Genomic DNA, 114,004 nt, shown 5'->3' with positions numbered 1-114,004 from the left:
GTCGTCCTGCCGTACGGCGGGGCGCTATCTGGTCACGGTGGAGCGTCAGGCCGGGGCCCAGGACTCCGCCCGCTGGCCCCTGGAACTGCGGCTGATGGTGGAGCCCCCGGTGAAGGGCGGGTCCACGGGCGGGACGCCGGAGGGAAGTTGGCGGACGGATCCGCCCCGGCCGCCGAGCGGCACCCCACGGCACCACGAGGGCGGCCGCCGGTTCGGTGACGCGCCGACGGTGTCCACAGGGGTGTGGAGGGATGACTTCCGGCCGGGTGAGACGCACTTCTACCGGGTTCCGGTCGACTGGGGCCAGCAGCTCTCCGCCGTCGCCGAACTGCCCGCGGACAGCGAGGACAAGAGCTCCGGGCTCCTCGACAAGGCCGTGTCCCTGCGGGCGTACACCCCGGCGCTCGGGCTCGCCAAGCGCGGCACCGTCGGTGTGGCGGAGGGGAAGTCTCCGGGAACGGAGGTGAGCACCGCCCCGGTGGCCTACGGAAACCGCTATGGGAAGGCCGACTACTCGGTCCGTGCGATGAGCGTGGCAGGCGGGTACTACCTCGCGGTCACGCTCAGCCCGACCGAGGTGGCCCCGCATGTGAAGGGCACGGTGCCGGTCACCTTGCGGGTGCGGGTCGCGGGAGCGGCGCGCGGTGGGCCGAACTATCAGGGGGACGCGCTGAAGCAGGGCTTCGGCCTCACGGACGCCGACAAGAAGGCGGCGCGGCAGGGGGCGTTGTCCGTGGGGGACGACGCGATGTCCGTCCCGGCGGAGGACGGGACCAAGTCCACGCTCCGGATGGTGGGCTGGACGGGGCTCGGCGCGGGAACGGTCCTGCTGGCCGGGCTCGGCACCTGGACCCTGACCGCCCGGCGGCGTACGGCGGCGGGGGAGGCGGATGAGACCCCGTTCGCTTCGCTGGGTGATGCGGGCGGGACGGCGGCGGGTGCTTCGGGTACGTCGAGTGCTTCCGGTGTTTCGGGTCCTTCGGGGGCCGGGGAGCCGTCGACGGGGCAGCAGCTGGGGTACGGGCCGCCGTCGGGCTGGTAGCGGGGCGGCCGCGGGCGGGGTGCTGATGTGCCGGGCGTGCGGTAGCTGCCGCGAGCGCTCGCGGGCCCGCGAGGGCCTTCGCGGGCCCGGGCCGGGGTTCAGCCCGCGACGATCAGCGCCCACGCCCCGACGGCGAAGCACACGGCCGCGGCGATCAGGATCGAGACCGTCGCCATCCGGGACGGTCCGGGACGCCGTACGGCCCGGTGCGGAACCCGTGGCTGCCGAGCGGTGTATGGACGAGTAGGAGGGTGAGCGAGCGGCGCCGCGGAGGGCGTCGCGGTCGGTACGGGGGTGGGCGTATGGAGATGTGGAGAGCTCTGCGGCTCGGGGTGGTGCGAGCTCTGCGGCTCGGGGTGGCGTGCGGGCGGCGGCGGTTGTACGGGCGGCTGCGGGGCCTGCGGCTGCGGGGCGACGGTCGAGGGCGTCGGCGGGGTGTGCGGATGGGACACCGGCGGCTGGGCCACCGAGGGATGGGGGGTCAGGGGATGCTGTGTCGGCGGGTGCTGGGGCGGCAGCGGGCCCTGGGCGGGAGGGGCCGGTGCCCCGGGCTGCTCCTGCGGCCGCGACGGGGTGTGCGGCTGGAGTCGGGGCTGTGGACGGGGCGGCGGGAGGGTGAAGCTGCCGGTGTCCGACATGGAGGGCTGCGGGGCAGCCGGTTCGAGGGGTTCGGCCGGTTCGACGGAGGGCCGGGAGCCGTGCGCCGCGTCGTCGGTCTGCGGGGTCCGGGACGCCCCCGCGGCCTCGTCGGGGGAGTCCGCCTTGGCGTGGCGGCGCCTCGGACGATTCGGGCCATGGGGCCCGAATCCCGTGGGCAGCGGTCCGAGCTGATCGAAGACCTCGATCGTCTCGTCGTCGAAATCCGCCTCGGGCAGCGAGTCGACGGCGGTCGCGAGTGCCTTGCGCGCCCCGATGGCCGTGCGGAAGCGATTTTCGGGGTCCGGTTGCAGCAGCCCCGCCACCACCTGCCACAGCGGCTCCGGCACCTCCGTGGGCGGGTTCGGCACCCCCTGCTCGCTGAAGCGCTTCACCAGCGCCTCCGCGTCCGGCTTGTGCCCACTGAGCAGATAGAGCGTCACCAGTCCGACGGCGAAGAGGTCCGCCGGGAAGTCGGGGTCCTCGCCCATCATCTGTTCGGGCGCGAAGTAACCGGGCGTACCCATCACATAGTTGGCCTCGGTGAGCCGGGGCTCGCCCTTGGTCAGCGCGATGCCGAAGTCGGAGAGCCGCACATGCGGCCGCCCCGTCCCGGTGGCCTCCAGCAGGATGTTCGCGGGCTTGATGTCCCGGTGCACCACACCCTCGGCATGCACCGCGGCCAGCCCGGAGAGCAACTGGTCCAGCAGGGTGCACACATAGCGCGGTGGCAGCGGGCCGTAGTCGCCGATGAGATGGGCGAACGAGCCGCCGCCCACCAGATCCATGGTGAACAGCACCTTGTCGTCGTCCGCTGCCCAGCTCGCGGGCGCCAGCACATGGGGATGGTCGATCCGCAGCGCCTGTTCCCGGACGAAGCGCAGCAGCGTATGGGCGTCGCGTTGCTGGAGCACCTTCGCCGCCACATACCGCCGGCGGCGGTGGTCCCAGACCCGCCAGACGGCTCCCACACCCCCGCGCCCGATCGGGTCCACCAGCTCGTACCGGCCCGCGAAGATCTCACCCATCGCGCCGTGCCCGCCCCGTCATCGACTCCTCAGCAGCCCATCAGCCCGTCAGCTCTGGTGCGCCTCGTAGTGCGCGACCGCCTCGGCGGTCCGCCCGGCGCCGTACACACGGAGAAACTCTGCCAGCTCGGGATGGGTGGGGGCGAGGGAGTCCGCGGCATCGATGATGTCCCCCGCGGCGGCAACGGACCGCAGCAGCGACTGGATCTCGCGGACCACGCGCCGCACGGTCGGGGCACCCGTGCTGGCCGCGGTCTGGGTGGAGTTGAGGACCGAGCCGCCCGCGCTCTTCTTGATCTCCTCCATGCGCTCGGCGGCCTCCGCGGCGCTGACCCGGCCGTCCGCGGCCTGGCTGGACAGCTCCTGGAGGGCCTGTACGCGCTGGACCACCGCGGGATTGCCGATCTTTGCCCGCTGACCGCTCATGAGCTGCGACAGCATGGGGGCGGAGAGACCGAGCACGGCGGCGAGACGGGCCTGGTTGAGACCGAGATCGTCGATGAGACGGCGAAAGAGCGCCCCCAGCGGCTCCCCGTACCAGCTGCGCTGCAGCTCCCGTGCACGCGCCGTGGCGTCCTGCTGTGTTGCGTCCATCCCGGTCTCCCCTTCGCTTCGCTGCCGCGAATCTTGCGTGGCATCCTACGGAGAGCGGTACGTGCGAGCGATACCCGGTCGGGAAAGGCTGCCGACACCGGGTATCCTGATCGGCGACGGGGCCTTAGCTCAGTTGGTAGAGCGCCGTCTTTGCATGGCGGATGTCAGGAGTTCGACTCTCCTAGGCTCCACCTCTGTCACCAGCCGGGACACCACAGCGGTGTCCCGGCTGGTTCGTTGTGCGGCCGTGGTCCGCGGCTCCGGTGTTGCCACTCCCGGCGTTGTCCCGCGCAACACCCGCGCGATCCTCCAGGCTGTCGCCCACAACTCGGGCAAGCCGCCCGGGAATCGTCTGATCGGCGTGAGTCGCCGTAGAGGGGGACGAGATGGGTGAGCTGCATCCGCTGGGGGACAATCTGCCCGAGGAGTGCCGGGCGTTCGCCGTCGAGCTGAGACGGCTCTTCGCCGGGCTGGGGGTCTCGGTGCGCCGATACGCGGTGAGACGGCACCGGGATCCCAGTACGGTCTCGCGCTTCCTGAGCGGCACGCGCGTCCCGCCGTGGGAGTTCGTCTTCGATCTGTTCACCGATCTCGCGGCCCGGCGGGGCGCCGCTGTCACCCCGGCCGCCATCGAGCTGATGCGGGAGCTGCACCGGGCCGCCGTGCGCACCAGCCGCTCCCCCGCCCACGCCATGGAGATCCTCCAGGTGCAGTTGGCCGACGCGGACCGGGAGGCGCGCTGCTCGCTCGCCCACCAGGACGCGCTGGGCGAGGTGCTGCTCGACCGCAAGCACCGGATCGCCGACCTGGAGGTGCGGCTGAACCAGGCCGAGGCCGCCTGGGCCACGGAGCGTGCCCGCGCGGACGCGCTGGAGCGGGGGTTTCCGGACCGCGAGGAGCTGATCAAGGAGCGGGACAAGCTGGAGCGGGAGGTGCGGCGGCTCAGCGAGGAGCTGGCGGAGGTGCGGCGGCGCGGACGGCTGGCGGAGGACCGCTGTCTGGTGCTGGAGCGCCAGCTCGCCGTGGTGGAGGCCCAGCGCCCCGCCGTGGTCCCGCAGCCGGAAGGGGAGCCGGGCGCCCCGGTGGGGCCCATGGCGCGGCCCTGCGGCGGTCCGCGCCCGAAGATCCTGGTGGTCGACGACCAGCCGAACAATCTGCTGGCCATGGAGGCCGTGCTCGCCACGCTCGACCAGGAGCTGGTGACCGCGGCCTCCGGTCAGGAGGCCCTCAAGGCGCTGCTCGACCATGACGACTTCGCCGTGATCCTGCTCGATGTGCAGATGCCGGAGATGGACGGCTACGAGACGGCCGCCCACATCAAGCGGCGCACCCGGAACCGGGACATCCCGATCATCTTCCTGACCGCGATGGGCGCCGACCCGGAGCACTCCTCGCGCGGCTACGCGGCGGGGGCAGTGGACTACATGGCCAAGCCGTTCGACCCCTGGGCGCTGCGGGCCAAGGTGTCGGTCTTCACCGAGATCTTCCTGGAGCGGCGGCAGCGCCGCTCCAGTGAGCGCGGCCCGGGGAACGGAGGGTGACGCCCCCCGGGGCCCGGATGGCCACGGAACGGCCGAGGTGCGGAAAGCCCCCGGTCCGCCGCCCCTCGGGCGAGCGTTGCGCCGCTCCGCCACCGTTCCGCTCCCACCGGCCGGCGCGCCCCGCCGGCCTCAGCGCCCCTCGGCGCCCACCGGTGCCTCCGGGGCGGCCGTCAGCGCTGGTCGTCGTCCTTGCGTGCCTCGGCTTCCGCCTGTTTGGCCTGCACCTCCGGGTCCAGGGTGCTCTCGTCGCTGCCGTCCACCGTCGACAGCCGCTCGCGGTCGCCCACCTCGGTCGCCGCCGGGGGCTCCACCAGCCAGTCGGGGTTGGCCTGCCGGTCCCACCACTTCCACGCGGCGAAGACCCCCGCGCCGATCAGCCCGATGAAGGTGGCCCGCTTGGCCACCCGTCCGGCCCGGGCCCGGCGGGCCCGCTTCCTGGCCAGTTTCTCGATGTCGGCGGCCGTCACATGGGTGCGCAGCGCGGCGACGGCCGCCGCCGTGCGGATCACCGCCTCCTCGCGGGCGGGTCCGGCGGCCGCGCGTACTCCGGCCACCGCGTTCTCCACCCGGGGTGTGGTGTAATCGGCGGCCTGCCGGGCGGCCTTGCGGGTGCGCTTGGCGGCACGGGTGGCGGCTGCGTCCACCTTGGGCGGCAGGCTCCCCCTGGCCTGGGAGAGCCGTGGTGCGACATGCGCGTGGTACTGCGTACCGGCACTGCACCGGGCCTGGTGTGCGGCGTGCGAGACCTTCGGCGCCAGCCGTACGCGCGCCTCGTGCGCGTAGCGGGTGGCGGTGTCCTTGGCTGTGCCGGCGTAGGGCGCCACCGCCTCCGCGGCGTGCAGGACGCCGCTCTTGGCGGTGCCGGTCGCGGCTCGCACGCTGTCAATGCGGGTCACGGGATCCTCCTCCTCGGTGGCGTTGGTCATTGCTCCGGGGTTCAGAGTTCTGTGCTCGATCTGCGCAGTTTCGTGTTTCCATCCCAAGAAAGATCATGCCTGTTTGTGGAGATCATGCCCGTTCGCAGCACGCGTAGCATGTGAGGCCGGGCATCTGGGTCATAGCGGTGATTCTTCCGTAAATACCGCGGATCGGCGCGCCGTCGGCTGCCTTCACGGATACCCCTCGCCGTCGGGTCCGTGCGAGGATCAGGGGACGGAAGTGAAAACGATGGAAGGTTGATCGTGGCCGAGCAGCTGTACGCCACTCTGAAGACGAACAACGGCGACATCGTGGTCCGGCTGCTGCCGAACCACGCGCCCAAGACGGTCAAGAACTTCGTGGAGCTCGCCGAGGGCAGCCGCGAGTGGACCCACCCGGCCACCGGCAAGAAGGCCAAGGAGAAGCTCTACGACGGCACGGTCTTCCACCGGGTCATCAGCGGCTTCATGATCCAGGGCGGTGACCCGCTCGGTAACGGCACCGGTGGCCCCGGCTACGAGTTCGGTGACGAGTTCCACCCGGACCTGGCCTTCAACAAGCCGTACCTGCTGGCCATGGCCAACGCGGGCCCGGGGACCAACGGCTCGCAGTTCTTCATCACCGTCTCCCCGACCACGTGGCTGACCGGTAAGCACACCATCTTCGGCGAGGTCGCCGACGAGGGCAGCAAGAAGGTCGTCGACACGATCGCGGCCGCCGGGACCAACCCGCGCACCGACCGTCCGCTCCAGGACGTCGTGATCGAGTCCGTCGTCGTGGAGACCCGCGAGGGCTGATCCCGCCGCACGGGAACTCCGCGCCCCGCTTGTCCGTGTGAACAAGCGGGGCGGGGACGTGACCGAGTGTGTGGACAGGGGGCGAGGGGAAACCATGGAGGACCAGGCGGTCTGCTGTTACCGGCATCCGCAGCGGGAGACCGGCATCAGCTGCACCCGCTGTGAGCGCCCGATCTGCCCGGAGTGCATGATCAGCGCCTCCGTCGGATTCCACTGCCCGGAGTGCGTGGGCGGCCGCGCCTCCGCCGGGGCGGGCTCGTCGGCACCGGGCCCCTCGCCGCGCGCGTCCCAGCCACGCACCATAGCGGGCGGCGTGATGACCTCCGACCCGCGGCTGGTCACCAAGATCCTCGTCGCCCTCAACCTCGTCATATGGCTGGTGGCGCTGGGGGCGGGCGACCGGCTGGTGGACGACCTCGATCTGGTCGGCCGGGCCTACGACCCAGGTGTCGGCCATGTCGTCGGGGTCGGCGAGGGCCAGTGGTACCGGCTGGTGACCTCGGTCTTCCTGCACCAGCAGGTGATGCACATCGCCTTCAACATGCTGTCGCTGTGGTGGATCGGCGGTCCGCTGGAGGCCGCGCTCGGCCGCGCCCGCTATCTCAGCCTCTATCTGCTCTCCGGTCTCGGCGGCAGTGCGCTGTCCTATCTGCTCGCCGCGCAGAACCAGCCCTCGCTGGGCGCCTCCGGAGCGATCTTCGGTCTGCTGGGCGCCACCGCCGTGCTGATGCGGCGGCTCCAGTACGACATGCGGCCGGTCATCGCGCTGCTCGCGCTGAACCTGCTCTTCACTTTCACCTGGTCCGGTATCGCCTGGCAGGCCCATGTCGGCGGGCTGATCGTCGGCACCGCGGTGGCGTACGGCATGGTGCACGCCCCGCGTGAGCGCCGGGCGCTGGTGCAGTGGGGGACCTGCGCGGTCGCACTGCTGGCGGTGATCGTGGTGGTGTGGGTCCGTACGCTCGAGCTCACCGGCTGAGCCCCGCGGGGTCGTCGGCTCCGCGCTCACCGAGGGCTTCGAACGGGTCTGGCTCGGTCAGTTGTCCACAGCGGGTGGTGGATCTTACGCAACCTGTGGAGAACATCTGTACGTGCCCCCGCTGACCTGCGTTTTCGCAGAAAAGTGCAGGTGTGAACGATCGAACGGAGATGCCCGACCGGTCACACCGGCGTCAACGCGGCAGAGGTTATCCACAGATCTTCTGAGTTTTCCCCGCCTGTGGATAACCCTGTGGACAGAGATTCGGACGGCGTCGGCGGAGGGCCGCGGAGGGACCTACTTCCACTGGGTGGAGACGACGAACCCCGCGGCGATGAAGCCGAAGCCGACGACGATGTTCCAGTTGCCCAGCGCCTCGATCGGCATGTCCCCCGTGGTCACGTAGAAGACGACGATCCACACCAGGCCGATCAGGAACATCGCCAGCATCAGCGGCGCCACCCAGCGGCGGCCGCTGTTCAGGTTGATGTTGGCGGCCTGCTTCGCCGGAGGCGGGGTGAAATCGTCCTTCTTGCGGATCCGTGACTTCGGCACGAGGAACTCTCCTGTCGATGCGCTGCGTGACCGCGCGGGGTTGTGAACGGACGGCGCCGGGGCGGGACAGCGACGGGGACCACTTCCCTCCCCCACACGTCAGTTAGCGTAGTCCTTCCGCGGCGTCGTAAGGAGTAAGGGTACGTTGAGCAATTCCGCTGACTCTCCCACCCCGGGCTTCCGCCGACCCGCCTTCCGTCCCGTCCGGCTGCTGACCCTCTCGGTCTTCGCGCTGGCCGGGCTCATCTTCTGGACCAGCTTCAACACTGCCCAGGGCACCAACATCCGCAGTGATGAATCGATGCTGCGGCTGTCCGACCTGATCCAGGAGCGCAGCCGCAAGAACCACGCGCTTGACGACAGTGCGGCCCGGACGCGCTCCGAGGTCGACGCCCTCGCCCGCCGTGACGACGGCAGCACCCGCGCCGAGCGCCGGAAGCTGGCGGAGCTGGAGGAGGCCGCGGGCACCAAGAAGCTCACCGGCCCCGGGCTCACCGTCACCCTCACCGACGCCCCGCCCAACGCCACCGCCCAGATCCCCGGCGTTCCCGAGCCCCAGCCCAACGACCTCGTGATCCACCAGCAGGACCTCCAGGCCGTGGTCAACGCGCTGTGGCAGGGCGGAGCCAAAGGGATCATGGTCATGGACCAGCGGCTGATCGCCACCAGCGCGGTGCGCTGCGTCGGCAACACCCTGATCCTCCAGGGCCGCGTCTACTCACCGCCCTACAAGATCACCGCCGTCGGTGACCGGGGCACACTGCGCACCGCGCTCGCCGCGTCCCCCGCCATCCAGAACTACCGCAGCTACGTCGACGCCTACGGCCTCGGCTGGAAAGTCGACCAGCACGGCACGGTGACCCTTCCCGGCTACTCCGGCACAGTGGACCTGCATCAGGCACAGCCCATCGGGTAGCGCTTGGGGGGCCGGTGACCACGCGGGTGATCATCAGAACGCTCAGTGAAGTCTGCGTCACCGTCGGCACCTTGATCATTCTCGTGGTGGTCTACCTCCTCTACTGGACCTCCGTCCGCGCCGACCGCGCCATGGACGACGAGATCGGCCATCTCCAGGACCGGTGGTCCACCGGCTCCGTCACCACCGGGCGCGCCCGCGCCCCGGCCGCACCACCCCGTTACGAGCCGGGCGCCTCCTTCGCGGTCATGTACATCCCGCGCTTCGGCACCGGCTGGGCCAAACCCGTCCTCCAGGGCACCGAAGCCGCCACCCTCAAGAGGGGGGTCGGCCACTACTCCCGCACCGCCCGCCTCGGCGCCACCGGGAACTTCGCCGTCGCCGGGCACCGCCGTACCTACGGCGATCCCTTCAAGGACTTCCCCGCGCTGCGCCCCGGTGACGCGGTGGTGCTGACCGACGGCACCACCTGGTTCACATACCGCATCGACCGGCGCCCCTACCGCACCCGCCCCAGTGACACCGGGGTGATCGACCCGGTGCCGCGGGCGTCCGGATTCCACCGCCCCGGCCGCTATCTGACGCTGACGACCTGCGACCCGGAGTGGGGGCACAGTCACCGGCTGATCGCCTGGGCGCACCTCGACGCGACCCGCCCGGTCACCGAAGGCAAGCCCAGTGCTTTGTCCGGCTGACCCTCCTGGGCCGCCCCCGGCCCTTTACTCTGGTCATGCACTCCGGTGCTGCAATCGACTTCGTCATCGGTGAGTAGGGACGGCATGTACGGCTGGATCTGGCGGCATCTGCCGGGGAACGCATGGGTGCGGGCGGTCATTTCGCTCGTGCTGGTGCTGGCGATCGTCTTCGTGCTCTTCCAGTACGTCTTCCCGTGGGCGGAGCCGCTGCTGCCGTTCAACGACGTGACGGTCGACGAGGGAATGGCGGGTCCGCGATGAGCGCGCGCGTCCTGGTCGTCGACAACTACGACAGCTTCGTCTTCAACCTGGTCCAGTACCTCTACCAGCTCGGCGCCGAGTGCGAGGTGGTGCGCAACGACGAGGTCGCCCTCGCGCACGCCCAGGACGGCTTCGACGGGGTGCTGCTCTCCCCCGGACCCGGCACCCCCGAGGAGGCCGGGGTCTGCGTCGACATGGTGCGGCACTGCGCCGCCACCGGCGTACCGGTGTTCGGCGTCTGCCTGGGGATGCAGTCCATGGCCGTCGCCTACGGCGGAGTCGTCGGCCGCGCCCCGGAGTTGCTGCACGGCAAGACCTCGCTGGTCACCCATGAGGAAGCGGGCGTCTTCCGGGGGCTGCCGTCCCCCTTCACCGCCACCCGCTACCACTCGCTCGCCGTCGAGCGGGGCACCGTCCCGGACGAGTTGGAGATCACGGCCTGGACCGAGACGGGCATCGCCATGGGGCTGCGCCACCGGGAACTGCGCGTCGAGGGCGTGCAGTTCCACCCCGAGTCGGTCCTCACCGAATGGGGTCACCGCATGCTCGCCAACTGGCTGGTGGAGTGCGGCGACAGCGGAGCGGTGGAGCGGTCCGCGGGGCTCGCCCCGGTGGTCGGGGCGGTCGGCGGCAAGGCAGGCGAGTGACCGCACTGCGCCCCGAGCGCGAGGGCGCGGCCTACGGCGCCCGGGAAGCCGCCCCGTACGCGTCGTACGAGCCACAGGGGCCGTACGACGCCCACGGGGGCTCCGACGCGTTCGCGGCCTCGGTGGAGCGGCCGGACGACCCCCTGAACGACCCGCTGCCCGGAGCGGCCCCGGACGGGGCCACCGGCCACACCCTGGGCACGGCCGCGGTCCCCGGGCGGCCCCCGGATCCCGCGCCCCGCAGACGCCACCGTCGCCCGCCCGCCGAGGAGAGCGCCCCGGAAGGCGCCCCCGATCCGACGCGGACGCCGCCGCCGGGCGCCGTACCGCCCCCGACCGGCCGTCGGCGCCGCCGACCGGCCGCCACAGAGCCCGGTGAGGCGGGGGAGACTCCAGGACCACCCACGGGGCGCCGCAGGGCGCGAGCGGCCCCCTCAGAGCCCGGCAGGGCCGACGAGATCGCCGTCCTGCCCCCCGTGACCGCGCCCGCGCCGTCGGTCAAGCCCGCCGCGCCGCCCCGGAGCGACGACGAGACCGTGGCCCTGCGCACCGTGGCGCCCCGGGCCGAGCCCTCCGGCAGTGACCAGACCATGCCGCTCCGGAAGGTCGGGTCCGGCACCACGGCCGCACCCGGCACCCGCGCCGAGCCGACGCCGCCCGGCGGCCGCGCCGCCCGCCGCAGGGCCGCCCAGGAGGCCGCCCGCCGCGGAGGCCGCCGCGGCGGTGCCGGTGGCGGCACGGGCGCCACCGCGCCCTCCGGCGCCGCGCCCCGCACCCGTATGGAGGCCAAGCGTGCCGCGCGGGCCCGCAAGGACAGCCCCGGCGTTGTCATGAGCCGCGTCGTCGGCGAGCTGTTCATCACGCTCGGCGTGGTGATGCTGCTCTTCGTCACCTATCAGCTGTGGTGGACCAACATCCGGGCCCATCAGCAGGCCAACGGCGCCGCCAACAACCTCCGCAAGCAGTGGGACGAGAACGGTGACGGCGACCGCGACCCGGGCGCCTTCTCCCCCGGCCAGGGGTTCGCGATCATCTACATCCCCAAGCTGGACGTGAAGGCTCCGATCGCCGAGGGGATCGACAAGCACACGGTCCTCGACCGCGGCATGGTCGGCCACTACGCCAAGGGCAAGCTGAAGACCGCGATGCCCTGGGACAAGAAGGGGAACTTCGCGCTCGCCGGGCATCGGAACACCCATGGCGAGCCGTTCCGCTACATCAACCACCTCAAGCGCGGCGACGAGATCATCATCGAGACCCAACGCCGTTACTACACCTACGAGATGGACGGCATCCTCCCGCAGACGTCCCCGGGCAACACGGGTGTCATCGGGCCGGTGCCGGCCGGTTCGGGCTTCACCAAACCGGGCCGTTACATCACGCTGACCACCTGCACCCCCGAGTTCACCAGCACCTACCGGATGATCGTGTGGGGCAAGATGGTCGACGAGCGCCCGCGCAGCAGAGGGAAGCCGAACGCGCTGGTGGAATGAGCGCGGGCGGCGAGCGGGGAACAGCCAGAAAAGGGGTACGACGCGGTGGCACGGACCGACCACGACCAGCGGCGGGGCCGGGCCCCCGACCCGCCAGCCCAGCCGGCCCCCCGTCCCCGCCGCGGACGGATAGCGGCGGCCATCGGCGTGCTGGGCGAGCTGCTGATCACCGCGGGTCTGATCCTCGCCCTCTTCGTCGTCTACTCGCTGTGGTGGACCAATGTGCTCGCCGACCGTGAGGCGAAGAAACAGGGCGACCGGGTGCGACGGCACTGGGCACAGCAGGGCCCGGGCGGCCTCGACACCAAGGACGGCATCGGCTTCCTGCACGTACCGTCCATGCACAACGGTGAAGTGCTGGTCAAGAAGGGCACCCGCACCGAGACGCTCAACGACGGTGTCGCGGGCTACTACACGGACCCGGTCAAGTCCGGGATGCCCTGGGACAAGAAGGGCAACTTCACCCTCGCCGCCCACCGGGACGGGCACGGCGCCAAGTTCCACAACATCGACAAGGTCCACGAGGGCGACGCGGTCGTCTTCGAGACCCGTGACCGCTGGTACGTCTACCGGGTCTACGCGACGCTCCCCGAGACCTCGAAGTACAACGTGGACGTACTCGACGCGGTCCCCAAGGAGTCGGGCAGGAAGAAGCCGGGCCGCTACATCACGCTCTCGACCTGTACGCCCGTCTACACCTCGCGCCACCGCTACATCGTGTGGGGCGAACTGGAGCGCACGGAGAAGGTCGACGTCCGCCGCACGCCCCCCAAGGAGCTGCGCTAGCCCGCGGACCGGTGGTGCACCACGGGGAAGCCCCCGGTGCCCTCCGAGAGGGCACCGGGGGCTTCCCCGTGGATCAGGGCGTCGATGAGCCCGCGCGGACTAACCGGTGGTGGCGGCGCCGCTCGGGCCGCCGAAGATCCCGCCGTCGTCACCGCCGCCGCCGTCGCCGCCTCCGATACCGCCGCCGTTGTTGCCCTGGCCGGCGACGGTGAGGAGGTTCACGGACTGGCCCTTGGGCACCTGGGAGCCCGCGCCCGGCTGGCTGGTCACCACGTTCGCCTTGTCGTCCTGCGGGCCGGTGATGTTGCCCACGTTCAGCCCCAGATCCTTCAGGGCCTTCTTGGCGTCCTTGAGGGTCTGACCGGCCAGGTTGGGCACCTGGACGTTCTCCGGCTGCGCGGGAGCCTTGGCCACGGTCAGGGTGACGCTCGAGCCGGGGACGACCTCCTGGCCGCCCTTCGGCGTCTGGTCGGTGACCGTACCCGCCTCGACATCGCCGTTCTCGGCTTCCGTGACGGTGACCTCGAGGCCCTTCTTCTGGAGCGCCGCCTTGGCGTCCTCGAGCTTCTTCGTGGTCACGTCCGGGACGACGATCTTGGACTCGGCCGCGGCCACGGTCAGCGTGACCGTGGTGTTCTTGGCGACCTTCGTACCGCCCGTCGGGTCCTGGCCGAGCACCGTACCGGCGGGCTGGGGGGACTCCTTCGGCACCTGCTTGACGTCGAGGCCCTTGTCGTCCAGCTGCTGCGTCGCGGACGCGATCTGGCTGCCGACAACATCGGGAACCTCGACCTTGGCCGCGGGCTTGGTGCCCTTGGACATGGTCAGCTCAACCGTGCCGAACCGCTTGACCTCGCCGCCGCTGGCCGGGTTCTGCAAACAGACCGTGTTCTTGGGCTGGTCGCAGAATTTCGAGCCGACCTTCTCGACCTTGAAGTCGCCGTTCTTCCCCTGCCTCTCGGCGGCGGCGTAGGTCTTGCCCGTCAAGGGCGGGACCGGGACCATATCGTCGTTCTTGCCGCCGCTGAACAGTGACTTCCCGATGAAGATCGCGCCGACCAGGACCAGTATCCCGGCGAGCACCAGCAGGATCGTCGAGAGATTGCTCTTCTTCTCCGGCGGCCCGCCGCGGCCGCGGCCCTGGTCGGGCCGCTCGTCGTAGCCCATGCCGCCGTCGTCGTCGCGCATCGGGGGCAGCATCGAGGTCTGCGCCCCGGAGTCCTGCGGGCGCAGCATGGTCGTGGGCTGGTCGCCGGCGCCGTAGCCGACCGCGCCGAGTGCCGCGGTGGCGGCGACCGGCTGGCCCTCCAGCGCGGCCTCGATGTCGGCGCGCATCTCGTCGGCCGACTGATAGCGGTAGTCCGGATCCTTGACCAGTGCCCGCAGGACGATGGCGTCCATCTCCGGGGTGATCTCGGAGTCGTACGCGCTCGGCGGCTGCGGCTCTTCCCGTACGTGCTGGTAGGCCACGGCCACCGGGGAGTCGCCGACGAAGGGCGGGCGCACGGTCAGCAGCTCGTAGAGCAGACATCCGGTGGAGTAGAGGTCACTGCGCGCGTCGACGGTCTCGCCCTTGGCCTGCTCGGGGGAGAGGTACTGGGCGGTGCCGATCACGGCGGCCGTCTGCGTCATGGTCATACCGGCGTCGCCCATGGCGCGGGCGATGCCGAAGTCCATGACCTTGACCTGGCCGGTGCGCGTCAGCATGACGTTCGCGGGCTTGATGTCGCGGTGGACGATGTTGTTGCGGTGCGAGTACTCCAGGGCCTGGAGGATGCCGACGGTCATCTCCATGGAGCGCTCGGGGAGCAGCTTTCTGCCCGAGTGCAGCAGCTCACGCAGCGTGGAGCCGTCCACGTACTCCATCACGATGTACGGGATCGAGACACCGTCGACGTAGTCCTCGCCGGTGTCGTAAACCGCGACGATCGCCGGATGGTTGAGCGAGGCGGCCGACTGGGCCTCTCGGCGGAACCGGGCCTGGAAGGACGGGTCGCGGGCGAGGTCCACCCGGAGTGTCTTCACAGCGACAGTGCGGCCGAGGCGGGTGTCATGGGCGAGGTAGACCTCCGCCATGCCACCGCGGCCGAGCACTGAGCCCAGCTCATACCGGCCGCCGAGGCGACGCGGCTCTTCCATAGCTACTCCAGCCCTCTTCCGTCATTCCCGACCGCACCTGTGGGGCCGGTCAAGTGCTGCTCGCGCATACCGTACCCGGCACGTCCGACGCGACCCGGCCACAGCCGCTACTTGATACCGGACCGGTACGGCGACGTGCGGGATTGGTATCAGGGCGTGACCGGCGTCACTTCTCGCTGTCCAGTACCGCCTTCATCACGTCCTTCGCGATCGGTGCGGCCAGCCGCCCGCCCGCGATGTCGTCACGGACGGTGTCGGAACCCTCGATGACGACCGCGACCGCGACCGGGGACCCGTCCTTGCCCTTGGCGTAGGAGATGAACCACGCGTAGGGGTTCTTGCTGTTGGCGACGCCGTGCTGGGCGGTGCCGGTCTTGCCGCCGACCTCGACGCCCGGGATCTGGGCGTTGGTGCCGGTGCCCTCCTTCACTACGGTCTGCATCATGTCCTGGAGCTTGCGGGCGTTCTCCGGGGAGACCGCCCGGCCCATCTTCTCCGGGTCGTTGCGCTCGATGATGCTGAGGTCGGGGGCGCGCAGCGAGTCGACCATGTACGGCTTCATGAGCGTGCCGTCATTGGCGATCGCGGACGCGACCATGGCCATCTGGAGCGGAGTGGCACGGGTGTCGTACTGGCCGATGGCGGACATCGCGTTGGACGGCCGGTCCATGTCCTCGGGGTAGACGCTGGCGTTGGTGCGGACCGGCGTCAGGACCTCCTTGCCGAAGCCGAACTTCTCGGCCTGCTCCAGCATCTTGTCCTTGCCGAGGTCGTCACCCAGCTTGCCGAAGACCGTGTTGCAGGAGTAGCGCAGGGCCTGCCGGAGGGTGGCGTTCTTGCAGGGGATGCTGCCCTCGTTCTCCAGGTTCTTGGAGGAGAGCGGCAGCCGCCAGGGCAGCGGAGACTCGGTCGGCTCGTCGATGTCCGTGTACTTCTCGTTCTCCAGCGCCGCGGCGGCGGTGACGACCTTGAAGGTGGAGCCGGGCGGGTAGGTCTGCCGCAGCGCCCGGTTGAGCATCGGGTCGTCGGTGTTGTTCTTCGGCTGGAGGGCGGTCCAGGCCTTCTCGTCCTTCTTGGAGCCGCCCGCGACCGTCGAGGGGTCGTAGCTCGGGGTGCTGGCCAGGGCGAGGATCTTGCCGGTGCGCGGGTCGAGCGCGGCGACGGCGCCCTTCTTGTTGCCCAGACCGTTGTACGCGGCTTCCTGGGCCTTGCGGTTCAGGGTGGTGATCACGTCGCCGCCCTTCTGCTCCTTGCCGGTGATCATGTCGATCGTCCGGTTGAAGAACAGGCGGTCGTCGTTGCCGGTGAGGATGCCGTCCTCGAGCTTCTCGAGCTGGTTGGCGTCGAAGACCTGGGAGGCGTAGCCGGTGACCGGCGCCCACATCTTGCCGTTCTTGTACGTGCGCTTGTACTTGAAGTCGGTGCCGTTGGTCTCCACCGACCCGGTGATCGGCCGGCCGTCCACGATGATGTTGCCGCGAGGCTGGCCGTAACGGGCGATCAGCACCCGGCGGTTGTGCTTGTTTTCCTTGAGGTCGTCGGCCTGGACGTACTGGATCCAGTTGTCCCGCAGCAGCAGGGCGAAGACCAGCAGTCCACAGAAGATCGCGATACGGCGCAGGGGCTTGTTCACGGGCGGACCACCTGAGTCATCTCGGCGTCTGTCGACGGAGCGGGCGTCGGAGCGGGGCGGCGCGCCGTGTCGCTGATCTTGATGAGGATCGCGACCAGGGCCCAGTTGGCGAGCACCGAGGAACCGCCGTACGCGAGGAACGGCATGGTCATACCGGTCAGCGGGATGAGCCCCATCACACCTCCCGCCACCACGAAGATCTGGATGGCGAAGGCCGCGGACAGGCCGATCGCGAGCAGCTTGCCGAACGGGTCGCGGGCGGCCAGGGCGGTCCGTACGCCCCGCTCCACGATCAGGCCGTACAGCAGCAGGAACGCCATGGTGCCGGCCAGACCCAGCTCCTCGCCGACGGTGGCGAGGATGAAGTCCGAGTTGGCGGCGAAGCCGATCAGGTCCGAGTTGCCCTGGCCCAGACCGGTGCCGAAGACACCGCCGGAGCCGAAGGACATCAGCGCCTGGGCGATCTGGTCACTGGTGCCGTTCTTGAAGGCCGCGAACGGGTCGAGCCAGGCGTCCACACGCTGCTGGACGTGCGGCTCGAAGGTGGCGACACCGACGGCGCCGGCCGCGGACATCAGCAGACCGAAGACGATCCAGCTGGTGCGCTCGGTCGCCACATAGAGCATCACCACGAACATGCCGAAGAACAGCAGCGAGGTACCGAGGTCGGTCTCGAAGACGAGGATGAGGATGCTCATGCCCCAGACGACGAGGATCGGCCCGAGGTCACGGCCGCGCGGCAGGTACAGACCCATGAAGCGGCGGCTGGCGAGTGCCAGCGCGTCCCGTTTCACCATGAGATATCCGGCGAAGAAGACCGCGATGACGATCTTCGCGAACTCGGCCGGCTGGATGGAGAAACTGCCCACGGTGACCCAGATGCGGGCACCGAACTTGGCGGGGAAGAACACCGGCATGACCAGCAGCACCAGCGCCGCGGCCATGGAGATGTAGGTGTAGCGCTGGAGGATCCGGTGGTCCTTGAGCAGGATCAGCACGGCCACGAAGAGGGCGACACCCATCGCCGAGTACATCAGCTGCTTGGGGGCGGCGGCCGCGTAGACCTGGCCGATGCTCTCGGCCCGCGCGGCCAGCCGCTTGGACTGGTCGAGCCGCCAGATGATCACCAGTCCCAGCCCGTTGAGCAGGGTGGCGATCGGCAGCAGCAGGGGGTCGGCGTACGGTGCGAACTTCCGCACCACGAGGTGGCCGACCCCGGCCAGCAGACCGAGCCCGATGCCGTAGCTGAGCATGCCCGAGGGCATCTCGTCGCTGAGCGCCAGGCCCGCGTTGGCGTAGGCGAAGACCGGAATGATCACCGCGAAGACCAGCATGGCGAGCTCGGTGTTGCGCCGGCTGGGCGGCCCCACCGTGCTGATCGTGGTGGTGTTGGAGGTGCTGCTCATACGTGGACGGCCCCTTACGGCTTCACTGCTGAGTGCTGCTGCATTGCGGGACCAACTTCCTCTCCTCCTCCGAAAGGGTGGGGCCGGGCTTCGGAGTGGGAGACTTCGTCGGCGTCGGTGTCGCTGTCGGCTTGGAGGTGGCCTTGGCGGCCCGGGTCTGCACCTCGTTCTCATTGCGGTCGTTCTGCGCCGGCCCGCCGCTCCCGGGGGTTCTGTCGGCACTGGGCTTCGCCTTGTCGTCCCCGGAGCCGCCGCTGTCCCGGCCCTCACCGCCGGTGAGGTCCTTCTGCCGGTCCTCGGCCTTCTTCTGGGCGTCCGCCTTCCGGCAGGCCCCGGCGAGGGTGGCGAGGTCCTTGGTCTTGTTCCGGGCCTGGCCGAGATTGCTGACCGCGATGGTGTCCTCCACCCGGCCGCGCTGGTCGGTCGGGAGGTACTTGAGTTCGATCTCGCGGTGGTCCTCATGGACCTTGTTGAGCTTGATCCAGGCGAGGTCCTGGCTGATGCCCTGGTAGATCGCGACATGGTTGCCATTGGCGCCCACGTAGTACTGGGTCTGGGTCCAGCGGTAGCCGCCGTAGAGCCCGCCGCCGATCACGGCCAGGCCCAGCGCGATGTACAGCGAGCGCTTGGCCCACGTCTTGCGGCCGCTCTTCTTGGTCAGGTCGCCGCTGGCGTGGTCCCCGTAGCTGCCCTCGGGCGCGATGCCGATGTCCGGCCCGCTTCCGGGAGGGCCGAAGCCGCCCTGGGTGTCGCCCTGCTGCGGAACGGACCGGCTGGACCGCCCGAGCTCGGCCGCACGGCCCGCGGGGGTCTGTGCGGCGCCGCCGTCCCCCAGGGGGACCTGGTTCTCGGCGACCGCGCCCACGATCACCGGAGTGTCGTTGAGCTGCCCGGCCAGGGTGTCGCCGCCGTCCACGTCCAGGACGTCGGCGACGATGCACGTGATGTTGTCGGGGCCGCCGCCGCGCAGAGCGAGCTGGATCAGCTCCTGCACGGTCTCGTGGGGGCCCTGGTAGCTGGCGAGGGTGTCCTCGAGCGTCTGGTGGCTGACCACTCCGGACAGACCGTCGGAGCAGAGCAGATAGCGGTCCCCGGCCCGGACCTCACGGATGGACAGATCCGGCTCGACATGGTCGCCGCTGCCCAGGGCGCGCATCAGCAGGGAGCGCTGCGGGTGGGTGCCCGCCTCCTCCTCGGTGATCCGGCCCTCGTCGACCAGGCGCTGCACCCAGGTGTGGTCCTGGGTGATCTGGGTCAGCACACCGTCGCGCAGCAGATAGGCGCGCGAGTCGCCGACGTGCACCAGGCCCAGCCGCTGGCCGGTCCACAGCAGGGCGGTGAGCGTGGTGCCCATGCCCTCCAGCTGCTGGTCCTCCTCGACCATGACGCGCAGCTGGTCGTTGGCCCGCTGTACGGCGCTGCCCAGGGAGGTCAGGATGTCCGAGCCCGGGATGTCGTCGTCGAGCTGGACCAGGGTGGAGATCACCTCGGAGCTGGCGACCTCACCGGCGGCCTGGCCGCCCATGCCGTCGGCGATGGCGAGCAACCGGGGCCCGGCATAACCGGAGTCCTCGTTGCCCTCCCGGATCATGCCCTTGTGCGATCCGGCCGCGAAACGCAGCGACAGACTCATGCGCACCTCGCCCGTCGGCTCCGGGTACAGCCCCTTGCCAACCACGCTGCCCACCCTCCGGTCGTCATGGTCCTACTACTTCCGCAGCTCGATGACGGTCTTGCCGATGCGGATCGGCGCGCCGAGCGGAATCGGTGTCGGTGTGGTGAGTCGGGTCCGGTCGAGATAGGTGCCATTGGTGGACCCGAGGTCCTCGACGATCCACTGACCGTCACGGTCGGGGTAGATCCTGGCATGCCTGCTGGAGGCGTAGTCGTCGTCCAGCACGATTGTTGAATCGTGCGCACGGCCGAGGGTGATGGTCTGCCCCTGGAGGGCGACCGTGGTGCCGGTCAGCGTGCCCTCGGAGACCACCAGCTTGGTGGGGGCGCCGCGGCGGCCGCGGCCCCCCGCCTGCTGGCGCTGCGGCGGCGGTGCGGTCTGCTGCCGCGCTGGCGCTTGCGGCCGGTCGGGGGCGGCGCCGCGCCGCGCCGAACCGCGCTGGGTCACGCGGGTCCCGAACAGGTCGCTACGGATGACCTGTACGGCCACGATGACGAACAGCCACAGTACGGCGAGGAAACCCAACCGCATGACCGTGAGGGTCAGCTCTGACATTGCCCCCGCTTCACCCTTCGGCTTGCCGGTAAACGATGGTGGTGCTGCCCACGACGATCCGCGAGCCGTCGCGGAGCGTAGCGCGCGTGGTGTGCTGTCCGTCCACCACGATCCCGTTCGTCGACCCGAGATCCTGGATGGTCGGCGGGGTACCGACCCGGATCTCGCAGTGTCGGCGGGAGACACCGGGGTCGTCGATCCGCACGTCAGCGTCGGTGCTGCGGCCCAGCACCAGGGTGGGCCGGGAGATCTGGTGGCGGGTGCCGTTGATCTCGATCCAGCGCCGGGTCTGGCCCTGGGGCTGCGGGCCCACGCCCACTCCGGTTCCACCGGTGCGGGGCACCGGACGGGCGCCGGGGGGCGCCGAGGGCATCGGCGGCGCCCCCGCGGGCTGAGCGGGGTAGCCATGACCACCGGGGCGCTGGTGCGGGGCACCGGCTCCGCCGCGCGCCGGGGCCGCTGCCGCCTGCGGGTTCTGGGACTCGCTGGAGGCCAGCGTCCGGCTGCGCACCCGGTACAGGCCGGTGTCGAGGTCCTCGGCCTTCTCCAGATGGACCTTGATCGAGCCCATGAAGGTGTAGCGCTGCTGCTTGGCGTAGTCACGCACCATGCCGGACAGCTCGTCGCCGAGCTGTCCGGAGTACGGGCTGAGGCGGTCGTAGTCGGGCGTGCTCAGCTCGACGATGAAGTCGTTGGGGACGACGGTCCGCTCTCGGTTCCAGATGGTGGCGTTGTTGTCGCATTCGCGCTGGAGCGCGCCCGCGATCTCGACGGGCTGGACCTCGGACTTGAACACCTTGGCGAAGGTGCCGTTCACGAGTCCTTCGAGTCGCTGCTCGAAGCGCTTCATTACTCCCACGGGGCACCTCCTTCCTCAGTCGTGCTCAGTGTCGTCCTGGTACTGCTTACTGATCGTATCCACGCGTCGGGAAATCGGGTGGTTCCCCTTCCTGGCCCTGTGGAGCAGTGTCACCTCTCACAGGATCGTAGAGGTGCCCTCACGACAGTGTCCCGCAACCGTGACGCTCTCAGAGTGGGCGGGTGCGGGGTCATCGGAAACGGGTGTGATTCCACCCTGTGCAGCGTGCTAGTGTTCTGGATGTCGGAAGGCGCGCCGCCCGACCCGGAGGGTCCAAGGATCAACCGGGAAGCGGGGGAACACCCTACGACAGCACCCATGCGCGGGTGGCGGAATAGGCAGACGCGCTGGATTCAGGTTCCAGTGCCCGAAAGGGCGTGGGGGTTCAACTCCCCCCTCGCGCACCAGGAGAAACCGACGAAACGGGTCTCCACCAGTGACGGAAGTCACCGGTGGGGCCCGTTTCTCGTGATCGGAGCGCGTGGTGCTCGTGCACGGTGCGATTTCGGGTGGTTTCTACGTGAATGAGCCCACGCCGTGGCATGCCTCACGGTGCGGGCCCTGATCTTCGGTTGATCTTCCTGGTGTGGCTGGAGCCTGAGCGCTAGCCGGTCGGTGTGAGGAAGCCGGTGGGGGTCCACCTGGCCAGTGGCTTGGTTCTGCGCCGGTGATGGGTGCGCCTCCGTGGGCGCTGCCCGCCCAAGGCCAGGGTTTCCACCCAGTCCTTGATCTTCCGGCGGTTGGCGTGCGCCAGCTGGAAGGCCAGGAGGATCGTCTGGGCGGCGATGCCGCGGATGCGGCGGGAGCCGGCCGCCTCGATGGCCTCACCGAGGGGGTTCTTCGCGTAGCCGTTGAAGCCCTCGACGCTGTTCCGGAGCCGGAAGTAGACCCGCCGCCATTCCTCGTCCCCGTACTCGAGGGCCTGCCAGTGCTTGGCGCCGTCGGTCGGGGCGAGGGTGACGCTGCGCTGGCGGCAGACCTTGAGGGGCCCTGCGGGGCTCGGCTCAGGGTCCACCAGGGGCAGGTGGATACCGCGGCCGAGGCTGCGGGGCTTGATGGGGCACTGAGCCTTCCCGGCCTCTGCCGGGCACATCGTGCGCTGGTAGCCGTCGGTGTCCTCGAGCTCCTTGGGCATGAGGCGGTACGGCTTGCGGGCTTCGATGCGCTGGATCCAGGTTTCCCGGTCGATGCGCTCCTCATACAGGTCTTTGGTGGCGTCGATGAGGGGCTGGGGCATGGAGGGGCAGTACCAGGTGCCCTCCACCATGATTGCGCCGTGTGCTCCCGCCTGTTGGCCGAGCTGGTCGACCCGGTAGTCGTACACCGGTTTGTAGCCGAGGGCGCGGACGGGCCGCTGCCATTCGGTGGGCTCGGAGTTGTTGTAGGCGAGGTCCCCGGCCAGGTAGCCGGGTTTGTAGCCGCGTTCCCGCAGTCTGCTGAGGATCTTGAGCCCGTTGTAGGCGGGGCGCTGGCCGGGCTTGTCCAGGGCTACGCCGAGTACGAGAGCGGGCAGGACGTCGGGGTTGGGGGTGTTGTCCTCGAGGAGAACGCCGTCGTGACGGGCGTCCCTGGTGACGGCGAAGGCCGCGTCGTAGCCGAACAGGTACTTGGCCTTCTTCTTGAAAGAGGGCTTCTTCCGCCGCGCCTGCTGAGGCTTGGGTCCCTTCTGGCTCTTGCGGGTGGGGCGCATGGTCTCGGCGACGGGGACGGTGTCGGGGTCGCGGTGGTCGCCTTCACGGACATACCAGCCGGCGTCGGGGTCGGTCGCAAGCTCGGGGCCGTTGCTCTTGCGACCGCGTGCGAAGGTGCGGATCGGGGTGGCGTCCACAGCCAGTGAGCCGTCGGACAGCTCGTTCATCAGACCCCTCAGTGGGCGCACTGATGCGTCCAGGACGAACTCCGTGAACAGCGCGAGCCTGTGTTCCCGCACGGCCAGGAGTTCTGGGTTCACCTCTGCGGTCAGGCGCTCGGCCTCCTCTCGGGAGAGCCGTTTGTTGGCCGGGAGCGGGGAGGGGTCTATGGCTGCACGCATCGCATGGAAGAGGCGTCGTACGACGGCGTAGGCCGCTTCGAAGCCCTGGTCGTGGTCCGGATAGTCGGGCACGGCCAGGCGCTGGCGCATCCGTGGGCTGAGACGGAAGAACAGGATGTCCGTGACGAGTTCCAGGATGACTTTCCCGCCTGTGGTCTGGGTGCACAGGTGCAGGCCGATCAGCAGCGTGCGCAGCGCGAGCTTCCGGGGCCGTCCTCGGCCGAGGTGGACGAACCCCTGGAGCAGCGCGACGAGGCTGCTGTTGTCCACGTCGTCGATCGCAGGTTCGACCTCCTCGTCGTTGAGCAGTGTGCGCTCGGCGCGCATGGCGAGGAGCCGCTCGTGCCGGTCGTCCTTGGCCGGGCCTGTGTAGGCGTCGGCGCCCATCAGTCGCCTCGCAGGAGTGCAGCGGCCTCGTCGGCCGGGAGGCCGCTGAGGAAGGGAAGGATGCGGGAGAGGCCGTGCAGGGTGTCCACGCCTGCCGCCGCGACGATCACTGTGATTGGGACGCGGGACTCGAAGAGGTCGACCAGCCACGTGGAGCGCAGCCGACCCATGCTCAGCCTTGGACTGCCGGGGTCGGGCTTGGTTCGGGCCAGGAAGTTCGTGACGGTGTTGGTGCCGCGGCTGTGGCAGTTCGGACGGAACAGATAGCTCGCGGCCCCAGGTGTCTCCAGCCGCTCGGCAGCCGAGGCCAGGACAGCTTCCCAGGGGCGGCGGGAAAGGATCTCCCGCTCTCTGGAGCCTCGGGTCTTGACCACGACGGGGCCGCGCATGCGTGCGGAGTGCCGGACGTCGTGGGCGCGCAGGGGGATGACTTCCGGTGAGTCCAGCCCGACACCGGCGCCCAGGGCCAGCAGCGTCTTGCAGCCCCAGCGGAGCTCGTCCGTGGGCTGCCCGCAGGCCCAGCCCCACAGGTCGGCTAGCTCCTTGGGGCGGTAGGGCGGGTTCGCACTGGATGCTGACAGCTCTGCGGGCTTGCCGGTGCGGCACTCGCCGCCGATGACGAGTTCACGTAGGCGTAGGAGCCGGGAACGGTAGTTCCCGCGGGTCGACTCCTTCACCTGGGGGCAGCCGATGTCGATGAACCTCTCGATCACCTCACGTGACAGCCACACGTCAGCAGACGCAGGCAGACCCTGGCCGTCGCAGAAGAGCGCTAACTGAGCCAGAGCCCCCAGGAGCTCCCGTGCCTTCAGGGTCGTGAGGGGCGCAGCATGCAGGACCACACGGCGCACCTCATCGCCGACACGGCCCCACCCCGCGGGGGAGCCGGTCGGGCGATACGAGTGAATGCGCTGACTCATCACATGCCGCCACGAGAGCACCCCCGGAGGCGGTGTGCTATTCGAATAACATGTATCGATGGCAGCGGCTGCGCGCGACCTGGGAGGACCAGATGGGTCAGACTTCGCCTCATGCCCCAAGGAGATGCCCGCCGACTGCCGCCGCGCGCCTACTGCGCCAGCGGTGCGTGGCCTGAGGCTGTCATGACGGAACACCACGGGGCGCGGGTGGCCCAGGCGATGGCTTTCAGGCTCCAAGCCGCCTTGGAGGAGAGGGGCTGGTCCGTGGCCCACCTGTCGCGCGTCAGCGGGGTGGCCCGATTCACGATCGCCAAGGCGCTGGCCGGGGAGGCGTGGCCCGACCTGCTGACCATTGCCAATCTGGAAAAGGCCCTGGGCTGTGACCTGTGGCCGGGCCGCGACGTGTGAGGCAGGGCCTCGTCGCTGCGGAGAGCCGACGAACGAGACGCGTGTACCAAAGAATTGTTCGAAGCTGGACAAAAGGCCGGTCATCCCTTCGGGCGAAGGGCCGGTCCATTTTCGTCATAAGCTACCGGCGGCGCTTGGCCGCTCGTAAAATGCAACATGACGAACTGATCCGGCGCTGTGGAAGGTCTCGGGTGGGGTTCGTCGCCGTTGGCCGTCACCTTGGACCCCAGTCCTTGGTGGCGGCCTTCCTGATTCTCTGAGTCAGGACTGCTGTGAATGTGCAACTTTGTAGAAGGCGTTCGGTAGCTTGGTCAGCGAACCGACTTTCGCCAACTCGTCCATGGCAACCCGTACGCTCTTGATTTTGGGCACCTCGTCGAGCGCGGTCGCTACATCGGACACCTTCCACTGCCGCTGAGGATCCTGGCTGAGGAGTGTCATGATGCGGATCTTGCGCGTGGGCGGCTGAGTTCCGCCGGTGGCTGCGTCCTCAGGGCCTGCAGCCTGGTTCTCGGCCTGGCGCTGCTCGGGGATGCCCGATTCGTGCCAGCTGGCCAGGGTGTCCTTGACCTTCAGTAGCTGACGCACTTGCCTCGCCACCTGCCGCACCTTGTACAGCTCCTGCTGCAATTCGGCCTCCCTCTCCTCCAGGGCTTGTAGGAACTTCTCGGGATCGCCAGACAGTTCTGGCCAGTCAAGAGTGTCGATCATTTCCAGGACGATACCTATGAGAGGACATAAACAGCCCCTCCCGCAAGGGGTACTTCACTCGAAGTAGCGACAAGATCAATTACCCGATACCTGCATGTGCGAAGCGGGTCGAAAATTACCGATTTAGCGAAAGACAGGCCTGTCGTGAGTGGAAAATCGTTTCCCTGTCTCAGGGTTGCCAGGTAGGGATTGCGGAATTCTTCTGGCCTGCGTTGCCAAATCAGGGGAAGCCGGTCTCTGGTCTTGGGGTAACCCTGTGCTGCCTTTCCCTGAGGGGCATGGCATCGGCAGTGCCTTCCAAGCCCTGTGTGTATTCCCCGTATCTGGACAGCCCTGTCCTCGGCGTCGACATCGGAGACAAGCCGTGGTGTACCACGGAACAGGCAGGGCCCAGGGTCTGCTTGGGGAAGGCCTGGCTCTGATGGGATTGCTGCACGCTCGCCCTCTGCAGGTGCCAAACCTTGCTCCGGAAAGGCCGCTCAGGACCTGCACCAGCCGAGATGTGATGGCTTCCGCAGGCAGTTGAGGTCGACAGGTGCTGCCCAGGGGCGGGATTCTCCTTCTCTGCCCTGCAAGGTAGGCATACCCCTGCCTCGTCACTTCCTTGTCACCGCTGCGCTGCTGGTGGTGGAAGTTGTCGAAGGCCGAAGCGACAGGGCTGTGCCTGTCCTCCTGGGTAGGGGTATGCGCCCGCTGGGGGAGTTCGGGCCCGGAGCTGCTGGAGGTAGCGCTGGTACGAAGTCGGGCTGTGCAGGGGCAGGGCGGCAGCGCGTGGGTAGGGGCCCGTGCCACCAGGCACCCCCTAGTAGCTCATCGGTGTGTCTCGCTGAAGACGGCGAGGAGTGCTGCTGCCAGCGAGAGGCAGGCCAGGGTAAGGCCGCGCGTGGAAGCAGGGCCCGGTGCTCGCGGTCGTGTCCGCGCCCCTCACCCAGCGGCCGGTGCGGATCGGGTACGCCCGCACGTCGGCCGGCCGGTGGTGCGGCGCATCGGATCGCCCGGACGAGCGTCCCCGCCCGCTGAGGACGCCGTCGATATCCAGGAGGAGGTAGGGGTGGCCTCTTCAGGAGATCGGTGTGCCGACCGGCTGTGGTGTATCGGGGCCGCGGAACGCGCGGCCGATCAGCAGCGGAAGATCTGCGAGGCGGTGGGAGTGGGAGCCTCTTCCGCGCTCGGGGCCCATCTGTCTCCGGCCGTCAGCGCGTGCACGTGACCTGTGTGAAGCCCTCGATCTCGGCCTGCTGCCGAAGAATGTTGAAGGCGTCCGTTCCAAGCTCAAGAGTCTCGTCGCCCGCGGCATCCTCACCGAGCCCGAACCCGGATTGTCCACCCAGACCCGGCCGCAGGACGTCCGGCACCTCCGCGATCAGCGAGCCTCACCCAACGCAAGTCGTATCGCGACCTTTGAGATGGGATGCGCCGGGGCTTACGGTTCCGATCGCCGCGGGGGGCCGTACTCGCGGAGCTTTTTCGCGTCCATCTCCTGGTCCGAGCGCCGCCGCGTCCCGGCGTAGAACAGCGCCGCGGCGGTGGCGGTGAACAGGCCGCCGGTGGCCGACAGGTCGACGGCGTCGAAACTGCGGTCGTCCGTGGCCTCGGCCCACGGCTCGAGGACGCCGAGTGGATCCTTGTAAAGGATGATGTGCTGCCTCGGCTTGAACTGGCCCTGGCAGTTCTGCTGTTCGGACAGGTCCTGGACCTTGCCCGAGGTGTCCACCACGCGGCAGACGTTGCGCTCGTTGTTCCTCCTGGTCGAGTACTTAGCAGTGTCGGCGACCAAGGCGTCGGACTTCTCGCCGTACTGCTTGACGTAGGTCTCGTACAGGGTGGGCCCCGCGAAGAGACCGAGCGCGAACGTGGTGACAGCCGCGAGAGTCGCGGCCCCCGCGCGGTTCCAAACGCCTCCGGCCACGATGGGCGCGGTGAACCCTGCGATGAGCACGATGGCAATTCCGATCCAGTGCCAGGAAAACTGAGCGAGGACCGCTCCCACCAGGGCTACCATCGGAATCGCCAACGCCCACAGCAGCGAGTTCAGCGCGCGCGATGCGGTGGGGCTCGGGTCCGGGGCACCCTGTGCCGCAGTGGCTTTGCCTGCTGTCCCGGACTTTCCCACGGTGTCCCCCTTGTCCCGTCTGGCGGTCGCTGTGCGAGGCCAGCCTATGAGAGGACAACCCAGCGCTGATCGGCACCACCCGCGACCAGTTCGCTCCCCGCAGAAGCAGCAGCCTCTGCGGGCACGTGACCTGTGCGAAGCCCTCGATCTTGCCCTGCTGCCGATGAGGCGTCCGTTCCAAGCTCAAGCGTCTCGTCGCCCGCGGCATCCTCACCGAGCCCGAACCTGGATTGTTCACCCAGACCCGGCCGTAGGACGTCCGGCACCTCCGCGATCAGCGACAAACGCGAATTGCGAAAGCCACAGATCCCGTACGCCCTCTGAGGCCCGGGGGTCACGTGCCTGTCGCGCGTGTACGTTCAGCCGTATCCACCGATGTATTCGGGTCCTGCCGGAACGCCCAGGGCATCTTCGGCTCCATCGCGAAGCGGAACGCGCGCTGTACCGGCGGCGTGCACAGCAGGGTGATCACAGTCGCGGCGATTGCGGTGACGGTGGCTTCACCCAGGGGATGGTGAACCCAGTCCACTTCGTACCAGTCCCAGAACCGGGACCCCTTGGCGAGAAAGCCGTGCAGCAGATAGCCGTACAGGGTGCCCGAGCCCAGGATCGTGAACCACATGCGGCGCTTTGGGACCCAGGCGAAGAAGCATGCGGTGAGCACTATCGAGCAGCCGAACAGTGCGCCCGTCATTATCACGCCGTCCCACCATGGGGCGCCAAGCTCCTGGGCGCTGTCGCGGCGATAGAACCAGGCGGCGTTCATCCGCGGCGCCGCCCAATAGGCGACAAGCAGGGCGCAGGCGAAGACAGGGACGGCGAGCTTACGGGCCCGGATGCCGCGGACGAGGTCGAAGTGGCGGCGTTTGAGGCACAGGCCGACGACGAAGAAGGGGAGGAACTGCAGGACGCGCTGCATGTCGAGATCATCGCCGATGTCGGGCGAGACAGCGGCCGCCGTGGCCATGAGGAGTGCGACGGGGACCGGCCAGCGGATGATCTTCCACAGCGGTGTGGTCATCCGCCATACGAACAGGGCGATCAGGAACCAGGTCAGGTACCAGGGGTCCAGCAGGCTGAAGTCGAAGGTCGGATCGTCGTCGGCCCGGCGCTTGAAGAAGGTGTAGGCGGTTTCGAAGAGGAGGTACGGCACGACGATGCCGGTGATCAGGCGCTTCAACCGGTCCGGGCGCATGTCGAAGCTGCGGGAGAAGTACCCGGAGATGACGATGAACGCTGGCATGTGAAAGGTGTAGACGGTGATGTAGAGCGCCGCCGCCAGCCTGCTGTCCTCGCGCAGGGGCTCCCAGGCGTGCCCCATGGCGACCAGCACGATCGCCATGTACTTGGCGTTGTCGAAGAACGCATCGCGCTGTTTCGCTGGCTCCGAGCCCGTCGCCGGTCCCTTTCTCTGGCTGCCTCGCGAACGTGACGGCCCACCGCTCCCGCTCTCCTGGACAGGGGGCAGCGGGGCACGCAGAACGCTTCCTTCGCGCGTCATCTCATCCACAGGACCTCCTCGGGCAACCATTCAAGTAAGTCCTGCGTCTTACAGCAAATGAGCGAAACTGGCGAGGCACTGCATCACACAGCACCCTAATCACGCGATGTCGGACGCGTAAATTTCCGTCGCTGTGATCTGCGCCAAGGTCGCATGTGATCTGTGCCAAGAGGGAAGCCCCCGGTGGGGCAGGGGCTTCCGTACGGTGTGGCGGGCTTACGTGGCCTGCGGAGCCATGAGCCGGACGATCAGGTCGTCCAGGCTGACCAGCCCGGTCAGACATCCGTCGGCGTCGTGAACGACCGCCAGGGAGGCGCGGCGCTGCCGCAGCTGCTCCACGGCGTGCGCCACACTGTCACGCGTCCGCAGGACCGGCACCGGACGCGCGAGTTCCCGGGCGGTGACAGTCCGGGATCGCGCGCGGGCGACGATGGCGTCACGGGCGTGGAGGGAGCCGATGACCGCGCTGCCGTCGCGGACCAGGAGGCGAGTGCGGTCGCTGGCTGCCATGGCCACGAGAATGGCTTCCGCGTCAGCGTCGGCGGGTACGTCCGTGATCCTCTCGGCGGGCACTTGAAGGGTGCCCACCGGGGTCTGTGGTTCGGTGAGGGAGCGGGTGATCAGTCCTGAGTCGGTCTCGCTGATGAGGCCGAGGCGTTGTGATTCGGCGACCAGGTGGGTCAGCTGCTCCCGGTTGTGGACCGAGATCAGCTCGTCGCGCGGGGTGACCCGACAGAGCCGGACGAGGGCATTGCTGACCGTGTTGAACAGGGCGATCAGCGGGCGTACGCACCGCACCAGCCCCCGGAAGGCGGGGGCGAGCAGCATCGCGGAGCGCTCCGGGTTGGCGATTGCCCAGGACTTGGGCGCCATCTCGCCGGCCACCATGTGCAGAAAGACCACGACGACCAGCGCGACGGCGAAGCCGATGGCGTAGCTGAGTCCGCTGGGAAGGCCCACTTCGTGCAGTATCGGGTCGATCTGGTGGGAGATGGCCGGTTCGGAGATGCTGCCCAGACCCAGGGTGCAGACGGTGATGCCGAGCTGGGCGCCGGCCAGCATCATCGACAGCTCACGCATTCCGGCGAGCGCAGCGCGGGCGCCGCGCCGGCCTTGCGCTGCGGCCTGGTCGATGCGGTGATGCTTGGCAGCAACGAGTGCGAACTCGGCTGCGACGAAGAATCCACTGCCGATGAGCAGCAGAACGGTGATGAAGAGGGCTACCGGGAGACTCATGCGTGTCCGTCCTCGTGCTCACCCGTCGTGGTGGTCATGGCGGCCGTGCCGTCGCCGGTCAGGCGCTCCATCCGGACCCGTTCGGGCACATGCCGGTCGAGGGACCTGACCTCGATTACCACTGCGTCTCCGTGGGGCAGATCGAGGGTCAAGCGGTCACCGATGGCGGGGAAGCGGCCGAGACGGTCGACGACCAGTCCGGCGACGGTGGCGTAAACCTCGCCCTCAGGGAGCCCAATGCCGGTGGCCTTCTCGACCTCGTCCGTTCGACAACCGGCGTTCACCAGCCAGCCCGCACCGTCGGCGACGGCAATTTCGACGACGCGGTCGGATTCGTCGGCGATATCGCCGATCAGCTCCTCGGCGATGTCCTCGAAGGTGACGATTCCTGCCAGGCCGCCGTACTCGTCCAGGACAAGGGCGAACTCCTCATCTTGCGCGCGCATCTGCTCGACGGCCTGGGGCAGCGCCAGGGTGGCCGGCAGCAGGAGCGGTTGGCGGGCCAGTTCGGCGGTGGTGGCGCATTCGATCCGGGTGGCAGCCAGCCGCATCAATTCCCGTACACCCACGACGCCCACGATGTCGTCCAGGCGCTCCCCGAGGACGGGGTAGTTCGAGTGGCCGTAACGGGCGATCAGTTCGACAGCCTCGGATGCCGCGGATTCGGCCCGTACGAACGTCACGTCCACACGCGGCACCATGACCTCGTCCAGGGTGCGGTCGGAGAACTCCATCGCGTGATCGAGCAGCTCGGCGGTGTCGGATGGCAGGTGACCGCCCTGATGGGAGGCGCTGACGAGGTGGCCGAGCTCCTCCAGCGTCGCGCCGTGGTGAAGCTCCTCCACCGGCTCGATGCCGACGCCACGCAGCATCTTGGCCGCGACACCGTCGAAGACCCGCACCACTGGCCCCACGATCTTCAAGTAGACCAGGGTGGAGGAAGCCAAGGACTTGGCCAGTCTTTCCGGGACAGCGAGCGCCAGGTTCTTCGGCGCCAGCTCGCCCACAACCATCTGGAGCACCATGGCCACAACGAAGCCGAGAGCCACCGAGACAGCATCGACGACGCCCTCGGAAATTCCCATCCCGATCAGCAGCGGTTCGAGCAGTGCGGAGACGGAGGGCTCGGCGAGGAAACCGACGACCAGCCCGGTGACCGTGATGCCGAGCTGGGCCCCGGAGAGCATGAAGGAGAGGCGCTCCAGCACCTGCAGAGCACGCGCGGCTCGTTTGTCACCGGCTTCCGCCTCGCGGGTGAGGGCCAGCCGGTCAGCGGCCACGTAGGCGAACTCCTGGGCCACGAAGTAGCCCGTGCCAGCGGTCAGGACCAGAACGGCCAGCAGACTGAGTGCGGCATTCATCGAACACCACCTCGCCGAGTGCCGCAGTCAACAGCGAGCGGGCGGGATGGTCGGGGACTATGCCCCGGGGAGTCCGTCGTACTGCCGGACAAAGAGCACTCCTCTTCCAAGCCACGTTCTTGAGGGGTGAGCGTAACCCCCCGCCGCGCGTCCGTCCGGCCTAGCCCCCACGGAATCTTGACCACCACCACGCGTAGGATTCTACAAGCCTGTAGATTCGGGAGCTGCGCCCCTCTAACACGCAACACATGCCACGCAACAGCGAGAAGGAGATGGACATGGGACTGTGGGACCGGTTCAAGGACTCGGCCCAGCAGATGCAGGGTCAGCTCATGGCGAAGAAGAACGAACTCAAGAGCGGGGCGTTCCGGGACGCGAGCATGGCGATGTGCGCCCTGGTCGCCGCGGCCGACGGTTCGATCGACCCGTCCGAGCGGCAGCGGGTGGCCCAGCTCATCGCCACCAACGACGTGCTGCAGAACTTTCCCCCGGAGGACCTGCATCGCCGCTTCGAAGAGAACGTCAACAAGCTGACCGCGGACTTCGCCCTCGGCAAGGTCGGCGTCATGCAGGAGATCGGTAAGGCGAAGAAGAAGCCCACCGAGGCATGGGCTGTCGTGCAGATCGGAATCGTCATCGGCGGCGCCGACGGCCACTTCGACGAGAATGAGCGGGCCGTCGTCAAGGAGGCGTGCTTCGCGCTGGACATTCCGCCCGCCCAGTTCGACCTCTGAGCGGCACCCCTGACGGCGGCGGGTCCGGCGACTGACGGCCGGGCCTGCCGCCAGGGCTGCGGAACACTGACCGAAGGCATGGCAGGGGGGATTTCCAAGGTGGAGCAACAGATAGACCCAGGTGCCGACATTCCCGGCCACCACCTTCAGGTCTTCCTGAAAGCGCTGGCCAGCAGTACCAGGCAGCAGCTGCTGCGGCACTTCGCCGAAGGTGCCGAGCTGACGGTCGGCGAGGTCGCCGAGCAGGCAGGGATCGGCCGTTCGACCACCTCTGAGCACCTGGCCGTTCTCCGGCGCGGAGGACTCCTCCAGTCGACCCGTGACGGCAAACTCGTGCGCTACCGCACCGACAAGGAAGGCATCACCCATCTCCTCGGCGAGCTCCAGGCATACCTTTTGAGCTCCCCCGAGCCGCGAGACGCGCCCCCTTCACGCCACTTGCACCCCTGAGACTCACTTCTACACTTGTGTAGATTGCGTTCGGCTCAACGGAGGGCCCAGGAGGAGAAACATGGGAGTTTCCCTGGCCAAGGGCGGCAACGTCTCACTCAGCAAGGAGGCGCCGGGTCTCACTGCCGTCATCGTCGGTCTGGGCTGGGACGTACGGACGACGACGGGCACTGACTACGACTTGGACGCCAGCGCGCTGCTGTGCGGCGGATCCGGCAAGGTTGTGTCCGACAAACACTTCGTCTTCTACAACAACCTCACCAGTCCGGACGGTTCGGTGGAACACACCGGTGACAACCTCACCGGTGAGGGCGAGGGCGACGACGAGGCCATCAAGGTCAACCTGGCCGCCGTTCCAGCGGACATCACCACGATCGCGTTCCCGGTCTCGATCCACGACGCCGAGGCACGCGGGCAGAGCTTCGGTCAAGTCCGCAACGCCTTCATCCGCGTGGTCAACCAGGCTGACGGCACCGAGATCGCCCGCTACGACTTGACCGAGGACGCCTCGACCGAGACCGCCATGGTCTTCGGCGAACTGTACCGGCACGGGGCGGATTGGAAGTTCCGCGCCGTGGGGCAGGGCTACGCCTCGGGTCTGCGCGGCATCGCCCAGGACTTCGGCGTCAGCGTCTGAACTGCCCGACCGCCTGGCCCGGCCGCCCGCAGCGCGGCCGGGCACCTCCGTTTCCGACCGGGGACGCAGGACCCGCTTCTCATCCAAGGAGCATCCGTACGTGACCGTGAACCTGTCCAAAGGACAGCAGATCAGCCTCAGCAAGTCCGACGGAGAAGCCCTCGGCGTGGTCCGGATGGGCCTCGGGTGGCAGGCTGCCCGACGCAAGGGTCTTCTCGGCAGGTTGATCGGCGCACGCGACATAGATCTCGACGCCTCCGCGCTGCTCTTCATCGACCGCAAGATGGCCGATGTCGTCTTCTTCCAGCACCTGCGAAGCGATGACGGATCCGTACGCCACGACGGGGACAACCTGGTCGGCGGGGCGGGCCAGGGAGGTGACGACGAGAGCGTCATCGTAGATCTTCAACGCGTCCCCCCAAAGGTCAACCAGATCGTCTTCACGGTGAACTCCTTCACCGGCCAGAAGTTCCAGGAGGTCCAGAACGCCTTCTGTCGCCTGGTCGACGAGAACACCGACCAGGAGCTGGCCCGCTACACCCTGACCGGTGGCGGTCAGTACACGGCGATGATCATGGCCAAGGTCTTCCGGTCGGACAGCGGCTGGCAGATGGCGGCTATCGGCGCGCCCTCCCACGGCCGGACATTCGAAGACCTCCTCCCCGACATCGTCACCCAGCTGTAGCGGCCCGGCCGAAAAACGCCGGTTCTCGTCTGCTGGGGGAACTTTCTCTACAGTGGTGTAGTTCTTGCGGTCGGCCGCGGGCGCGGCCACCGGCCCGCCATGGCGGGCCGGCCAGTATCCGGAGGACGAAATGGCTTCGATAGACCTCGGCACGATGGTGGACAAGGCGTGGGCGGACAAGGAGCTCCCGGAGATCCTTGCTGCACCCGTCTCGGCCCTCAAGGGCGTGTCGGACCGTCATGGCGAGCTGCTGAATGAGGCATTCGGCATCAAGACGGTCGCTGATCTGGCCAACCTCAAGTACTTCCAGTGGGCGTCCGTACTCGCCTCGCTGGACAACGCCACCAAGTAGTCCGTGCGTGGCCGCGGTGGTGCCCGGCTGGCCCGGACCGCCACCGCGGCCGTCGTACCGGACGACGAACTCACGAAGGAGAGAACGCCACGATGGTGTTCAAACGGCTGCTCGGAGCGATCGGCGTGGGCGCCCCGTCGGTCGACACAGTCCTCGACGAAGGCCCCGCCCTGCCCGGCGGCACCCTTTCCGGTCAGGTCCACATCGAAGGCGGCCGGACGGATGTGGAGATCGAGCACATCACGCTGGAGCTGGTCGCCCGGGTCGAGGCCGAGCACGAGGACGGCGAGAGCGAAGGTGTCGTCATCTTCGACCGCACGACGGTCGGCGGCGGCTTCCGGCTCGCCGAAGGCGAGCGGCGCAGCGTGCCGTTCACGCTGTCCCTTCCCTGGGAGACCCCGGTCACCGAGCTGCACGGACAGCCGCTGGGGGTGGTCCTGGGGGTGCGAACCGAGCTGGAGGTCACCGGGGCGAAGGACAAAGGCGACCTGGACCCGCTGCGGGTGGGTCCCCTGCCCGTACAGGAGGCGGTCCTGGAAGCGCTTGGACAGCTCGGGTTCGGCTTCCGCTCCGTCGACCTGGAGTTCGGCCACATCCATGGCACCGGGCAGACGCTCCCATTCTACCAGGAGATCGAGCTCGCCCCGGCCCCGCAGTACGCCCACGCCGTCAACGAGATCGAGGTGACCTTCCTCGCCACCCCCGCCGGCATGGAGGTCGTCCTGGAGGCGGACAAGCGCGGCGGTCTGTTCTCCGACGGCCACGACGCCCTCACGCACTTCACCGTCACCCACGACAGCGTCGCCCACACCGACTGGAACGCCGAAGTGGACGGCTGGATCCGTCAGTTGGTGGAACGGCACGGCCCCGCGGCGGGTCACGGTACTCCATACGCCCCGGCCTACGGACACGACATGGGCGGCCACGGCCACTCCCACGAGCCGCACCACGACCCCCATCACCGCTCCGGCCCCAGCACCGGCGCCGTCGTGGCGGGTGTGGCTGCGGGTGTCGCGGTGGGTGTCGTCGGCGGCATCGTCGCGGCTGAGGTCGTCGACGAGATCGGGGACGCCTTCGAGGACGAGGAAGAGGAAGAGTAGAACGATCGGGCACCGGTGGGCGGCGAGTCAGTAGCCCCCGGATGCCTCAGAGCGGGGTCGCCGCCGCCAGGACGACGAACAGCGCGACCGCCGCGTTCGCGGACGAGAAGGCGGAGGCCGCCGTACCGGCCGCCGCCGTCCAGGCCGCAAGACCCACCGCCGTGAACACCGGCGGCCACCCGCTGGGCGGCACAGGGCCGAGCAGGGCAGCCACCCGCCGGGGCACCGGCCCCGGCACGGCGAACCCCAGCAGCGTCGCCACCGGCGTGCCGTGCGACACCAGTGCGGCCTTGCCGACGGCACGCGCCACGGCTTTCCGGTCGCCGACCGCCAGCGCCGCCTCCTCGTCCGCCCAGCGCTCAGCGCTGTACGCCACCGCATCCCGCAAGGGGACCAGCAACGGATTGGCCCGCGCCGCCAGCTGCGCCAGCAGCAGATGGCGGTGGTGGCGCGCGAGGAGGTGAGCCCGCTCATGGGCGATCAACGCCGCGCGCTCCCCGGAATCCAGACAGGCCAGCATCGCTTTGGAGACCACGATCCGTCCCGGCACACCCCCGGTATGGGCGCCGCCAGGAAGCGCGTAGGCGTACACCCGGGTATCGGGGAGAACTGCCACGGGCGCGTCCGGCATGCCGGACAGCGCGCGGTGAGCCTCCCGCCGTACCCGAAAATGCCTCCGCAACAACGCTCCGCACGTGGCACCCACGACGGCCAGGGCCCCGATGGCAGACTTCCCCGCGACCTCGTCGTAGGGCACCGCGGCGCGCACCTCCGGGTCCGACCACCCGTCCGGCAGCGGGTTCCCCGGGAGCTGCGCGGTGCCGACGACCACCAGCAGCATCAGGCACAGCGTGCTGCACAGAGCGAGCACGCCGCCGACGGCCGTCAGCAGCCGGGTAGCGCTTCGGGGGTGCAAGTGCAGCTCCGCCAAGCGGGCGATCGGCAGCGCTGTTAAGGGCAGGACGAGCGGCAGAAAGACGAAGATGCCCATCGGTCAGTCCTTCGGATCGGCCTTCGCATCGCCCAGCAGATCACGCACGAGTCGCTCGTCCTCCGGAGTCAGAGTGGTGAAGAAGCTCGCCAGTACGGCTTCCCGATCGTTCTGTCCGTCCAGGACGCGATGCATCCGCGAGGCGGCCATCCCTGCCTCGTCCGACGCGGCTTGCCACAGGAACGAACGGCCGACTCGTTCACGGGTCACGGCCTTCTTGACGTGCAACCGGGAGAGGATGGTCATCACTGTCGTATAAGCGAGATCTCCGCCGAGCCGTTCCTGCACCCACACGGCCGCGACCGGGCCCGGCGCCTCCCACAGCGCCCCCAGCACCTGCGCTTCCAACTCTCCCTGGCCGCGGCGGCGCGGTCGCGGGTCCTGCCGTCCCTGATCTCTCACCCCGTCTCCCTCCGCCCGAACCGTGGAGCCCGGACAGTTAGCCAGCCCATCGTACTGAGTCACCCCCCGAACACCCCGATCACGTTCCATGGGGCGGGAAGGAATCTGAGTCGTGCCCCGTACAGCGAGCACGGTGCTCATCCAGAGGACGCGGCGGCGTTCAGGTTGAGCTCAGGTCCCGGACGTCACATGCCCGACCAGGCGGGAGCGGAGCAGCAGAAGCGCTACGCAGTGTCGCATGGCTGGTCACTGCCGGCCGCCCCGGGGATCGGAGGGCATGAGCGCGAACCGATCCATGCGGTGGGGTCCGCGCTCGACCTCCGCGGTTGTCCAGCCGTCCGCGAGAGCGTTGAGAAGTAGCGCGGAGTAGGCGGCGTTCTAGTGAGTGTCGCCAGTGTGCCGCACGGTTCGCGCCGCAGGTCCCGGGCTGCTCTCTCTTCGGGCCGTTACGTGATGCCCCCCTGCGGCGATCAGGCCTGCTTGTACGACCCGATCGTGATCACTCCCTGGCGCACCAACTCCTCCACGTAGGGATTCGGCCGCAAGGCCGCCCCGTAGGCCCACTCCATGACGTCCAGTCGCCACGGGGCATCGCGGTAGTCCAGAGACCGGAGATCCGCCACATGCCTGGCTACTTCGGCGGCTGAGGGGCGGCTGCTCAGTACCCGTTGTGCCACTGAGGCGGCCGCGGCAACCCTCAGCGGGTCGGCCCACAGTCTTCGTTCCGCCATCCGGCCTACATACCGGCGCGACCGCAGATTGCACAGCAGCGCCGGGTCCTCTCCGCTGCGGCGGAGCATGACGGGCGTCACCAGCATGATCATGACCGCGGTCAGGGAAACGAGCTGTCTGTCGTCGACGGTCGCGCTTCCGTCGAGCCATGTGCTGATTCTCGTCTGCAGCCCGAGCACCGCTTCATCGCTGACAGGCAGTGGACGGTGCATAGTGATCGGATATGCGCAGGGCCCGTCGTGCCCGTACCTGCGCCGTGCGTCTTCCACTCGGGCATCGCAGGAGCGGTCGAGCGAGAGGTGTCGGCCGAAGCGCACCGGGGACAGACAGCGGACGCACTCGGTGGCCATGTAGACGCGATGCCGGAGACAGGCGAAGTTCCAGGGGAGCATCCAGCGCAGCGGCCAGCGCATGTCGTCCTCACGCAGGCACCGTGCACACCAGCGGGCCTCGTGGTCCATAAGCCAGGCGGACGAGCTCCACTGCCGGACGGCCGCACCGTCAACCCAAGGGGAGACCGGCAGGTGCGGCAGGGCATTGCCCGCGTAGCGGGCGAGAGTCATGCCATGGAGGACGGCCTCGCTGATACCCGTTTTTCTGCTCAGGCGACGTACGGACTGCTCGGAGAGCCTGGTCTGAGCCATGGTCAACGCGCCGTCCCGGCTGAGCTGAAACTCTCTTAGGAGTGCCCGGGTTTCCACGCCCGAGTGCCGTGCCATGGCGTTGATCCAGCTGGCCAGGGATTCGTCCGCAAGTGGCTGAAAGGCCGTGTCGGCGGTGCGCTGACCCGGTACCGCGGCCCGTCGGGTTCGTGGGGTGGAAGGTCCCATACGCAGATCCTGGAGCGCCGCGGCAGTGCCGAACCCCCCGTCGACGTGACACCACCGGTGTGAGTGACGGCTCCCCGGAAGCTACTGACTTTTCAATGAGCGCCGTAATCCAGACAGTCGTCACGAGGTGCAATTCGAATAGCACAACCGCATCGTTAGACCATGACTGCCTCACCGCACGCCGAAGCGCGCCGGTTTGTGCTCCCGGTAATGCTCGATCCGTGTACGCGGCGGATCCTGCTCGTGCGGACCTGCGGTGGTTCGAGCGCTTCCTGGACCGTGCCCAGAGTGCGGATGCACGCGGACGTGACCTGCCGCCGAGCAGCGGTGCGCTATCTGCGACGGCGGCTGCAGTTGCCGCCGGTTCGCATCGCTCCCGTCATCGGGCGGCTTTTCGCGATCGATGATGTGGAGAAGCCCGGATACATCGTCCTCGTATTGCCCGCAACTGGTGAGTGGAGCCGCAGGGCAGGCCAGATACTCGGGCCCGCCGCCCGCTGGTGGGCGCCGACTGCCCTCCGTACGGGGGTAGTCCTGGTGAAGCCCATCCAGGTGATCGACCTTGTCGATGGCTACTGGGAGGGGTGGCTGCCCGATGGGGAGCTCTCGCTTGTTTAGAACAGCCGTTCACGTTGCTTCCGCTCTCCACACTGCTTGGCCGCAGCGCCCGGGACACGAGCGTGTCGAAGGTTCAGCTGCTCACCGGGCTGCCGAGACATTCCGTCCCGCGTCAGGGAAGGAGTTGGCGTACCAGCGCGTCTGCGGCCCACTGCTCCCAGCCTGAGGGAGACCAGCCGCGGCGGGTGAGGAGGAGATCGTAGGTTTCCGGGTCGAGAACGGTCAGCGCGATATCGGCTTTCGGGAGCCTGACCGCCAGCGACGTCCATTCCTGGATCCACTACGTCAGCGTCACCGAGCCCGAAGCCCCATCATGACCCCCGGACAGCACGGTGAGAGCCTCGTGCGCGCTGCCGTCCGTACCTCTGGTTCTTCCCGGTGTCTGTGGTGGTGACCAGTCAGCTGTGGCTGTGGGACGTGTATGGCTCCAGAAAGGCGTCAACCGTCGCGGACCGCAGCCGGTTCCGGCCCAGCAAACCTCTTGGTCCCGTGCCAGAATCGGTCCGTGCCTGCTCCCGCGCATAGGCTGACCAGCTCGGCGGGAAACGATCATCATGATCGCGGGAAGCGTTACCTGCTGAGTCGGCGTCGGCCCTGATCAGGGCATTTTCGTCGGTGGCCCACCAGCCAGTCGGAGCGGGCCTCTTCGGAGTGACAAAAGTCGCTCGGGAGGGGTCCGCTTCGCGTTTGACTGCGGATGTGCCGGCAGTGTGCTGACGGAAGGACCGAAGGGCCTCCCCAGGTGGGGAGGCCCTTGTTGGTATGCCCGGCATGGGCGATTGCTTGGGGGTGGAAGTCCCCTGGGGGAAGAGGTGGTGCTACCGGTAGTTCGTTAAATCCGGCGGTGGTGCGGGTTGACGGCAGGCCGGGTTGGTCGTAGGCCGGTGGTAGGAGTCAACTACCTGGCTGGGGGCTGAAGATGACCGCTCGCCGTCCGTGTCCGCCTGCGCCGGGGCCGTTGGAGGACTATGCGGCGCGGTTCGACGACCTCTTCTTCAGTCTGGCTCAGCGGCGGGGGTTTCGCGAGTACCTGACGGGACTGCTGGCACCACGGGAGCGGAACAAGACGATCACATGCCTGGCAGGGGCGGAGCCGGTGGCGGGTGCGGGGACGGCGGGGGTGCAGCGGCTGCAGTTCTTCCTGTCCGAGTCCCCTTGGGAGGCCGAGCAGGTCAACGACCGGCGGCTTGAGCTGCTGCGTGAGCAGTCGGCGACGGCTCCGCACGACGGCGGGGTCATCGTGATCGACGATTCCGGGGACCGTAAGGACGGCACGGCCACCGCGCACGTGGGCCGACAGTGGCTGGGCCGGTACGGCAAGACGGACAACGGCATCGTCACGGTGACCACGGTGTGGACCGACGGCCGTGTGTACTACCCGCTGCACGCGGCTCCCTACACCCCCGCCCACCACTTCACCCGCAGCCGCTCCGACCCGGACTTCCGCACGAAACCACAGCTGGCCGCTGCCCTCGCGGCCCGAGGGAAGGAGGCCGGCTTCGGCTGCCGGGCGGTGGTCGCCGACTGCGCCTACTCGGTCAGCGACGACTGGTACCTCGCACTGCGCGAGGCCGGCCTGGCCTACGTGGTCGCGCTCAAGCCGCACCGCGGCACCTGGGCTCCGGCCGACCAGCCGCACACCCCCATCGAAGCCGCACACTCACTGGCCTGGCGCGATGCCAGGCATCCAGGCGACTGGATGCCCGTGGAACGTCACTTCCGTGACGGGCACACCGAGACCTGGTGGGCGGCTGATGCCCGCCTGGGCGGCTACGGCCCCGACTCTCCCTGCCGGCTGGTCGTGGCCACCACCGATCCGGGCAGCCTGCCGGAGAAGGCCACCTGGTACCTGGCCACCAGCCTGCCCCACCCCGACACACCCCACGCTGCCACCGGCCCGCACCCGCCGGCGGGCCTCGCCGAGATCGTCCACCTCTACGGACTGCGGCCCTGGATCGAGCAGAGCTACAAACAGATCAAGGACGAACTCGGCTGGGCCGACTTCCAAGTCCGCTCCGACCGCGCCATCCGCCGCCACCAGACCCTGGTCAACTGCGCCTTCTCCTTCTGCTGGGACCAGTGGTTCGCCCCACCGGGACCCCTGGATGCCACCGCGCCGGACCCATGCCCCGACGACGGGCCAGAGAGGGGGATCAACCGAACCCCACCAGCCCCAACAGCCCTGCTGGCCCAGGGCCTTACGGGCCATCCGGTCCTGGCTCACCCCCGCCATCACCCTCACCCGGTGGTGGCGAGCCTGGACGGACACAGACCCACCCTCAGAGCTCCAGGCCCTGATCGACGCGGTCACCACCGGACACGGCATTGACCTCTACCGCCGGATTTAACGAACTACCGCTACTGAGGTTGAACTCGTGATGTCGCTGGGGTGCTCAGGCGGGTCGGATGGTCAGGCCGGTCTCGGCGAGGCAGCCGTCTATGAGGTCGCTGCGGTACTGGATGTGCCGTAAGCCGCGTCGGATGCGGTGGACGAGGTGTTCGGGAGTGCTGAAGGCGACGTTGGAAAGCCAACCGCGCCGCAGCAGTGACCAGATCCCTTCGACGGGGTTGAGGTCGGGTGCGTAGGGCGGCAGGTAGTAAATGGTCAGCCAGTCCCGGACTGCCGCCCATTCCCGCAGGTCGGCGGCTTTGTGGACGTTCAGGTTGTCCCAGACGAGAACGATCGGGCCGCCGAGCTGCTGGTGGGCGGCGATCAGCAGGTCCCGGTACTCGCGCCAGGAGAAGCTTTTGCGTCCGTCGCGCGGGCCGTCGTCCCGGCGCGGCCGGTAGATCAGCCGGGACCGGTGGCCGGGTTTGTAGCAGGTCAGCGCAGCGATCGATATCCGTCTGCGCGAACGGCCGCGGACCCGCACCACCGGGGTCCGGCCGCGCTGGGACCAGGTTTTCGCCTGCGGCGGCGTCATGGAGAATCCGGCTTCGTCCTCAAAGACCAGCCAGGCTCCACTCACCGCCGCGAGCCTTCCGCGCAGGGCCACACCTCCTTGACCCACCCGGCCACCGCATCGTCGTCCCGCTCCATCGCCCGTCGGGCCGGGACCTGGCAGGACCATCCGTTACGGACCAGCAGCTTGCGCACGCCCTGGACCGTGTAGGTCAGGTGGAAGCGGCGGCCGATCACCGTCTTCACGCGGCTCAGGGTCCACCGCTGGTCTTCCCAGCCGTGAGCGGCCGCCCCTTTGGCCAGCTCTGCCTCCAACTGGGCGAACTGCTTATCGCTCAGTCGCGGCAGCGACGCCGGCCCCTGCGACCGCAGAGCCCGCGGACCGCCCTCGTCCCACACCTGCCGCCACCGCTGTACCGAGCGGACGCTGACGCGCAAGTCCTTGGCGATCACCGAGCTCGCCTCACCCTGGGCGAACCTCTCAGCCGCCTTCAGCCGTAACTCCTCGCGGAACTGCTGCCGTTCGGCGGTCAGCCCGCCCCCTTGTGGATACCGCATGTCCTGGTGATACCGCACAGACGACGAGCCGTCAGCCCCTACGACACCACGAGTTCAACCTCAGTAACGGTAGTTCGTTAAATCCGGCGGTGGTGCGGGTTGACGGCAGGCCGGGTTGGTCGTAGGCCGGTGGTAGGAGTCAACTACCTGGCTGGGGGCTGAAGATGACCGCTCGCCGTCCGTGTCCGCCTGCGCCGGGGCCGTTGGAGGACTATGCGGCGCGGTTCGACGACCTCTTCTTCAGTCTGGCTCAGCGGCGGGGGTTTCGCGAGTACCTGACGGGACTGCTGGCACCACGGGAGCGGAACAAGACGATCACATGCCTGGCAGGGGCGGAGCCGGTGGCGGGTGCGGGGACGGCGGGGGTGCAGCGGCTGCAGTTCTTCCTGTCCGAGTCCCCTTGGGAGGCCGAGCAGGTCAACGACCGGCGGCTTGAGCTGCTGCGTGAGCAGTCGGCGACGGCTCCGCACGACGGCGGGGTCATCGTGATCGACGATTCCGGGGACCGTAAGGACGGCACGGCCACCGCGCACGTGGGCCGACAGTGGCTGGGCCGGTACGGCAAGACGGACAACGGCATCGTCACGGTGACCACGGTGTGGACCGACGGCCGTGTGTACTACCCGCTGCACGCGGCTCCCTACACCCCCGCCCACCACTTCACCCGCAGCCGCTCCGACCCGGACTTCCGCACGAAACCACAGCTGGCCGCTGCCCTCGCGGCCCGAGGGAAGGAGGCCGGCTTCGGCTGCCGGGCGGTGGTCGCCGACTGCGCCTACTCGGTCAGCGACGACTGGTACCTCGCACTGCGCGAGGCCGGCCTGGCCTACGTGGTCGCGCTCAAGCCGCACCGCGGCACCTGGGCTCCGGCCGACCAGCCGCACACCCCCATCGAAGCCGCACACTCACTGGCCTGGCGCGATGCCAGGCATCCAGGCGACTGGATGCCCGTGGAACGTCACTTCCGTGACGGGCACACCGAGACCTGGTGGGCGGCTGATGCCCGCCTGGGCGGCTACGGCCCCGACTCTCCCTGCCGGCTGGTCGTGGCCACCACCGATCCGGGCAGCCTGCCGGAGAAGGCCACCTGGTACCTGGCCACCAGCCTGCCCCACCCCGACACACCCCACGCTGCCACCGGCCCGCACCCGCCGGCGGGCCTCGCCGAGATCGTCCACCTCTACGGACTGCGGCCCTGGATCGAGCAGAGCTACAAACAGATCAAGGACGAACTCGGCTGGGCCGACTTCCAAGTCCGCTCCGACCGCGCCATCCGCCGCCACCAGACCCTGGTCAACTGCGCCTTCTCCTTCTGCTGGGACCAGTGGTTCGCCCCACCGGGACCCCTGGATGCCACCGCGCCGGACCCATGCCCCGACGACGGGCCAGAGAGGGGGATCAACCGAACCCCACCAGCCCCAACAGCCCTGCTGGCCCAGGGCCTTACGGGCCATCCGGTCCTGGCTCACCCCCGCCATCACCCTCACCCGGTGGTGGCGAGCCTGGACGGACACAGACCCACCCTCAGAGCTCCAGGCCCTGATCGACGCGGTCACCACCGGACACGGCATTGACCTCTACCGCCGGATTTAACGAACTACCGGTAACCCCGAGCCGGAGGCAACGGCGTCATCGTGAGGTGGGGTCGGGAGGAAGCCCGAGGCGAGACCTGGGCACTGAGGAACACGAACCGTGTATGAGGCGTGCTGGTCGGGTGAGCCCGCCGACGAGGGTGAAGCCCGTCACTGCCAAGAAGGCCAGTGCGTAAACGCGGCAGCGGTCCAGGGACAGTGATCGTTCTTATCCGGGGAGGTCTGTCCGGGTGTCGGTTGTGCTGAGGTGCCGCCGCGCCGACGGTCCGCACTGGAAGGTGCGGGCTGACCGGGCAGAAGTCAGCAGAGGTCGTAGTACCAGCCGGGGTGGCCGTGAGTGCGGCGGGCTGGGAAGGGCCGAACATCGAGTGGAACGGGTGATGTGATGTCTGCTCGTGCCGGGCACGATGACCGCAGCAAGTCCGCGTCAGTGGTGCCGTCCGGGGAGGGACCGGTGCATTCCGGCGATGTCCTGGCGGAGCGTAGTGTCCGGTCGGCGCGTCTCACGGAAGACGTTCACCGCGAACAGGAACCCGCCTTGTGGGAGTTGATGCTCTCGAAGGAGAACCTGCTCGCGGCGCTCAACCGCGTCGAAGCGAACCGGGGGGCTCCCGGGGTGGACGGGATGACCACGGCGGAGCTTCGTCCGTGGTTGCTGGTGCACTGGCCCGTTGTCCGGGCTGAGCTCGATGCGGGCACTTACCGGCCGGCGCCGGTCCGTCAGGTGATCATCCCGAAGCCTGGCGGCGGTGAGCGGATGCTGGGGGTGCCGCGGGTGCTGGACCGCTTGATCCAGCAGGCTATCGCGCAAGTGCTCGTGCCCGTTTTCGACCCGCAGTTTTCGGGGTCGTCCTTCGGGTTCCGTCCCGGCCGGTCCGCTCATCAGGCGGTCAGGGTCGCGAGGCGGGCGATCGAGGACGGCCACCGGTGGGTCGTGGACCTTGATCTGGACCGGTTCTTCGACCGGGTTCAGCACGATGTCCTGATGGCGCGGGTCGCGCGGAAAGTCAGTGACCGCAGGGTCTTGAAGTTGATCCGCAGGTACCTGGAAGCCGGGATCATGGTGGACGGCGTGAAGATGCCGAGTGCGGAGGGAACCCCGCAGGGGTCGCCGCTTTCGCCCGTCTTGTCGAACGTCATGCTCGACGACCTGGACCGGGAGCTGTTCAGGCGCGGTCACCGGTTCGTGCGTTACGCCGACGATGTGCGCGTCTTCGTGCGGAGCGAACGGGCCGCCCACAGGGTGCTTGCCTCGGTCACGGCCGTGGTCGAGCAGCGGTTGAAACTGAAGGTCAACCGGGAGAAGTCAAGAGTTGTCCGAGCGTCCGCCGCCATGCTGCTGGGGTTCGGCTTCTACTTCACCCGGAACGGGGTCAGGATCCGGATTGACCCGAAGGCGCTGGCGCGCTGGAAGGCGAAGATCCGGGAGCTGACCTCACGCCGGTGGAGCATCGCGATGGACGAACGGATCGCGAAGATCGACCGGTTCATGACCGGGTGGATGGGCTACTTCCGGATCTCGGATGCCTCCAGGGCGTTCCGGGACCTGGACGAGTGGTTCCGCCGCAGGATGCGGCAGATCCGCTGGAAGGAATGGAAGCGTCCCAGGACGCGCCAGGCCATGCTGCGAAAGCTCGGCATCAGCGAGCGGCTCTCCCGTGAATGGGGAGGCACCAGCAAGGGCTACTGGCGGGTCGCGGGGTCTCCCGTCCTTGCGCGGGCACTGCCCAATGCCTACTGGGACGATCTTGGTCTGCGCACGCTCAAGCCGACCTGGCAACGGTTGAGATCAGCTGGATGAACCGCCGGATGCGTGGCCCGCATGTCCGGTGGTGTGAGAGGAGGGACGGGCGACCCGTCCCTCCTACTCGATTCGTCCCTGCCGCGTTGTTGTGTGGCCGGACCGGCTCAGGCGGTGAAGCGGGAGGCGAGCGCCTTGGCCTTGGTGGCCGCGGCCTCGTGGGCCTGCGCCTTCGAGGCGTCCGCCAGCTCGACCAGGTCGGCCATGGCCGGATTGGTGCGGGCCAACGTGAGCTCCGGCACAACGAACTCGACGTCGAGGCCGAGCGCACCGTTCAGCGCCTTGTCCAGGTAGGTCGTGACGAATTCGAAGCTCTCCCGCGGGGTGCCGGGGCCGTAGCCGCCGCCACGGCTGGCGACGACGACCGTTGGGGTGCCCGAGGTGGTGGTCTGCTCCGCGCCCGAGGTGCGGCCCATGATGATCACGTGGTCCAGCCATGCCTTGAGCGTGGAGGGGATCGTGAAGTTGTACATGGGGGCGCCGATCAGGACCGCGTCGGCCCGCTCCAGCTCACTGGCCAGGGTCTCGCGCAGGGCGAAGGCGCCGTGCTGCTCAGGGGTGCGGTCATCGGCGGGCACGAACGCGGCGTGAGCGGCGGCGCCGTCGAGGTGGGGCAGCGGCTCGGCGGCCAGATCGCGGTAGATCACCGTGCCGTTCGGATGCTGGGCCTCCCATTCCTTGCGGAAGGTGGCGGTGACGGCGCGGGAAGCGGAGGCGTCGCCGGGGAAGACGGACGAGTCGATGTGCAGAAGCGTGGGCATGGGGTGTCTCCGTGTCATGGGGGCGGTGGGATACCGCTCATTTCTACGTAACTACTGATAGCACACTAGCTTACTTTTTCGCAGTCCCCAACGAGAGCGCAGTACGCTGTATTCCATGGCGGACGGCGTGGGGTACGAGCAGCACAGCGAGCAGACGTGCAAGCAGGTCGATTCCTCGATGACCCGGGTCTTCGAGCTGTTCGGCAAGCGATGGACCGGGCTGATCGTCGCGGTGCTGACCGAGCAGGGGGCGTACTTCGCCGAGCTGCGGAGGGCGATCCCCGGGATCAGCGAGCGGATGCTGTCGGACCGGCTCACCGAACTGGCCGCCGCGGGGCTGGTGGTGCGGGAGGTCGACGCGGGACCGCCGCTGCGGGTGGCCTACCGGCTGACGGACGCGGGCCGGGCGCTGGAGCCCGCGCTGAAGGAGCTGTCGCGGTGGGCGGAGGACCATCTGCCCGAGGGCGGTGGCTGTCCCGAGCAGTTCCGGCGCTGAGAGTTCTGGCGTTGTGCCCCGGTTGAGCGTGTGAGCTGGGGGTTCGTCGGCTCCGAGAAGGTTTTCCACAGGCTCTGACGGGCCGGGACGGCAGGCGGTACGGTCTGGGCAGTCGATGTCGTCCGGTCACCGGAGTCGGTCGCCTCGGTCCCTTCGAATGTCGGGGTGGGTCGGACGCCGCCGTTGGGTGGCCGACGACGAGGGGAAGCGGGGGCGCCATGACGGGTGATGAGAGCACCGGGAGCAGCACAGGCACCGGAAGCGGCGGAGGCGGCAGAGGCACGGTCGGTGCGGAGGGCGGCGCCGGGGACGGCGGCGGTGCGCGGGCGGGCGGAGCGGTCCGCCGACTGCCGCCGGTGCCGGGCTTCGCCGCCTGGCGCGGGGACGGGCCGTCGTCCAAGCATGAGGGAAAGGCGCTGCGGAAGCGGGTGCCGCGCTCGGCGCACGCCGAGGCGCCGCCCATCGTCGGCCGGCCGGACGCGGTGACGGCGGTCGAGCGGTCCAGCGCCGGACGGCTGCCGGAGCTGACCCCGATACGGGTGGGGCGGATGGCCGCCACCCCCTTCTCCTTTCTCCGTGGCTCGGCCGGGCTGATGGCGCACGATCTCGCGGCCACACCGGTGACGGGCATAGGCGCCCAGCTGTGCGGGGACGCCCACGCCGCGAACTTCGGGCTCTACGGAGACGCCCGCGGCGGCCTGATCATCGATCTCAACGACTTCGACGAGACCGTGCACGGCCCGTGGGAGTGGGATGTGAAGCGGCTCGCGACCTCACTGGTCCTGGCCGGGCGGGAGGCCGGAGCCGACGAGGACGTCTGCCGGGCCGCGGCGCATGACGCGGTGGGGGCCTATCGCCGCACGGTGCGGCTGCTGGCCAAGCTGCCCGCGGCGGACGCGTGGAACGCGATCGCGGACGAGGAGCTGGTCTCGCACACGGACGCCAAGGATCTGGCGGGGACGCTGGAGCGGGTGGCCGAGAAGGCCCGGCGGAACACCAGCGCGCGCTACGCCGCCCGGGCCACGGAAGCCGTGCCGAGGGAGAAGGGCGCGTCGGGCAGGACCGGGGCCCGCCGCTTCGTGGACGCCCCGCCGGTGCTGCGGCGGGTGCCGGACGACGAGGCAGCGGCGGTGGCGTCGGCGCTCGGCGAGTATCTGGAGACGCTGCCCGAGGACCGGCTGCCGCTGCTCGCCCGGTACGAGGTGCACGACGTGGCGTTCCGCGTCGTCGGGACGGGCAGCGTGGGCACGCGGTCGTATGTGGTGCTGCTGCTCGACCACCGGGGCGAGCCGCTGGTGCTGCAGGTGAAGGAGGCCCGTCCGTCCGTGCTGCTGCCGCATGTGAGGGCGGCCGGGTTCGCGGTACCCGAGGCCGGGCACGAGGGGCGGCGTGTGGTCCTCGGCCAGAAGCGGATGCAGGTGGTGAGCGACATCCTGCTGGGCTGGACCACGGTGCGGGGGCGGCCGTACCAGGTGCGGCAGTTCCGGAACCGCAAGGGGAGTGTGGACCCGGCGGCGCTGGCCGCCGACCAGATGGACGACTACGGGCGGATGACCGGGGCGCTGCTGGCGCGGGCGCACACTCACAGCGCCGACCCGAGGCTGCTGGCCGGTTACTGCGGCAAGGGCGAGGAGCTGGACGAGGCGGTTGCCGCCTTCGCGGTGGCGTACGCGGACCGCACCGAGGCCGACCACGCGGAGCTGGTCGCGGCGGTGCGCTCCGGGCGGGTCGCGGCCGAGCTGGGGGTGTGAGGTTCGGGCGGGGCCGGGTGCCGGACGTAGGCTGAGCGGGTGACGAACCCGGAAGCGCAGCAGCAGGCACAGCAGTCGGTGTCCGAAGCCGAGCCCCAGGCTGAATCGCAGGACCGGTCCGAGGAGGCCCGGTCGGCCGAAGAGGCGCAGGCCACCGAGCGCCTCGAGCGGGCGGTGCGGGCGGCCGAGCAGGCGCTGATCGAGTTCGAGATCGCGGTGGAGACCTTCCGGGTGGAGGTGGAGAACTTCTCCCGGCTGCACCACCAGCGGCTCGGGCCGATGTACTCGCGCCTCGACGAACTGGACGCACTGATCGCGGAGGCGGTCGCGCAGCGCACCGGCGACCCCGAGGATCTGCGCAGGGCGCGGGAGGCGCGGGGGCTGGTGCAGCCGATGCCGGGCGTGGAGGAGCTGTTCCACGGGTGGCTCGACTCCGAGGGCCTCTCGCCGGAGGCGACCGCGATGCTGACCGAGAAGCCGGTGCAGCCGCCGCCGCGGGTGCGGCCGAGCGAGGAGGCCCGCCGGATCTACCGGGAGCTGGCCCGCAAGGCCCATCCGGACCTGGCCGAGGAGGAGGCCGAGCGGGAGCGGCGCGGGGCGTTCATCGTGCGGGTCAACGCCGCCTATGCGGCCGGGGACGTGGAGACCCTGCGGGCGCTGGCCGAGGAGTGGGCGGCCGGACCTCCGCCGCCGGAGCGGCGGGCGAGCCGCAGCGAGGAGCTCTACGCCCGGCTGGAGTGGCTGGCCGAGCGCAAGGAGATGCTGGCCGCCGTCGCCGCCGAGCTGGAGTCCAGCGCGATCGGCGCGATGATCAAGATGGCGCCGGAGGATCCGGACGGGCTGCTGGACGAGATCGCCGAGCAGCTGCTCACCCAGGTCTCCGAGAAGGAGGCTCGGCTGGCGGAGCTGGCGCGGTAGTAGGTTTTCCGTCGGCTGATGATGCCGCGATGTTGTGTGAGAGGTGTGTGTGATGCATTTTGCCCAGCTTCCCCAGGTGGAGGCCGCGGCCGTACCCGCCGACGGCTTTCTGCTGGACGTCCGGGAGGACGACGAATGGGCGGCCGGGCACGTCGAGGGCGCGCTGCACATTCCCATGGGCGGGCTCGTCGCCCGGTTCGGTGAACTGATCGAGGCGGTGGGCGACGGTCGGCGGGTGCATGTGATGTGCCGGGTCGGCGGCCGCTCCGCGCAGGTGACGCAGTATCTGGTGGCGCAGGGCCTGGACGCGGTGAATGTGGACGGCGGCATGCTCGCCTGGCACGCGGCGGGCCGCCCCATGGTCTCCGGCCAGGACAACACCCCCGACGGCGCGTTCGTTCTGTAACCGGCGACAGGACCCCGCTGACCCGGCCCGCGCTCGGCACCCGCCCCGCTGGAGTTCGTTGTGTGGCGCGGCCCGTCTGCCCCGGCGGGCCGCATCACACGTTCGCTCGCGGGCTCCGGCCCGCCGGGGCCCGGCCCCTGGGAGCCGGGCGGGCCTTTTCAGGCGACGGGGTGGGTGGCGAGGAGGGTGCCGAGGGCTTCCTCGTGGGCGGCGGCCGGGCCGAGCGACAGCTCCAGCTGCTTGGCCCAGGCGTGATAGCGGTGCAGCGGATAGTCGGTGACCGCGCCGAAGCCGCCGTGCAGATGCTGCGCGGTCTGCACCACGCGCCGTACCCCCTCGGCGGCCCACATCTTGGCGACGGCCACATCCCCGGCGACCGGAAGGGCACCGACCGCCGTCGGCCGTTCCTCCTCCATGCCGAGCCGCCAGGCGGCCTGCCAGAGCGTGGCCTCCATCGCCCGCAGATCGATATAGCGGTCGGCGGCCTGGACGGCGACCGTTTGGAAGGTGGCGAGCGGATACCCGAACTGTTCGCGCCCGCTGACATAGGAGCTGGTCATCTCCAGCACCGCCGAGCCGAGGCCCAGCGCGAGGGCACAGGTGCCGGTGGTGAGGAGGTGCCGCAGCCACTCCCAGGCGCCGTCCGCGGTCAGTACCTCGGCGGCGGACAGCCGCACACCGCCGAGGCGGATCTCGGCCTGCCGCTCACCGCTGGTGGATACCTGCTCGTCGAGGACAACACCGCTCTGGCGGCGGGGGACCAGTGCGAGGACGGTACGGCCCGCGCCGGTGTGGGCGGGGACCAGCACCCGGTCGGCGCCGTGGGCCCAGGGGACGCCGGTCTGGACGCCGTCCAGCACCCACACGTCGCCGTCCCGGTGGCCCTGGACGGCGAGTTCGGCCGGGTCATGGCCGGTGCGGCCGTTCGGCGCGACGGTGAGTACCAGCTCCCCGCGCACCACCCGGGGCAGCACATCGGCGCACAACTCGGCGCAGCCATACCTCTGCACAGCCAGGGCCGCCGCACCCGACTCCAGCAGCGGCACCCGGGCCAGCACCCGGGCGGACTCCCGCAGCACCAGGCATAGGGCGATGAGGTCCAGCCCCGAACCGCCGTGGCGCGGGTCCAGCGTCAGGCCGAGCAGATCGCCTTCGGCGAGCCGCTGCCACAGCACACGGTCGAAGTCCTCGGCCACGGCCCCGCGGATCAGTGCGGGGCTGGGCACGCTGTCCGGTTCGACGGAGGTGAAGACGGCCTTCGCCGCCTCGACGGCCGCCTGCTGCTCCTCGGTGAAGGTGAAGTCCACTGTTCGTCCTCCCGCGCCGCGGCTCTGTCCGACGGCCGGTCAAGATAGAACAGGTTCTACACGAAGGGAACGGTCACCACCGCGCTTCAGCGGTCGAAGTCCAACTCCACCCGCTCACCGACCGGATGGGACTGACAGGCCAGCACATAGCCCGCCTCCACCTCGTCCGGCTCCAGCGCGAAATTCCGGTCCATCCGCACCTCACCGGAGACCAGGAACGCCCGGCAGGTGCCGCACACCCCGCCCTTGCAGGCATACGGTGCGTCAGCGCGGTTGCGCAGCACGGTTTCCAGCAGCGCTTCCCCGTCCTGCACCGGCCAGGTGCCCGAGCGGCCGTCCAGCGTCGCCGTCACCGAACTGTGCGACGCGGTACCGACCGGACCCGGCACGGCCGAGCCCGTCTCCCCTGCGGTGTCGACATGGAAGATCTCCTGATGGACCCGGCCGCGGGCCACCCCGAGGCCGCGCAGCGCCCGCTCGGCGGCGCTCACCAGCCCGTACGGACCGCACAGGAACCAGCCGTCCACCGACTCCACCGGCAGCAGCGCGGGCAGCAGCCCGGTCAGCCGCTCCTCGTCCAGCCGCCCGGAGACCAGCCCGGTCTGCTGCTCCTCCCGGGAGAGCGCGCAGACCAGCTGGAACCGGTCGGGCCAGCGGTCCTTGAGGTCGGCGACCTCCTCCAGGAACATCGTCGACGCGGCGGTGCGGTCGCTGCGGATCAGACAGAAACGGGCCCCGGGCTGCCGCTCCAGCAGCGTCGCGACGATGGATAGCACCGGGGTGATACCGCTGCCGCCGACGACCGCGGCGAAGTGGCCCGGCCGGGGAGCCAGCACAAACCGGCCCGCGGGCGCCATCACCTCCATGACCTCGCCGACCGCCAGCTCCTTGAGGGCGTAGGTCGAGAACTCGCCGCCCTCGACCAGCCGCACCCCTACCCGCAGCAACTCCGGACCCGCCGCGTCCGGGGCCGGGGTGCAGATCGAGTACGTCCGTCGGATCTCGGCGCCGTTCACGAACCGCCGCACCGCGATGTGCTGTCCGGGGACGAAGCGGAAGGTGTCCCTCAGCGCGGGCGGCACCCGCAGGGTGACGGCCACCGCGTCATCGGTGAGCCGCTCGACCGCCACCACTCGCAGCGGATGGAACGCGCCATGGTGTGTGGTGGCCTCGACCACCGCTTCCGCGGCCATCACAACTCCTTGAAGTGGTCGAACGGTTCACGGCATGTCTCGCAACGGCGCAGCGCCTTGCACGCGGTGGAGGAGAAGCGGCTGAGCAGCTTGGTCTCGGTGGAGCCGCAGTGCGGGCAGCGCACCGCCAGGTCGACGGTGACCGGCCCACCCGCCTCCGCCCGCCGCGGTGAGGGCGGCGCTATCCCGGCCTCGGCCAGTTTGCGGCGGCCCTCGGGGCTGATCGCGTCCGTGGACCAGGGCGGGGAGAGCACCGTACGGACGGCCACCTCGGGGATCCCCCGGTCATGCAGCACCCGCTCGATATCGGCGCTCATCGACTCCAGCGCCGGGCAGCCGGTGTAGGTGGGGGTCAGCTCGACCTCGACCCGGCCCGGCGCCAGTACCCGCAGCCCGCGCACCACACCCAGCTCCGCCAGGGAGACCATCGGCAGCTCGGGATCCGGCACGGATCCCGCCAGCTGCCGCAGCTCCTCCTCGAGCGCGGTGGTGCCGGACGCGTGGGCTGCCGGGGTCACCATGTCGCCCCCGGGTGGCTGCGGTGCAGATGCTGCATCTCCGCGAGCATCCGGCCGAACGATTCGGTGTGGACGCCCTGCCGTCCGGCGCCCGCCGCCCACGCACCCCGCCGCGGCCCCTCGGGCACGGCCAGGGTGGCGCGGTCCAGGACCGAGGTGAGCCGGGTCAGCCAGTCGGTGTGCAGGGTGTCCCACTCCACCTCGCACCCCTCCACCGGCTCGAACAGCTCGCCGGTGAAGCGCCACAGGGCATCCAGCGCCACCCGCATCCGCTCATGGCTTTCGGCGGTGCCGTCGCCGAGCCGCAGCGTCCAGTGCTCGGCATGGTCGCGGTGGTAGGCGACCTCCTTGACCGCCTTGGCGGCGAGCGGGGCGAAGGGGCCGCCGCCCCGCGCCAGCCGCTCGTACAGCAGCTCCTGATAGGTGGAGAAGTAGAGCTGGCGGGCGATGGTGTGGGCGAAATCCCCATTGGGCTGCTCGACGAGCTGCGCATTGCGGAACGCCCGCTCCTCGCGCAGATAGGCGAGCTCGTCCTCGTCCCCGGCCAGGGAGAGCAGGACCCGGGCCTGACCGAGCAGGTCGAGGGCGATATTGGCGAGCGCCACCTCCTCCTCCAGCACGGGGGCGTGGCCCGCCCACTCCCCCAGCCGGTGGGAGAGCACCAGTGCGTCATCGCCCAGGGCGAGGGCCGCGGTCACAGGTGCCGCACCCCTTCCGGGATCTCGTAGAAGGTGGGGTGGCGGTAGGGCTTGTCGGCGGACGGCTCGAAGAACGGGTCCTTCTCGTCCGGCGACGACGCGGTGACCGCGGTGGAGGGCACCACCCAGATCGACACCCCTTCCGAGCGGCGGGTGTACAGATCGCGGGCATTGCGCAGGGCCATCTCGGCGTCCGGCGCGTGCAGACTTCCGGCGTGGGTGTGGGAGAGTCCGCGCCTGCTGCGGACGAACACCTCCCACAGCGGCCACGCACCGCTCTGGCCACCACTCATGCCTGTTCCTCCCCGTGCTTGGCCGCGTACGCGGCGGCTGCCTCGCGCACCCAGGCGCCTTCCTCATGGGCCCGGCGCCGCTGGGAGATCCGCTGGGTGTTGCACGGGCCGTTGCCCCGCAGAACCTCATGGAACTCGGTCCAGTCGATCGCTCCGAAGTCGTGGTGGCCCCGCTCCTCGTTCCACCGGAGATCGGGGTCGGGGAGGGTCAGGCCGAGCGACTCGGCCTGGGGGACGCAGATGTCGACGAAGCGCTGGCGCAGCTCGTCGTTGGAGTGGCGCTTGATCTTCCAGGCCATCGACTGGGCGGAGTGGGCCGAGGCGTCGTCCGGGGGGCCGAACATCATCAGCGACGGCCACCACCAGCGGTCCACCGCGTCCTGCGCCATGGCGTGCTGTGCCTCGGTGCCCTTGCTCAGGGCGAGCAGCAGCTCGTACCCCTGGCGCTGGTGGAAGGACTCCTCCTTGCAGATCCTGACCATGGCCCGGGCATAGGGGCCGTAGGAGCAGCGGCACAGCGGGACCTGGTTGGTGATCGCGGCGCCGTCCACCAGCCAGCCGATGGCGCCGACATCGGCCCAGGTCAGCGTGGGGTAGTTAAAGATCGAGGAGTACTTCTGGCGGCCGGCGTGCAGCTTGTCGAGAAGCTCGTCCCGGCTGGTGCCCAGGGTCTCCGCCGCGCTGTAGAGATACAGGCCGTGGCCCGCCTCGTCCTGGACCTTGGCCATCAGGATCGCCTTGCGCCGCAGCGAGGGGGCGCGGGTGATCCAGTTGGCCTCCGGCTGCATGCCGATGATCTCGGAGTGGGCGTGCTGTGCCATCTGCCGGACCAGCGACGCCCGGTAGTCGTCGGGCATCCAGTCGCGCGGCTCGATGCGCTCGTCAGCGGCCAGAGCGGCGTCGAACACCGCCTCGTACGCCCCGGCGTCCGCCGCCATCGTCGTCATGCGAAGCCCCTTCGCCATCCGTCCCCGCCGACCGGCGAGCCGACCGACCGATCGTTCGGTTCAATGGTGTGCCGCGGGAACGTAGGGTGTCAAGCCTGTGGATAACGCCGAGGGCCCTGTGCCAGGGGTTCCGCATGGGTACCGTTCCGGGGCGTAGGGGCCGCGGAGCGCGCGGCCGGACGGACGGGCGGGCGGGCGGGCGGGAGCACCGGACACCATCGGGAGCGGGGCGGTATGGCGGACTCGGAGACGGACGACGAGACGGCGGGACGGCTCGCCGCGCTCTCCCTCCCCGCTCAGCTGGTCGTCGCGGTGGCCACCGCGGTCGCGGCCGTCGCGGCCGTCATCCACCTTGGGATGGCGTTTCTGAACGTCTCGCCGCCCAATACGCTCAGCAAGCAGCATGGTGCGGCCATCGACGACTACATCTATCCGGAGTTCGAGCGGAACTGGAAGCTGTTCGCCCCCAACCCGCTCCAGCAGAACATCGCCGTTCAGGCCCGCGCCGAAATCCGCACGGCCGACGGTGGCACCGCGACCACCGGGTGGAGAAACCTCTCAGCAGAGGACGGCGCGGCCATCCGCCACAATCCGCTGCCCAGCCACACCCAGCAGAACGAGCTGCGGAGGGCGTGGGAGTTCTATGTCTCCTCACATGACGAGCAGGACCGGTCGATCGGGGCTCGCGGCCCGCTCTTCGAGCAGTACATGCGCCGGATCGTGATGCTCCGCTTCGGCCGGGAGGAGGGCGGCGGCACCGTCGAGCGGGTGCAGGTGCGATCCGCGACCACACCCCTGGCCGCACCGCCGTGGAGCGACGAGAAGATCGACACCAAGGTGTTCTACCGCGTACTGCCGTGGTGGACGGTGACCGGCGACGACCTTCCGGAGGCGAAGAACCGGTGACCGGGCCCGCTGCCCCCTCGCACTCCCCCGAACCCGACCCCGAGCGCGACCCCGCGTCCGGCTCCGGATCCGAGTCCGCCCACGCAACCGAGCCCGCCGACGGAACCGAGTTCGGCCCCGGCGCCGTACCCCCGCCCCCGCCGCCGCGGCAGTCCGCCCGCCCCGGCGCCCGCGCCCCGCTGGCAGCCCGGCTCCATTCCGCCGTGGCCCGCGGTCACGCCCGCGTCAGCGGCTCCGCGCTCGGCCCGTGCCAGACCGCGATCGTCCGGATCGGCTTCTCCTTCACCTGGCTGCTCTTCCTGCTGCGCGAATGGCCCCACCGCCGGGAGCTGTACGGACCCGACGGCCCCATGAACTGGGACATGGCCAACCGGCTGCTGGACACCAACCGTGCCTTCAGCGCGCTGATATGGACCGACAGCACCGTCTGGTTCGAGACCGTCTACACCCTCGGCATCGTCTCGAGCGTGCTGCTGCTGCTCGGCTGGCGCACCCGCACCATGTCCATGCTGTTCATGCTCGGAGTCCTGTCGCTCCAGAACCGCAGCATCTTCATCGGGGACGGCGGCGACAACCTCGTCCATCTGATGGCGACCTATCTGGCACTGACCCGGTGCGGGCAGGTGTGGTCGCTGGACGCCCGCCGGGCGGCGCGGCAGAAGGCTCTCTCCCAGCCCTCTCAAGCCCCCCAGCCCTCTCAGCCCTCCCGCGATACGACGGGCATCGTGCTCTGGGCCGTCCTGGGGCTGGTGCTGCTCTGGGCCCAGCTGTTCACCGACGCCCGGCTCTCCCTGATGGCCGACGGGCCGCTGCCCGGGGTCGGCTGGGCCACGGTTCTGTGGGGGCTGTGGCTCGTCCAGGCCGGCTGGTGGCTGGTGCGGCGCTACGCACCGGGGGAGCCGCGCACCATCATGGATGTGCTCGCCAATCTGGCGCACAACGGCACCCTGTTGGTGATCATGGGCGAGGTGTGTCTGCTCTACGCCTCGGCCGGCTGGTACAAGATCCAGGGCTCGCGCTGGCAGGACGGCACCGCCCTCTACTACCCGCTGCATTTGGACTACTTCTCGCCCTGGCCCGGCCTCGCCGACTTCATGGCGTCCAACGGCACGCTGGTGATGGTGCTGACCTACGGCACGGTCATCGTGCAGGTCGCCTTCCCGTTCACCCTGCTCAACCGGCGGGCCAAGAATGTGATGCTCGTCCTGCTGATGATGGAGCACCTCGGCATAGCGATCATGCTGGGGCTGCCCTTCTTCTCACTCGCCGCGATCGCCGCCGACGCGGTGTTCCTGCCGACGGCCTTTCTGCTCTGGGGCGGCGCGAGGGCGGCCCGGGTCCGGGACCGCGTGGTGACCCGGGTCCGGCGGTTGCGCGGGCCACGGGCTCCGGAGCGCGATGAGGAGCCCCGGGCCCGTACGCTCATCGGGTGAGCAGCGAAATCCACCCCGGCGACATCCGCCCCCAGGAGCCGGTCCAGCCCCAGGAACCGGTCCAGTACGACGAGGGCTTCACCCCCGAGGTCGGCGTCGGCCCGCACCCCCGCCCCTGGCCGGCCGGGGACCGCTACGACCCGGAGCTGCTCGAGCACGGTGACCGCCGCAATGTCGAGGTCACGAGGGTCATACGGCAGTGGCGAGAGGCTATGCCGGATGCGGTGCTGGTGGACGGATTCCATGCGTTGAAGCACGCGCTTCGCTTCGGGGCAGATGTCCGTGTCGCGATCTCCAGTGACAAGGGCTCCGCCTTGGCACTGGCAGATGAACTGGCCGATGACCTTACGGTCCGGATCAGCGATCTCGTGACCGAGGTACCAGCGCAGATCTTCCGAGATCTCGTTCCCAGGGTGCACCCCACGCAGGTCGCTGCCCTGGCTGTCAGGCCCAGGCGCCGCGCGAACCTGGACCACCTGTCGAGGCTTCCGCGGTCGGCGCCGGTCGTCGTCCTGGACAACCCGCGCAACCTGGGGAATGTCGGCGCTGTGGTCCGTCTTGCCGCCGGTTTCGGGGCTACAGGGGTGGTCACTACGGGTGACATGGACCCATGGCACCCCAGCGTGGTCCGGGCGGGTGCGGGTCTTCACTACGCGACCGCAGTGGAACGGCTTCCCCTCGAAGACCTGCCGCCAGGCCCCCTGTATGCGCTTGACCCGGAGGGTGAGGACATCAGGTCCGTAGTGCTCCCGGATGACGCGCTGCTGGCGTTCGGCTCTGAGCGACACGGGATCTCGCCGGAGGTCCGAGAGCGGGCGACCAAGCTGGTGGCACTCCCCATGCGCCCCCAGGTGTCCAGCTACAACCTCGCCACGAGCGTGGCCATGGCTCTTTTCCATTGGGGAGGTCCGCCGCCCCCGGCCCAGAGCGGTCAGGACGACGCCCCATCCTCCAGAACCGTTATGTAGCCGATACTTCAACTTCGGGAGCGTGGTGCGCACGGCCAACGCGTTCCTGGCGAAGGAGATCCATATTGTGGGGCGGCGCCGCTGGAACCGGCGCGGGGCCATGGTCACCGACCGCTATCAGCATGTCCGCCACCACCCGGACACCGCCGGTCTCACCGCCTGGGCGGCCGCCGAGGGGCTGCCGGTGACCGGGATCGACAACCTCCCCGGGGCGGTGCCGCTGGAGACCACCGAACTGCCGCGCCGCTGTGTGCTGCTCTTCGGACAGGAGGGGCCGGGGCTGACGGAGCAGGCCCGCCGTCACGCGGCCATGGTGTGCTCGATCGCGCAGTTCGGCTCCACCCGCTCGATCAACGCGGGTGCGGCGGCGGCCATCGCGATGCACAGCTGGGTGCGGGTCCACGCGGCGGCCGGCTGAGCCGCCGCGCGGACCCGCCCGGCGCTACGCCTGGCGCCGCACCTCGATCATCCGGAAGCGGCTCGCCACAAAGGCGCCGTCGCACAGCGCGGCATTGGCCGACGGATTGCCGCCGGAGCCGTGGAAGTCGGAGAAGGCCGCGGTCTGGTTCACATAGACCCCGCCGGTCAGATTCAGCGACAGCTGGGCGCACTCCTCCAGACACGCCTCCTCGACCAGCCGCTCCACCTCCGGTGAGGTGGTGTACGCGCCGACGGTCATCGCGCCCTTGTCCCGGGTGGTCCGCCGCAGCAGGGCGACCGCGTCCTCCGCGGAGTCGACCGCGACGGCGAAGGACACCGGGCCGAAGCATTCGGCCAGATAGGGCGCGTCCGCGTCCGCCGCCTCCCAGAACTTCCGCGCCCCGTCCGCCTTCACCATCAGCGGCGTACGGACCGTGGCGTCCGGGAACTCGGGGTGGGTCACCGCGCGCGAGGCCAGCGCGACACCGCCGAGACCCGGCGCGGCCTCCAGCCGCTCCTGCACCCGGGGACCCACGATCGCGCCGAGCAGCGCGCTCGCGCGGGCGTCGTCGCCCAGCAGCCCCTCGACCGCCGCCCCGAGGTCGGCCACCACCTCGTCGTACGACTTGGGCCCGGCGTCGGTGGTGATGCCGTCCCGGGGGATGAGCAGATTCTGCGGGGTGGTGCACATCTGGCCGCTGTAGAGGGACAGCGAGAACGCCAGATTGGCCAGCATGCCCTGGTAGTCGTCGGTGGAGTGGAGGACGACCGTGTTGACCCCGGCCTTCTCGGTGAAGACCTGGGCCTGGCGGGCGTGGGTCTCCAGCCAGTCGCCGAAGGCGGTGGAGCCCGTGTAGTCGATCACACGGATCTCGGGCCGCACCGCGAGGACCTTGGCGATGCCCTCGTCCGGCCGCTCCGCGGCCAGCGCCACCAGATTGGGGTCGAAGCCCGCCTCGCGCAGCACCTCACGCGCTGTCCGGACGGTCAGCGCCAGCGGCAGCACGGCCTGCGGATGGGGCTTGACCAGCACCGGATTGCCGGTGGCCAGCGAGGCGAACAGCCCGGGGTAGCCGTTCCAGGTGGGGAAGGTGTTGCAGCCGATCAGCAGCGCGATACCGCGCGGGACGGCGGTGAACGTCTTGTTCAGCCGCAGCGGGTCACGCTTGCCCTGCGGCTTGGACCACTCCACCGCCTCCGGGGTGCGCACCTGCTCGGCGAAGGCATAGGCCACCGCCTCCAGGCCGCGGTCCTGGGCGTGGGGGCCGCCCGCCTGGAACGCCATCATGTACGCCTGGCCACTGGTGTGCATCACGGCCTGGGCGAACTCATGGGAGCGGGCGCTGATCCGGGCCAGGATCTCCAGGCAGACCATGGCGCGCGCCTCCGGACCGGCGTCCCGCCAGGCGGGCATCGCCGCCTTCATCGCCGGGAGGAGCACATCGATATCCGGGTGCGGATACTCCATGCCCATCTCCGCGCCGTAGGGCGAGACCTCGGAGCCCGTCCAGCCGTCGGTGCCCGGCTGGTCCAGGTCGAAGCGGGTGCCGCGCAGCGCTTCGAACGCGGCCAGGCCCTCGGGGATGCCCAGGCTCGGGCGGCCCGTTTTGCCGTCCGGGCCGTAAGCCTTGGGGTGCTCGGGGTGCGGGGACCAGTACGCGCGGGTACGGATCGCCTCCAGTGCCTGGTCGAGGGTGGGGCGGTGCATCTCGGTCAACTGCGCTGTGGTGAGTCCGGTGGTCACGACTGACCAACTCCTCGTCGAGCTGGGATTGAGCTGGGCTGGAATGGTCGACAGAGTTAGATTAACCGAACGATCGGTCGGGACAAGAGGGCCTGGCGAACCTGTGGATAACTTCGTCCGAGAGGATCAGCGGCATGACTGCGATCGACCGGGGACCGGCGTACACCAGCACCGTTGCCGTCATCGGCACCGGCACCATGGGCCAGGGAATCGCCCAGGTGGCGTTGGTGGCCGGACATCCCGTACGGCTCTACGACGCCGCGCCCGGGCGCGCCTGCCAGGCGGTGGAGGCCATCGCCGCCCGGCTCGGGCGGCTGGTCGACAAGGGCCGCCTCCCCGCGGCCGACCGCGACGCGGCCCTCGGCCGCCTCACGCCAGTCGCCGCGATCGAGGACCTGGCCGACGCGGATCTGGCCATCGAGGCGATCCTCGAGGAACTGGGCGCCAAACAGCAGCTGTTCACCGCCCTGGAGTCCGTCGTCTCCGACCGCTGTCTGCTGGCCACCAACACCTCCTCGCTCTCCGTCACGGCCGTCGCGGGCGCCCTGCGTCTGCCCGGCCGCCTCGTCGGCCTGCACTTCTTCAACCCCGCCCCGCTGCTGCCGCTGGTCGAGGTCGTCCGCGGCGCCGCCACGGACGAGGACGCCGCCGACCGCGCGTACGACACCGTCGCCGCCTGGGGGAAGACCCCGGTGCGCTGCTCCGACACCCCGGGCTTCATCGTCAACCGGCTCGCCCGCCCCTTCTACGCCGAGGCCTTCCGGGTCCTTGAGGAGCGCGCCGCCGAACCCGCCACCATCGACGCCGTACTGCGCGAGTCCGGCGGCTTCCGGATGGGTCCCTTCGAGCTGACCGATCTGATCGGCCAGGACGTCAACGAGGCCGTCACCCGCTCGGTCTGGGAAGCCTTCTTCCACGATCCGAAATTCACCCCCTCCCTCGCGCAGCGGCAGCTCGTCGATTCCGGGCGCCACGGGCGCAAGTCCGGCCACGGCTGGTTCGACCACACCGAGGGCGCCCAGCGCCCCGCCCCGCACACCGCCGAACCCTGCGAGGCCCCTGAGAAGGTCGTCCTGCACGGGGATCTGGGGCCCGCCGCCGCGCTCGTCGAGCTCATCGAGGAGGCCGGGATCACCGTTGCCCGCGAGCCCACCGGGGGCCATCTCGCGCTGCCCGACGGCACCCGCCTGTCGCTGACCGACGGCTCACCCGCCACCACCGACCCCTCCGCCGTCACCATCCGCTTCGACCTCGCCCTGGACTACCGCACCGCCGGGCGGATCGCCCTCGCCCCGTCCGAGGCCGCCTCCCCGGAGTCCGTGCGGACCGCGATCGGGCTGTTCCAGGCACTCGGCAAGGAGGTGAGCGTCACCCGGGACGTCCCCGGCATGATCGTGGCCCGCACCGTCGCGATGCTCGTGGACTTCGCCCTGGACGCCGCCGCCCGCGAGGTGGCGAGCCCGGAGGACATCGACACCGCCATGCGGTCCGGCGTCAACTACCCGCGCGGCCCGGTCCAGTGGGGAGATGACCTCGGCGCCCGCTGGGTGCGCGACACCCTGCGCAACCTCCACGACTCCTGCCCCACCGGCCGCTACGCGCCCTCCCAGGCGCTGGTCCGGCGTGCCGCCGTCCAGGAAAAACTGCTCTAATCATGACCATGGCCAAGCGCGACACCTACACGCCCGAATCGCTGCTCGCGGTTGCCGTCGAGGTGTTCAACGAGCGCGGCTACGACGGCACCTCCATGGAGCATCTGTCCCGCGCCGCCGGAATCTCCAAATCGTCGATCTACCACCACGTCAAGGGCAAGGAAGAGCTCCTCCGGCTGGCCATAAGCCGTGCGCTGGACGGCCTGTTCCACATCCTCCAGGAGCCGGGGGCGCGCGAGGGCCGGGCGGTGGAGCGGCTGGAGCACGTGGTCCGGCGCACCACCGAGGTGCTGATGGCGGAGCTGCCCTACGTCACGCTGCTGCTGCGCGTCCGGGGCAACACGGACACCGAGCGCTGGGCCATGGAGCGCCGCCGGGAGTTCGACCACCAGGTCGCCGAGCTGCTCAAGCAGGCCGCGGCCGACGGCGACCTGCGGGCCGACGTGGACGCACGGCTGGCCACCCGGCTGCTCTTCGGCATGATCAACTCGATTGTCGAGTGGTACCGGCCGGGCCGCGGCGGCGCCGCGACCTCCGACGAGGTCGCCGACGCCGTGGTCCGCACCGCATTCGCCGGTCTGCGCACCCAGGGCGAGGGCGCCTAAGGGACGCCTAAGGGCTGTCCCGTCATCCCCAGTGGATCAGCGAGCGGCGCCGATGCGGTCAATCGCAAGGCGGAGGGTCGTCCTCGTACCGGGCGTACTCGGGCGATCCCGACAACGCGGCAGGGGCACCTCCCGGGCGAAGCCTGGGGGCCGCCGTAGCCGGCGTCGGGAGCCCGCTGGGGATGACGGGACAGCCCTTGGCCCCGTGCGGGGCCGGTCACGGCTCCGAATCGAGGTCCGTCTCCTCGAACACCAGCAGTGTCCGGGTGCTCAGCACCTCCGGTATCGCCTGGATCCGGGTGAGGACCAGCTCGCGCAGCGAGCGGTTGTCCGAGGTGTGCACCAGCAGCAGCACATCGAAGTCCCCGCTGACCAGGGCGATATGGGCCGCTCCCGGAAGCTCCCTGAGCTGCTCGCGCACCGTGCGCCAGGAGTTCTGGACGATCTTCAGCGTGATGTACGCGGACGCGCCCTGCCCGGCCCGCTCCTGGTCCACCCGGGCACTGAAGCCGCGGATCACCCCGTCGTCGATCAGACGGTTGATCCGCGCGTAGGCATTCGCCCGTGACACATGCACCTGATCGGCCACGGAGCGTATCGAGGCCCGGCCGTCCGCCCGGAGCAGCCGGAGGATGTCGCGGTCGATGGAGTCCAGTGGCCGTGCGGGCGGTTTGCCGTCCGAATGGGCCATCTGTTCGTCCCGCATGCCGCCCCGCCTCCCCTTCATGGACATCCTGTCTTCATCTCAGGGGGTGCGGAACCGTTTGTCCACAGGCTGGGGTCGCCTGTAGCCAAAATGCGTCAGCGACCGAACAATCGGTAGGGAGGGGTGCCGCTGTGGCCTGCCTCACGTTCCAGCTGTCCGCCCGCCTGTCTTCCACCTACCACCCTCGAGCGAGGTGCTGAGCACCACCTCCCTCAAGTCCCGGAGGTCGCGTCATGACGGTCCTTGAGCAGCCCGGTGCCTACCGGCCCACTCCCCCGCCCGCCTGGCGGCCCCGCGTCGACGCCGCGCCCCTGCTGCCCGACGCCGAGCCGTACCGCCTGCTGGGCACCGCCGCTGCCGCCGACGTCGCCGCCGACCTGCTCACCAGGCTCCACCGCGAGCTGGTGCACGGCCGCCGGTACAACGCGCAGGCCACCGCCCTCACCCGGCAGGGCCGACTGGCCGTCTACCCCTCCTCCACCGGCCAGGAGGCCTGCCAGGTCGCCGCCGGTCTTGTGCTCGAGGAGCCCGACTGGCTCTTCCCCAGCTACCGCGACACCCTCGCCGCCGTCGTCCGTGGCCTCGACCCGGTCCAGGCCCTCACCCTGCTGCGCGGCGACTGGCACTCCGGCTACGACCCCCGCACCCATCGCGTCGCCCCCCTGTGCACCCCGCTCGCCACCCAGCTGCCGCACGCCGTCGGACTGGCCCACGCCGCCCGCCTCAAGGGTGACGACGTGGTCGCGCTCGCCCTCGTCGGCGACGGCGGCACCAGCGAGGGCGACTTCCACGAGGCCCTCAACTTCGCCGCCGTCTGGCAGGCCCCGGTGGTCTTCCTCGTCCAGAACAACGGCTTCGCGATCTCCGTCCCGCTCGCCAAGCAGACCGCCGCGCCCTCCCTCGCCCACAAGGCCGTCGGCTACGGCATGCCCGGCCGCCTCGTCGACGGCAATGACGCGGTCGCCGTCCACCAGGTCCTCGACGAGGCCGTGCGCAGGGCCCGCCGCGGCGGAGGCCCCACCCTCGTCGAGGCCATCACCTACCGCATCGAGGCCCACACCAACGCCGACGACGCCACCCGCTACCGGACCGAAGCCGAGGTCGAGGCATGGCGGGCACATGACCCGATAGCGCTCCTGGAGGACGCCATGCGGGACCGCGATCTGCTCGACGACCAGAGCGTGGAAGCCGTGCGCGAGTCCGCGGAGCGGCTCGCCGCCGATCTGCGCGAGCGGATGAACCAGGACCCGGTCGTCGACCCCATGGAGCTCTTCGAGCACATCTACGCCGACAAGACCAGCCAGCTCCGCGAGCAGGCGGCCCAGCTGCGCGCCGAGCTCGACGCCGAGACCGGGGCCGACGAGTCCGAAAAGGGTGCACGATGACCACCGCCACAGCCACCGGGACCGGCACCGCCCGCAAGCCCGCCACCATGGCCCAGGCCCTCGGCCGCGCCCTGCGTGACGCCATGGCCGCCGACCCCTGCGTCCATGTCCTCGGCGAGGACGTCGGCACCCTCGGTGGCGTCTTCCGCATCACCGACGGGCTCGCCAAGGAGTTCGGCGACGGCCGCTGCACCGATACGCCGCTGGCCGAGGCGGGCATCCTCGGCACCGCCGTCGGCATGGCGATGTACGGGCTGCGGCCCGTCGTCGAGATGCAGTTCGACGCCTTCGCGTACCCGTCCTTCGAGCAGCTCGTCAGCCATGTCTCGCGGATGCGCAACCGCACGCGCGGCACCATGCCGCTGCCGCTCACCGTGCGGGTGCCGTACGGCGGCGGCATCGGCGGGGTCGAGCACCACAGCGACTCCTCCGAGATCTACTACATGGCCACCCCCGGCCTCCATGTCGTCGCCCCCGCGACCATCGCCGACGCCTACGGGCTGCTGCGCGCCGCCATCGCCTCCGACGACCCCGTCGTCTTCCTCGAGCCCAAGCGGCTCTACTGGTCCAAGGGCGACTGGTCGCCCGACCGGCCGGACGAGGTCCCGCCCATCGGGCGGGCCGTGGTCCGGAGGCCGTCCGGTGCGCCGTCCGCCGCGGCGGCTGGTGGTCCGGTGGCCGGTTCCGGAGCCGGCCGGGGCGGCCGGAGTGCCACGCTCATCTCCTACGGGCCGTCCGTCCCCGTCTGCCTCGAGGCCGCCGAGGCGGCCCGCGCGGAGGGCTGGGACCTCGAGGTCGTCGATCTGCGCTCGCTCGTGCCCTTCGACGACGAGACGGTCTGCGCCTCCGTCCGCCGCACCGGCCGCGCCGTGGTGGTCCACGAGGCCACCGGCTTCGGCGGCCCCGGCGGGGAGATCGCCGCCCGGGTCACCGAGCGGTGCTTCCACCACCTCGAGGCGCCGGTGCTCAGGGTCACCGGGTTCGACATTCCCTACCCGCCGCCCATGCTCGAGCGGCACCATCTGCCCGGTGTGGACCGGGTGCTGGACGCCGTCGCCCGCCTCCAGTGGGAATCGGAGTTCACCGAGGGGAGGGCCGTCTGATGGCTGTGGTGCGGGAGTTCACCCTTCCGGATCTGGGGGAGGGGCTCACCGGAGCGGAGATCGTGCGGTGGCTGGTGCAGGTCGGCGATGTTGTCGCCATCGACCAGCCGGTCGTTGAGGTCGAGACCGCCAAGGCCATGGTGGATGTGCCCTGCCCGTACGGCGGGGTGGTCACCGCCCGCTTCGGCGAGGAGGGCACCGAGATGCCGGTGGGGGCGCCGCTGCTCACCGTCGCCGTTCCGGAGGGGGCGGATACGGGTGGTGGTTCCGCGGTTTCCGGTGGTTCTGCGGGCGGTGGTTCTGGCTCCGGTGGGGCCGCCTCTGAGGGTGGGTCGGGCAATGTGCTCGTCGGGTACGGCACGACCGCCCCGGCCGCGCGCCGCCGCCGGGTACGGCCCGGCGCCGTCCCCTCGGCCGCCGTCTCCGCCGGTGCCGGTGCCGATGCCGTTTCCCGGCCGGTCGTCGTGGGGGATGAGCGGCGTCTCCAAGGGCCCATCCCTGTGATCTCGCCGCTGGTGCGGCGGCTCGCCCGGGAACACGGTCTCGATCTGCGCGGGCTCACCGGCTCCGGGCCCGATGGGCTCATCATGCGTGCCGACGTCGAGCGGGCGGTGCGGGGGCCGGCGGCGGACGGCCTTGCGGAGGACGGCCTTGCTGCGGACGGCGCCGCGGTGGGCGGCGTTGTCGCGGACGGTCCGGACGTGACCTCGGGTCCCGCGGTGCGGGAGGAGCGCGTTCCGCTGCGGGGTGTGCGGGGCCTGGCCGCCGACAAGCTGGCGCGGAGCCGTCGGGAGATCCCCGACGCCACCTGCTGGGTGGACGCCGACGCCACGGAACTGCTCGCCGCCCGTGCCGCCATGAACGCCGCCGGTGGCCCCAAGGTCTCCCTGCTCGCCGTCCTGGCCCGTATCTGCACGGCGGCGCTTGCCCGTTACCCCGAGCTCAACGCCACGGTGGACATGGAGAGCCGGGAGATCGTCCGGCTCGCCGATGTGCACCTCGGCTTCGCGGCGCAGACGGATCGGGGGCTGGTCGTACCGGTCGTCCGCACTGCGCATGCCCGCAGCGTCGAAGGGCTCTCCGCGGAGATCGCCCGGCTGACCGAGGCCGCCCGCGCGGGTTCGCTCGCCCCGGCCGAGCTGACGGGGGGCACGTTCACCCTCAACAACTACGGCGTCTTCGGGGTCGACGGATCGACGCCGATCATCAACCACCCGGAGGCGGCGATGCTCGGCGTCGGCCGGATCGTCCCGAAGCCGTGGGTGCACGAGGGGGAGCTCGCGGTGCGGCACGTGGTGCAGCTGTCGTTCACGTTCGACCACCGGGTGTGCGACGGAGGGACGGCCGGGGGGTTCCTGCGGTATGTGGCCGATTGCGTGGAGCGGCCGATGGTGCTGCTGCGGGGGCTGTAGCCGGGGTGCGGGTGGGCGTGGGTGCGCGGTGGGTCCGTGGTTCGGGTGCGGGTCCGGGGCCTCCGCGGCGGGGCCCTGGACCGTTGACAGCGTCCAGGACCCCACCGCCGCGACCCGGTCCCCTCACGGCTCGTCGGCGGTCGCCCCTCCGGGTCGGCTGTCCTGCCCGGTGCGCCTGTGCGCCGGTGGGGGTGGGGGCGGCGAGGGCTGATCGGGCGATACTCGTGGGGTGACTCCAGGTGCGTATGACGCTGTGATCCTGGCCGGGGGCGCCGCGCGGCGGCTCGGTGGGGCGGACAAGCCCGCCTTGCGGGTGGGTGGACGGGCTCTGCTCGACCGGGTGCTGGCCGTCTGCCGGGAGGCGGGGGAGACCGTGGTCGTCGGACCGCGCAGGCCGACCGCCCGCCCCGTCCGCTGGGCGCGGGAGGAGCCGCCGGGCGGCGGACCGGTCGCCGCCCTTGACGCGGGCGTACGGCAGACCACCGCACCCGTTGTCCTCGTCCTCTCCGCCGATCTGCCGTTCCTCACCTCCGAGACCGTAAAAGCCCTGCTCACCGGCGCCGAGGAGGCCGATGGCGCGGTGCTCACCGACTCCGGCGGACGTGAGCAGCCCCTGGTCGCCGCCTACCGCGCCGAGCCGCTGCGGCGCGAGATCGCGCTCCTCGCGGCCGAGCACGGCGGTCTCTCCGGCCTTCCGCTCCGTCTGCTCACCTCCGAGCTGTCGCTCGGCCTCGTCCACCACCCCACCGCTTCCTTCGACTGCGACACCTGGGAAGACATCACAACAGCCCGCGCGCGGATCAGGGAGCATGGAGTCGTGTTGGATGAATGGATCGCCGCGGTCAAGGCCGAACTCGGGGTCGACCTCGATGTCGACACCACCGCCCTGCTCGACCTGGCCCGGGACGCCGCGCACGGAGTGGCCCGGCCCGCCGCCCCCCTGACCACCTTCCTCGTCGGCTATGCCGCGGCCCAGCGGGGCGGCGGATCCGAGGCGCTGGCCGACGCGATGCGCAAGGCGTCGGCGCTGGCCGCTCGTTGGGCCGATGAGGCCGGGACACCGGAGCAGTCGGCGGGATGACGCGGCGCGACCGGGCGGGGGACGACGAGGCGCTCGACCGCGAGGTCGACGAGGCGCTGGCGCTGGCCAACGAGCGTGAGACGACCGCGGCCGCGGCCGAGGACGACCACGCGGAACGCGACTGGGCCAGCCCCGCCCTCGACCTCGCCCAGGGACGTACGCCCCCGGACCGCGAGACCCCATCCGCCCGGCACCGGAAGCCGCCACCGGGGCGCGGCCGCCAGTCGTCGGGAGGGGACGGGGACGCAGGGGCGGGGGTCCTGGACGCTCTCGTACCTGTGTGGCGCCAGTCTCCGGACGACCCCGCGTCCGAGGGCACCGGCGCCAGAGACAGACGGTCCAGGACCCCCGCCGCGGAGGCCCCGGACCCGCGCGCGGAAGACAACCCCGATACCCCCACCACCCCCCGTACCTGGTCCGACGCCCGCGCCACCGCGGGTGCCGCCGCCGCTGCCACCGCGCCCGTCACGGTCGTACGGCCGCTCGGTGAGGCCCTCGGGCATGTCCTCGCCGAGCCCCTCGCCGCCCTCACCGACCTCCCGCCGTTCGACACCTCCGCCATGGACGGCTGGGCCCTCGCCGGTCCCGGGCCCTGGCGGCTTCCCACCCCCGAGTCCGCGCACCCGCGGGAACACGGCGAGCACGGGATACTCGCCGGGCACGCCGAAGCCGCCCCGCTCCCCGACGGGCACGCCGTCCGCATCGCCACCGGCGCCCGGATCCCGCCCGGCACCACCGCCGTCCTGCGCTCCGAGTACGGCACCGACACCGGCGACGGCTGGCTCCACGCAGCCCCCGCCCACCCCGTCGGCCTCGGCCAGGACATCCGGACCCGTGGCCAGGAGTGCCGCAGCGGCGATCATCTGCTGTCCCCGGGCACCCCGATCACCCCCGCCGTGCTGGGGCTCGCGGCCGCCTCCGGCTACGACGAGCTGGCCACCGTCCGCGGCCCGCGCGTCGAGGTGCTGGTTCTCGGCGACGAACTGCTGGCCGAGGGGCGCCCCCGGGACGACAGGATCCGGGACGCGCTGGGCCCCATGGTCGGCCCGTGGCTGCGGGCGCTCGGCGCCGAGGTGTCGGAGACCCGCCGACTGGCCGACGACGCCGACACGGTCCACGCGGCCGTGGCGGAGTCGACCGCCGACGTGATCGTCACGACCGGCGGCACCGCGGCCGGACCGGTGGACCATGTGCACCCCACGCTGCGCCGTCTGGGCGCGAAGCTGCTGGTGGACGGGGTGCGGGTACGCCCCGGTCATCCGATGCTGCTGGCGCGGCTCGCGCCCGGGCGGCATCTGGTCGGTCTGCCGGGCAATCCGCTGGCCGCCGTCTCCGGTCTGCTGACGCTCGCCGAGCCGCTGCTGCGCACGCTCGGGGCGCGCCCGGCGGTCGAGCCGCGCCGGATGCCGCTGGCCGCCGCCGTGCACGGGCATCCGGTGGACACCCGGCTGGTGCCCGTGGCGTTCCGGCGCGGGGCGGCGCTTCCGCTCCGGTTCAACGGTCCGGCGATGCTGCGCGGTATCGCCGCGGCGGACGGTCTCGCGGTGATCCCGCCGGGCGGTGCGGAGCGCGACGACGAGGCGGAGGTGCTGGCGCTGCCCTGGCCGGGAGGGTACGGCGGCACACCCGCCGGGACCCGAGCCAGCGGCGCATCCGATGACGAAGACGGCATACCCACCCCGGAGGCCCCCGCGTGAAGCTGCCCAGCCAGGACGCGGCCGCCCGCACCCCCGAGGACGCCAGTCACCGGGTCCGCCTGCCCCACTTCCCCGCGGGCCCGCTGCGCCAGGTCGTCCGCAGACTGCTGCTCGCGCTGTTCGTGATGGTGCTGACCGTGGTCATCGTGTACACCGACCGCGCCGGGTACCACGACAACTCCGATGAGCACGTCGACTTCCTGGACGCCGTGTACTACTCGACCGTCACGCTGTCCACCACCGGTTACGGCGACATCGTCCCGTACAGCGACAGCGCACGGCTCAGCAACATCCTGCTGGTCACCCCGCTCCGCGTGATCTTCCTGATCATCCTGGTCGGCACCACGCTCGAGGTCCTGGCCGAACGCACCCGCGAGCAGTACCGCTTGAACCGCTGGAGGTCCGCCTTGCGCGATCACACCGTTGTCGTGGGCTTCGGGACGAAGGGGCGGTCCGCCGTGCAGACGCTCTGCGCGACCGGGCTGCGCAAGGACCAGGTGGTGGTGGTCGACCCCAACCACAAGGTGATCGAGGCGGCCAACGCGGACGGATTCGCGGGGGTGGTGGGCGATGCGACGCGCAGCGATGTGCTGTTGCGGGCGGAGGCGCAGCGTGCCCGGCAGTTCGTGATCGCGACGCAGCGGGACGACACCGCGGTGCTGGTCACGCTCACCGCCCGGCAGCTCAACAAGCGTGCCAACATCGTGGCGGCGGTGCGGGAGGAGGAGAACGCTCCGCTGCTGCGCCAGTCGGGCGCCGACGCGGTGATCACGAGCGCGAGCGCGGCGGGCCGGCTGCTGGGGATGAGCGTGCAGAGTCCGACCGCGGGCGCGGTCATCGAGGATCTGATCCAGCAGGGCAGCGGTCTTGACCTGGTGGAGCGGACGGTGGTCAAGGCGGAGGTGGGCCGTTCGGTGCGGGACACGGACGACCTGGTGGTGTCGGTGCGGCGCGGCCATCGGCTGCTGGCGTACGACGACCCGGACGCGAGTCCGCTCCAGGCGGCCGACCGGCTGATCACGATCGTGCGCGCGCCGACGCCGCCGGAGGAGTGAGCGGCGGGAGTAGCCTCGCGGCCATGCATGCGATCACGATTCCTGAACCCGGGGGCCCGGAAGCACTCGTATGGGCGGAGGTGCCCGATCCGGAACCCGGTGAGGGGGAAGTCCTCATCGATGTGGTGGCCAGTGGTGTCAACCGTGCCGATCTGTTGCAACGTCAGGGCGTCTATCCGCCGCCGCCCGGTGCCTCGCTCCACCCCGGTCTCGAGTGCTCGGGCCGGATCGCCGCGGTGGGCCCCGGGGCCACCGGATGGGCGGTGGGGGACGAGGTGTGCGCACTGCTCGCGGGCGGCGGATACGCGGAGCGGGTGGTGGTCCCGTCGGGGCAGGTGCTGCCGGTGCCGGAGGAGGTCGACCTGGTCACCGCGGCGGCGCTGCCCGAAGTGACCGCCACCGTTTGGTCGAACGTCTTCATGATCTCCCATCTGCGGCCCGGCGAGACGCTGTTGGTGCACGGTGGTTCCAGCGGAATCGGCACCATGGCGATCCAGCTCGCCAAGGCGGTCGGGGCGCGGGTCGCCGCGACCGCGGGGAGTGCGGAGAAGCTGGCGGCCTGCGGTGAGCTGGGGGCCGACATCCTCATCAACTACCGCGAGCAGGACTTCGTGGAGGAGGTGCGCCGGGGCACCGACGGCGCGGGGGCGGACGTCATCCTGGACATCGTCGGCGCCAAGTACCTCGCCCGGAACGTGGAGACGCTCGCCGTGAACGGCCGGTTGGCGATCATCGGCTTGCAGGGCGGGGTGAAGGCCGAGCTGAACCTCGCCACCCTGCTGGCCAAGAGCTGTGCGGTGATGGCCACCGGGCTGCGGGGCCGCTCGCTGGCGCAGAAGGCGGCGATCGTCGCGGCGGTGCGGGAGCATGTCTGGCCGCTGATCAGCGGTGGCCGGGTCCGTCCGATCGTGGACCGGACGATCCCGATGCGGGAGGCCGCGGAGGCCCACCGGCTGCTGGACTCCAGTGAGCATGTGGGCAAGGTGCTGCTCACGGTCTGAGGTCAGGGAGGGGACCCGTACAGCGGCGCCTGGAATGCCTGGTTTATGGCTCCATGTGAATCTGAACCCGTTGCACACTGGTTCGGCACGGGAGAGTGACGACCGTGAACCCTGCGTTCCGCACCCTGCCCGCCGCGCTCCTGCTGGCGGGGGCCGTACTGTCGGCGGCCCCCGTGGCGCAGGCCGACGACGGCGGGCTGGCGGGTACCCGCGCCGGGGAGGGCCGTACCCATCCGGGCCGGACCGATCCGCCCGCGTCCTCGCCCCCGGGCGAGGACGTCCCGGGCGGGGTGAGCGAGGAGGGGGAGGGCGCCTCGTCGTGGCAGCTGGTGCCCCGCTGGACGCCGTCCTCCCTGACGGTCCCGGAGACGGGTGAGCCGCCGATGGCCCGGGAACTGGCGCCGTCGGAGCACCGTTACGAGACGCGGCGTACCGCGGCCGAGCCCGGCGACCGGGCGATGCGGGTGCTGCCGCTGGGCACCGGTCTCGCGCTGACCGGGCTCGGGCTGGGACTGGCGTTTCTGGGGTTGCGGCTGCGCCGTCAGTGAGCGCCCGCCCCCGGGATCCGCGGCGGACCGGGCCCCTCTGCCCCCGCCCGGGGTGCCGGTGCGGAACAATGGGGGTATGAACCAGCCGATGAACGAACGCTCGCAGGAGAGCCCGCACGTCCTGGTGGTCGGTCCGGACGGCATGGCGCTCGGCGGTGTCACTCCTGGCGAGGGCAGTGATGACGACGAGTCGCGCGAGGTTCCCGTGACGGACATGGTCGAACAGCCGGCGAAGGTCATGCGGATCGGCAGCATGATCAAGCAGCTTCTGGAGGAAGTCCGGGCGGCACCTCTCGACGAAGCCAGCCGGGTCCGGCTCAAGGAGATCCACTCCAGTTCGGTCAAGGAGCTGGAGGACGGGCTGGCGCCCGAGCTGATCGAGGAGCTGGAGCGGCTGTCGCTGCCGTTCACGGACGAGGTGGTGCCCACCGAGGCGGAACTGCGCATCGCCCAGGCGCAGTTGGTCGGCTGGCTGGAGGGACTGTTCCACGGCATCCAGACGACGCTTTTCGCCCAGCAGATGGCGGCGCGGGCCCAGCTGGAGCAGATGCGCCGGGCGCTGCCCCCGGGTGTCGGCCTGCCCGAGGAGGGCGAGGTCGGGCCGCAGCACGGCGGTGCCCGTTCCGGCCCGTATCTCTAGCGGTTTCAGCGGCTCAGCGCGTGGCGGGCCGTCCCGGGACGAGTGCCCGGGGCGGCCCGCCGCCGTATGTCCGTGCCGCCGCGGCGTGCGCCTGGCGGTCGCTAAGGCCGCCCCGGACGCCGCGGTGCCCAAGCTGACGGCCCGGGCGCGGCCGGGAGCGGTGCGCCGACGGCCGCGAAGCCGGTCCACCTGGGTCGGCGGACCGGCTTCGCGGCGATGTGAGGACTGTCAGGCGGCCGTCGGGCCGGTGAGCGGGATCAGTCGTCCGGCATACCGGTGGAGACGGTCAGCTCGATGGTGTCCGTGTCCGGGTCGTACGGCTCGTAGTTCCGGAAGGTGTAGTTGAGGACGGTGCCCTTGCCCCAGAGGTTCTCGTCCTCGGTGGTGACCCGGTACTTCCAACCCGCCTTCTGGATGCACTTCTTGACGGAGTCGATGTACTTGTTCTGGAAGTCGGGCACCGAGTAGGTGCCCTTCTCCTCGGAGTTCTCGTACGCGTCCGTGCACTTCTCGGGGTCGATGGTCATGTTCTTGTTGCCCATCCGGAAGCCCGAGGGGGTCGCGGTGGGCTTCTTGCTGGGCTTCTTGCTCTCGTCGTCCTCCGAGCCCCCGCCACCGCCGCTGAGGGCGATCACCAGGACCAGGGCGAGCACCGCGATCGCCGCGACGACCGCGGAGCCTATGATCACGCGCTTGTTGCTGCCGCCGCCCCCGCCCGAAGGCGTCGGGGGCGGGGTGGACCCGAGGTTGTACGGCGGCGGGGTGGAGGCACCGCCGGTGTAGGCGGGTGCCGGAGCCTGGAAGCCCTGCTGGCTCACCTGGGTGGGCGGCGGGGTGGACGGGCCGAAGGCGCCGAACTGGCCGGTGGGCTGTGCCTGCGGCGGCTGGTAGGGCGTCTGGACGCCGCCCAGGCCCGCGGTGGCCTGCTGCTGGTCGACCGGCGGGAAGACCGCCGAGCCGACGCCGGAGCCGCTGCGGGCCGGCGGGCCGCCGCTGATGATGATCGGCGAGGCGCCGGTCTGGCCGGTGCGGGAGACCCGGGCGCATTCGTCGCGCATCGCCTCGGCGGTGGGGAAGCGCTCGTTCGGGTTCTTCTTCAGCGCACGGGCGACCAGGGCGTCCACCGCCGGGGGGATGGACTGGTTGATCGTGGACGGCGCGACCGGCTCCTCCTGGACATGCGCGTAGGCGATGGCCAGCGGGGAGTCCGCGTCGAAGGGCAGCCGCCCGGTCAGCAGCTCGAAGAGCATGATGCCGACCGAGTACAGGTCGCTGCGGGCGTCCACGCCGCGGCCGAGCGCCTGCTCGGGGGAGAGGTACTGCGGGGTGCCCACGACCATGCCGGTCTGGGTCATGGAGGTCACACCGGACTGCATGGCGCGGGCGATGCCGAAGTCCATGACTTTGACCACATTACGTTTGGTCATCATCACGTTACCGGGCTTGATGTCCCGGTGGACCAGGCCCATTTCGTGGCTGATCTCCAGGGCCGCCAGCACGTCAGCGGTGATTTTCAGCGCCTTTTCGGTCGGCATCGCGCCGTATTGGCGGACATCTGCGTCCAGAACCGAACGCAGCGGCTGGCCTTCGACGTACTCCATCACGATGTACGGCATCAGCGAGCCGTCGACGGAGTCCTCGCCCGTATCGAATACCGAGACGATATTGGTGTGCGTGAGCTTCGCAACAGACTGCGCCTCGCGGCGGAAACGCTCCCGGAAGGACTGCTCACGTCCCAGCTCGGTGTGGAGGGTCTTGATGGCGACCTGGCGGTCCAGCACCGTGTCGTAGGCCAGGTGCACGGAGGCCATGCCACCTTCGCCCAGCAGGTCACGAAGCTCGTAGCGGCCGTTCGCCAGGGACTGACCCTGGTACCGGCCTGGTGCGCCCTGCTGGCTCATTTCCTACATCCCCCTCGGCGCACTCACTGTTCTGACGCGCACGTTTCAACGCATTGATCTTCAAGTTCTGGATATCGTGGCCAAGTCTGCCCCAGGCCACGGACACGTCAAGCCGCGTGCCCGTTCCGTGACCGGATGCGCAAGAACCCGTCACGCGATTTGCATCGCTTCACCGTCAACGGGTTTGATGGCCGGTCCATCACAACCGATGTGCGGCGCGAAGGCTGTAGCGTGCCTAGCAGGAACCGTACCGCCCGTGGGCGGGGCGATGTCGACCAGACCCCCACCGAGAACGAGACGGCGAGGACCGATGGCACAGACCCAGAGCGCCCAGGGGCCCTCCGAACCTGACGCCAGCGGGTCCGGAATGTCGGACTCGCCGGAGTTGTGGGGTAACGGAGGCCTTGTCGGCGATGGACGATATCGCCTTACCCGCCGCCTCGGCCGCGGTGGCATGGCCGAGGTGTTCGGCGCCGAGGACCTCCGGCTCGGCCGGACGGTCGCGGTGAAGCTGCTCCGCGCCGACCTGGCCGAGGACCCGGTGTCCAAGGCCCGTTTCACCCGCGAGGCACAGTCCGTCGCCGGGCTGAACCACCACGCGGTGGTCGCGGTCTACGACTCCGGCGAAGACGTCATCGGCCAGAACACCGTGCCGTACATCGTCATGGAGCTGGTCGAGGGCCGGACCATCCGCGATCTGCTGCTCAACGCCGAGGCACCGCCGCCCGACCAGGCGCTGATCATCGTCTCCGGGGTGCTGGAGGCGCTCGCCTACAGCCATCAGCACGGCATCGTGCACCGTGACATCAAGCCCGCGAACGTGATCATCACTCACAGCGGCGCCGTCAAGGTGATGGACTTCGGCATCGCCCGCGCCCTGCACGGCGCGCAGTCCACGATGACCCAGACCGGCATGGTCATGGGCACCCCGCAGTACCTCTCCCCGGAGCAGGCCCTCGGCAAGGCCGTGGACCACCGCTCCGACCTGTACGCGACCGGCTGTCTGCTCTACGAGCTGCTGGCGCTGCGCCCTCCGTTCACCGGCGAGACCCCGCTGTCCGTCGTCTACCAGCACGTCCAGGACACCCCGGTGCCGCCGTCGGAGACCTCCGGCGGCACGGTGCCGCCGGAGCTGGACGGCCTGGTGATGCGCTCCCTCGCCAAGGACCCGGACGACCGGTTCCAGAGCGCCGAGGAGATGCGCGGGCTGGTCCAGTACGCGCTCCAGATGCTGCACGAGGCGGGCGGCCACACCGGGATGTGGAACACCGGCCCGGTCACCCAGCATCTGGGCGGGTCCACCCCCGCCATGGGCATGCCCGGCGTCGCGGGGACCACCGCGCTGCCGCACCCCGGCCACGGCGACACGTCCCAGCAGCCGATCATCCCCACCCGCGGGGGTGGTGACGACGACGGCTACGGCGGTGGCTACGACAACGGCTCCGGCGGACGCCGCAAGGGCCGCGGCAGGCTGTGGCTGATCGCCGCGCTCGCGGTGATCGCCATCGCGGCCGGTGTCGCCTTCGCCCTCCAGGCGGGGAAGAAGGACGGCGGGGGCGAGCCGAACAAGCCCCCGGCGACCCACCAGCAGAAGGAGACCTCGCGGCCGAGCGACAAGCCGACCGACGAGACGACCGAGCCGACGCCGTCCGACGAGAACACCGGCGGCACGGACGACGACTACACCCCGAGCCAGGGCCCGACGCCCTCGTACTCGGACGACTACCCCACGCAGGAGCCGACCGGGGAGCCGACGGGCGAGCCCACCGAGGAGCCGACCGGCGAGGAGACCACGCCCGGCGGTGAGGAGACCACTGCGCCGCCGGACGAGGAGACCACTCCGCCGACGTCGGACGTGCCGACGGACGACGCGAGCGACGCGGGCTGATCACGGGACATCACGGACGGCCGGGGCCTTCGGGCCCCGGCCGTCCGTCGTGTCCGGACCCCGCGGCGGCCCGTCAGTCGCAGAAGGCGTCCCGGACCGCCTCGTACTCCCGCGTCCACCACACCACCAGCGCCGCGGCCGCCGGGAACTGGTGATCGGCGCGCCGGTCCCCGCGCTGGTAGCGCCAGCACAGCATCCAGAAGTCATTGAGCCGCTCCCACCACACCCGGTGGACGGCTGCGGCCATCTCGGCGGCTCCCGCGCCCGCCGTGCGGCGGTAGGCCCGGGCGTAGGAACGGATCTTGGGGAGCTCCAGGGTGCCCCCGGGACGTACGAAGAAGATCGCGGCGGCGCGTACCGCCTCCTCGGCGCGCGGCTGCACCCCTAAGCGGTCCCAGTCGACGATGGCCGCCGGTTCCGTATCGCGGTAGAGCAGGTTCAGCGGGTGGAAGTCGCCATGGACCCAGCCGGTGGCCGGTACGGCGTCCGCCTCCGGCCGCCGGTGGCCGTACCGCTCGACCAGGGTCCGCCGCTCGACCAGCCGGTGTTCGGCGAGTTCGTCGAAGCTGTCGCGCGGGCGGTGGCGGCGGACCAGTGCCAGCAGCTCGTCGATGACGGTGAGGGTGTCCTCGGGGGCGGCCGAGGGGTCCGGGGGCTGTCGATCGTGCGTACGCGCCCGCATGACCCGCTCCAGACCGGTGTGCACGACCCCGAGCAGCCCGCCCAGTCGCCAGCACTGGGGGGCGGTCAGCTCACCGCCGTCCCGGTGCCGTCCGTCCACCCAGGGGTGCAGCGCGTAGCAGCGCCCGCCGATGACGGCGACGGTGTGCCCGTGGGCGTCGGGGACGGGCGGGGCGACGGGCAGTCCGAGCGCCTCCAGCCGCTGGGTGGCCCGGTGCTGGCGGGTGATGACGGCGCGGTCGCCGTCGAGGTGGTGCTTGAGGAAGAACCGGCCGCGGGTGGTGGTCAGGTGGTAGCCGCGATTGAGCAGTCCCTGGGTGAGCGGGCGGCAGGACAGCGCCTCACCGGCGCGGTCGTAGCGGCGGAGCAGGGCGCTCAGGGTTTCCCCGTCGGGAGCGGCCTCGGCGGAGGTGACATGTGAGCGCGGCACTTGCCAGATGTTAGATCACGCGGCGTCACGGCCCGGGCGCGCGGTGGTACGCGGGGGCGGGTCGGTGCGGTGAGGGGCGGGCGGGAATCCCGGTGCCTCCGGGGCGGCTCAGTGCTTCTGGGTCTCGGCCTGCATCCGGGCCACATACGCCGCGGCCTGCGAGCGGCGCTCCATGCCCAGTTTGGAGAGCAGACTGGAGACATAGTTCTTGATGGTCTTCTCGGCGAGATGGAGCCGCTCGCCGATCGCCCGGTTGGTCAGCCCCTCCCCTATCAGCAGCAGTATCCGGCGCTCCTGTTCGGTGAGCGAGGCCAGCCGGTCGTCGGGCTTGGCGACGCCGCCGCGCAGCCGGTCCAGCACCCGGGCGGTGGCCACCGGGTCCAGCAGTGAGCGGCCCGCCGCCACGTCCCGCACCGCGGCGAGCAGTTCACCGCCCCGGATGTCCTTGAGCACATATCCCGAGGCGCCCGCCATGATGGCGTCGAAGAGCGCCTCGTCGTCCGCGAAGGAGGTGAGCATCATGCAGTGGACGGACTCGTCGCGCGAGCGGATCTCCCGGCAGACCTCGACCCCGCTGCGGTCCGGCAGCCGGACGTCGAGCACGGCGACATCGGGACGGGTGGCCGTGATCCGGGCCAGCCCATCGGCCGCGGTGCCCGCCTCGCCGACCACTTCCATGTCCGGCTCGCTCGCCAGGAGCTCCCGGACGCCGCGCCGTACGACTTCATGGTCGTCGAGTAGGAAAATCCTGATTTTTCCTTCCTCGCGCACGGATCCAGTCTCACACACCAACTCTTCCCGTGCCTTTGTCCAGCGGGATACCGTGCGCTTGTCCGGCGGACTGCGGGGCTGTGACCAGTGGATGTGTCCCCATCAGCGCAATTTACTTGGAAATCCAAGCAAAATTGCAGGTCAAGTGGGGTTTCGCAGACATGTGACGCACTGGGTAACGTGCCTTTTGCAGGGCCAGCCGCCGGGAAACCTGTCACGCCCGGTCGGGCTTCGGCGCACCCACCCCGTGCACCGTCGCCGTGAACGGGCGAGCCGCAACTGGCCGCCGGCGGATCCCGGAGGCCGGACAGACGGAGGAGCAACGTGACCGTGGAGAGCACTGCCGCGCGCAAGCCGCGCCGCAGCGGAGCCAAGCGCACGAGCGCGGGGAACGCCAAGAAGCAGGCGGCGGGCCAGACCGATCTCGTACAACTGCTGACCCCCGAGGGCGAACGGGTCGAACACCCCGAGTACTCCATCGACCCCACCCCCGACGAGCTGCGCGGCCTGTACCGCGACATGGTGCTCACGCGGCGGTTCGACGCCGAGGCCACCACCCTCCAGCGCCAGGGCGAGCTGGGCCTGTGGGCCTCGCTGCTGGGCCAGGAGGCGGCGCAGATCGGCTCCGGCCGTGCGCTCCAGACTTCCGACTACGTCTTTCCCACGTACCGCGAACACGGTGTGGCCTGGTGCCGGGGTGTCGACCCGACCAATCTGCTGGGGATGTTCCGTGGGGTGAACCACGGCGGATGGGATCCCAACAGCAACAATTTCCACCTCTACACCATCGTCATCGGCTCGCAGACGCTGCACGCCACCGGCTACGCGATGGGTGTCGCCAAGGACGGCGCGGATTCCGCGGTGATCGCCTACTTCGGTGACGGCGCCTCCAGCCAGGGCGACGTCGCCGAGTCCTTCACCTTCTCCGCGGTCTACAACGCCCCGGTCGTCTTCTTCTGCCAGAACAACCAGTGGGCCATCTCCGAGCCCACCGAGCGCCAGACCCGGGTGCCGCTCTACCAGCGCGCCCAGGGGTTCGGTTTCCCCGGCGTCCGGGTGGACGGCAATGACGTACTGGCCTGTCTCGCCGTGACCAGGGCCGCGCTGGAGCGGGCGCGCACCGGTCAGGGCCCGATGCTCATCGAGGCGTTCACCTACCGCATGGGCGCCCACACCACCTCCGACGACCCGACGCGCTACCGCTCGGCCGAGGAGCGCGAGCTGTGGGAGACCAAGGACCCGATCCTGCGGCTGCGCACCCATCTCACCAAGCAGGGGCTGGCCGACGAGGAGTTCTTCGCCGGTCTCGAGCGGGAGAGCGACGCGCTGGCCAAGCGGGTCCGGGACGCGGTACGGGCCATGCCGGACCCCGACGACCTGGCCATGTTCGAACACACCTACGCCGACGGCCACGCCCTCGTGGACGAGGAGCGGGCCCAGTTCGCCGCGTACCAGGCTTCGTTCGTCACCGCTGAGGAAGGCATCTGACATGGCAGCCGAGAAGATGTCGCTCTCCAAGGCGATCAACGCGTCGCTGCGCACGGCGCTCGAGAACGACCCCAAGGTCCTCATCATGGGTGAGGACGTCGGCAAGCTGGGAGGCGTCTTCCGGGTCACCGACGGGCTCCAGAAGGACTTCGGCGAGGACCGGGTGATCGACACCCCGCTCGCCGAGTCCGGCATCGTCGGCACCGCGATCGGGCTGGCGCTGCGCGGCTACCGCCCGGTGGTGGAGATCCAGTTCGACGGCTTCGTCTTCCCCGCCTACGACCAGATCGTCACGCAGCTCGCCAAGATGCACGCGCGTTCGCTCGGCAAGGTCAAGATGCCCGTTGTCATCCGCATTCCGTACGGCGGTGGCATCGGCGCGGTGGAGCACCACAGCGAGTCGCCCGAGGCACTGTTCGCCCATGTCGCCGGGTTGAAGGTGATCTCGCCGTCCAACGCCTCCGACGCCTACTGGATGCTCCAGCAGGCCATCGGCAGCGACGACCCGGTGATCTACTTCGAGCCCAAGCGCCGCTACCACGACAAGTCCGAGGTCGACACCTCGGCGATCCCCGCCCCCCTGCACGCCGCCCGGGTGGCCCGACCGGGCACCGACCTCACCCTGGCGGCCTACGGCCCGATGGTGAAGGTGTGCCTGGACGTCGCCGCGGCCGCCGCCGAGGAGGGCAAGTCGGTCGAGGTCGTGGATCTGCGGTCGATGTCCCCGATCGACTTCGACACCCTCCAGGGCTCTGTCGAGCGGACGGGCCGGCTGGTCGTGGTCCACGAGGCACCGGTCTTCCTGGGCACCGGCTCGGAGATCGCCGCACGGATCACCGAGAGGTGCTTCTATCACCTTGAGGCCCCGGTGTTGCGGGTCGGCGGCTTCCACGCGCCGTACCCGCCGTCGCGGCTCGAGGACGAGTACCTGCCGGGGCTTGACCGGGTGCTCGACGCCGTAGACCGTGCGTTGGCGTACTGAAGGGCTTGAGGAGATCGTGACGATGACCGCAGTCGAACAGCGCTTCCGTGAGTTCAAGATGCCCGACGTGGGCGAGGGACTGACCGAGGCCGAGATCCTCAAGTGGTTCGTGGCCCCGGGCGACACCGTGACCGACGGCCAGGTGGTGTGCGAGGTCGAGACCGCCAAGGCCGCCGTCGAGCTGCCCATCCCCTTCGACGGGGTGGTGCACGAACTGCGCTTCGACGAGGGCACCACGGTGGACGTCGGCACGGTGATCATCTCGGTGGACACCCAGCCGGGCGCCGGTGACGCGCCCGCGCCCGCCCCCGAGACCGCCACCGCGCCCGAGGCCCCCGAGGCCGCCCCCGAGCCCGCCGAACAGGAGGGCCGCCAGGCCAATCTGGTCGGCTACGGCGCGGCGCCCTCCTCCACCAAGCGCCGTCCGCGCAAGCCGGTGCCGGGCCAGCAGCAGCCGCGTACCGCGCCCGCCGCCCCGGCGGCCCCCGCCGCGCCCAAGGCCCAGGCCCCCGCCCCCGCGTCCGCCCCGGTGGAGACCGCGGCCGGCCCCGAGCTCAACGGCCACGGCCCCCGCCCCGGCGCGGCCCGCCCGCTGGCCAAGCCCCCGGTCCGCAAGCTGGCCAAGGACCTGGGCATCGACCTGGCCACGGTCACCCCGACCGGCCCGGACGGGATCATCACCCGTGACGACGTCCACGCGGCGGCCGAGGCCGTGCCCGCGGCCGAGGCGCCCGCCGCCGTCCCCGCCGCCGCCGAGGCCGCGGCCCCGGGGGCCCGGGAGCGCCGGGTGCCCATCAAGGGCGTCCGGAAGGCCACCGCGCAGGCCATGGTCAGCAGCGCCTTCACCGCGCCGCATGTGACGGAGTTCGTGACCGTCGACGTCACCCGCACCATGAAGCTGGTCGCCGACCTCAAGCAGGACCCGGACCTGGCCGGGCTGCGGGTCAACCCGTTGCTGCTGGTCGCCAAGGCCCTGCTGGTGGCCATCAAGCGCAACCCGGACGTCAATGCCTCCTGGGACGAGGAGAACCAGGAGATCGTCTACAAGGACTACGTCAACCTGGGCATCGCGGCGGCCACTCCGCGCGGGCTCATCGTCCCGAACATCAAGGACGCGGGCGCCAAGACCCTGCCCGAACTGGCGTCCGCCCTGGGCGAGCTGGTCTCCACCGCCCGCGAGGGCAGGACCAGCCCGGCGGCGATGTCCGGCGGCACGGTGACCATCACCAACGTCGGCGTCTTCGGCGTGGACACCGGTACCCCGATCCTCAACCCCGGTGAGTCCGCGATCCTCGCCTTCGGCGCCGTCAAGCTCCAGCCGTGGGTCCACAAGGGCGAGGTGAAGCCACGCCAGGTGACCACGCTCGCGCTCTCCTTCGACCACCGGCTGGTCGACGGCGAGCTCGGCTCCCGCGTGCTCGCGGATGTCGCGGCCATCCTGGAGCGCCCCAAGCGCCTCATCACCTGGGGCTGATCCGGCACTCGACCCGATCCCCCGTCCGCATCGCGGACGGGGGATCCTTGTGCATACCTGATGTATCTATGATGTGCGCATCATGAGTCCCACCGATACGGCCACCAAGCCGCCGCCCGCCGCCGAGCGTGTCTACATCCATGTCAAGCAGGCGGTCCTCGACCGCCGTTACGAGGGCGGCACCCTGCTGAGTGAAGGGGAGCTGGCCGAGGCCGTCGGGGTCTCCCGTACGCCGGTGCGGGAGGCGCTGCTGCGGCTGGAGGCCGAGGGGCTGCTCAAGCTCTACCCGAAGAAGGGCGCCCTGGTGCTGCCGGTCTCCGCGCAGGAGATCGCGGACGTGGTCGAGACCCGGCTGCTGGTCGAGCAGCACGCGGTCGCCAAGGTCGTCCCCGCCGCGGAGCCGCTGCTGCTGCGGCTGGAGGAGCTGCTGGAGGAGCAGAAGGGCCATGCGGCGGCCGGGGACCTCGCCGCGTTCGCCGCCGCCGACCGGTGCTTCCACGCCGCGATCGTCAAGGCCGCCGGGAACGGCATCCTGGCCCAGCTGTACGACCAGCTGCGGGACCGGCAGCTGCGGATGGGGGTCGCCACCATGCACGCCGAACCGGACCGCATCGCCAAGAACATCACCGAGCACACCGAGATCCTGACCGCCCTGCGCGCCGGGGACGCGCTCTCGGCCTCCGCCACCGTGCAGCGCCACATCAGCTGGGTGAACAACCTCGCCCGGGGTGAGGCACGATGACCACCGCCCGGTTGCCCGGGGACCCACCCGGCGGGCGCCGTGCCGTCGCCGTCTGGGGCCTCGGCGTCGGCGTCTACTTCATCGCCATCACCTATCGCACCAGCCTCGGGGTGGCCGGCATCGACGCCGCCGAGCGCTTCCACATCAACGCCTCGGCGCTGTCCAGCTTCTCCATCCTCCAGCTGCTGGTCTACGCCGGGATGCAGATACCCGTCGGGCTGCTGGTGGACCGGCTCGGCACCCGTACCGTGCTGGCCCTCGGCGCCACCCTGTTCACCACCGGGCAGTTCGCCTTCGCGCTCTCCCACTCGTACCCGATGGCGCTGGCGGCCCGGGCGCTGCTCGGCTGCGGGGACGCGATGACCTTCATCAGCGTGCTGCGACTGGGCTCACGCTGGTTCCCGGCCCGCCGCGGACCGCTGATCGGCCAGATCGCCGCGCTGATCGGCATGGCCGGAAACCTGATCTCCACCCTGGTGATCGCCCAGGCCCTGCACCGCGCGGGCTGGACCCCGACCTTCGCGGGCAGCGCGGTCGGCGGGGTGGTCGTGCTCGTCCTGGTGCTGGTGTTCCTCAAGGACCACCCCGAGGGGTTCGAGCCCGTCACCGCGCCGCGCGGCGGCGAGGGCTTCGTCCGCCGTCAGATCGCGGCCGCCTGGCGGGAGCCCGGCACCCGGCTGGGCATGTGGGTCCACTTCACCACCCAGTTCCCGGCCATGGTCTTCCTGCTGCTGTGGGGGATGCCGTTCCTGGTCGAGGCCGAGGGGCTGTCCCGTGCCACGGCGGGTGAGCTGCTGACCCTGGTGGTGCTCTCCAACATGGTGATCGGCCTGATCTACGGTCAGGTCATCGCCCGCCACCACGCCGCCCGCGCCCCGCTGGCCCTCGGCACGGTCGGCACCACCGCCCTGCTGTGGGGCACCGTGCTGGCCTGGCCGGCCGCCCACGCCCCGATGTGGCTGCTGGTCACCCTGTGCGTGGTGCTCGGCTCCTGCGGACCGGCGTCGATGATCGGCTTCGACTTCGCCCGCCCCGCCAACCCGCCCGAGCGGATGGGGACCGCCTCCGGCATCGTCAACATGGGCGGCTTCACGGCCTCCATGACCACGCTGCTGGCCGTCGGAGTGCTGCTCGACCTGACCGGCGACAACTTCCGGATCGCGTTCGCCTCGGTCTTCCTCCTCCAGACGCTGGGCGTCTCCCAGGTGCTGCGGCTGCGCGGGCGCGCGCACCGCCGGGAGCGCGAACGCGTCGTCGCGAGCCGCGTCGAGGCGGTGCACGTACCGGCCTGAACCCGCCGTCCCCCTTTTGACGGCTTCCGGCTTCCTCCGGGCTTCCTGCGGGCTTCCTACGGCGTGACGGCGAAGTGGTCGAGGATCGCCTCGGCGAGCTGCTGGTCGCCCTCGACCTTCAGCCGCTCGCTGACCGCCTCGGGCCGTACCCGTCCGCAGGCCAGCCGCAGATAGGTCTCCCAGTCCAGGGTGAGCGTCACGGTCGGGCCGAGCGAGACGCTGCCGTCGATGGTGCCCCTGCCGTCCGCGTCCACCCGGACGGTCCGCATGAACTCCAGCGGCCCGTGCACATCGAAGACCACCGCCGAATGGGGAGCCGCGCCCGCGTCCTTGGCGACCACCTTCGGCAGCGCCGACAGCAGGAGGTCCCGGGAGATCAGGGCGCCCGGGGAGTCCAGGTTGCCGGGCCGGTTCAGCGCCCGGCGCAGATCCTGCTCATGCACCCAGACGTCGAACGCCCGCCGCGCCAGGGCGGCTTCGAGGGACAGCTCGCCGCCGCCGGGGAAGCGCACCATGGTGTCCGGCGACCGCTTCTCGTTCCGCAGCTGACGGGACCGCCGGATGACGGTGTACTCCAGCTCGGACGTCATCTCGGGCGCCGTGTGGCAGCGCCGGACGTCGACCTGGACCTCCATGTACCGCGACGTCTCGTTGGTGACGTGGTACAGGTCGCGCGGCAGCGTGTGGATGGGGCGGGGATCGCCGAGCATCTCGCACTCGAGTCCGATCACATGCGAGACGACGTCCCGCACCGACCATCCCGGGCACTCGGTACGGCGGTTCCACTCGTTCTCGACGAGCGGATTCACCAACTCCGATATAGCGTCAATGGAATGGGTCCAGGCGTCGATGGAGGTCTGAAGGCTGGGATGGACGGTCACGGGACCCCTCGGGCGGTTGGTACGCGGGCTGGGTGCTGGTGTGTGGCTTCAAGTTACGCTGCCCATGAGCACCAGGGCAGTGCTTTCGTGTCCGATCGTAGGCCCGGTTGGCGGTCTCCAAGGCTGAGAGCGGTGGTAGTGTGCGAGCCTCTTTGGTCCAGATCGACGTAGACCCGGACGAGTCCCCCGAAAGTCGCCGCGACCGCGTTGCCGGTGTCGTCCGCGACCAGAGCGACTCCGATCTGGTGGTGCTGCCCGAACTGTGGACCCACGGGGCCTTCGCCTACGACTCCTTCGACAGCGGCGCCGAACCGCTGGACGGCCCCACCGCCCAAGCCATGTCCGCCGCGGCCCGGGACGCCGGGGTCTGGCTCCACGCGGGCTCCGTCGTCGAGCGCGCCCCCGACGGCACCCTCTACAACACCGCCCTGGTCTTCTCCCCCGACGGCGCCCTCACAAGTTCCTACCGCAAGATCCACCGCTTCGGCTTCGACGAGGGGGAGGCGGTGATGATGGGCGCGGGCGAGGAGATCGTCACCACCGGCCCGCAGGACGCCACCCTCGGCCTGGCCATCTGCTACGACCTCCGCTTCCCCGAGCTGTTCCGGCTGCTGACCGAGGCCGGGGCGCGGATCCTGGTGATCCCTGCCGGATGGCCCGCCCGCCGCCGCGAGCACTGGCGGCTGCTGCTCCGCGCCCGCGCCGTGGAGAGCCAGGCGTACGTTCTGGGCTGCTGCTCCACCGGCACCCACGCCGGGGTGGAGCAGGCCGGGCACAGCGTGGTCATCGACCCCTGGGGCGAGGTGCTCGCCGAGGCGGGCACCGCCGAGGAGGTGCTGACCGTCGACCTGGACCTGGACCGGGTCACCCAGGTCCGCACCGACCTCCCGGTGCTCCGCGACCGCATGCTGGGCCTGCCCGAGCCCGCCGCCCGGACCCGGGGGAATGCCACGGCCGGGGGCTGATGTCTGAGGGGGAATATGGCTCCCCGTGCACGCGTCCGCGCCCCCGAGTTGGCCGCCAGATGGCGCCCGTTACGTCGCGCTGTCGAGCAGGGCGCGGACTTCGGGAACGTCCTGGAACGCGGCCAGCCGTGCGAGTACGACCCGCGCCCGCTCCGCTGTGCGCTCACTGGTGATGTCGCTCGACAGGCTGATGACTCGCTCCGCCGTGATGGCTGCCTCTTCCGGTTCGTTGGCGTCGGCGAGCGCGACGGCGAGCCAGGAGAGGTACAGCGCCAGTTCCCTCGTGTGGGTCGCGTCGTAGCGGCTGAGCACGTCCCGGAGGAGCGGGACGGCACGGAGGGGACGGCGTAGCTCGGTGTAGACGCGGGCCTCCATGACCCGGAGTTCCCCGGCGTCCACCCAGTACAGATAGGCAGGCTCTTCCTCGTCACCAAGCCGAGCCAATGCTTCGTCCGCTTCGTTCAGCGCGCGCATGGCGGGCTGAGCTTCCCCGGCTTTGGTGTGCGCCCATGCGACGCGGTCGAAGGAGAGGGCGCGCGCCCGTGGCGGGGCTTCAGGGGCGTTCTCCAGCCCTGCCCGGGCCATGGCGAGCCCTTCTCGTACGTCCCCCGTGTTGGTCCGCTGATAGGCCAGAGAGCCCAGCAGGTTGCCCGCTAATGTCGCGTCCCCCGCCGTGTGCGCTGCCGACAGACCGAGTCGGTAGATCCGTTCGGCCCCACCGTGCTGCCCGGCATCGCTGGCGATCCATCCGGCAATCTGTGCCAGCTCGCCGATGGCCTGGAGGAGGGACCGGCCGATCGCCTCCGTATGGCTGCCTTCCCTGAAAAGCTTCACGGCCGAGCGGAGTTCGCGGAGGGCAGGGCGCAGCAAGTCCCCCCCGGCGATCACGTCGTCCGCCAGTCGGAGCCCGTGGACGCGCTGCTGAAGATCCGCCACGGCAGCCGAACCGACGCGTCTCCCCTGAGCCGCGCTGAGTGGGGCGAGAGGGGCGCCTTCGGGTAAATAGTCGGCCAGTGTCGGCGGAGGCGGCTCCGGTGGCGCTGACGACGTCCTCAGGGCTTCCACGGGCACAGTGAGCGCGTCAGCGATGAACGGCAGCCACTCACGGGGGGTGCGCCTGCCGTTCTCGTACCGGCTGATCTCCTGCCGCCCGATCGGCTCGCCGTGGACGCCAGCAGCACGGCAGGTTTCTCGCGCCAGGCGAGCCTGACTCCACCCGCGCTCTTCACGCAGGCGACGGATGGTGGCCCCGAGGCTGCTGCCCATAAGGCAAGTGTGGCCGACAGTTGGCCGACACAGGGCCGCTCGCCAGAGATTCACCCTCGTCCGATGCTGACGGCATGGATGAGTTCACCAGTAACCGCACCACGCCGATCGACGTGCCGCCGCACTTGGAGCGGGAGCCGACGCCGGTTGAGGGCTGCGCGGGATGCGCTGAACTCGCCAACGTCAGGGTCCGCGCCCGCGCCGTTGGCGACATGACCACGGTGACCGACTGCGACGTCTTGATGAAGCGACACCCGGAGGGCCACCCATGAGCCGCCGCGCTGTGTACCGGTACGTGCCCCACACCATCCGGCGCGCTCCGGAGGATGGCGTCACCTGCGAAGCGTTCTGCGTCACAGTCGGCTGCGACGGCGAATCCGGACCACGGGATGAGCAGGAAGCGGCGCAGGAGTGGGCGCTGAGGCATACCGGGCGCACCGGTCACGACCTGTTCCGACGTGTCGTGACCGATCATGCTCGGGTGACCAGTGAGGGGTAGCCGATGTCTCCCGTCGCGCGAGTGGCACCCTTGACCTCATGAGTAAGCGTCCCCGCGTCCGCGCCCCTGAGCTGCAAGGACGAGCCTGGATCAACACCGGTGGCAAGGACCTGTCCCTTGCGGACTTCAGAGGTCGCACATTGATCTTGGATTTCTGGACGTTCTGCTGTGTGAACTGCCTGCACGTCCTGGACGAGCTGCGCGAGCTGGAGGAGAAGCACCGCGACACCGTCGTGATCGTCGGGGTGCACTCGCCGAAGTTCGTCCACGAGGCCGATCACCAGGCCGTCGTGGACGCCGTCGAGCGCTACGGAGTGCACCACCCGGTCCTGGACGACCCCGAGCTCGCCACCTGGAAGCAGTACGCGGTCCGCGCCTGGCCCACCCTCGTGGTCATCGACCCCGAGGGCTATGTGGTCGCCCAGCACGCGGGCGAGGGCCATGCCCACGCCATCGAGACCCTGGTGGGACAGCTGGAGGCGGAGCACTCCGCCAAGGGCACGCTGCGGCGCGGCGACGGCCCCTATGTACCCCCCGAGCCGGTCCCCACCGAACTGCGCTTCCCCGGCAAGGCGCTCCTCCTGCCCGGCGGCACCTTCCTGGTCTCCGACACCACCCGGCACCAGCTGGTGGAGCTGGCGGCGGACGGCGAGAGCGTGGTGCGCCGGGTCGGCGAGGGCACCCGGGGGCTGGCCGACGGCACCCCGGAGCGGGCCCGCTTCAGCGAACCGCAGGGGCTCGCGCTGCTGCCCGACGGCACGGTCGCCGTCGCCGACACCGTCAACCACGCGCTGCGCCGCTTCGACCCCGCGACCGGCGTGACCACCACCCTCGCCGGGACCGGCCGCCAGTGGTGGCAGGGCTCACCGGCCGAGGGGCCCGCCCGCGAGGTGGACCTGTCCTCGCCGTGGGACCTGGCCTGGTTCGCCGGCCGGCTGTGGATCGCCATGGCCGGTGTGCACCAGCTGTGGACGTACGACCCGGAGGCCGGGACGGTCCGGGCCGCCGCCGGAACCACCAACGAGGGCCTGGTCGACGGACCCGCCCGGGAGGCGTGGTTCGCCCAGCCCTCCGGGCTCGCCGCGGCCGGGGACCGGCTGTGGGTCGCCGACTCCGAGACCTCCGCGGTCCGCTGGGTGGAGCGGGACGGCGAGGGCTTCGCGGTCCGCACCGCCGTGGGCACCGGGCTCTTCGACTTCGGCCACCGGGACGGCGACGCAGGACAGGCCCTGTTCCAGCACCCGCTGGGCGTCACCGCGCTGCCCGACGGCTCGGTCGCGGTCGCCGACACCTACAACCACGCGCTGCGCCGCTACGACCCGGCCACCGGTGAGGTGACCACCCTCGCCACCGATCTGCGTGAGCCGTCCGGCGCGGTGCTGGTGGACCGGGACATCGTGGTCGTGGAGTCGGCCCGGCACCGGCTGACCCGGCTGCGGCTGCCCGAGGAGGCCGTACGGGTGGCGGCGGTGGCGCACCGCACCCAGCGCGCGGCCACCGAGATCGCCCCGGGCACGCTCCGGCTGGACGTGGTCTTCCAGGCGCCCTCGGGGCAGAAGCTGGACACCCGCTACGGCCCCTCCACCCGGCTGCTGGTCTCCGCCACCCCGCCCGAGCTGCTGGCCGAGGGGGACGGCGCGGGCACCGAGCTGAGCCGGGATCTGGTGCTGGCGGACGGGGTGACCGAGGGCGTACTGCATGTCTCGGCGATGGCCGCGTCCTGCGACGACGCCCCGGAGAACGAGTACCCGGCCTGCCATGTGCACCAGCAGGACTGGGGCGTTCCGGTCCGGGTCGCCGAGGGCGGCGCGGCACGGCTGCCGCTGGTGCTCGCCGGGATGGACGAGCCCTCCTGACGCCCCCTCCCGACGAGCCGTGCCGGCGCCCCTCCCAACGGCCCAACGGGCCGCCGGTCAGCCGGGGCAGTTGGGCAGCTTGGTGTACTGCACCTGGTCGGCGCGGATCCGGATGGCCGGGACCCAGACCCGCTTGCCGTCCCGGCTGACCCGGAACCACATGCTGCTGTGCCCGCCCGCCTCGTCGGTGACCGTGACCCCGTTGGCGATCCGGCAGTCGGCGCGCAGGACGTCGCCGTGCCAGGCCCGGCCCACGATGTTCGACGGGCGGTAGGCCAGATACGGATCCTCGGCCAGGCCCAGCGAGCAGTAGCGGGTGCGTTTGGTCCGGCAGTCGCGTTCGGCGTTGTAGACGGTGATCCGGGCGTTGCCCAGGGCCGCGGAGGACGCGGCGGGTGCGCCCCCGGACGTCTTGTCGCCGGAGGTGTCGTCGCCGGACGAGCGCAGGACGAGGGTGGTGACCGTGGCCCCGGCGATGACAACGACCGTGCCGAGAGCCGCGAGGACCAGTCGCAGCCTGCCGCGGAACGGCCGGTCGGAAGGAGGCGGCTGGGCGGCCGCGGTGTCCTCCCCCGGAGCGGAGGCGTCGGCGGATTCCCCGGTGCCGGTTTCCGGGGTGGCGGTTTCCTCGGCCGAGGCGGCCTCGTTGGCCCGGTGCAGCAGTGCCACCAGCTCGGGCAGCCGGTCCTCGGCGGTGAAGGAGAGCTTGCCCCATTGGACCAGGAGCCGTTCATCGGGCAGGCTCTGACCGCGTAGATAGCGGGAGAGGGAGGAGCGGCTGGCGGGCAGTCTGCTCTCCAACTCGGTCAGGCTCAGCCCCAGTTCGCCGTGCATATGGCGCAGTGCGGTCACGAATTCTCTCACCGGACCGGAGAGCTGGCCGGGGAGCGGGGCGAGCGGCTTTCGTCGTGGGTTCTCGGGGCGATTCGGATGCGCTGGCACACACCCCATTGGAGCATGTGGATCATGGACATGACGAGCGACACGTCCACACCCCCACGGTGGACGTGTCGCTCGTTACGGGAACCGGATCAGAAGCGGATCACTCCGTGAACCGGCGCATCAGTCCGTGAACTTCAGCGGGCGGTAGGGCTTGTACTCACTGCCCGGCTCCAGCCCGTAACGACGGGTCGCGTGGTCCGTCCCGAAGTCGCCGCGCTGCTCGTACGAGGTGTACGAGGTGTGGGCGGCGTCGTTCCACTTCTCGAACATCACCACATGGCGGGTGTTGTTGTTGCCGGCGGCGTCGATGAGCAGATCCCCGGGCTTCAGCTCGTTCAGGGATATCGGCTTGGTGATGCTGGAGCTGGTGAGCCCCACGGTGTTGGTGCCGGGCGCCTTCAGACCGAGCGCCATGGAGACGTAGCCCGAGCAGTCCTGCCGGTATCCGTCCTTCCAGATCTTGGCCTGGCTGTACGGCACCTGGGTGCCGCCGTTGGCCGTGAGCCAGGTGGAGGCGCGCTGGAGCGCTTCGCCGCGGGTGCCGCCGGTCTGCGGCGGCTTCGGCGGCTGACCGCCGTTCTGCACCGGGACGCCGGGCAGCGAGTCCTGCGGGATGTCCACCGCGAGGACGCTCAGGAAGCCGTTGACCGGCTTGGTGATGTGGGCCATGTAGGTCGAGCAGGACCCGTCCTCGCACACCTTGTGCCCGGTGTCGACCTGGTAGTCGGCGGTGATGCGGTCCTGGCCCGCGGCGCCCTGATTGATCATCCCGACCGAGGCGGAGCCGGTGTCCGGGGTCTGGTGGACCACCCAGCGTGTGCCCCAGGTGGGGAAGTCGGCGGCGGCAGCGGCCTTGGTGCCGAACTCGCCGCTGGTGGTCTTCAGCTTCAGACCCGGGTCCTTGGCCTTGACCTTGGTGTCACGGCTCAGGGCGCTCCTTCCGGCCGCCTTGTCCGCCGTGTCCGCCTTGGCGCCATGGCCGTCGCCGTCGCCGCCGCCGGAGCAGCCCACGAGTCCGGCGGCGCCGATGCTCGCCGCGGCGATCGTGGGGAGGACCTTGCGCAGCATGGTCCGGCGCGGGCCGTGCACGGTGGAGTGCGTCATTTCGGAATCCCCCTTCGCAGAGCGCCGACCGTCCGTCGGTGCCTGTCGGTTGAGGCCGCCGGGCCGGTTCGCCGCGGCGACGGGATCCACTCTCAGCCGCTCGGAAGGGGGTTTCGGGGGCGCTGCCGTCCCATGGGACGTCCCGTTCCGGCCCGGCGCCGTGACCTGCTGGGACATCCCGTGGGACGGACAGGGGCGGGACGGGGGCGGCGGTGGCGCGGGACATGACGGGACGGCCCCCGGCGGGGGAGCCGGGGGCCGTCGGTCAGCGGGCAGCCGCAGGGGAGTCGGCTGCCCGGGTCCGAAGGGGCGTCACCAGTTCAGCGCGTCGGAGCTGTCGCTCTGCCAGTAGGTGACCTGGGCGCGGCTGTCGATGTACACCGAGCCGCCGGGCAGTGCTACGGAGGTGACGGCGTCGGAGCCGGTGAGGTACACACCGAGCTTGGTGACCTTGGTGCCGTTCGTTCCCGAGCCGTCGGCGCCGGAGGTGAGGACGCCCGCGTAGCCGGTCTCGCCGGGGGCGAGGGTCACGACGGCCTGCGGCTTGGTCGCCTCGGCCACCGGGGTGGCCGCCTGCGCGTCGTCGAACCGCAGCGCGGGGAAGCCCGGGAGGGTGCAGGTCGCGCCGGACGTGTTGGTGGCCTTGAGTAGCAGGTGGTTGACCGGCCGGGGGACCGAGCTGACGCTCATCGACAGCTTTTTCGGATCACAGGTGCCGGTCTTGGCGCCGGAGCCGCCGGAGCCGCCCGAGGTGCCGCCGCTCTTGCCGCCGCCGTTCTTCCCACCGCCGCTGCCGCCGGGACCCTTTCCGTCACCGCCGGCCTGGGCGCCGCCCTGGGCACCGGCGTCGGCGCCACCCCCCGCGTTCGTGTCCTGCTTCCCGCCCTCGGAGTCCGAGCCCTGGGTGGCGGGGGCGGCGGTCGAACTCTCGGCGGAGCCGGACCGCTTGACCCCGTCCGCGTCGTTGCCGCCGCAGGCGGCGAGGGTGATGGCCGCCGCCATCGCGGTCAGGCTCGCGACGGCGGTGCGGACGGTGCGGGCGTTGGTGGTGGTGGTCGACACGGTGGATCCCCCCAGCGGGTCGTGGACGTCGTGCGGTACGTCTCAAGACTGTCGGGGCCCGCTGGCGTACGGCTGCTGTCCGGCTGCCGCACCGCTAACGCCTCACTAACGCGCCGCGTCGACGGCCGCCCACGATGTCGTCCCGCTGACGCGGCGGACGAACCCGGCGGGCGAACACGGCCGTCGGTCAGCGCTGTTCGCCGCCTCCGGCGCTCCCGTCCGCGCTCCCGTCCCCCCTGCCGTTGCCCTGGGCGAAGAGCTTCACCAGGTCGCTCATGACGTAGCGGTTGGTGGCCTCCTCGTCCAGCAGATGCATCTCGGCGAGCCGGTCCAGGGAGTCCTGGATCAGCTCGGGGTCCGCCCCCGACAGGGCCGCCGCCTCCGCCGTGTTGACCTCCCGGGCGAAGCCCGTGCCCAGGGTGCGCAGCAGCGCGGCGTCGTCCGCGGAGAGCCGGGCCACCGAGTTGCGCAGCGCGGCGGCCACCCCGGCGTCCTCCGCGGAGAGCAGGGCGAGCCTGCGCCGCTCGTCGCGGAGGGCGGTGGCCAGCCGGGCCAGCCGCCAGCGGGGCCGGGCCATCAGCTGTGCGGAGGCGGCGCGCAGCGCCAGCGGCAGTCCGTCGCACAGGGCCACCAACTCCCGTGCGGCGGCCAGGTCCTCGGCCACCCGCTCCGGTCCGAGGAGCGCGCCGAGCAGCGCGATGCCGTCCTCGGGTCCGAGCGCGTGCAGCCGCAGCGGACGGGCGGCGTCGGTGGCGATCAGCCCGTCGAGCCGACTGCGGCTGGTGACCAGCGTGGCGCAGTGCGGGCCGCCGGGCAGCAGCGGCCGCACCTGGGCGGAGCTGCGCGCGTTGTCCAGCACCACCAGCAGCCGCCGGCGGGCGACCAGCGAGCGGTAGAGCGCGGAGGCGGCCGGGGCCGAGGAGGGTATCTGCTCGGCCGGGGTGCCCAGGGTGAACAGGAACTCGCGCAGCACCTCCAGCGGCGCGGCCTCCTCGCCGCCGCTGAAGCCGCGCAGATCCGCGAAGAGCCGCCCGTCGGGGAAGGCGCCGGCGTACGTGTGGCCCCAGTGCACCGCGAGACCGGTCTTGCCGACCCCGGCGGGTCCGGTGACGAGTGTGATGCCGCCCTCGGGCGGGAAGCCGCCGGGGGCGCCGCCGTAGCCGCGGTCCTCTTCGGCGGGCAGCGCCAGCCGGGACAGCTCCGTCAGCTCCTCGGTGCGCCCGAGGAACCCGGCCGGGGGCCGGGGGAGCAGTTCGGGCACCGGCGCCCCCGTGGCCGCCGCGGGGGCGGCGACCGGGTGCGCGGGGGTCGCGGGCACCGGCTGGACCGCGGCGTGGGCCGGGCCGTCGGTGGCGCCGCGCCCCGCGTCCGCCCCCGGTCCGGCCCGCAGGATCTCCTGGTACGCGCCGGTCAGCCGCTCCCCCGGGTCGACTCCCAGGTCGTCGGCGAGCAGCTCCCGGGTGCGGTGGAACCAGGCGATCGCGTCGGACTGCCGCCCGGTGCGGTACAGCGCCAGCATCAGATCCGCGATCAGCCCCTCCCGCAGCGGCTGGGCGAGGGCGGCGGGGTGCAGTACACCCGCGGCCCTGTCGTGCTCGCCGAGCGCCCCGTACGCCCGGGCCAGCGCCTCCACCGCGGTCAGCCGCCGTTCCTCCAGGGCGTGGGCCGCGGCGGCGAACGGCGGGCTGGCCACCGTCCCCGTCAGTGCCGGGCCGCGCCACAGCCCGAGTGCCTGGCTCAGCAGCTGGACGGCGTCGGCCGGGGCGGCCTCCGGCTGGGCGCTGGAGACCAGGTGGTCGAAGCGCTGGGCGTCGACCAGCCCTTCGGGCAGCCGCAGCAGATAGGCGGAGCCGTGGGTGGTGAGTTCGACGCCCAGGTCACCGGCGCCGTGCTCGGCCAGGACCGCGCGCAGCCGGGAGACATGTCCCTGGATGACGGTCTTGGCGTGGGCGGGCGGCTCGTCCTCCCACAGACTGGCGGTCAACTGCTCCATGGAGACGGTCGAGTTGGGCCGCAGCAGCAGCATGGCGAGCACACTGCGCCGTTTGGCCGCCCCCAGCGGGACCTCGACGGCCGCTGCCGGGGGGCCGGTGGTCACCGTCACGGGGCCCAGCAGGGAGAAGTGCACTCAGCCCTCCAGGAATGCGGTCAGCGCTTTGGCGAGCAGCCTGGGGTCCTGTGCCCCGCACAGCTCGCGCGCCGAGTGCATGGACAGGATCGCCACGCCGATGTCGACGGTGGAGATGCCGTGGCGGGCGGCGGTGATCGGGCCGATCGTGGTGCCGCACGGCATGGAGTTGTGGGAGACGAAACTCTGCCAGGGCACCCCGGCGCGCTCGCAGGCGGCGGCGAAGACGGCCCGCCCGGAGCCGTCGGTGGCATAGCGCTGGTTGACGTTGACCTTGAGGATGGGGCCGCCGTTGGGGCGCGGGTGGTGGCCGGGCTCATGGCGCTCGGCGTAGTTGGGGTGGATGGCGTGCCCGGTGTCGGAGGAGAGGCAGAAGCTGCCCGCGAGGGCGCGCGCCTTGTCCTCGTAGCCGCCGCCGCGCGCGAAGACCGAGCGCTCCAGGACATTGCCGAGCAGCGGGCCGTCGGCGCCGGTGTCGGACTGGCTGCCGTTCTCCTCGTGGTCGAAGGCGGCGAGCACGGGGATGGCGTCGAGGTCGGGGTGGGCTGCGGCGGCGACCAGCGCGGCCGTACCGGCGTGCACGGACAGCAGATTGTCCATCCGGGGACCGGCCACCAGTTCGCGGTCACGCCCGAGGTAGGCGGGCGGTTCGACGCTGTGCACCATCAGGTCCCAGCCGCCGATCTCATCGGCCGCGACCCCGGTCTCGTCGGCGACGAAGCGGATCAGATCGCCTTCCTCGACCTCGCCCAGGCCCCAGATCGGCGTCATGTGGCGCTGCTTGTCCAGCTTGAGGCCCTCGCTGTTGACGGCCCGGTCCAGGTGCACGGCGAGCTGGGGCACCCGCAGCAGCGGGCGGTCGACGGTGACCAGCCGGTGCGAGCCGTCTCTGAGGGTGATCCGGCCGGAGAGGCCGAGGTCGCGGTCGAGCCAGGTGTTGAGGAGGGCGCCGCCGTAGATCTCGACGGCGATCTGGCGCCAGCCGTGCGCTCCGGTGTCCGGAATCGGCTTGACCCGCAAATTGGGAGAGTCGGTGTGAGCGCCCACAATCCGGTACGGAGTGGACGGGCTCGCCCCCTCCGGTACGTACCACGCGATGATCGCCCCACCCCGCAGCACAAACCGCCCGCCCGCCGCACCGTCCCAGGCTGCGGTCTCCTCGACCTGTCGGAAACCCGCTTTTTCCAGGCGCTGAGCGGCATTCCCCACCGCGTGGTACGGCGATGGGCTGGCGCGGAGGAAGGCCATCAGGTCATCGGTGTGGCCGCGGTCGATGCCGGGGTGTGCGCTCATGTGCTCAGCATAGATTCGGACCGGCCCCGCGGCCGGGGTGCGGCCGCCGGATCCATTCGTGGGGTCGCGTTGCGCCGATCTGATGAAAGCACGTCAGCTAAGGCTATGAGTCCGGCAAATACGCCGATATTCCCCGTGACCGCTCCCTCGTACTGAGTCGCACGCAAGGGGAAAGACCGGATGCGCGTTCTTCGACACGTCCTCGTTGTCCTGGGCTCGCTGCTGCTGCTGTGCAGCGGTGGTTCGGCCGTGGCGCAGCCTGCCGCCGGGTTCGTCGCCATGGGGCTGGTCCCGGCCGCACCGGCCGGTACCCCGTCCGATCAGCACTCCACGGGCAGCCGTCCGAGCAGCGGGAGCAGCCGCCCCGTGCCGTGTCCGACGAGGGACCGCGTCGGGGGGACCAACATGGCCCCCGGCCCCGCGCAGCAGCGGTACTTCCAGGGCGACTGGCGGCTGGGCCCGGCCTATCTGCCCCGCACCGGCGCGATCGGCCGGATGCTGGAGGGCTACCAGCGGCTGGACGGCTATCGCTCCTCCGCCGCCTTCCTGGACTGCTACTGGAACGAGCGGACGGGCGGCTGGTGGTACCCGTACCCGGACGGCTGGACACTGCTCAACGGTGAGCCGCTGAAGACCACCGTCACCCTGAGGGCCGGGCAGAAGGTGGACCTCTTCGGCAGCGGTTTCGGCCACTTCCTCGCCCCGGCCGGTACGCCCTACACCGAGCGTGCGCTGCCGCCGGGCAACCTCAACACCCTCGACCCGGACTACCCGTTCGGCTACCACCTCTACCGGGTCACCAAGCCCTTCCTGGTGGAGGCCGGTCCGATCCGGCCCTGGTTCGGCCAGCCGGGACAGGGGCTCCAGTACCTGACCGGCCCCTCGATCCCCCAGCTCGTCGCGGCGGGGAACCTGACCCCGCTCAACTGACGGCGGATGCTGGTTCGCGTGGACCGATGGGAACTGATCCGTGTCCTCCACGAGGACCAGGTGCCGGACGCGCTGTACGACATCCCGGGAGCGCATGACATCCCGGTCCAGCCGGACGCCTACTACTTCCTCCGGCCCGCGCCGGACGGCGGCTGGACGACCGGGCTGCGGGAGCGCTCGGTGGACCGGGACACGAGCCGGTTCGCCACCGAGGACGAGGCGTGCCGGGATCTGCTGGCCAAGCTGAGGGCACGGCCCCGTCCGCCCGGCGGCGGGAGCGCGTCCGTCGAGGAGCTCCTCGCCGAGGGCGAGGAGATCCGCCGCCAGGCGTGGGAAGAGGTGGAACGGGCGCTGCGCGAGCAGCGGCCCGACGAGGAGCGGTAGCGGGCGACCGGCGCCGGGGAGCGGCGACGACAGGAAGCCGGCCGCCCCCATCGAGGGGACGGCCGGCTTCCTGTCGTCGCTGGACGGCTTCGCTCAGGCTCTGTGAGTCAGCGCCACCGAGGGATCAGAAGGCGGACTCGTCCAGGTCCATCAGACCCTTGTCGACGGACTCGGCCAGCGCACGCTGGACGGAGACGCCCGGCAGGACCTCGTTGGCGAAGAACTTCGCGGCCGCGATCTTGCCCTGGTAGAAGGAGGTGTCCTTCGCGGAGGCGGTGCCCAGCTTCTCGGCGGCGATCGCGGCGCCCTTGAGCAGCAGGTAGCCGATGATCACGTCACCGGAGGCCAGCAGCAGCCGGGTGGAGTTCAGACCGACCTTGTAGATCGACGAGACGTCCTGCTCGGTGGCGGCCAGGTCGGTGAGCATGGTGCCGACGATCGCCTCCAGGTCCACCGCGGCCTGGGCGAGCCGCTCGCGGGCCGGGGCCAGCTCCTCGCCGCCGGCGGCCTCGGCCAGGAACTTCTTGATCTCCTCGGAGAGGACGGTCAGCGACTTGCCCTGGTCCCGGACGATCTTGCGGAAGAAGTAGTCCTGGCCCTGGATCGCCGTGGTGCCCTCGTAGAGGGTGTCGATCTTGGCGTCCCGGATGTACTGCTCCAGCGGGTACTCCTGGAGGTAGCCGGAGCCGCCGATGGTCTGGAGCGACTGGGCGAGCTGCTCGTACGCCTTCTCCGAGCCGTAGCCCTTGACGATGGGCAGCAGCAGGTCGTTGAGACCGTGCGCGTCGGAGGCGTCCTCGCCCGCGGTCTCCTTGACCAGGATCTCGTCCTGGACGGAGGCGGTGTAGAGGACGAGGGAGCGCAGGCCCTCCGCGTACGCCTTCTGCGTCATCAGCGAGCGGCGCACGTCCGGGTGGTGGGTGATGGTGACCCGCGGGGCGGTCTTGTCGGTGAAGGCCGCCAGGTCGGCGCCCTGCACCCGCTCCTTGGCGTACTCCAGCGCGTTCAGGTAGCCGGTGGAGAGGGTGGCCATGGCCTTCGTGCCGACCATCATCCGCGCGAACTCGATGATCTTGAACATCTGGCGGATGCCGTCGTGCTTCTCGCCCAGCAGCCAGCCCTTGGCCGGGCGGCCGGCGCCGAAGGTCAGCTCACAGGTGTTGGACACCCGCAGACCCATCTTGTGCTCGACGTTGGTGGCGTAGACGCCGTTGCGCTCGCCGAGCTCACCGGTCTCCCAGTCGAAGTCGTACTTGGGGACGATGAACAGCGACAGACCCTTGGTGCCGGGGCCCGCGCCCTCGGGCCGGGCCAGCACGAAGTGGATGATGTTCTCGGAGAGGTCGTGCTCACCGGAGGTGATGAAGCGCTTCACCCCGTCGATGTGCCAGCTGCCGTCCTCCTGCTGGACCGCCTTGGTGCGGCCGGCGCCCACGTCCGAACCGGCGTCCGGCTCGGTCAGCACCATGGTGGAACCCCACTGCTTGTCCACCATCAGCTGAGCGACCTTCAACTGCTCCTCGGTGCCCTCGTCATGGAGCACACCGGCGAAGGCCGGGCCGGAAGCGTACATCCAGATCGGGGTGTTGGACCCCAGGATGGTCTCGGCGGAGGCCCACAGCAGCGAGCGCGGGCAGGCGGTGCCGCCCAGCGACTCCGGCACGCCCAGGCGCCACCACTCGGCGTCCATGTACGCCTGGTAGCTCTTCTTGAACGACTCGGGTATCGGCGCGGTGTGCGTGGCCGGGTCGAAGACCGGCGGGTTGCGGTCCGAGTCGGCGTAGGAGTCGGCCAGCTCGTTCTCGGAGAGCCGGGATATCTCGGCGAGCACGCTCTTCGCGGTCTCGACGTCCATCTCCGCGAACGGACCGGTGCCGTACAGCTTGTCGCGGCCGAGCACCTCGAAGAGGTTGAACTCGATGTCGCGGAGATTCGACTTGTAGTGCCCCATGGCGACGGCTCCGTAAGGCTCGGGAGGCAGGGACCTCCGGCGTAATGCGTATCGATGCGATCTCAGTCGCCATGATGCTACCCGTGGGTAATAAAGGGCAACCCTCAAAGGGTCAACTGTGACTCAGTACGCTTCGGCGTATGTACGGCTACGACCAGAACGCGAGCGCAGGGCAGGGTTACGCCGCCCCGCCACCTCCGCCGCAACAGCAGCCGCCGCTGTCGCACCACCCACAGCCGGGTGCCGGCTACGGCGAGCAGCCGCTGTACCCCGAGCCGTCGCCGCCGTCGCTGGCCGACGCGGTGCGTGCCTTCACCACCGGCTCGATGTCGGCGGAGGACTTCCAGCAGATCTTCGCGAGCTCCAAGGTCTACTGTCCGCGCGGTGACAACCCCGGCTTCCTCGCCCTGCACAACACCCAGCAGCCGGTGATCCCCATGTTCACCTCGCTCAAGGAGCTGCGGCGGTATGCGGGCAAGGAGTCCAAGTACTTCGTCATCACCGGTGCCGAGGTGATCGATCTGCTGCCGACCGGCTACGGCTTCGTCCTCGACATGGAGGGCGAGCACCGGATGGTCTTCGACGCCAAGGCGGTCGAACAGATGGTCGACTTCGCGATGCGGCGGATGTACGGCTAGTACGGCAGAAAGGCGCTCTTGCGGGTTGTTCATCCTTCAATTAAGTTGAACGATGAACGACCGAGGAGGCCGTCATGCCCGCAGTGACCGTAGAGAACCCGCTGACCCTGCCCCGTGTCGCGGCACCGGCCGAGGCGCGGCACCGTCCCGCGCTCGCCGTCTCCACCGCGCCCAGCGGCTTCGAGGGCGAGGGTTTCCCGGTCCGGCGCGCCTTCGCGGGCATCGACTACCAGCACCTCGACCCGTTCATCATGATGGACCAGATGGGCGAGGTGGAGTACGCGCCCGGGGAGGCCAAGGGCACCCCCTGGCACCCGCACCGCGGCTTCGAGACCGTCACCTATCTGATCGACGGCACCTTTGTGCACCAGGACTCCCACGGCGGCGGCGGCACGATCAACGACGGCGACACCCAGTGGATGACCGCGGGTTCCGGGCTGCTCCACATCGAGGCCCCGCCGGAGGCACTGGTGGCCCGCGGCGGACTCTTCCACGGGCTCCAGCTGTGGGTGAACCTTCCGGCCAAGGACAAGATGATGCCGCCGCGCTACCAGGACATCGGCGGCGGCAAGGTCCGACTGCTGACCTCCGCCGACGGCGGCGCCCTGCTGAGGCTGATCGCGGGCGGGATCGACGGCCACCGGGGACCGGGCATCACCCACACCCCGGTCACCATGCTGCATGTGTCGCTCAATCCCGGCGCCGAGCTGACCCTGCCGTGGAATCCCGGCTTCAACGCCCTCGCCTACGGACTGGCCGGACGCGGTACCGCGGGCCCGGAGCGACGGCCGTTCCGCACCGGCCAGACGGTGGTTTTCGGCGACGGTGACGCGCTGACCGTACGGGCCGACGCCGCCCAGGAGTCGCGCAGCCCCAACTTCGAGCTGGTGCTGCTCGGTGGGCAGCCGATCCGTGAGCCGATGATGCACTACGGGCCGTTCGTGATGAACACCCGTGCGGAGCTGGCCCAGGCGGTCGAGGACTTCCAGGCCGGACGGCTCGGCTCCATACCCGCCGACGAGAGCTGAGAGCCGCTACGAGAGCCGGGCCCGCTACGAGAGCTGAGGCCCGCTACGAGAGCTGAGGCCCGCTACGCGGCGGGGGCAGCCCCTCCGGCCCCTCCGGCGCCTTCTCGTGCAGCTCGAACCAGATGCACTTGCCGTCGCCCCGGGGGTCCACCCCCCACGCGTCGGCCAGCATCTCCATCAGCAGCAGCCCGCGCCCCGAGGAGGCCAGCTCGCCCGGGCGGCGGCGGTGCGGCAGTTCGTCACTGCTGTCGGCCACGTCGAGGCGCAGCCGCCGGGTCCCGCGCCGCCCGCTGACCTCGGCGACCAGCAGGGCGTCGCCGTCGGTGTGCACCAGCACATTGGTGACCGTCTCGGTGAGCAGCAGCACCGCCGACTCCACCTGGTCCCGGTCCGTCCAGTCGTGCAGCATGTCGCGCAGCTGCTGCCGGGCGCCGGCTATCCGCTCCGGCTCGGCCTGAGCGAGGGTGACCGCGGTGCGCCGCACCGGCGCCGAGCCCGGCCCGACCAGGCACACCTCCGCCTCGCGCCGGATCAGCAGCAGGGCCGTGTCGTCCTCGCGGCGGCCGGCGAGCGGGCCGGTGGAGCGGTGGGCCGGCGGCCCGTGCACGGCCTGCACCAGGGCTTCGGCCAGCAATTCGAGGTCGTCCCCGCCGCCGGGCCCGTCGGGCTCCCCGGTCTGAGGGGTGGGCCGCTCGAAGACCTCCCGGATCCGGTCCCAGCCGGTCCCCAGGTCGTGCCCGCCGGTCTCGATCAGCCCGTCGGTGCACATGAGCAGCGTCTCGCCCGGCTCCAGCACCACCCGGGTGGTGGGGTAGTCGCTGTCCGGGTCGATCCCCAGCGGCAGCCCGCCCGCCGTCGGCCGCACCACCATCGTGCCGTCCGCCAGCCGCACCGCCGGGTCGTGATGACCGGCGCGGGCGATGTCCAGCGTGCCCGCGACCGGATCCACCTCCATGTACAGACAGGTCGCGAACCGCGGATCCCAGCCGTCGTCGGCGCCCGGTCCGCCGGTGTCGGCGAGCCCGGCGAGAAAGCGGGAGGCGCGGGAGAGCACCGCGTCCGGGTGGTGCCCCTCGGAGGCGTAGGCGCGCACCGCGATCCTGAGCTGCCCCATGATCCCGGCGGCCCGCACATCGTGGCCCTGCACATCGCCGATCACCAGCGCGGTGCGACCCGAGGGCAGCGCGATCACGTCGTACCAGTCGCCCCCGACCTGGAGCCCACCGCCGGTGGGCACATAGCGCGCGGCCACCGCGAGCCCCGGGATGTCGGGCTTGCGGGCGGGCAGCATCGAGCGCTGGAGCCCGTCCGCGAGCTCACGCTCGGTCTCCTGGAGCGCGGTACGGGACAGTGCCTGGGCGAGCATCCGGGCGATCGTGGTCAGCACCGAACGCTCGTCGGGCGCGAACGACACCGGATGAGCGAATCCGGCCATCCAGGCGCCGATGGTCCGCCCCGCGACGATCAGCGGCAGATAGGCCCAGGAGTGCCGGCGGCGGGACCGGGCCAGCGGCCAGGCGGTCGGGAAGCGCTCGCGGTAGTGGTCCGGCGAGGGCAGATAGACCGCCCGTCCGGTGCGGACCACCTCGGCGGCGGGCGCGTCGTGGTCCACGGGCAGGTCACCGGAGGCGTGCTCGGCGCCCGCCCGCGGCCCGTGCCGGCCGATCACCGAGATCCGGTCGCCCGCGACGCCGAAGACCGCCAGCCCGTCCGGCGAGAAACCGGGCATGGACAGCCCGGCGGCCACCCGCAGCACCTCGGCGGTGGACATCGCCTCGGCCAGCGCCCGCCCCGCGTCCAGCAGGAACGCCTCGCGGTTGCGCCGCCAGTCACCGGTGACCGGTGCGCCCACCGCGGCGGTGCCGGGCAGCGGCTCGGGAACCTCCTGGAGGGTGCCGAGCAGGTAGTAGCCGTCGTCGCTGCCGCCGCGGGACACCGGCCGGGTCCGGGTGCGCACGGTCCGCAGCACCGTGCCCTTCTCGTCCACCACGCGCAGCCGGGCCTCGGCGAGGCTGCCCTCGGCCAGCGCCAACAGCACGGTGGCCTTGACCTCCAGCCAGTCCGCGGGGTGGAAGCGAGCGCGGGCGGCGGCCTGCGAGACGGTGACGGCCTCGGCGGGGAGCCCCACCAGCCGGGCCGCTTCGGCGTCGTAGGAGACGGCGCCCGAGACACTGTCCCAGCGCCACAGACCGGTCGCCATGGCGGCCAGGAGGTCCTCGGTGCGCATTGCACTACCTTATGGGCATTTTCCGAGCGCTTACCAGTGAGGGTCCGAGCGCCGGTAGGCTTGCCCAGAAGCTCCCGAGGGTACGCACGCCTCCCGATCACACGACTTGGATGAATGATGCATCGGTACCGGTCCCACACCTGTGGTCAGCTCCGCGCCGCTGACGTCGGCACCGACGTCCGGCTCTCCGGCTGGCTGCACAATCGACGGAACCTGGGCGGCATCCTCTTCATCGATCTCCGTGACCACTACGGCCTGGTCCAGCTGGTGGTCCGTCCCGACACCCCGGCCAACGAGGCGCTCAGCTCCCTCACCAAGGAGACCGTCGTCCGGGTGGACGGCCGGGTGATCACCCGCGGCGCGGACAACGTCAACCCCGAGCTGCCGACCGGTGAGATCGAGGTCGAGGTCACCGGTGTCGAGGTGCTGGGCGCCGCCGACCCGCTGCCCTTCACCGTCTTCCCCGACGACGGGGTGAACGAGGAGCGGCGGCTGGAGTACCGCTTCCTGGACCTGCGCCGTGAGCGGATGCACCGCAACATCATGCTGCGCTCCGCCGTGATCGCCGCGATCCGGCAGAAGATGACCGCCCAGGGCTTCAACGAGATGGCGACCCCGATCCTGTCCGCCACCTCCCCCGAGGGCGCGCGCGACTTCCTGGTCCCGTCCCGGCTGCACGCCGGCAAGTTCTACGCGCTGCCGCAGGCCCCGCAGCAGTTCAAGCAGCTGCTGATGATCGCGGGCTTCGACCGCTACTTCCAGATCGCGCCCTGCTTCCGCGACGAGGACGCCCGTGCCGACCGCTCGCCGGGCGAGTTCTACCAGCTCGACGTCGAGATGAGTTTCGTCGAGCAGGAGGACGTCTTCGAGGTCATCGAGAAGGTCATGACCGAGCTCTTCGAGGAGTTCGGCGGCGGCCGCCATGTGACCTCGCCGTTCCCGCGGATCCCGTTCCGCGAGGCGATGCTGAAGTACGGCTCCGACAAGCCGGACCTGCGGGCCCAGCTGGAGCTCAGGGACGTCAGCCATGTCTTCGCGGGCTCCGGCTTCAAGGCGTTCGCCGACAAGCACGTCCGCGCCCTGGCCGTGCCGGACACCGCCGACCAGCCGCGGAAGTTCTTCGACCAGATGGGCGAGTTCGCGGTTCTGCACGGGGCCAGGGGGCTCGCCTGGGTCCGGATCGGCGAGGACTCCAAGCTGACCGGCCCGATCGCCAAGTTCCTCACCGACGAGGACGTCGAGAAGCTGATCGCCGAGGTCGAGGGCAAGCCCGGCACCTCGGTCTTCTTCGGCGCGGGCGACTACGACGAGGTCTCCAAGATCATGGGCGCGGTGCGGGTCGAAGCCGCCAAGCGCACCGGTCACTTCGAAGAGGACGTCTTCCGCTTCTGCTGGATCGTGGACTTCCCGATGTTCGAGCGGAACGAGGACACCGGGCAGATCGAGTTCTCCCACAACCCGTTCTCCATGCCGCAGGGCGGTCTGGAGGCCCTGGAGACCAAGGACCCGCTGGACATCCTTGCCTGGCAGTACGACATCGTCTGCAATGGCACCGAGCTGTCCTCGGGCGCCATCCGGAACCATGAGCCGGAGGTCATGTTCAAGGCGTTCGAGATCGCGGGCTACTCCCGCGAGGAGGTCGAGCGCGAGTTCGGCGGAATGCTCCGCGCGTTCCACTTCGGCGCCCCGCCGCACGGTGGCATCGCCCCCGGCGTCGACCGCATCGTCATGCTGCTGGCCGACGAGCCCAGCATCCGCGAGACCATCGCCTTCCCGCTCAACGGCAACGCCCAGGACCTGCTGATGGGCGCGCCCAGCGAGGTGGACGAGGCCCGGCTGCGGGAGCTGCACCTGTCGATCCGCAAGCCGCAGATCAAGCAGGCCGCGAAGAAGGACGACCAGCAGGCCGAGGGCCGGGCGGAGAAGCCCGCGGAGTAGCGAGGCAACCACTCCGGCACCCCAGCGGGTTCTTCAAGTGTGAAGAGCTCTATGAGGGTGCGGACACGGACCGGACGGAGGGCCGCGGGCGCGCTGACCGCCGCCGCCCTCCTCCTGTCGGCAGTGCCGCTGACCGGATGCGACGCGGACGGCGGTCACAGGGGATCCCCCGGCCACCCCGGCGCACCGGACACCTTCACGGACGGCGCGCCGTCCGGACCCGGGGCGGCACGTGAGCCCGCGAACGCCCACCACCCCGGGCGGGGCGGCCCGGTCAGCTTCGCGGCCCGTGCCGCCGCCGCACCCGAACTGACCCGGGAACTGCCCGGGCTCGGGCCGCGGACCCGGGCCGAACTGCCGGACGACTCCGACCAGGTGGTGGTCGTCAGCGGCACCGGCCGGAACTCCTCCCTCTCCACCGCGGTGCTCTACGAGCGGGTGGAGGCGGACGAGGAGAACCACGGCACCCGGCGCGGTACGGGCGACGCGGGCGCGGCCTGGCGGGCCGGAGCCTCCTGGATGGCCCACAACGGGCTACGCGGCTGGACCGACCGTCACCACCAGGGCGATCTACGCTCCCCGATCGGCGTCTTCGGGCTCACCGACGCGGGCGGGCGACGCAAGGACCCCGGCACAGCGCTCCCCTACCACCACGCCAAGAGGGCCTTCACCATCCATGGCTCCGGCTCCGAGGGCGAGCCGCTGTCCGGGTCCTTCGGCTATGTGGTGGCCATCAACTACAACCGGCGGGCGGGCGTCTCACCGCTCGATCCGGTCCGCCCGATGGGCTGGAACCGGGGCGGCGGCATCTGGCTCCACGTGGACCACGGCGGGCCCACCCAGGGCTGTGTCAGCCTCTCCCGGAAGAACATGAAGAACCTGCTGCTGACCCTGGATCCGCGGCGCCATCCGGTGGTGGTGATGGGCGACTCCGCGTCCCTCGCCCGCTGAGCAGGACAGGGCCTGGTGCCGCGTCAGCCGAGGTTCGCTCCGCTCGCCGCCCTGGCACGCTCCCCCAGCTACCGCTGGGAGGTGCCCCCTCTCGCTGCGTTGGCCGAAAGCCCGAGCAGGCCCACGACGAGGGCGTCCCCGCCGCCTCGCGATCGCACGCACCAGGACGCCTCGCTGCCGGGCAAACCTTGGCTGACGCGCTAGCTGTGGACACCGGGCTCCGACAGCCGCCGGTCCACCCCGCACGGCTCGCCGCGCTCCTCCGTACGCGCCGCCCGGAGCACCGCGCGCAGCAGCCGCCTGGGCGTGGTGCGGTGCTGCCACAGCACCGCCCGTACGCCGTACTCCATCACCGCCATCAGCTCGGTCTCCCGCAGCTCGCCCGCGACCAGTACCACCCGCTGCGCACCGCCGCGCACCAGATGGCGCAGCTCGGCCCCGGCCACGTCGTCGAGACGTTCGGCGAGCATGACGGCCACGGTGGCGGGGGACTCGTCACCGGTGATCAGCTCGACGGCGGGCTGATGCTGGAGATGGCGGACGACCCCGGCCCGCGAGAGCGGGTCGGGGCCGTGGACCGTCACCGTGACCCGTGCGTCCGGCACTGTGTTCCTCGACTTCCCCGTGGTGTGGACTCACAGGGTCATCGGAGGGACTAAACGAACGGTTGCCGGGCGCTCAACGGGGCCCCGCGCCCCGCCGGGGGCACACGGGTCCAGGGGCTTACGCCGTCGGCTGCTCCGCGCCGCCGAACCGCTCCCGGTAGGACTCCAGGTCATCTTCGGTGATCTTCGCGAAGAGCACCGGGGGGACGGTGAAGGCGGTGCCCGCCGGGACCGACGCCAGCGCCCTGGCCTCCTCCTGGCCCACCCACGGCGCGGTGTCGTCGGTCAGCGCGAACGCCGACCGCATGGCCCTCGCGGAGGGCGGGATGAACGGCTCCGAGACGATCGCGTAGAGGTGGATCAGGTTCATCGCGGTGCGCAGGGTGAGGGCCGCGGCCTCCTGGTCGGTCTTGATCTCCAGCCAGGGGGCCTTCTCCTCCAGGTAGGAGTTGCCCGCGCTCCACAGGGCGCGCAGCGCCGCCGCCTTGCGGAACTGGAGCGCGTCCATGTGCTCCTCGTACTCCGCGAGCAGCCGCGCGATCTCCTCGTTGAGACGCTCCTCGGCCTCACCGGCGGCCTTCCCCGCCGGGACCTCGTCGCCGAACCGCTTGCGGGAGAAGGACAGCACCCGGTTGACGAAGTTGCCGAGGGTGTCGGCCAGATCCTTGTTGACGGTGGCGGAGAAGTGCTCCCAGGTGAACGAGGTGTCGTCGGACTCCGGGGCGTTGGCCATCAGGAAGTAGCGCCACTAGTCGGCGGGCAGCAGCTCCAGCGCCGCGTCGGTGAATACACCGCGCTTCTGCGAGGTGGAGAACTTGCCGCCGTAGTACGTCAGCCAGTTGAAGGCCTTGTGCCCGCCGGAACCGGCACGCCCCAGTCCAGGTCGCGGGTGATCGACCGGTCCTGGAGCCCCTCGGCAGCCACTTGCGGACGATCGAGGACGCCAGCGTCGGCCAGTGCTTGCCGTGCTCGTCGACCCAGGCGCCGACCTCCTCGGCCAGCGTGGACTGGAGCAGGAACAGATGCTTGGTCTCCCGCACCTCCAGATCGCTGCTGCCGCTGATCGCCGAGCGCGCGTCGATCAGATCGGTCGGGTCCAGCACCCGGGTGCAGTTCTCGCACTGGTCGCCGCGGGCCTTGTCGTAGCCGCAGTGCGGGCAGGTGCCCTCGATGTAGCGGTCGGGGAGGAAGCGGCCGTCGGCGTTGGAGTACACCTGACGGATCGAGCGCTCCTCGATGAAGCCGTTCGCCTTCAGCTCGCGGGCGATGGTCTGGGTGATCTGCACGTTCTGCTCGGAGGAGCTCCGGCCGAAGTAGTCGAACGCGAGCCCGAAGCCGTCGTAGATCGCCTTCTGCGCGTCATGCTGCTGGGCGCAGAACTCGTCCACCGGCAGCCCCGCCTCCTTGGCGGCCGGCTCGGCCGGGGTGCCGTGCTCATCGGTGGCACAGATGTAGAGCACGTCATGGCCGCGCTGGCGCATATAGCGGGAGTAGACGTCGGCCGGGAGCATGGAGTGGGTGACGTTGTCCTTTACGAGCTGCCCATATCGTATCCGAGCGCAGGGGGCCACCCGCGCGGGTGTTTTCCCGCCGCGGACAGCCCCCCGCTACCGGGTGCGTGACCTGCGTCAGCCCTTGACGGCGCCTGCCGTCCGCGCCTCCTTGAGCCAGTCCGGGAACTTCCGCACCAGCTGTGTGAACACCTCCGCGTCGGCCACCGCGCGCGGGTCGAGCCCGGCGTGGAAGAAGCCCGTGTTGTCCACGGCCCGCTTCTCCGGCACGGCCAGCGCGGCCGACGTGTCCAGCTTGCGGAGGAAGTCGAAGCCCTTCGCCTCCGGGTCGCCGAACGCGATGAACTGCCAGAACAGCGGCAGCCCGGCCGCCGCGCACAGCGCCTTCTCCGCGGCGGGCTTCCCGGTGGGGGCACCGTCGGTCTGGAAGATCACGAGCGCGGGGTCGGTGGCGCCGGACTTCTTGTAGTGGTCGATGACCGCGTCGATCGCCGTGTGGTAGTTCGTCCGCCCCATGTGGCCGAGCGCACCGTGCAACTCCTCGATGCGGCCGGAGTGGTTGGCGAGGTCGAGCTCGGCGGTGCCGTCGATGTCGGTGGAGAAGAACACGACGGGGACCGTGCCGGTGCCGCCGGCGGCACCACCGAGGTGTGCGGAGAGGGCCACGGCCTGGTCCGCGAGGTGCTGGACGGTGCCGTCCTTGTAGTAGTTCCGCATCGACCCGGACCGGTCGAGGACCAGGTAGACGACGGCACGCGTGCCGCTGATGCCCTGCTTCTCGATCGCCTCTCCGGCGGCGGTGTACAACCCGACCAGCTCAGGAGCGTTCTCCCGCACCCGCTCGGCCCCCACGGCCGAGTGCTCTGCCTTGGCGTCGGCCTTCGCTTCGGCAGGGGCCTCTTCTGCTGGAACGTCCGGCTCCGCCTTGGCCGCCGCGACGGCCTTCGCCTTGGTGGCCTTGGCCCTCGCCTTCGTCTTGGCCGGGGCCTTGGCCCCTTCCGCCTGGGCGGGCTCCGCCTTCGCCGTCGCCTCGGCTGCGGCGGTGTCCGCCGTGTCGTCGGCCGCGGCCTCCGGCTCGTTGCTCTCCGGCTTCGCCTCGGCCGCGGCCTCGGGCTCCGCCTCAGCGGCGGTGTCGGCCTGCGGTTCAGCCGCCGGGGCGGGCTTCTCGTCGGCCTTGGCCTTCGGCTTGGCCGGGGCCTCGGCTTCTTCCGCCCCGGCGGCAGCCTCGGGCTCCGGGGTGGCGGCGGCGCTTTCGGCCGCCGCCTCCGCGGGCTCGGGCTCGTCTGCCACAGCGGCGGCGGGTGCCTCGTCGGCTGCCGCCTCCGCCTCGTCGGCTGCCGCCTCCGCCTCGCCGGCGGACGTGTCCGCATCGGCGGCGGACGTGTCCGACTTCGCCTCCGGGGCGGGCGAGGGGGAGCCCAGGATTTCGTCCAGCGTCTTCAGCGGTTCGGCAAAGGCCGGGTCCGGCGGGGTGTCGTCGCCGGCGGGCCGCGGGGCCGGGGTCTTGGGCTCGGGCTGGGGCTCGGGCTCCTCGACCGCTACGGCCGTCGTGGCGGGCTCGCCCGGCGCCTCTGCCCCGGCCCCGGCCCCGGCCTCAGCCGCCTCGGCCCCGGTCCCGGCCTCAGCCGCCTCGGCCGTCTCGGCGCCCTCAGCCGAGACGGCCTCCGTTTCCCCGGGCTGGGTGTCCGGGACAACTGCGGCCTCCGGCATGGCGGAGTCGTCCGCCGTCGTGGCGCGGGAGCGTCCGAAAACTTTGCGCAGTAGGTCCCGTATGCCCATGGGAGATACCTCTCACGTGTCGTGTGCGGTGCATGGCGGTGCATGACCGTGGTGCCGAAAGGCTAGCGGGCCGCTCGGTCACCTTCTTCCGCCGATTCCGGTCGCCCGCCGTTCACTCATGGTTCACGAGCCCGACGCCGCACCGAGGTTCTACGCCCATAGCTTCACGCCGAAAGAGGATTCCGACGTCATGTCGGTGCGGGCCGCGCGAGCGGGTCCCCCAGAAGCCTTACGTGACACTCTTACGGAGGGGAAGACGTGCGCAAGCTACTGCCGCTCATCAGCGCTCATCCGGGCGGTCGTGCCGCGCTGACTTGCCGGTACCGCTGCGGTGACGCCTGTTTCCACGAGGTGCCGAACACCAGCGACAACGAGTACGTGGGCGACGTCATCGCGGGTGCCGCGTCGCGCCGTTCGCTGCTGCGGGCGGGCGCCGTGGTGACCGTGGCCGCCGCGACCGGTGTCACGGCGGTCGGCCGGGCACCGGAGGCGTCGGCCGCCGAGGCCGGAGCGGCGCCGTCGGCCTCGGCGACCGCCGCCGAGGGACGGGCGGCACGAGGCCTGCGCTTCGCGCCGGTCGCGCCGAACACCGAGGACGCGGTGGTCGTCACCGAGGGCCACGACCAGAACGTCGTCATCCGGTGGGGCGACCCGATCCTGCGCGGCGCGCCCGCCTTCGACGCGGACCATCAGTCGGCCAGGGCGCAGGCGGGGCAGTTCGGTTACAACAACGACTACATGGCCGTCCTCGACGTTCCGCACGAGCGGGACCGGCAGCTGCTCGTGGTCAACCACGAGTACACCGACGAGGTGCTGATGTTCGCCGGGTACGACGCGAACAACCCGACCCGCGAGCAGGCCGAGATCGGCTGGGCCGCGCACGGGCTGTCCGTGGTGGTGGCGCAGGAGGACCGCCGGCTCGGGAAGCTGACCGCCGTCAACCGCCACCGGCTCAACCGCCGGATCACCGGAACCACGCCGTTCGAGGTCACCGGCCCCGCGGCGGGCAGCAAGCTGCTGCGCACCTCGGCCGACCCGACCGGCAGGCGCATCCTGGGCACGCTGAACAACTGCGGCGGTGGCATCACCCCGTGGGGCACCGTGCTGTCGGGCGAGGAGAACTTCAACCAGTACTTCGCCAACGGCGGTTCGGTGACCGACCCGACGACGGCCGCGCGCCTCAAGCGCTACGGCATCGCCGGTGCCGCGTCCGAGCGCAAGTGGGAGCGTTTCGACCAGCGCTTCGACGTGGCGCGGGAGCCCAACGAGTCCAACCGCTTCGGCTGGGTCATCGAGATCGACCCGTACGACCCGGACTCGACCCCGCGCAAGCTGACCGCGCTGGGCCGCTTCAAGCACGAGGCCGCCGAACCCCGGTTGACCGAGGACGGCCGCCCGGTCCTCTACATGGGCGACGACGAGAAGTTCGACTACTTCTACAAGTTCGTGTCGGCCAAGCGCATGATGAAGGGCACCAGCCGCGCCGCGCGCGAGCACAACCGCACCCTGCTGGACGAGGGCACGCTCTACGTGGCCAAGTTCACCGGTGACAGCCCGGCCGCGGAGATCGACGGCACCGGGAAGCTGCCCGAGGACGGCGAGTTCGACGGCAGCGGCCGCTGGATACCGCTGGCGAGCGGCGACACCTCCCACGTGGAGGGGATGACCGCCGAGGAGGTGTACGTCTTCACGCGGATGGCCGCCGACAAGGTGGGCGCGACGAAGATGGACCGCCCCGAGGACGTCGAGCCGAGCCCGCGCACCGGCCGGGTGTACATCGCGCTGACGAACAACACCGACCGGGGCAAGCAGGGCAAGGCACCCGTCGACGAGGCGAACCCGCGCAACGGCAACAAGCACGGTCAGATCCTGGAGTTGACCGAGCACTGCGGCGACCCGGCCTCCCGCCGCTTCGGCTGGCGGCTGTTCCTGGTCTGCGGTGACCCGGAGGACCCGGCCACCTACTTCGGCGGCTTCCCGAAGGACCAGGTCAGCCCGATCTCCTGTCCGGACAACCTGACCTTCGACTCCTACGGCAACCTGTGGATCTCGACGGACGGCAATGCCCTGGGCAACCACGACGGGCTGTTCGGAGTGGCCACCGCGGGCCGTCGCCGCGGTGAGGTCAAGCAGTTCCTGACCGTGCCGAACGGTGCCGAGACCTGCGGTCCGATCGTCCAGGACCGGCGGGTGCTGGTGGCCGTGCAGCACCCGGGCGAGATGGACGGGGCGAGTGTGGAGAAGCCCAAGTCCACCTGGCCGGACGGGCCGGGCAAGCTGGTCCGCCCGTCGGTGATCAGCGTCTGGCGGCGCGACGGCGGGAACATCGGGGTCTGACCCCGGCCGTCCTACCGCCGTTCGGCCGCTCAGCCGCTCAGCCGCCGTCCGCGGTCAGCCGTTCGAGTCGGCGGCGCGCGGCGCCCAGCGAACGGCCCCTGGCGCCCGTACCGGCCCAGGGGTCGTTCTCCAGCCGCTCCCCGATGGTCCGCACCGTCCAGCGGTCGGCGGTGAGCGCGGGGTCGTCGAGCTCCTCGGCGTCGATCGGTGTGGCGACGGGGGCGCCCG

101 protein-coding genes, 2 tRNA genes and 2 pseudogenes (2 of these 105 running past the window's edge) are annotated in these 114,004 nt (G+C 70.5%); 58 read left to right on the top strand and 47 right to left on the bottom strand.

Annotation, left to right across the window (positions count from 1 at the left end; translation table 11 throughout):
* Window positions 1–1,042, top strand: partial view of a hypothetical protein gene (locus HUT19_RS20105; RefSeq protein ID WP_176181803.1) — the 3' portion only. The gene continues 449 nt to the left of window position 1, outside the view; the window shows 1,042 of its 1,491 coding nt (coding positions 450–1,491); its start codon lies off the left edge, out of view; the stop codon is at window positions 1,040–1,042.
* 98 nt (window positions 1,043–1,140) lie between these two features.
* Here HUT19_RS20105 and HUT19_RS20100 read toward each other — a convergent pair whose 3' ends face one another.
* Complete coding sequence (locus HUT19_RS20100) at window positions 1,141–2,706, bottom strand: serine/threonine-protein kinase (RefSeq protein WP_176181802.1); 1,566 nt, start codon at window positions 2,704–2,706, stop codon at window positions 1,141–1,143.
* 48 nt (window positions 2,707–2,754) lie between these two features.
* On the bottom strand, window positions 2,755–3,300 hold the full coding sequence (locus tag HUT19_RS20095; protein ID WP_176181801.1) for a DNA-binding protein: 546 nt from the start codon (window positions 3,298–3,300) through the stop codon (window positions 2,755–2,757).
* A gap of 118 nt (window positions 3,301–3,418) precedes the next feature.
* On the opposite strand from HUT19_RS20095, the gene HUT19_RS20090 reads away from it, so the two are divergent.
* Both HUT19_RS20090 and HUT19_RS20085 read left to right on the top strand, forming a co-directional pair.
* A tRNA-Ala gene (locus tag HUT19_RS20090) sits at window positions 3,419–3,491 on the top strand.
* Between the two features lie 195 nt (window positions 3,492–3,686).
* A complete protein-coding gene (locus tag HUT19_RS20085; protein WP_176181800.1) occupies window positions 3,687–4,841 on the top strand; it encodes a two-component system response regulator in 1,155 nt (384 codons plus the stop codon).
* Between the two features lie 170 nt (window positions 4,842–5,011).
* Here HUT19_RS20085 and HUT19_RS20080 read toward each other — a convergent pair whose 3' ends face one another.
* Window positions 5,012–5,737: a DUF5324 family protein gene (locus HUT19_RS20080; RefSeq protein WP_176181799.1), complete on the bottom strand. Its 726-nt coding sequence runs from the start codon at window positions 5,735–5,737 to the stop codon at window positions 5,012–5,014.
* 285 nt (window positions 5,738–6,022) lie between these two features.
* Here HUT19_RS20080 and HUT19_RS20075 point away from each other — a divergent pair, with 285 nt between their 5' ends.
* Entirely contained in the window at window positions 6,023–6,556 is a 534-nt protein-coding gene (locus HUT19_RS20075; RefSeq protein ID WP_176181798.1) for a peptidylprolyl isomerase, read from the top strand.
* Window positions 6,557–6,650: 94 nt separating this feature from the next.
* Window positions 6,651–7,535 (top strand): rhomboid family intramembrane serine protease, encoded by an 885-nt coding sequence (locus HUT19_RS20070; protein ID WP_176181797.1) that lies wholly within the window; start codon window positions 6,651–6,653, stop codon window positions 7,533–7,535.
* Between the two features lie 297 nt (window positions 7,536–7,832).
* Here the strand turns inward: HUT19_RS20070 and crgA are convergent, their stop codons facing one another.
* Complete coding sequence (crgA, locus tag HUT19_RS20065; RefSeq protein WP_176181796.1) at window positions 7,833–8,090, bottom strand: cell division protein CrgA; 258 nt, start codon at window positions 8,088–8,090, stop codon at window positions 7,833–7,835.
* A gap of 145 nt (window positions 8,091–8,235) precedes the next feature.
* On the opposite strand from crgA, the gene HUT19_RS20060 reads away from it, so the two are divergent.
* The 6 genes from HUT19_RS20060 to HUT19_RS20035 all read left to right on the top strand — a co-directional run bounded on the left by HUT19_RS20060 (window position 8,236) and on the right by HUT19_RS20035 (window position 12,888).
* Entirely contained in the window at window positions 8,236–9,006 is a 771-nt protein-coding gene (locus HUT19_RS20060) for a DUF881 domain-containing protein (protein WP_176181795.1), read from the top strand.
* 14 nt (window positions 9,007–9,020) lie between these two features.
* Window positions 9,021–9,701 carry a class E sortase gene (locus HUT19_RS20055; RefSeq protein WP_176181794.1) on the top strand — a complete coding sequence of 227 codons (681 nt, stop codon included), beginning with the start codon at window positions 9,021–9,023 and terminating at the stop codon, window positions 9,699–9,701.
* Window positions 9,702–9,785: 84 nt separating this feature from the next.
* A complete protein-coding gene (locus HUT19_RS20050) occupies window positions 9,786–9,962 on the top strand; it encodes a hypothetical protein (RefSeq protein ID WP_176181793.1) in 177 nt (58 codons plus the stop codon).
* A complete protein-coding gene (locus HUT19_RS20045; protein ID WP_176181792.1) occupies window positions 9,959–10,609 on the top strand; it encodes an aminodeoxychorismate/anthranilate synthase component II in 651 nt (216 codons plus the stop codon). Before HUT19_RS20050 ends, HUT19_RS20045 begins: the two co-directional genes overlap by 4 nt.
* Window positions 10,606–12,102, top strand: coding sequence for a class E sortase (locus tag HUT19_RS20040; protein WP_254885671.1), 1,497 nt, complete (start codon window positions 10,606–10,608; stop codon window positions 12,100–12,102). Before HUT19_RS20045 ends, HUT19_RS20040 begins: the two co-directional genes overlap by 4 nt.
* Window positions 12,103–12,147: 45 nt before the next feature.
* Complete coding sequence (locus HUT19_RS20035) at window positions 12,148–12,888, top strand: class E sortase (RefSeq protein ID WP_176181790.1); 741 nt, start codon at window positions 12,148–12,150, stop codon at window positions 12,886–12,888.
* Between the two features lie 99 nt (window positions 12,889–12,987).
* Here the strand turns inward: HUT19_RS20035 and pknB are convergent, their stop codons facing one another.
* The 6 genes from pknB to HUT19_RS20005 form a co-directional block, all read right to left on the bottom strand.
* Window positions 12,988–15,027, bottom strand: coding sequence for a Stk1 family PASTA domain-containing Ser/Thr kinase (pknB, locus tag HUT19_RS20030; RefSeq protein ID WP_176181789.1), 2,040 nt, complete (start codon window positions 15,025–15,027; stop codon window positions 12,988–12,990).
* A gap of 166 nt (window positions 15,028–15,193) precedes the next feature.
* On the bottom strand, window positions 15,194–16,660 hold the full coding sequence (locus tag HUT19_RS20025) for a penicillin-binding protein 2 (RefSeq protein ID WP_176181788.1): 1,467 nt from the start codon (window positions 16,658–16,660) through the stop codon (window positions 15,194–15,196).
* Window positions 16,657–18,066, bottom strand: coding sequence for an FtsW/RodA/SpoVE family cell cycle protein (locus HUT19_RS20020; protein WP_176181787.1), 1,410 nt, complete (start codon window positions 18,064–18,066; stop codon window positions 16,657–16,659). Before HUT19_RS20020 ends, HUT19_RS20025 begins: the two co-directional genes overlap by 4 nt.
* 22 nt (window positions 18,067–18,088) lie before the next feature.
* Window positions 18,089–19,753, bottom strand: a complete 1,665-nt coding sequence (locus tag HUT19_RS20015; RefSeq protein WP_176181786.1) for a PP2C family serine/threonine-protein phosphatase — start codon at window positions 19,751–19,753, stop codon at window positions 18,089–18,091.
* A gap of 21 nt (window positions 19,754–19,774) precedes the next feature.
* Window positions 19,775–20,296 carry an FHA domain-containing protein gene (locus tag HUT19_RS20010; RefSeq protein ID WP_176181785.1) on the bottom strand — a complete coding sequence of 174 codons (522 nt, stop codon included), beginning with the start codon at window positions 20,294–20,296 and terminating at the stop codon, window positions 19,775–19,777.
* A 10-nt stretch (window positions 20,297–20,306) separates the two neighbouring features.
* A complete protein-coding gene (locus HUT19_RS20005) occupies window positions 20,307–21,155 on the bottom strand; it encodes a DUF3662 and FHA domain-containing protein (RefSeq protein WP_176181784.1) in 849 nt (282 codons plus the stop codon).
* Between the two features lie 320 nt (window positions 21,156–21,475).
* Here HUT19_RS20005 and HUT19_RS20000 point away from each other — a divergent pair.
* Window positions 21,476–21,562 (top strand) — tRNA-Leu (locus HUT19_RS20000).
* Between the two features lie 197 nt (window positions 21,563–21,759).
* On the opposite strand, the gene HUT19_RS19995 is transcribed toward HUT19_RS20000, so the two are convergent.
* Together HUT19_RS19995 and HUT19_RS19990 are read right to left on the bottom strand one after the other, a co-directional pair.
* Window positions 21,760–23,574: a hypothetical protein gene (locus HUT19_RS19995; RefSeq protein WP_254885670.1), complete on the bottom strand. Its 1,815-nt coding sequence runs from the start codon at window positions 23,572–23,574 to the stop codon at window positions 21,760–21,762.
* Window positions 23,574–24,305 carry a hypothetical protein gene (locus HUT19_RS19990; protein ID WP_254885669.1) on the bottom strand — a complete coding sequence of 244 codons (732 nt, stop codon included), beginning with the start codon at window positions 24,303–24,305 and terminating at the stop codon, window positions 23,574–23,576. Before HUT19_RS19990 ends, HUT19_RS19995 begins: the two co-directional genes overlap by 1 nt.
* 300 nt (window positions 24,306–24,605) lie before the next feature.
* Here HUT19_RS19990 and HUT19_RS19985 point away from each other — a divergent pair, with 300 nt between their 5' ends.
* Window positions 24,606–24,902 (top strand): helix-turn-helix transcriptional regulator, encoded by a 297-nt coding sequence (locus HUT19_RS19985; protein ID WP_254885668.1) that lies wholly within the window; start codon window positions 24,606–24,608, stop codon window positions 24,900–24,902.
* Window positions 24,903–25,163: 261 nt separating this feature from the next.
* On the opposite strand, the gene HUT19_RS19980 is transcribed toward HUT19_RS19985, so the two are convergent.
* The 5 genes from HUT19_RS19980 to HUT19_RS19955 all read right to left on the bottom strand — a co-directional run bounded on the left by HUT19_RS19980 (window position 25,164) and on the right by HUT19_RS19955 (window position 31,824).
* Entirely contained in the window at window positions 25,164–25,613 is a 450-nt protein-coding gene (locus tag HUT19_RS19980) for a hypothetical protein (protein ID WP_176181782.1), read from the bottom strand.
* A 1,423-nt stretch (window positions 25,614–27,036) separates the two neighbouring features.
* Entirely contained in the window at window positions 27,037–27,552 is a 516-nt protein-coding gene (locus tag HUT19_RS19970) for a hypothetical protein (RefSeq protein WP_176181780.1), read from the bottom strand.
* A gap of 508 nt (window positions 27,553–28,060) precedes the next feature.
* A complete protein-coding gene (locus HUT19_RS19965; RefSeq protein WP_176187079.1) occupies window positions 28,061–29,227 on the bottom strand; it encodes an acyltransferase family protein in 1,167 nt (388 codons plus the stop codon).
* A gap of 216 nt (window positions 29,228–29,443) precedes the next feature.
* On the bottom strand, window positions 29,444–30,463 hold the full coding sequence (locus tag HUT19_RS19960; protein WP_176181779.1) for a hemolysin family protein: 1,020 nt from the start codon (window positions 30,461–30,463) through the stop codon (window positions 29,444–29,446).
* On the bottom strand, window positions 30,460–31,824 hold the full coding sequence (locus HUT19_RS19955) for a hemolysin family protein (protein ID WP_176181778.1): 1,365 nt from the start codon (window positions 31,822–31,824) through the stop codon (window positions 30,460–30,462). The genes HUT19_RS19960 and HUT19_RS19955 overlap by 4 nt, the downstream gene beginning before the upstream one ends.
* A 278-nt stretch (window positions 31,825–32,102) precedes the next feature.
* On the opposite strand from HUT19_RS19955, the gene HUT19_RS19950 reads away from it, so the two are divergent.
* The 6 genes from HUT19_RS19950 (at window position 32,103) to HUT19_RS19925 (ending at window position 35,782) form a co-directional block, all read left to right on the top strand.
* Window positions 32,103–32,558: a tellurite resistance TerB family protein gene (locus tag HUT19_RS19950; RefSeq protein WP_176187077.1), complete on the top strand. Its 456-nt coding sequence runs from the start codon at window positions 32,103–32,105 to the stop codon at window positions 32,556–32,558.
* Window positions 32,559–32,657: 99 nt separating this feature from the next.
* Complete coding sequence (locus HUT19_RS19945) at window positions 32,658–33,008, top strand: helix-turn-helix transcriptional regulator (RefSeq protein ID WP_254885667.1); 351 nt, start codon at window positions 32,658–32,660, stop codon at window positions 33,006–33,008.
* A 61-nt stretch (window positions 33,009–33,069) separates the two neighbouring features.
* The gene (locus HUT19_RS19940) at window positions 33,070–33,645 is read left to right on the top strand and encodes a TerD family protein (protein WP_176181776.1); all 576 of its coding nucleotides are present in this window, start codon (window positions 33,070–33,072) and stop codon (window positions 33,643–33,645) included.
* Window positions 33,646–33,745: 100 nt separating this feature from the next.
* Complete coding sequence (locus HUT19_RS19935) at window positions 33,746–34,330, top strand: TerD family protein (protein WP_176181775.1); 585 nt, start codon at window positions 33,746–33,748, stop codon at window positions 34,328–34,330.
* A gap of 130 nt (window positions 34,331–34,460) precedes the next feature.
* Window positions 34,461–34,682 (top strand): hypothetical protein, encoded by a 222-nt coding sequence (locus HUT19_RS19930; RefSeq protein WP_176181774.1) that lies wholly within the window; start codon window positions 34,461–34,463, stop codon window positions 34,680–34,682.
* Between the two features lie 92 nt (window positions 34,683–34,774).
* Window positions 34,775–35,782: a sporulation protein gene (locus tag HUT19_RS19925; RefSeq protein WP_176181773.1), complete on the top strand. Its 1,008-nt coding sequence runs from the start codon at window positions 34,775–34,777 to the stop codon at window positions 35,780–35,782.
* A gap of 46 nt (window positions 35,783–35,828) precedes the next feature.
* On the opposite strand, the gene HUT19_RS19920 is transcribed toward HUT19_RS19925, so the two are convergent.
* The 3 genes from HUT19_RS19920 to HUT19_RS19910 all read right to left on the bottom strand — a co-directional run bounded on the left by HUT19_RS19920 (window position 35,829) and on the right by HUT19_RS19910 (window position 38,737).
* Complete coding sequence (locus HUT19_RS19920; RefSeq protein WP_176181772.1) at window positions 35,829–36,773, bottom strand: M56 family metallopeptidase; 945 nt, start codon at window positions 36,771–36,773, stop codon at window positions 35,829–35,831.
* A gap of 3 nt (window positions 36,774–36,776) precedes the next feature.
* Window positions 36,777–37,121, bottom strand: a complete 345-nt coding sequence (locus HUT19_RS19915; protein WP_368661699.1) for a BlaI/MecI/CopY family transcriptional regulator — start codon at window positions 37,119–37,121, stop codon at window positions 36,777–36,779.
* A 524-nt stretch (window positions 37,122–37,645) separates the two neighbouring features.
* Entirely contained in the window at window positions 37,646–38,737 is a 1,092-nt protein-coding gene (locus tag HUT19_RS19910) for a TniQ family protein (protein ID WP_176181771.1), read from the bottom strand.
* Between the two features lie 162 nt (window positions 38,738–38,899).
* Between HUT19_RS19910 and HUT19_RS19905 the strand changes: the two genes are divergently transcribed.
* Both HUT19_RS19905 and HUT19_RS19900 read left to right on the top strand, forming a co-directional pair.
* The gene (locus HUT19_RS19905) at window positions 38,900–39,355 is read left to right on the top strand and encodes a hypothetical protein (RefSeq protein ID WP_176181770.1); all 456 of its coding nucleotides are present in this window, start codon (window positions 38,900–38,902) and stop codon (window positions 39,353–39,355) included.
* Between the two features lie 958 nt (window positions 39,356–40,313).
* A complete protein-coding gene (locus HUT19_RS19900) occupies window positions 40,314–41,684 on the top strand; it encodes an IS701 family transposase (protein ID WP_254885339.1) in 1,371 nt (456 codons plus the stop codon).
* Between the two features lie 64 nt (window positions 41,685–41,748).
* Here the strand turns inward: HUT19_RS19900 and HUT19_RS19895 are convergent, their stop codons facing one another.
* Together HUT19_RS19895 and HUT19_RS19890 are read right to left on the bottom strand one after the other, a co-directional pair.
* Window positions 41,749–42,279, bottom strand: a complete 531-nt coding sequence (locus HUT19_RS19895; RefSeq protein WP_254886173.1) for a transposase — start codon at window positions 42,277–42,279, stop codon at window positions 41,749–41,751.
* Between the two features lie 41 nt (window positions 42,280–42,320).
* Entirely contained in the window at window positions 42,321–42,815 is a 495-nt protein-coding gene (locus tag HUT19_RS19890; RefSeq protein WP_176178559.1) for a winged helix-turn-helix domain-containing protein, read from the bottom strand.
* Between the two features lie 203 nt (window positions 42,816–43,018).
* On the opposite strand from HUT19_RS19890, the gene HUT19_RS19885 reads away from it, so the two are divergent.
* Together HUT19_RS19885 and ltrA are read left to right on the top strand one after the other, a co-directional pair.
* Window positions 43,019–44,389, top strand: a complete 1,371-nt coding sequence (locus HUT19_RS19885) for an IS701 family transposase (RefSeq protein ID WP_254885339.1) — start codon at window positions 43,019–43,021, stop codon at window positions 44,387–44,389.
* 568 nt (window positions 44,390–44,957) lie between these two features.
* A complete protein-coding gene (ltrA, locus tag HUT19_RS19880) occupies window positions 44,958–46,208 on the top strand; it encodes a group II intron reverse transcriptase/maturase (RefSeq protein ID WP_217712253.1) in 1,251 nt (416 codons plus the stop codon).
* Window positions 46,209–46,315: 107 nt separating this feature from the next.
* Here the strand turns inward: ltrA and HUT19_RS19875 are convergent, their stop codons facing one another.
* A complete protein-coding gene (locus HUT19_RS19875; protein ID WP_176181769.1) occupies window positions 46,316–46,969 on the bottom strand; it encodes an FMN-dependent NADH-azoreductase in 654 nt (217 codons plus the stop codon).
* Between the two features lie 115 nt (window positions 46,970–47,084).
* Here HUT19_RS19875 and HUT19_RS19870 point away from each other — a divergent pair, with 115 nt between their 5' ends.
* The 4 genes from HUT19_RS19870 to HUT19_RS19855 all read left to right on the top strand — a co-directional run bounded on the left by HUT19_RS19870 (window position 47,085) and on the right by HUT19_RS19855 (window position 50,540).
* A complete protein-coding gene (locus HUT19_RS19870) occupies window positions 47,085–47,465 on the top strand; it encodes a helix-turn-helix domain-containing protein (protein ID WP_176181768.1) in 381 nt (126 codons plus the stop codon).
* Window positions 47,466–47,683: 218 nt separating this feature from the next.
* Complete coding sequence (locus tag HUT19_RS19865) at window positions 47,684–49,216, top strand: DUF2252 domain-containing protein (RefSeq protein ID WP_176181767.1); 1,533 nt, start codon at window positions 47,684–47,686, stop codon at window positions 49,214–49,216.
* A 39-nt stretch (window positions 49,217–49,255) separates the two neighbouring features.
* Window positions 49,256–50,134 carry a hypothetical protein gene (locus tag HUT19_RS19860; RefSeq protein ID WP_254885665.1) on the top strand — a complete coding sequence of 293 codons (879 nt, stop codon included), beginning with the start codon at window positions 49,256–49,258 and terminating at the stop codon, window positions 50,132–50,134.
* A gap of 52 nt (window positions 50,135–50,186) precedes the next feature.
* Complete coding sequence (locus HUT19_RS19855; protein ID WP_176181766.1) at window positions 50,187–50,540, top strand: rhodanese-like domain-containing protein; 354 nt, start codon at window positions 50,187–50,189, stop codon at window positions 50,538–50,540.
* A 158-nt stretch (window positions 50,541–50,698) separates the two neighbouring features.
* Here the strand turns inward: HUT19_RS19855 and HUT19_RS19850 are convergent, their stop codons facing one another.
* The 6 genes from HUT19_RS19850 to paaA all read right to left on the bottom strand — a co-directional run bounded on the left by HUT19_RS19850 (window position 50,699) and on the right by paaA (window position 55,496).
* A complete protein-coding gene (locus HUT19_RS19850) occupies window positions 50,699–51,847 on the bottom strand; it encodes an acyl-CoA dehydrogenase family protein (RefSeq protein ID WP_176181765.1) in 1,149 nt (382 codons plus the stop codon).
* Between the two features lie 86 nt (window positions 51,848–51,933).
* Window positions 51,934–53,040, bottom strand: coding sequence for a 2Fe-2S iron-sulfur cluster-binding protein (locus HUT19_RS19845; protein WP_176181764.1), 1,107 nt, complete (start codon window positions 53,038–53,040; stop codon window positions 51,934–51,936).
* Complete coding sequence (paaD, locus tag HUT19_RS19840; RefSeq protein WP_176181763.1) at window positions 53,040–53,561, bottom strand: 1,2-phenylacetyl-CoA epoxidase subunit PaaD; 522 nt, start codon at window positions 53,559–53,561, stop codon at window positions 53,040–53,042. The genes HUT19_RS19845 and paaD overlap by 1 nt, the downstream gene beginning before the upstream one ends.
* The gene (gene paaC, locus HUT19_RS19835) at window positions 53,555–54,256 is read right to left on the bottom strand and encodes a 1,2-phenylacetyl-CoA epoxidase subunit PaaC (protein WP_176181762.1); all 702 of its coding nucleotides are present in this window, start codon (window positions 54,254–54,256) and stop codon (window positions 53,555–53,557) included. The genes paaD and paaC overlap by 7 nt, the downstream gene beginning before the upstream one ends.
* Complete coding sequence (gene paaB / locus HUT19_RS19830) at window positions 54,253–54,549, bottom strand: 1,2-phenylacetyl-CoA epoxidase subunit PaaB (RefSeq protein ID WP_176181761.1); 297 nt, start codon at window positions 54,547–54,549, stop codon at window positions 54,253–54,255. Before paaB ends, paaC begins: the two co-directional genes overlap by 4 nt.
* On the bottom strand, window positions 54,546–55,496 hold the full coding sequence (paaA, locus tag HUT19_RS19825; RefSeq protein WP_176181760.1) for a 1,2-phenylacetyl-CoA epoxidase subunit PaaA: 951 nt from the start codon (window positions 55,494–55,496) through the stop codon (window positions 54,546–54,548). The genes paaB and paaA overlap by 4 nt, the downstream gene beginning before the upstream one ends.
* Before the next feature lie 234 nt (window positions 55,497–55,730).
* On the opposite strand from paaA, the gene HUT19_RS19820 reads away from it, so the two are divergent.
* From HUT19_RS19820 to HUT19_RS19800, 4 genes and pseudogenes are all read left to right on the top strand, one after another.
* Window positions 55,731–56,402, top strand: coding sequence for a DUF5819 family protein (locus HUT19_RS19820; RefSeq protein ID WP_176181759.1), 672 nt, complete (start codon window positions 55,731–55,733; stop codon window positions 56,400–56,402).
* A 179-nt stretch (window positions 56,403–56,581) separates the two neighbouring features.
* Window positions 56,582–57,835, top strand: coding sequence for an HTTM domain-containing protein (locus HUT19_RS19815; RefSeq protein WP_254886192.1), 1,254 nt, complete (start codon window positions 56,582–56,584; stop codon window positions 57,833–57,835).
* A 212-nt stretch (window positions 57,836–58,047) separates the two neighbouring features.
* Window positions 58,048–58,803: an RNA methyltransferase gene (locus HUT19_RS19805; RefSeq protein WP_176187071.1), complete on the top strand. Its 756-nt coding sequence runs from the start codon at window positions 58,048–58,050 to the stop codon at window positions 58,801–58,803.
* A 7-nt stretch (window positions 58,804–58,810) separates the two neighbouring features.
* A pseudogene (locus HUT19_RS19800) lies at window positions 58,811–59,221 on the top strand (TrmH family RNA methyltransferase); the annotation flags it as partial.
* Window positions 59,222–59,245: 24 nt separating this feature from the next.
* On the opposite strand, the gene paaN reads toward HUT19_RS19800, so the two are convergent.
* Window positions 59,246–60,967 carry a phenylacetic acid degradation protein PaaN gene (gene paaN, locus HUT19_RS19795; RefSeq protein ID WP_176181758.1) on the bottom strand — a complete coding sequence of 574 codons (1,722 nt, stop codon included), beginning with the start codon at window positions 60,965–60,967 and terminating at the stop codon, window positions 59,246–59,248.
* 134 nt (window positions 60,968–61,101) lie between these two features.
* Here paaN and HUT19_RS19790 point away from each other — a divergent pair, with 134 nt between their 5' ends.
* Window positions 61,102–62,619 (top strand): 3-hydroxyacyl-CoA dehydrogenase, encoded by a 1,518-nt coding sequence (locus HUT19_RS19790; RefSeq protein ID WP_176181757.1) that lies wholly within the window; start codon window positions 61,102–61,104, stop codon window positions 62,617–62,619.
* Between the two features lie 2 nt (window positions 62,620–62,621).
* On the top strand, window positions 62,622–63,224 hold the full coding sequence (locus tag HUT19_RS19785; RefSeq protein WP_176181756.1) for a TetR/AcrR family transcriptional regulator: 603 nt from the start codon (window positions 62,622–62,624) through the stop codon (window positions 63,222–63,224).
* Between the two features lie 217 nt (window positions 63,225–63,441).
* On the opposite strand, the gene HUT19_RS19780 is transcribed toward HUT19_RS19785, so the two are convergent.
* Window positions 63,442–63,930 carry an Lrp/AsnC family transcriptional regulator gene (locus HUT19_RS19780; RefSeq protein WP_176181755.1) on the bottom strand — a complete coding sequence of 163 codons (489 nt, stop codon included), beginning with the start codon at window positions 63,928–63,930 and terminating at the stop codon, window positions 63,442–63,444.
* Window positions 63,931–64,163: 233 nt separating this feature from the next.
* On the opposite strand from HUT19_RS19780, the gene pdhA (HUT19_RS19775) reads away from it, so the two are divergent.
* The 9 genes from pdhA (HUT19_RS19775) (at window position 64,164) to HUT19_RS19735 (ending at window position 73,852) form a co-directional block, all read left to right on the top strand.
* Window positions 64,164–65,315 carry a pyruvate dehydrogenase (acetyl-transferring) E1 component subunit alpha gene (gene pdhA, locus HUT19_RS19775; protein ID WP_176181754.1) on the top strand — a complete coding sequence of 384 codons (1,152 nt, stop codon included), beginning with the start codon at window positions 64,164–64,166 and terminating at the stop codon, window positions 65,313–65,315.
* The gene (locus HUT19_RS19770; protein ID WP_176181753.1) at window positions 65,312–66,418 is read left to right on the top strand and encodes an alpha-ketoacid dehydrogenase subunit beta; all 1,107 of its coding nucleotides are present in this window, start codon (window positions 65,312–65,314) and stop codon (window positions 66,416–66,418) included. Before pdhA (HUT19_RS19775) ends, HUT19_RS19770 begins: the two co-directional genes overlap by 4 nt.
* Window positions 66,418–67,830, top strand: coding sequence for a dihydrolipoamide acetyltransferase family protein (locus tag HUT19_RS19765; protein ID WP_176181752.1), 1,413 nt, complete (start codon window positions 66,418–66,420; stop codon window positions 67,828–67,830). Before HUT19_RS19770 ends, HUT19_RS19765 begins: the two co-directional genes overlap by 1 nt.
* Before the next feature lie 229 nt (window positions 67,831–68,059).
* Window positions 68,060–68,911, top strand: a complete 852-nt coding sequence (locus HUT19_RS19760) for an NTP transferase domain-containing protein (protein WP_254885664.1) — start codon at window positions 68,060–68,062, stop codon at window positions 68,909–68,911.
* Entirely contained in the window at window positions 68,908–70,608 is a 1,701-nt protein-coding gene (locus HUT19_RS19755) for a molybdopterin molybdotransferase MoeA (protein ID WP_176181751.1), read from the top strand. Before HUT19_RS19760 ends, HUT19_RS19755 begins: the two co-directional genes overlap by 4 nt.
* A complete protein-coding gene (locus tag HUT19_RS19750; protein ID WP_176181750.1) occupies window positions 70,605–71,663 on the top strand; it encodes a TrkA family potassium uptake protein in 1,059 nt (352 codons plus the stop codon). The genes HUT19_RS19755 and HUT19_RS19750 overlap by 4 nt, the downstream gene beginning before the upstream one ends.
* Before the next feature lie 23 nt (window positions 71,664–71,686).
* Complete coding sequence (locus HUT19_RS19745; protein ID WP_176181749.1) at window positions 71,687–72,664, top strand: NAD(P)H-quinone oxidoreductase; 978 nt, start codon at window positions 71,687–71,689, stop codon at window positions 72,662–72,664.
* A 104-nt stretch (window positions 72,665–72,768) separates the two neighbouring features.
* Window positions 72,769–73,212, top strand: coding sequence for a hypothetical protein (locus tag HUT19_RS19740; RefSeq protein ID WP_176181748.1), 444 nt, complete (start codon window positions 72,769–72,771; stop codon window positions 73,210–73,212).
* 76 nt (window positions 73,213–73,288) lie between these two features.
* The gene (locus HUT19_RS19735) at window positions 73,289–73,852 is read left to right on the top strand and encodes a bacterial proteasome activator family protein (RefSeq protein ID WP_176181747.1); all 564 of its coding nucleotides are present in this window, start codon (window positions 73,289–73,291) and stop codon (window positions 73,850–73,852) included.
* A gap of 257 nt (window positions 73,853–74,109) precedes the next feature.
* On the opposite strand, the gene HUT19_RS19730 is transcribed toward HUT19_RS19735, so the two are convergent.
* Window positions 74,110–75,753: a protein kinase gene (locus HUT19_RS19730; RefSeq protein ID WP_176181746.1), complete on the bottom strand. Its 1,644-nt coding sequence runs from the start codon at window positions 75,751–75,753 to the stop codon at window positions 74,110–74,112.
* Window positions 75,754–76,063: 310 nt separating this feature from the next.
* Here HUT19_RS19730 and HUT19_RS19725 point away from each other — a divergent pair, with 310 nt between their 5' ends.
* Entirely contained in the window at window positions 76,064–77,641 is a 1,578-nt protein-coding gene (locus HUT19_RS19725; protein WP_176181745.1) for a protein kinase, read from the top strand.
* Between the two features lie 73 nt (window positions 77,642–77,714).
* Here the strand turns inward: HUT19_RS19725 and HUT19_RS19720 are convergent, their stop codons facing one another.
* Both HUT19_RS19720 and HUT19_RS19715 read right to left on the bottom strand, forming a co-directional pair.
* Window positions 77,715–78,752 (bottom strand): phosphotransferase, encoded by a 1,038-nt coding sequence (locus HUT19_RS19720; protein WP_176181744.1) that lies wholly within the window; start codon window positions 78,750–78,752, stop codon window positions 77,715–77,717.
* A gap of 108 nt (window positions 78,753–78,860) precedes the next feature.
* Complete coding sequence (locus tag HUT19_RS19715; protein ID WP_176181743.1) at window positions 78,861–79,523, bottom strand: response regulator transcription factor; 663 nt, start codon at window positions 79,521–79,523, stop codon at window positions 78,861–78,863.
* Window positions 79,524–79,847: 324 nt separating this feature from the next.
* Between HUT19_RS19715 and pdhA (HUT19_RS19710) the strand changes: the two genes are divergently transcribed.
* The 5 genes from pdhA (HUT19_RS19710) (at window position 79,848) to HUT19_RS19690 (ending at window position 85,501) form a co-directional block, all read left to right on the top strand.
* Window positions 79,848–81,011: a pyruvate dehydrogenase (acetyl-transferring) E1 component subunit alpha gene (pdhA, locus tag HUT19_RS19710; RefSeq protein WP_176181742.1), complete on the top strand. Its 1,164-nt coding sequence runs from the start codon at window positions 79,848–79,850 to the stop codon at window positions 81,009–81,011.
* Window position 81,012: 1 nt separating this feature from the next.
* The gene (locus tag HUT19_RS19705) at window positions 81,013–81,993 is read left to right on the top strand and encodes an alpha-ketoacid dehydrogenase subunit beta (protein ID WP_176181741.1); all 981 of its coding nucleotides are present in this window, start codon (window positions 81,013–81,015) and stop codon (window positions 81,991–81,993) included.
* Window positions 81,994–82,015: 22 nt separating this feature from the next.
* Window positions 82,016–83,467 carry a dihydrolipoamide acetyltransferase family protein gene (locus HUT19_RS19700; RefSeq protein WP_176181740.1) on the top strand — a complete coding sequence of 484 codons (1,452 nt, stop codon included), beginning with the start codon at window positions 82,016–82,018 and terminating at the stop codon, window positions 83,465–83,467.
* Between the two features lie 82 nt (window positions 83,468–83,549).
* Window positions 83,550–84,209: a GntR family transcriptional regulator gene (locus HUT19_RS19695; protein WP_176181739.1), complete on the top strand. Its 660-nt coding sequence runs from the start codon at window positions 83,550–83,552 to the stop codon at window positions 84,207–84,209.
* Window positions 84,206–85,501 carry a nitrate/nitrite transporter gene (locus tag HUT19_RS19690; RefSeq protein WP_176181738.1) on the top strand — a complete coding sequence of 432 codons (1,296 nt, stop codon included), beginning with the start codon at window positions 84,206–84,208 and terminating at the stop codon, window positions 85,499–85,501. Before HUT19_RS19695 ends, HUT19_RS19690 begins: the two co-directional genes overlap by 4 nt.
* 56 nt (window positions 85,502–85,557) lie before the next feature.
* Here the strand turns inward: HUT19_RS19690 and HUT19_RS19685 are convergent, their stop codons facing one another.
* On the bottom strand, window positions 85,558–86,382 hold the full coding sequence (locus tag HUT19_RS19685) for a maleylpyruvate isomerase family mycothiol-dependent enzyme (protein WP_176181737.1): 825 nt from the start codon (window positions 86,380–86,382) through the stop codon (window positions 85,558–85,560).
* A gap of 140 nt (window positions 86,383–86,522) precedes the next feature.
* On the opposite strand from HUT19_RS19685, the gene HUT19_RS19680 reads away from it, so the two are divergent.
* A complete protein-coding gene (locus HUT19_RS19680) occupies window positions 86,523–87,347 on the top strand; it encodes a carbon-nitrogen family hydrolase (RefSeq protein WP_176181736.1) in 825 nt (274 codons plus the stop codon).
* A 69-nt stretch (window positions 87,348–87,416) separates the two neighbouring features.
* Here the strand turns inward: HUT19_RS19680 and HUT19_RS19675 are convergent, their stop codons facing one another.
* Window positions 87,417–88,613 (bottom strand): helix-turn-helix transcriptional regulator, encoded by a 1,197-nt coding sequence (locus tag HUT19_RS19675; protein ID WP_176181735.1) that lies wholly within the window; start codon window positions 88,611–88,613, stop codon window positions 87,417–87,419.
* A 74-nt stretch (window positions 88,614–88,687) separates the two neighbouring features.
* Between HUT19_RS19675 and HUT19_RS19670 the strand changes: the two genes are divergently transcribed.
* Window positions 88,688–88,885 carry a hypothetical protein gene (locus HUT19_RS19670; protein WP_176181734.1) on the top strand — a complete coding sequence of 66 codons (198 nt, stop codon included), beginning with the start codon at window positions 88,688–88,690 and terminating at the stop codon, window positions 88,883–88,885.
* Window positions 88,886–89,150: 265 nt separating this feature from the next.
* A complete protein-coding gene (locus tag HUT19_RS19665; RefSeq protein WP_176181733.1) occupies window positions 89,151–90,968 on the top strand; it encodes an NHL domain-containing thioredoxin family protein in 1,818 nt (605 codons plus the stop codon).
* A gap of 57 nt (window positions 90,969–91,025) precedes the next feature.
* Here HUT19_RS19665 and HUT19_RS19660 read toward each other — a convergent pair whose 3' ends face one another.
* The 5 genes from HUT19_RS19660 to HUT19_RS19640 all read right to left on the bottom strand — a co-directional run bounded on the left by HUT19_RS19660 (window position 91,026) and on the right by HUT19_RS19640 (window position 97,497).
* A complete protein-coding gene (locus HUT19_RS19660; protein ID WP_254885663.1) occupies window positions 91,026–91,820 on the bottom strand; it encodes a helix-turn-helix domain-containing protein in 795 nt (264 codons plus the stop codon).
* 210 nt (window positions 91,821–92,030) lie between these two features.
* Complete coding sequence (locus HUT19_RS19655) at window positions 92,031–93,014, bottom strand: hypothetical protein (protein ID WP_176181731.1); 984 nt, start codon at window positions 93,012–93,014, stop codon at window positions 92,031–92,033.
* A gap of 312 nt (window positions 93,015–93,326) precedes the next feature.
* The gene (locus tag HUT19_RS19650; protein ID WP_254885662.1) at window positions 93,327–94,076 is read right to left on the bottom strand and encodes a DUF4232 domain-containing protein; all 750 of its coding nucleotides are present in this window, start codon (window positions 94,074–94,076) and stop codon (window positions 93,327–93,329) included.
* A 187-nt stretch (window positions 94,077–94,263) separates the two neighbouring features.
* The gene (locus HUT19_RS19645) at window positions 94,264–96,204 is read right to left on the bottom strand and encodes a BTAD domain-containing putative transcriptional regulator (protein ID WP_176181730.1); all 1,941 of its coding nucleotides are present in this window, start codon (window positions 96,202–96,204) and stop codon (window positions 94,264–94,266) included.
* Window positions 96,205–97,497 carry a M18 family aminopeptidase gene (locus tag HUT19_RS19640; protein ID WP_176181729.1) on the bottom strand — a complete coding sequence of 431 codons (1,293 nt, stop codon included), beginning with the start codon at window positions 97,495–97,497 and terminating at the stop codon, window positions 96,205–96,207.
* Window positions 97,498–97,677: 180 nt separating this feature from the next.
* Here HUT19_RS19640 and HUT19_RS19635 point away from each other — a divergent pair, with 180 nt between their 5' ends.
* Window positions 97,678–98,427, top strand: a complete 750-nt coding sequence (locus tag HUT19_RS19635) for a TNT domain-containing protein (protein ID WP_176181728.1) — start codon at window positions 97,678–97,680, stop codon at window positions 98,425–98,427.
* An 18-nt stretch (window positions 98,428–98,445) separates the two neighbouring features.
* Window positions 98,446–98,811, top strand: a complete 366-nt coding sequence (locus tag HUT19_RS19630) for a hypothetical protein (protein ID WP_176181727.1) — start codon at window positions 98,446–98,448, stop codon at window positions 98,809–98,811.
* A gap of 124 nt (window positions 98,812–98,935) precedes the next feature.
* On the opposite strand, the gene HUT19_RS19625 is transcribed toward HUT19_RS19630, so the two are convergent.
* The gene (locus HUT19_RS19625) at window positions 98,936–100,762 is read right to left on the bottom strand and encodes an acyl-CoA dehydrogenase (RefSeq protein WP_176181726.1); all 1,827 of its coding nucleotides are present in this window, start codon (window positions 100,760–100,762) and stop codon (window positions 98,936–98,938) included.
* Between the two features lie 140 nt (window positions 100,763–100,902).
* Between HUT19_RS19625 and HUT19_RS19620 the strand changes: the two genes are divergently transcribed.
* Window positions 100,903–101,400 (top strand): SseB family protein, encoded by a 498-nt coding sequence (locus HUT19_RS19620; RefSeq protein WP_176181725.1) that lies wholly within the window; start codon window positions 100,903–100,905, stop codon window positions 101,398–101,400.
* Window positions 101,401–101,474: 74 nt separating this feature from the next.
* The gene (locus HUT19_RS19615; RefSeq protein ID WP_176181724.1) at window positions 101,475–102,428 is read left to right on the top strand and encodes a pirin family protein; all 954 of its coding nucleotides are present in this window, start codon (window positions 101,475–101,477) and stop codon (window positions 102,426–102,428) included.
* Between the two features lie 43 nt (window positions 102,429–102,471).
* Here HUT19_RS19615 and HUT19_RS19610 read toward each other — a convergent pair whose 3' ends face one another.
* A complete protein-coding gene (locus HUT19_RS19610; RefSeq protein WP_176181723.1) occupies window positions 102,472–104,655 on the bottom strand; it encodes a SpoIIE family protein phosphatase in 2,184 nt (727 codons plus the stop codon).
* A 117-nt stretch (window positions 104,656–104,772) separates the two neighbouring features.
* Between HUT19_RS19610 and aspS the strand changes: the two genes are divergently transcribed.
* Window positions 104,773–106,593: an aspartate--tRNA ligase gene (gene aspS, locus HUT19_RS19605; RefSeq protein WP_176187065.1), complete on the top strand. Its 1,821-nt coding sequence runs from the start codon at window positions 104,773–104,775 to the stop codon at window positions 106,591–106,593.
* 57 nt (window positions 106,594–106,650) lie between these two features.
* Window positions 106,651–107,544, top strand: coding sequence for a hypothetical protein (locus HUT19_RS19600; protein ID WP_254885661.1), 894 nt, complete (start codon window positions 106,651–106,653; stop codon window positions 107,542–107,544).
* Window positions 107,545–107,744: 200 nt separating this feature from the next.
* On the opposite strand, the gene HUT19_RS19595 is transcribed toward HUT19_RS19600, so the two are convergent.
* The 3 genes and pseudogenes from HUT19_RS19595 to HUT19_RS19585 all read right to left on the bottom strand — a co-directional run bounded on the left by HUT19_RS19595 (window position 107,745) and on the right by HUT19_RS19585 (window position 111,370).
* Window positions 107,745–108,149 carry a DNA-binding response regulator gene (locus HUT19_RS19595; RefSeq protein ID WP_176181721.1) on the bottom strand — a complete coding sequence of 135 codons (405 nt, stop codon included), beginning with the start codon at window positions 108,147–108,149 and terminating at the stop codon, window positions 107,745–107,747.
* 118 nt (window positions 108,150–108,267) lie between these two features.
* Window positions 108,268–109,720: pseudogene (locus HUT19_RS19590) on the bottom strand (methionine--tRNA ligase).
* Window positions 109,721–109,777: 57 nt separating this feature from the next.
* Window positions 109,778–111,370, bottom strand: a complete 1,593-nt coding sequence (locus tag HUT19_RS19585) for a VWA domain-containing protein (protein WP_254885660.1) — start codon at window positions 111,368–111,370, stop codon at window positions 109,778–109,780.
* A 327-nt stretch (window positions 111,371–111,697) separates the two neighbouring features.
* Here HUT19_RS19585 and HUT19_RS19580 point away from each other — a divergent pair, with 327 nt between their 5' ends.
* A complete protein-coding gene (locus tag HUT19_RS19580; RefSeq protein ID WP_176181719.1) occupies window positions 111,698–113,776 on the top strand; it encodes a PhoX family phosphatase in 2,079 nt (692 codons plus the stop codon).
* A gap of 37 nt (window positions 113,777–113,813) precedes the next feature.
* Here the strand turns inward: HUT19_RS19580 and ligD are convergent, their stop codons facing one another.
* On the bottom strand, window positions 113,814–114,004 hold the final stretch of the coding sequence (gene ligD / locus HUT19_RS19575) for a non-homologous end-joining DNA ligase (protein WP_176181718.1). It continues 742 nt past the right edge of the window; only the last 191 of its 933 coding nucleotides appear in the window; its start codon lies beyond the right edge, outside the window — the gene reads right to left on this strand; its stop codon occupies window positions 113,814–113,816.

The sequence above is a fragment of the Streptomyces sp. NA02950 genome (genome assembly GCF_013364155.1).
In the GTDB taxonomy this organism is placed as follows: Bacteria; Actinomycetota; Actinomycetes; order Streptomycetales; family Streptomycetaceae; genus Streptomyces.
The sequence above is the reverse complement of the archived record's forward strand: the minus strand, read 5'-3'. Positions and strand labels throughout refer to the sequence as shown.

What these genes read in the sequence shown, in the direction of transcription:
- HUT19_RS20070 (WP_176181797.1), top strand. Translation starts at nt 6,651, where the DNA reads ATGGAGGACCAGGCGGTCTGCTGTTACCGGCATCCGCAGCGGGAGACC.
- HUT19_RS19755 (WP_176181751.1), top strand. Translation starts at nt 68,908, where the DNA reads ATGACGCGGCGCGACCGGGCGGGGGACGACGAGGCGCTCGACCGCGAG.
- HUT19_RS19725 (WP_176181745.1), top strand. Translation starts at nt 76,064, where the DNA reads ATGGCACAGACCCAGAGCGCCCAGGGGCCCTCCGAACCTGACGCCAGC.
- HUT19_RS19615 (WP_176181724.1), top strand. Translation starts at nt 101,475, where the DNA reads ATGCCCGCAGTGACCGTAGAGAACCCGCTGACCCTGCCCCGTGTCGCG.
- HUT19_RS19890 (WP_176178559.1), bottom strand. Translation starts at nt 42,815, where the DNA reads ATGCGGTATCCACAAGGGGGCGGGCTGACCGCCGAACGGCAGCAGTTC.
- HUT19_RS19980 (WP_176181782.1), bottom strand. Translation starts at nt 25,613, where the DNA reads ATGATCGACACTCTTGACTGGCCAGAACTGTCTGGCGATCCCGAGAAG.
- HUT19_RS19960 (WP_176181779.1), bottom strand. Translation starts at nt 30,463, where the DNA reads ATGAGTCTCCCGGTAGCCCTCTTCATCACCGTTCTGCTGCTCATCGGC.
- HUT19_RS19585 (WP_254885660.1), bottom strand. Translation starts at nt 111,370, where the DNA reads ATGCCGGAGGCCGCAGTTGTCCCGGACACCCAGCCCGGGGAAACGGAG.
- HUT19_RS20050 (WP_176181793.1), top strand. Translation starts at nt 9,786, where the DNA reads ATGTACGGCTGGATCTGGCGGCATCTGCCGGGGAACGCATGGGTGCGG.
- HUT19_RS19745 (WP_176181749.1), top strand. Translation starts at nt 71,687, where the DNA reads ATGCATGCGATCACGATTCCTGAACCCGGGGGCCCGGAAGCACTCGTA.
- HUT19_RS19790 (WP_176181757.1), top strand. Translation starts at nt 61,102, where the DNA reads ATGACTGCGATCGACCGGGGACCGGCGTACACCAGCACCGTTGCCGTC.
- HUT19_RS19875 (WP_176181769.1), bottom strand. Translation starts at nt 46,969, where the DNA reads ATGCCCACGCTTCTGCACATCGACTCGTCCGTCTTCCCCGGCGACGCC.
- HUT19_RS19805 (WP_176187071.1), top strand. Translation starts at nt 58,048, where the DNA reads ATGCCGGATGCGGTGCTGGTGGACGGATTCCATGCGTTGAAGCACGCG.
- HUT19_RS19730 (WP_176181746.1), bottom strand. Translation starts at nt 75,753, where the DNA reads ATGAGCCAGCAGGGCGCACCAGGCCGGTACCAGGGTCAGTCCCTGGCG.
- HUT19_RS19735 (WP_176181747.1), top strand. Translation starts at nt 73,289, where the DNA reads ATGAACCAGCCGATGAACGAACGCTCGCAGGAGAGCCCGCACGTCCTG.
- HUT19_RS19655 (WP_176181731.1), bottom strand. Translation starts at nt 93,014, where the DNA reads ATGACGCACTCCACCGTGCACGGCCCGCGCCGGACCATGCTGCGCAAG.
- HUT19_RS20095 (WP_176181801.1), bottom strand. Translation starts at nt 3,300, where the DNA reads ATGGACGCAACACAGCAGGACGCCACGGCGCGTGCACGGGAGCTGCAG.
- HUT19_RS19695 (WP_176181739.1), top strand. Translation starts at nt 83,550, where the DNA reads ATGAGTCCCACCGATACGGCCACCAAGCCGCCGCCCGCCGCCGAGCGT.
- HUT19_RS19920 (WP_176181772.1), bottom strand. Translation starts at nt 36,773, where the DNA reads ATGGGCATCTTCGTCTTTCTGCCGCTCGTCCTGCCCTTAACAGCGCTG.
- HUT19_RS19770 (WP_176181753.1), top strand. Translation starts at nt 65,312, where the DNA reads ATGACCACCGCCACAGCCACCGGGACCGGCACCGCCCGCAAGCCCGCC.
- HUT19_RS20010 (WP_176181785.1), bottom strand. Translation starts at nt 20,296, where the DNA reads ATGTCAGAGCTGACCCTCACGGTCATGCGGTTGGGTTTCCTCGCCGTA.
- HUT19_RS20085 (WP_176181800.1), top strand. Translation starts at nt 3,687, where the DNA reads ATGGGTGAGCTGCATCCGCTGGGGGACAATCTGCCCGAGGAGTGCCGG.
- aspS (WP_176187065.1), top strand. Translation starts at nt 104,773, where the DNA reads ATGCATCGGTACCGGTCCCACACCTGTGGTCAGCTCCGCGCCGCTGAC.
- HUT19_RS20045 (WP_176181792.1), top strand. Translation starts at nt 9,959, where the DNA reads ATGAGCGCGCGCGTCCTGGTCGTCGACAACTACGACAGCTTCGTCTTC.
- HUT19_RS19910 (WP_176181771.1), bottom strand. Translation starts at nt 38,737, where the DNA reads ATGGGACCTTCCACCCCACGAACCCGACGGGCCGCGGTACCGGGTCAG.
- HUT19_RS19765 (WP_176181752.1), top strand. Translation starts at nt 66,418, where the DNA reads ATGGCTGTGGTGCGGGAGTTCACCCTTCCGGATCTGGGGGAGGGGCTC.
- HUT19_RS19620 (WP_176181725.1), top strand. Translation starts at nt 100,903, where the DNA reads ATGTACGGCTACGACCAGAACGCGAGCGCAGGGCAGGGTTACGCCGCC.
- HUT19_RS19955 (WP_176181778.1), bottom strand. Translation starts at nt 31,824, where the DNA reads ATGAATGCCGCACTCAGTCTGCTGGCCGTTCTGGTCCTGACCGCTGGC.
- HUT19_RS19985 (WP_254885668.1), top strand. Translation starts at nt 24,606, where the DNA reads ATGCCCCAAGGAGATGCCCGCCGACTGCCGCCGCGCGCCTACTGCGCC.
- paaD (WP_176181763.1), bottom strand. Translation starts at nt 53,561, where the DNA reads ATGGTGACCCCGGCAGCCCACGCGTCCGGCACCACCGCGCTCGAGGAG.
- HUT19_RS19635 (WP_176181728.1), top strand. Translation starts at nt 97,678, where the DNA reads ATGCGCGTTCTTCGACACGTCCTCGTTGTCCTGGGCTCGCTGCTGCTG.
- paaA (WP_176181760.1), bottom strand. Translation starts at nt 55,496, where the DNA reads ATGACGACGATGGCGGCGGACGCCGGGGCGTACGAGGCGGTGTTCGAC.
- HUT19_RS19855 (WP_176181766.1), top strand. Translation starts at nt 50,187, where the DNA reads ATGCATTTTGCCCAGCTTCCCCAGGTGGAGGCCGCGGCCGTACCCGCC.
- HUT19_RS19965 (WP_176187079.1), bottom strand. Translation starts at nt 29,227, where the DNA reads ATGACGCGCGAAGGAAGCGTTCTGCGTGCCCCGCTGCCCCCTGTCCAG.
- HUT19_RS19820 (WP_176181759.1), top strand. Translation starts at nt 55,731, where the DNA reads ATGGCGGACTCGGAGACGGACGACGAGACGGCGGGACGGCTCGCCGCG.
- HUT19_RS19925 (WP_176181773.1), top strand. Translation starts at nt 34,775, where the DNA reads ATGGTGTTCAAACGGCTGCTCGGAGCGATCGGCGTGGGCGCCCCGTCG.
- HUT19_RS19940 (WP_176181776.1), top strand. Translation starts at nt 33,070, where the DNA reads ATGGGAGTTTCCCTGGCCAAGGGCGGCAACGTCTCACTCAGCAAGGAG.
- HUT19_RS19870 (WP_176181768.1), top strand. Translation starts at nt 47,085, where the DNA reads ATGGCGGACGGCGTGGGGTACGAGCAGCACAGCGAGCAGACGTGCAAG.
- HUT19_RS19640 (WP_176181729.1), bottom strand. Translation starts at nt 97,497, where the DNA reads ATGAGCGCACACCCCGGCATCGACCGCGGCCACACCGATGACCTGATG.
- HUT19_RS19610 (WP_176181723.1), bottom strand. Translation starts at nt 104,655, where the DNA reads ATGCGCACCGAGGACCTCCTGGCCGCCATGGCGACCGGTCTGTGGCGC.
- HUT19_RS19675 (WP_176181735.1), bottom strand. Translation starts at nt 88,613, where the DNA reads ATGGGCAGCAGCCTCGGGGCCACCATCCGTCGCCTGCGTGAAGAGCGC.
- HUT19_RS19895 (WP_254886173.1), bottom strand. Translation starts at nt 42,279, where the DNA reads ATGACGCCGCCGCAGGCGAAAACCTGGTCCCAGCGCGGCCGGACCCCG.
- HUT19_RS20100 (WP_176181802.1), bottom strand. Translation starts at nt 2,706, where the DNA reads ATGGGTGAGATCTTCGCGGGCCGGTACGAGCTGGTGGACCCGATCGGG.
- HUT19_RS19995 (WP_254885670.1), bottom strand. Translation starts at nt 23,574, where the DNA reads ATGGGCGCCGACGCCTACACAGGCCCGGCCAAGGACGACCGGCACGAG.
- HUT19_RS19865 (WP_176181767.1), top strand. Translation starts at nt 47,684, where the DNA reads ATGACGGGTGATGAGAGCACCGGGAGCAGCACAGGCACCGGAAGCGGC.
- HUT19_RS19785 (WP_176181756.1), top strand. Translation starts at nt 62,622, where the DNA reads ATGACCATGGCCAAGCGCGACACCTACACGCCCGAATCGCTGCTCGCG.
- pknB (WP_176181789.1), bottom strand. Translation starts at nt 15,027, where the DNA reads ATGGAAGAGCCGCGTCGCCTCGGCGGCCGGTATGAGCTGGGCTCAGTG.
- paaB (WP_176181761.1), bottom strand. Translation starts at nt 54,549, where the DNA reads ATGAGTGGTGGCCAGAGCGGTGCGTGGCCGCTGTGGGAGGTGTTCGTC.
- HUT19_RS19780 (WP_176181755.1), bottom strand. Translation starts at nt 63,930, where the DNA reads ATGCGGGACGAACAGATGGCCCATTCGGACGGCAAACCGCCCGCACGG.
- HUT19_RS19705 (WP_176181741.1), top strand. Translation starts at nt 81,013, where the DNA reads ATGGCAGCCGAGAAGATGTCGCTCTCCAAGGCGATCAACGCGTCGCTG.
- HUT19_RS20020 (WP_176181787.1), bottom strand. Translation starts at nt 18,066, where the DNA reads ATGAGCAGCACCTCCAACACCACCACGATCAGCACGGTGGGGCCGCCC.
- HUT19_RS19670 (WP_176181734.1), top strand. Translation starts at nt 88,688, where the DNA reads ATGGATGAGTTCACCAGTAACCGCACCACGCCGATCGACGTGCCGCCG.
- HUT19_RS19700 (WP_176181740.1), top strand. Translation starts at nt 82,016, where the DNA reads ATGACCGCAGTCGAACAGCGCTTCCGTGAGTTCAAGATGCCCGACGTG.
- ltrA (WP_217712253.1), top strand. Translation starts at nt 44,958, where the DNA reads ATGCTCTCGAAGGAGAACCTGCTCGCGGCGCTCAACCGCGTCGAAGCG.
- HUT19_RS19905 (WP_176181770.1), top strand. Translation starts at nt 38,900, where the DNA reads ATGACTGCCTCACCGCACGCCGAAGCGCGCCGGTTTGTGCTCCCGGTA.
- HUT19_RS19950 (WP_176187077.1), top strand. Translation starts at nt 32,103, where the DNA reads ATGGGACTGTGGGACCGGTTCAAGGACTCGGCCCAGCAGATGCAGGGT.
- HUT19_RS19845 (WP_176181764.1), bottom strand. Translation starts at nt 53,040, where the DNA reads ATGGCCGCGGAAGCGGTGGTCGAGGCCACCACACACCATGGCGCGTTC.
- HUT19_RS19690 (WP_176181738.1), top strand. Translation starts at nt 84,206, where the DNA reads ATGACCACCGCCCGGTTGCCCGGGGACCCACCCGGCGGGCGCCGTGCC.
- HUT19_RS19930 (WP_176181774.1), top strand. Translation starts at nt 34,461, where the DNA reads ATGGCTTCGATAGACCTCGGCACGATGGTGGACAAGGCGTGGGCGGAC.
- HUT19_RS19665 (WP_176181733.1), top strand. Translation starts at nt 89,151, where the DNA reads ATGAGTAAGCGTCCCCGCGTCCGCGCCCCTGAGCTGCAAGGACGAGCC.
- pdhA (WP_176181754.1), top strand. Translation starts at nt 64,164, where the DNA reads ATGACGGTCCTTGAGCAGCCCGGTGCCTACCGGCCCACTCCCCCGCCC.
- HUT19_RS19625 (WP_176181726.1), bottom strand. Translation starts at nt 100,762, where the DNA reads ATGGGGCACTACAAGTCGAATCTCCGCGACATCGAGTTCAACCTCTTC.